At 70.5% G+C, this 112578-nt stretch carries 111 protein-coding genes and 1 pseudogene (2 of these 112 running past the window's edge); 55 read left to right on the forward strand and 57 right to left on the reverse strand.

Annotation, left to right across the window (positions count from 1 at the left end):
- A protein-coding gene (locus OG866_RS15645) for a winged helix DNA-binding domain-containing protein (protein ID WP_329335202.1) crosses the window boundary here: on the forward strand, positions 1-569 show its 3' portion. 619 nt of this gene lie to the left of the window's left edge; the window shows 569 of its 1188 coding nt (coding positions 620-1188); its start codon lies beyond the left edge, outside the window; it ends in the stop codon at positions 567-569.
- A gap of 74 nt (positions 570-643) precedes the next feature.
- Here OG866_RS15645 and OG866_RS15650 read toward each other — a convergent pair whose 3' ends face one another.
- A complete protein-coding gene (locus OG866_RS15650; RefSeq protein ID WP_329335203.1) occupies positions 644-1450 on the reverse strand; it encodes a methyltransferase domain-containing protein in 807 nt (268 codons plus the stop codon).
- A gap of 50 nt (positions 1451-1500) precedes the next feature.
- Between OG866_RS15650 and OG866_RS15655 the strand changes: the two genes are divergently transcribed.
- Positions 1501-2028 (forward strand): DinB family protein, encoded by a 528-nt coding sequence (locus tag OG866_RS15655; RefSeq protein ID WP_329335205.1) that lies wholly within the window; start codon positions 1501-1503, stop codon positions 2026-2028.
- On the opposite strand, the gene OG866_RS15660 is transcribed toward OG866_RS15655, so the two are convergent.
- The 8 genes from OG866_RS15660 to OG866_RS15695 all read right to left on the reverse strand — a co-directional run bounded on the left by OG866_RS15660 (position 2003) and on the right by OG866_RS15695 (position 8356).
- Positions 2003-2518, reverse strand: a complete 516-nt coding sequence (locus OG866_RS15660; RefSeq protein WP_329335206.1) for a GNAT family N-acetyltransferase — start codon at positions 2516-2518, stop codon at positions 2003-2005. The genes OG866_RS15655 and OG866_RS15660 overlap by 26 nt on opposite strands.
- A gap of 1 nt (position 2519) precedes the next feature.
- A complete protein-coding gene (locus OG866_RS15665; RefSeq protein WP_329335209.1) occupies positions 2520-3404 on the reverse strand; it encodes an LLM class flavin-dependent oxidoreductase in 885 nt (294 codons plus the stop codon).
- A 41-nt stretch (positions 3405-3445) separates the two neighbouring features.
- Entirely contained in the window at positions 3446-4138 is a 693-nt protein-coding gene (locus tag OG866_RS15670) for a hypothetical protein (protein ID WP_329335210.1), read from the reverse strand.
- 28 nt (positions 4139-4166) lie between these two features.
- A complete protein-coding gene (locus tag OG866_RS15675; protein ID WP_329335212.1) occupies positions 4167-4784 on the reverse strand; it encodes a hypothetical protein in 618 nt (205 codons plus the stop codon).
- A 91-nt stretch (positions 4785-4875) separates the two neighbouring features.
- Positions 4876-6240: a hypothetical protein gene (locus OG866_RS15680; RefSeq protein WP_329335213.1), complete on the reverse strand. Its 1365-nt coding sequence runs from the start codon at positions 6238-6240 to the stop codon at positions 4876-4878.
- A complete protein-coding gene (locus OG866_RS15685) occupies positions 6237-6557 on the reverse strand; it encodes a hypothetical protein (protein ID WP_329335215.1) in 321 nt (106 codons plus the stop codon). The genes OG866_RS15680 and OG866_RS15685 overlap by 4 nt, the downstream gene beginning before the upstream one ends.
- Positions 6558-6680: 123 nt before the next feature.
- Positions 6681-7709 carry a hypothetical protein gene (locus OG866_RS15690; RefSeq protein WP_329335217.1) on the reverse strand — a complete coding sequence of 343 codons (1029 nt, stop codon included), beginning with the start codon at positions 7707-7709 and terminating at the stop codon, positions 6681-6683.
- Positions 7697-8356 carry a hypothetical protein gene (locus OG866_RS15695; RefSeq protein WP_329344118.1) on the reverse strand — a complete coding sequence of 220 codons (660 nt, stop codon included), beginning with the start codon at positions 8354-8356 and terminating at the stop codon, positions 7697-7699. The genes OG866_RS15690 and OG866_RS15695 overlap by 13 nt, the downstream gene beginning before the upstream one ends.
- 438 nt (positions 8357-8794) lie before the next feature.
- Here OG866_RS15695 and OG866_RS15700 point away from each other — a divergent pair, with 438 nt between their 5' ends.
- Positions 8795-9181: a DUF192 domain-containing protein gene (locus OG866_RS15700; RefSeq protein ID WP_329335219.1), complete on the forward strand. Its 387-nt coding sequence runs from the start codon at positions 8795-8797 to the stop codon at positions 9179-9181.
- A 28-nt stretch (positions 9182-9209) separates the two neighbouring features.
- Here the strand turns inward: OG866_RS15700 and OG866_RS15705 are convergent, their stop codons facing one another.
- The 3 genes from OG866_RS15705 to OG866_RS15715 all read right to left on the reverse strand — a co-directional run bounded on the left by OG866_RS15705 (position 9210) and on the right by OG866_RS15715 (position 10897).
- Positions 9210-9800 (reverse strand): hypothetical protein, encoded by a 591-nt coding sequence (locus tag OG866_RS15705; RefSeq protein ID WP_329335221.1) that lies wholly within the window; start codon positions 9798-9800, stop codon positions 9210-9212.
- A gap of 64 nt (positions 9801-9864) precedes the next feature.
- Positions 9865-10053, reverse strand: a complete 189-nt coding sequence (locus tag OG866_RS15710) for a DUF397 domain-containing protein (protein WP_329335223.1) — start codon at positions 10051-10053, stop codon at positions 9865-9867.
- Positions 10054-10060: 7 nt separating this feature from the next.
- Complete coding sequence (locus OG866_RS15715; protein WP_329335224.1) at positions 10061-10897, reverse strand: helix-turn-helix domain-containing protein; 837 nt, start codon at positions 10895-10897, stop codon at positions 10061-10063.
- A 200-nt stretch (positions 10898-11097) separates the two neighbouring features.
- Between OG866_RS15715 and OG866_RS15720 the strand changes: the two genes are divergently transcribed.
- The 3 genes from OG866_RS15720 to OG866_RS15730 all read left to right on the forward strand — a co-directional run bounded on the left by OG866_RS15720 (position 11098) and on the right by OG866_RS15730 (position 12804).
- Positions 11098-11502 (forward strand): ATP-binding protein, encoded by a 405-nt coding sequence (locus OG866_RS15720; RefSeq protein WP_329335225.1) that lies wholly within the window; start codon positions 11098-11100, stop codon positions 11500-11502.
- A gap of 144 nt (positions 11503-11646) precedes the next feature.
- The gene (locus OG866_RS15725) at positions 11647-12363 is read left to right on the forward strand and encodes a DUF4232 domain-containing protein (protein ID WP_329335227.1); all 717 of its coding nucleotides are present in this window, start codon (positions 11647-11649) and stop codon (positions 12361-12363) included.
- A gap of 63 nt (positions 12364-12426) precedes the next feature.
- Positions 12427-12804, forward strand: coding sequence for a nuclear transport factor 2 family protein (locus OG866_RS15730; RefSeq protein ID WP_329335228.1), 378 nt, complete (start codon positions 12427-12429; stop codon positions 12802-12804).
- Between the two features lie 19 nt (positions 12805-12823).
- Here the strand turns inward: OG866_RS15730 and OG866_RS15735 are convergent, their stop codons facing one another.
- The 17 genes from OG866_RS15735 to OG866_RS15815 all read right to left on the reverse strand — a co-directional run bounded on the left by OG866_RS15735 (position 12824) and on the right by OG866_RS15815 (position 26098).
- The gene (locus tag OG866_RS15735) at positions 12824-13204 is read right to left on the reverse strand and encodes a hypothetical protein (protein ID WP_329335229.1); all 381 of its coding nucleotides are present in this window, start codon (positions 13202-13204) and stop codon (positions 12824-12826) included.
- Between the two features lie 142 nt (positions 13205-13346).
- Complete coding sequence (locus tag OG866_RS15740; RefSeq protein WP_329335230.1) at positions 13347-13775, reverse strand: hypothetical protein; 429 nt, start codon at positions 13773-13775, stop codon at positions 13347-13349.
- Positions 13776-14679: 904 nt separating this feature from the next.
- Positions 14680-14919: a hypothetical protein gene (locus tag OG866_RS15745; protein ID WP_329335231.1), complete on the reverse strand. Its 240-nt coding sequence runs from the start codon at positions 14917-14919 to the stop codon at positions 14680-14682.
- A 7-nt stretch (positions 14920-14926) separates the two neighbouring features.
- The gene (locus tag OG866_RS15750; protein ID WP_329335233.1) at positions 14927-15565 is read right to left on the reverse strand and encodes an OmpA family protein; all 639 of its coding nucleotides are present in this window, start codon (positions 15563-15565) and stop codon (positions 14927-14929) included.
- Positions 15562-16149 carry a hypothetical protein gene (locus tag OG866_RS15755; protein WP_329335234.1) on the reverse strand — a complete coding sequence of 196 codons (588 nt, stop codon included), beginning with the start codon at positions 16147-16149 and terminating at the stop codon, positions 15562-15564. The genes OG866_RS15750 and OG866_RS15755 overlap by 4 nt, the downstream gene beginning before the upstream one ends.
- Positions 16150-16183: 34 nt before the next feature.
- The gene (locus OG866_RS15760) at positions 16184-16780 is read right to left on the reverse strand and encodes a pilus assembly protein TadG-related protein (protein ID WP_329335236.1); all 597 of its coding nucleotides are present in this window, start codon (positions 16778-16780) and stop codon (positions 16184-16186) included.
- Positions 16780-16974: a Flp family type IVb pilin gene (locus OG866_RS15765; protein WP_329335238.1), complete on the reverse strand. Its 195-nt coding sequence runs from the start codon at positions 16972-16974 to the stop codon at positions 16780-16782. The genes OG866_RS15760 and OG866_RS15765 overlap by 1 nt, the downstream gene beginning before the upstream one ends.
- A 96-nt stretch (positions 16975-17070) precedes the next feature.
- Entirely contained in the window at positions 17071-17838 is a 768-nt protein-coding gene (locus OG866_RS15770; RefSeq protein ID WP_329335240.1) for a response regulator transcription factor, read from the reverse strand.
- Positions 17838-19301: a sensor histidine kinase gene (locus tag OG866_RS15775; protein WP_443063529.1), complete on the reverse strand. Its 1464-nt coding sequence runs from the start codon at positions 19299-19301 to the stop codon at positions 17838-17840. The genes OG866_RS15770 and OG866_RS15775 overlap by 1 nt, the downstream gene beginning before the upstream one ends.
- 10 nt (positions 19302-19311) lie before the next feature.
- Positions 19312-20199: a DUF5936 domain-containing protein gene (locus OG866_RS15780; protein WP_329335242.1), complete on the reverse strand. Its 888-nt coding sequence runs from the start codon at positions 20197-20199 to the stop codon at positions 19312-19314.
- A 13-nt stretch (positions 20200-20212) separates the two neighbouring features.
- A complete protein-coding gene (locus tag OG866_RS15785) occupies positions 20213-21157 on the reverse strand; it encodes a type II secretion system F family protein (RefSeq protein ID WP_329335243.1) in 945 nt (314 codons plus the stop codon).
- 12 nt (positions 21158-21169) lie between these two features.
- On the reverse strand, positions 21170-22507 hold the full coding sequence (locus OG866_RS15790; protein WP_329335245.1) for a CpaF family protein: 1338 nt from the start codon (positions 22505-22507) through the stop codon (positions 21170-21172).
- A gap of 13 nt (positions 22508-22520) precedes the next feature.
- Positions 22521-22910: a TadE/TadG family type IV pilus assembly protein gene (locus OG866_RS15795; protein ID WP_329335246.1), complete on the reverse strand. Its 390-nt coding sequence runs from the start codon at positions 22908-22910 to the stop codon at positions 22521-22523.
- A 1-nt stretch (position 22911) separates the two neighbouring features.
- Positions 22912-23232 (reverse strand): pilus assembly protein, encoded by a 321-nt coding sequence (locus tag OG866_RS15800; RefSeq protein ID WP_443063641.1) that lies wholly within the window; start codon positions 23230-23232, stop codon positions 22912-22914.
- 47 nt (positions 23233-23279) lie between these two features.
- Positions 23280-24515: an AAA family ATPase gene (locus tag OG866_RS15805; RefSeq protein ID WP_329335249.1), complete on the reverse strand. Its 1236-nt coding sequence runs from the start codon at positions 24513-24515 to the stop codon at positions 23280-23282.
- Positions 24516-24522: 7 nt separating this feature from the next.
- Positions 24523-25230, reverse strand: coding sequence for a Flp pilus assembly protein CpaB (gene cpaB, locus OG866_RS15810; RefSeq protein WP_329335252.1), 708 nt, complete (start codon positions 25228-25230; stop codon positions 24523-24525).
- A 43-nt stretch (positions 25231-25273) separates the two neighbouring features.
- Positions 25274-26098 carry a hypothetical protein gene (locus OG866_RS15815; RefSeq protein WP_329344122.1) on the reverse strand — a complete coding sequence of 275 codons (825 nt, stop codon included), beginning with the start codon at positions 26096-26098 and terminating at the stop codon, positions 25274-25276.
- A gap of 354 nt (positions 26099-26452) precedes the next feature.
- On the opposite strand from OG866_RS15815, the gene OG866_RS15820 reads away from it, so the two are divergent.
- The gene (locus OG866_RS15820; protein WP_329335254.1) at positions 26453-28147 is read left to right on the forward strand and encodes a chitinase; all 1695 of its coding nucleotides are present in this window, start codon (positions 26453-26455) and stop codon (positions 28145-28147) included.
- Positions 28148-28166: 19 nt separating this feature from the next.
- On the opposite strand, the gene OG866_RS15825 is transcribed toward OG866_RS15820, so the two are convergent.
- From OG866_RS15825 to OG866_RS15840, 4 genes are all read right to left on the reverse strand, one after another.
- Positions 28167-28454: a hypothetical protein gene (locus OG866_RS15825; protein ID WP_329335256.1), complete on the reverse strand. Its 288-nt coding sequence runs from the start codon at positions 28452-28454 to the stop codon at positions 28167-28169.
- Between the two features lie 38 nt (positions 28455-28492).
- The gene (helR, locus tag OG866_RS15830) at positions 28493-30652 is read right to left on the reverse strand and encodes an RNA polymerase recycling motor ATPase HelR (protein WP_329335259.1); all 2160 of its coding nucleotides are present in this window, start codon (positions 30650-30652) and stop codon (positions 28493-28495) included.
- Between the two features lie 64 nt (positions 30653-30716).
- Positions 30717-31952, reverse strand: a complete 1236-nt coding sequence (locus OG866_RS15835; RefSeq protein WP_329335260.1) for a glycosyltransferase — start codon at positions 31950-31952, stop codon at positions 30717-30719.
- 146 nt (positions 31953-32098) lie between these two features.
- A complete protein-coding gene (locus tag OG866_RS15840; protein ID WP_329335261.1) occupies positions 32099-32467 on the reverse strand; it encodes a hypothetical protein in 369 nt (122 codons plus the stop codon).
- A 141-nt stretch (positions 32468-32608) separates the two neighbouring features.
- Here OG866_RS15840 and OG866_RS15845 point away from each other — a divergent pair, with 141 nt between their 5' ends.
- Both OG866_RS15845 and OG866_RS15850 read left to right on the forward strand, forming a co-directional pair.
- Positions 32609-33118, forward strand: coding sequence for a SigE family RNA polymerase sigma factor (locus OG866_RS15845; RefSeq protein ID WP_329335262.1), 510 nt, complete (start codon positions 32609-32611; stop codon positions 33116-33118).
- Positions 33119-33175: 57 nt separating this feature from the next.
- Positions 33176-34453: a hypothetical protein gene (locus tag OG866_RS15850; protein WP_329335263.1), complete on the forward strand. Its 1278-nt coding sequence runs from the start codon at positions 33176-33178 to the stop codon at positions 34451-34453.
- On the opposite strand, the gene OG866_RS15855 is transcribed toward OG866_RS15850, so the two are convergent.
- On the reverse strand, positions 34429-35745 hold the full coding sequence (locus tag OG866_RS15855; protein ID WP_329335265.1) for an Nramp family divalent metal transporter: 1317 nt from the start codon (positions 35743-35745) through the stop codon (positions 34429-34431). The genes OG866_RS15850 and OG866_RS15855 overlap by 25 nt on opposite strands.
- Positions 35746-35931: 186 nt before the next feature.
- Between OG866_RS15855 and OG866_RS15860 the strand changes: the two genes are divergently transcribed.
- Entirely contained in the window at positions 35932-37278 is a 1347-nt protein-coding gene (locus OG866_RS15860; protein WP_329335267.1) for a M14 family metallopeptidase, read from the forward strand.
- On the opposite strand, the gene OG866_RS15865 is transcribed toward OG866_RS15860, so the two are convergent.
- On the reverse strand, positions 37275-37793 hold the full coding sequence (locus tag OG866_RS15865) for a hypothetical protein (RefSeq protein ID WP_329335268.1): 519 nt from the start codon (positions 37791-37793) through the stop codon (positions 37275-37277). The genes OG866_RS15860 and OG866_RS15865 overlap by 4 nt on opposite strands.
- A 215-nt stretch (positions 37794-38008) precedes the next feature.
- Between OG866_RS15865 and OG866_RS15870 the strand changes: the two genes are divergently transcribed.
- From OG866_RS15870 to OG866_RS15955, 18 genes are all read left to right on the forward strand, one after another.
- The gene (locus OG866_RS15870; protein WP_329335270.1) at positions 38009-39217 is read left to right on the forward strand and encodes a sedoheptulose 7-phosphate cyclase; all 1209 of its coding nucleotides are present in this window, start codon (positions 38009-38011) and stop codon (positions 39215-39217) included.
- 110 nt (positions 39218-39327) lie between these two features.
- Positions 39328-39705: a cupin domain-containing protein gene (locus tag OG866_RS15875; protein ID WP_329335271.1), complete on the forward strand. Its 378-nt coding sequence runs from the start codon at positions 39328-39330 to the stop codon at positions 39703-39705.
- Positions 39702-41003 carry an aspartate aminotransferase family protein gene (locus tag OG866_RS15880; protein ID WP_329335273.1) on the forward strand — a complete coding sequence of 434 codons (1302 nt, stop codon included), beginning with the start codon at positions 39702-39704 and terminating at the stop codon, positions 41001-41003. The genes OG866_RS15875 and OG866_RS15880 overlap by 4 nt, the downstream gene beginning before the upstream one ends.
- Complete coding sequence (locus OG866_RS15885) at positions 41000-42007, forward strand: ABC transporter ATP-binding protein (protein ID WP_329335274.1); 1008 nt, start codon at positions 41000-41002, stop codon at positions 42005-42007. Before OG866_RS15880 ends, OG866_RS15885 begins: the two co-directional genes overlap by 4 nt.
- Positions 42004-42801: an ABC transporter permease gene (locus tag OG866_RS15890; protein WP_329335275.1), complete on the forward strand. Its 798-nt coding sequence runs from the start codon at positions 42004-42006 to the stop codon at positions 42799-42801. The genes OG866_RS15885 and OG866_RS15890 overlap by 4 nt, the downstream gene beginning before the upstream one ends.
- A complete protein-coding gene (locus tag OG866_RS15895; protein WP_329335277.1) occupies positions 42798-43604 on the forward strand; it encodes an ABC transporter permease in 807 nt (268 codons plus the stop codon). Before OG866_RS15890 ends, OG866_RS15895 begins: the two co-directional genes overlap by 4 nt.
- 3 nt (positions 43605-43607) lie before the next feature.
- Positions 43608-45068, forward strand: a complete 1461-nt coding sequence (locus tag OG866_RS15900) for a phosphotransferase (RefSeq protein ID WP_329335279.1) — start codon at positions 43608-43610, stop codon at positions 45066-45068.
- 12 nt (positions 45069-45080) lie between these two features.
- A complete protein-coding gene (locus OG866_RS15905; RefSeq protein ID WP_329335281.1) occupies positions 45081-47201 on the forward strand; it encodes a glycosyltransferase in 2121 nt (706 codons plus the stop codon).
- Positions 47194-48294 (forward strand): sugar phosphate nucleotidyltransferase, encoded by a 1101-nt coding sequence (locus OG866_RS15910; RefSeq protein ID WP_329335283.1) that lies wholly within the window; start codon positions 47194-47196, stop codon positions 48292-48294. Before OG866_RS15905 ends, OG866_RS15910 begins: the two co-directional genes overlap by 8 nt.
- Positions 48287-49303 carry an ROK family protein gene (locus OG866_RS15915; protein ID WP_329335285.1) on the forward strand — a complete coding sequence of 339 codons (1017 nt, stop codon included), beginning with the start codon at positions 48287-48289 and terminating at the stop codon, positions 49301-49303. Before OG866_RS15910 ends, OG866_RS15915 begins: the two co-directional genes overlap by 8 nt.
- Positions 49300-50190 carry an SDR family oxidoreductase gene (locus OG866_RS15920; RefSeq protein ID WP_329335286.1) on the forward strand — a complete coding sequence of 297 codons (891 nt, stop codon included), beginning with the start codon at positions 49300-49302 and terminating at the stop codon, positions 50188-50190. The genes OG866_RS15915 and OG866_RS15920 overlap by 4 nt, the downstream gene beginning before the upstream one ends.
- Positions 50191-50215: 25 nt before the next feature.
- Entirely contained in the window at positions 50216-50761 is a 546-nt protein-coding gene (locus tag OG866_RS15925; RefSeq protein ID WP_329335288.1) for an NUDIX hydrolase, read from the forward strand.
- Positions 50758-51579, forward strand: coding sequence for an HAD family hydrolase (locus tag OG866_RS15930; RefSeq protein WP_329335290.1), 822 nt, complete (start codon positions 50758-50760; stop codon positions 51577-51579). Before OG866_RS15925 ends, OG866_RS15930 begins: the two co-directional genes overlap by 4 nt.
- A gap of 219 nt (positions 51580-51798) precedes the next feature.
- Positions 51799-52728, forward strand: coding sequence for a PfkB family carbohydrate kinase (locus OG866_RS15935; RefSeq protein WP_329335292.1), 930 nt, complete (start codon positions 51799-51801; stop codon positions 52726-52728).
- The gene (locus OG866_RS15940; RefSeq protein WP_329335294.1) at positions 52725-54209 is read left to right on the forward strand and encodes a GMC family oxidoreductase; all 1485 of its coding nucleotides are present in this window, start codon (positions 52725-52727) and stop codon (positions 54207-54209) included. The genes OG866_RS15935 and OG866_RS15940 overlap by 4 nt, the downstream gene beginning before the upstream one ends.
- Positions 54206-55312 carry an aldo/keto reductase gene (locus OG866_RS15945; protein WP_329335295.1) on the forward strand — a complete coding sequence of 369 codons (1107 nt, stop codon included), beginning with the start codon at positions 54206-54208 and terminating at the stop codon, positions 55310-55312. Before OG866_RS15940 ends, OG866_RS15945 begins: the two co-directional genes overlap by 4 nt.
- 55 nt (positions 55313-55367) lie before the next feature.
- Positions 55368-57398, forward strand: a complete 2031-nt coding sequence (locus tag OG866_RS15950; RefSeq protein ID WP_329335296.1) for a radical SAM protein — start codon at positions 55368-55370, stop codon at positions 57396-57398.
- Between the two features lie 52 nt (positions 57399-57450).
- The gene (locus OG866_RS15955) at positions 57451-59325 is read left to right on the forward strand and encodes a caspase family protein (RefSeq protein ID WP_329335298.1); all 1875 of its coding nucleotides are present in this window, start codon (positions 57451-57453) and stop codon (positions 59323-59325) included.
- Between the two features lie 13 nt (positions 59326-59338).
- Here the strand turns inward: OG866_RS15955 and OG866_RS15960 are convergent, their stop codons facing one another.
- The 7 genes from OG866_RS15960 to OG866_RS15990 form a co-directional block, all read right to left on the reverse strand.
- Positions 59339-59992, reverse strand: a complete 654-nt coding sequence (locus tag OG866_RS15960; RefSeq protein WP_329335300.1) for an RES family NAD+ phosphorylase — start codon at positions 59990-59992, stop codon at positions 59339-59341.
- 26 nt (positions 59993-60018) lie between these two features.
- Positions 60019-60714 (reverse strand): hypothetical protein, encoded by a 696-nt coding sequence (locus OG866_RS15965; RefSeq protein ID WP_329335302.1) that lies wholly within the window; start codon positions 60712-60714, stop codon positions 60019-60021.
- Positions 60711-61820, reverse strand: a complete 1110-nt coding sequence (locus OG866_RS15970) for a hypothetical protein (RefSeq protein ID WP_329335304.1) — start codon at positions 61818-61820, stop codon at positions 60711-60713. Before OG866_RS15970 ends, OG866_RS15965 begins: the two co-directional genes overlap by 4 nt.
- A gap of 121 nt (positions 61821-61941) precedes the next feature.
- Positions 61942-63423 (reverse strand): GntP family permease, encoded by a 1482-nt coding sequence (locus OG866_RS15975; RefSeq protein ID WP_329335305.1) that lies wholly within the window; start codon positions 63421-63423, stop codon positions 61942-61944.
- A gap of 117 nt (positions 63424-63540) precedes the next feature.
- The gene (locus tag OG866_RS15980; RefSeq protein WP_329335306.1) at positions 63541-63951 is read right to left on the reverse strand and encodes a RidA family protein; all 411 of its coding nucleotides are present in this window, start codon (positions 63949-63951) and stop codon (positions 63541-63543) included.
- Positions 63948-64712 (reverse strand): IclR family transcriptional regulator, encoded by a 765-nt coding sequence (locus OG866_RS15985; protein WP_329335307.1) that lies wholly within the window; start codon positions 64710-64712, stop codon positions 63948-63950. The genes OG866_RS15980 and OG866_RS15985 overlap by 4 nt, the downstream gene beginning before the upstream one ends.
- Complete coding sequence (locus OG866_RS15990) at positions 64709-65836, reverse strand: sugar kinase (RefSeq protein WP_443063642.1); 1128 nt, start codon at positions 65834-65836, stop codon at positions 64709-64711. Before OG866_RS15990 ends, OG866_RS15985 begins: the two co-directional genes overlap by 4 nt.
- Positions 65837-66025: 189 nt before the next feature.
- Between OG866_RS15990 and OG866_RS15995 the strand changes: the two genes are divergently transcribed.
- Together OG866_RS15995 and OG866_RS16000 are read left to right on the forward strand one after the other, a co-directional pair.
- The gene (locus tag OG866_RS15995; RefSeq protein ID WP_329335310.1) at positions 66026-67309 is read left to right on the forward strand and encodes an amino acid deaminase; all 1284 of its coding nucleotides are present in this window, start codon (positions 66026-66028) and stop codon (positions 67307-67309) included.
- 11 nt (positions 67310-67320) lie between these two features.
- The gene (locus tag OG866_RS16000) at positions 67321-68904 is read left to right on the forward strand and encodes an N-acyl-D-amino-acid deacylase family protein (protein WP_329335312.1); all 1584 of its coding nucleotides are present in this window, start codon (positions 67321-67323) and stop codon (positions 68902-68904) included.
- Positions 68905-68907: 3 nt separating this feature from the next.
- Here OG866_RS16000 and OG866_RS16005 read toward each other — a convergent pair whose 3' ends face one another.
- Positions 68908-69822 (reverse strand): S1 family peptidase, encoded by a 915-nt coding sequence (locus tag OG866_RS16005; protein WP_329335314.1) that lies wholly within the window; start codon positions 69820-69822, stop codon positions 68908-68910.
- Between the two features lie 191 nt (positions 69823-70013).
- Positions 70014-70670 carry a hypothetical protein gene (locus OG866_RS16010; protein WP_329335316.1) on the reverse strand — a complete coding sequence of 219 codons (657 nt, stop codon included), beginning with the start codon at positions 70668-70670 and terminating at the stop codon, positions 70014-70016.
- A 125-nt stretch (positions 70671-70795) separates the two neighbouring features.
- Here OG866_RS16010 and OG866_RS16015 point away from each other — a divergent pair, with 125 nt between their 5' ends.
- The 6 genes from OG866_RS16015 (at position 70796) to OG866_RS16040 (ending at position 77091) form a co-directional block, all read left to right on the forward strand.
- On the forward strand, positions 70796-72007 hold the full coding sequence (locus OG866_RS16015) for a pyridoxal phosphate-dependent aminotransferase (RefSeq protein WP_329335317.1): 1212 nt from the start codon (positions 70796-70798) through the stop codon (positions 72005-72007).
- A gap of 93 nt (positions 72008-72100) precedes the next feature.
- Positions 72101-72496 (forward strand): SCO4983 family protein, encoded by a 396-nt coding sequence (locus OG866_RS16020; protein WP_329335319.1) that lies wholly within the window; start codon positions 72101-72103, stop codon positions 72494-72496.
- Positions 72497-72745: 249 nt separating this feature from the next.
- Positions 72746-73819 carry a hypothetical protein gene (locus OG866_RS16025; RefSeq protein WP_329335322.1) on the forward strand — a complete coding sequence of 358 codons (1074 nt, stop codon included), beginning with the start codon at positions 72746-72748 and terminating at the stop codon, positions 73817-73819.
- Positions 73816-74985 carry a toxic anion resistance protein gene (locus OG866_RS16030; protein WP_329335323.1) on the forward strand — a complete coding sequence of 390 codons (1170 nt, stop codon included), beginning with the start codon at positions 73816-73818 and terminating at the stop codon, positions 74983-74985. Before OG866_RS16025 ends, OG866_RS16030 begins: the two co-directional genes overlap by 4 nt.
- Positions 74982-76505 carry a vWA domain-containing protein gene (locus OG866_RS16035; RefSeq protein ID WP_329335326.1) on the forward strand — a complete coding sequence of 508 codons (1524 nt, stop codon included), beginning with the start codon at positions 74982-74984 and terminating at the stop codon, positions 76503-76505. The genes OG866_RS16030 and OG866_RS16035 overlap by 4 nt, the downstream gene beginning before the upstream one ends.
- Complete coding sequence (locus tag OG866_RS16040; protein ID WP_329335328.1) at positions 76492-77091, forward strand: hypothetical protein; 600 nt, start codon at positions 76492-76494, stop codon at positions 77089-77091. Before OG866_RS16035 ends, OG866_RS16040 begins: the two co-directional genes overlap by 14 nt.
- A 185-nt stretch (positions 77092-77276) precedes the next feature.
- Here the strand turns inward: OG866_RS16040 and OG866_RS16045 are convergent, their stop codons facing one another.
- Entirely contained in the window at positions 77277-79100 is a 1824-nt protein-coding gene (locus OG866_RS16045) for a phosphoenolpyruvate carboxykinase (GTP) (protein ID WP_329335330.1), read from the reverse strand.
- A 342-nt stretch (positions 79101-79442) separates the two neighbouring features.
- Between OG866_RS16045 and trhA the strand changes: the two genes are divergently transcribed.
- From trhA to OG866_RS16065, 4 genes are all read left to right on the forward strand, one after another.
- A complete protein-coding gene (gene trhA / locus OG866_RS16050) occupies positions 79443-80156 on the forward strand; it encodes a PAQR family membrane homeostasis protein TrhA (protein ID WP_329335331.1) in 714 nt (237 codons plus the stop codon).
- 124 nt (positions 80157-80280) lie between these two features.
- Positions 80281-81819, forward strand: a complete 1539-nt coding sequence (locus OG866_RS16055; RefSeq protein WP_329335332.1) for an MFS transporter — start codon at positions 80281-80283, stop codon at positions 81817-81819.
- An 11-nt stretch (positions 81820-81830) separates the two neighbouring features.
- Positions 81831-82460 carry a TetR/AcrR family transcriptional regulator gene (locus tag OG866_RS16060; RefSeq protein ID WP_329335333.1) on the forward strand — a complete coding sequence of 210 codons (630 nt, stop codon included), beginning with the start codon at positions 81831-81833 and terminating at the stop codon, positions 82458-82460.
- A gap of 33 nt (positions 82461-82493) precedes the next feature.
- Positions 82494-83225, forward strand: a complete 732-nt coding sequence (locus OG866_RS16065) for a Mut7-C RNAse domain-containing protein (RefSeq protein ID WP_329335334.1) — start codon at positions 82494-82496, stop codon at positions 83223-83225.
- On the opposite strand, the gene OG866_RS16070 is transcribed toward OG866_RS16065, so the two are convergent.
- The 5 genes from OG866_RS16070 to OG866_RS16090 all read right to left on the reverse strand — a co-directional run bounded on the left by OG866_RS16070 (position 83212) and on the right by OG866_RS16090 (position 91814).
- Entirely contained in the window at positions 83212-85611 is a 2400-nt protein-coding gene (locus OG866_RS16070) for a galactose oxidase-like domain-containing protein (protein WP_329335336.1), read from the reverse strand. The two genes, OG866_RS16065 and OG866_RS16070, sit on opposite strands and share 14 nt — an antisense overlap.
- Positions 85608-86768: a glycosyltransferase family 2 protein gene (locus OG866_RS16075; RefSeq protein ID WP_329335337.1), complete on the reverse strand. Its 1161-nt coding sequence runs from the start codon at positions 86766-86768 to the stop codon at positions 85608-85610. The genes OG866_RS16070 and OG866_RS16075 overlap by 4 nt, the downstream gene beginning before the upstream one ends.
- Positions 86765-88375, reverse strand: coding sequence for an ArnT family glycosyltransferase (locus OG866_RS16080; RefSeq protein ID WP_329335339.1), 1611 nt, complete (start codon positions 88373-88375; stop codon positions 86765-86767). The genes OG866_RS16075 and OG866_RS16080 overlap by 4 nt, the downstream gene beginning before the upstream one ends.
- Entirely contained in the window at positions 88372-89640 is a 1269-nt protein-coding gene (locus OG866_RS16085) for a glycosyltransferase (protein ID WP_329335341.1), read from the reverse strand. Before OG866_RS16085 ends, OG866_RS16080 begins: the two co-directional genes overlap by 4 nt.
- Positions 89641-89780: 140 nt before the next feature.
- Positions 89781-91814, reverse strand: a complete 2034-nt coding sequence (locus OG866_RS16090; protein ID WP_329335343.1) for a thioredoxin domain-containing protein — start codon at positions 91812-91814, stop codon at positions 89781-89783.
- Between the two features lie 139 nt (positions 91815-91953).
- Between OG866_RS16090 and OG866_RS16095 the strand changes: the two genes are divergently transcribed.
- On the forward strand, positions 91954-95154 hold the full coding sequence (locus tag OG866_RS16095) for an AAA family ATPase (protein ID WP_329335345.1): 3201 nt from the start codon (positions 91954-91956) through the stop codon (positions 95152-95154).
- Between the two features lie 28 nt (positions 95155-95182).
- Here OG866_RS16095 and OG866_RS16100 read toward each other — a convergent pair whose 3' ends face one another.
- Together OG866_RS16100 and mca are read right to left on the reverse strand one after the other, a co-directional pair.
- Positions 95183-95431: a hypothetical protein gene (locus OG866_RS16100; protein ID WP_329335346.1), complete on the reverse strand. Its 249-nt coding sequence runs from the start codon at positions 95429-95431 to the stop codon at positions 95183-95185.
- Entirely contained in the window at positions 95424-96305 is an 882-nt protein-coding gene (gene mca, locus OG866_RS16105; RefSeq protein ID WP_329335348.1) for a mycothiol conjugate amidase Mca, read from the reverse strand. Before mca ends, OG866_RS16100 begins: the two co-directional genes overlap by 8 nt.
- A gap of 138 nt (positions 96306-96443) precedes the next feature.
- On the opposite strand from mca, the gene OG866_RS16110 reads away from it, so the two are divergent.
- The gene (locus tag OG866_RS16110; protein ID WP_329335349.1) at positions 96444-96842 is read left to right on the forward strand and encodes a DUF4307 domain-containing protein; all 399 of its coding nucleotides are present in this window, start codon (positions 96444-96446) and stop codon (positions 96840-96842) included.
- 168 nt (positions 96843-97010) lie between these two features.
- Positions 97011-97511, forward strand: a complete 501-nt coding sequence (gene greA / locus OG866_RS16115) for a transcription elongation factor GreA (protein ID WP_329335350.1) — start codon at positions 97011-97013, stop codon at positions 97509-97511.
- Between the two features lie 69 nt (positions 97512-97580).
- Here the strand turns inward: greA and OG866_RS16120 are convergent, their stop codons facing one another.
- The 3 genes from OG866_RS16120 to ilvA all read right to left on the reverse strand — a co-directional run bounded on the left by OG866_RS16120 (position 97581) and on the right by ilvA (position 100848).
- Positions 97581-98438 (reverse strand): ABC transporter permease, encoded by an 858-nt coding sequence (locus OG866_RS16120; RefSeq protein ID WP_329335351.1) that lies wholly within the window; start codon positions 98436-98438, stop codon positions 97581-97583.
- Positions 98435-99463, reverse strand: coding sequence for an ATP-binding cassette domain-containing protein (locus OG866_RS16125; protein WP_329335353.1), 1029 nt, complete (start codon positions 99461-99463; stop codon positions 98435-98437). Before OG866_RS16125 ends, OG866_RS16120 begins: the two co-directional genes overlap by 4 nt.
- Positions 99464-99609: 146 nt before the next feature.
- Positions 99610-100848, reverse strand: coding sequence for a threonine ammonia-lyase (ilvA, locus tag OG866_RS16130; RefSeq protein ID WP_329335355.1), 1239 nt, complete (start codon positions 100846-100848; stop codon positions 99610-99612).
- A 163-nt stretch (positions 100849-101011) separates the two neighbouring features.
- On the opposite strand from ilvA, the gene OG866_RS16135 reads away from it, so the two are divergent.
- From OG866_RS16135 to OG866_RS16145, 3 genes are all read left to right on the forward strand, one after another.
- Positions 101012-101518 carry a MarR family winged helix-turn-helix transcriptional regulator gene (locus OG866_RS16135; RefSeq protein WP_329344124.1) on the forward strand — a complete coding sequence of 169 codons (507 nt, stop codon included), beginning with the start codon at positions 101012-101014 and terminating at the stop codon, positions 101516-101518.
- A 244-nt stretch (positions 101519-101762) separates the two neighbouring features.
- The gene (locus OG866_RS16140) at positions 101763-102266 is read left to right on the forward strand and encodes a sigma factor-like helix-turn-helix DNA-binding protein (RefSeq protein ID WP_329335356.1); all 504 of its coding nucleotides are present in this window, start codon (positions 101763-101765) and stop codon (positions 102264-102266) included.
- Between the two features lie 43 nt (positions 102267-102309).
- A complete protein-coding gene (locus OG866_RS16145; protein WP_329335358.1) occupies positions 102310-102558 on the forward strand; it encodes a hypothetical protein in 249 nt (82 codons plus the stop codon).
- Positions 102559-102568: 10 nt separating this feature from the next.
- On the opposite strand, the gene OG866_RS16150 is transcribed toward OG866_RS16145, so the two are convergent.
- Complete coding sequence (locus tag OG866_RS16150; protein ID WP_329335360.1) at positions 102569-103726, reverse strand: cystathionine gamma-synthase; 1158 nt, start codon at positions 103724-103726, stop codon at positions 102569-102571.
- 142 nt (positions 103727-103868) lie between these two features.
- On the opposite strand from OG866_RS16150, the gene OG866_RS16155 reads away from it, so the two are divergent.
- From OG866_RS16155 to OG866_RS16185, 7 genes and pseudogenes are all read left to right on the forward strand, one after another.
- Positions 103869-104987 (forward strand): hypothetical protein, encoded by a 1119-nt coding sequence (locus tag OG866_RS16155; RefSeq protein WP_329335361.1) that lies wholly within the window; start codon positions 103869-103871, stop codon positions 104985-104987.
- Between the two features lie 129 nt (positions 104988-105116).
- A pseudogene (locus OG866_RS16160) lies at positions 105117-105241 on the forward strand (peptide-methionine (S)-S-oxide reductase MsrA); the annotation flags it as partial.
- The gene (locus OG866_RS16165) at positions 105234-105572 is read left to right on the forward strand and encodes a hypothetical protein (protein ID WP_329335362.1); all 339 of its coding nucleotides are present in this window, start codon (positions 105234-105236) and stop codon (positions 105570-105572) included. The pseudogene OG866_RS16160 and the gene OG866_RS16165, both read left to right, overlap by 8 nt.
- 690 nt (positions 105573-106262) lie before the next feature.
- Positions 106263-106487, forward strand: a complete 225-nt coding sequence (locus OG866_RS16170; RefSeq protein ID WP_329335363.1) for a hypothetical protein — start codon at positions 106263-106265, stop codon at positions 106485-106487.
- Positions 106488-106553: 66 nt separating this feature from the next.
- Entirely contained in the window at positions 106554-107147 is a 594-nt protein-coding gene (locus OG866_RS16175) for a DUF4291 domain-containing protein (protein WP_329335365.1), read from the forward strand.
- Between the two features lie 269 nt (positions 107148-107416).
- Positions 107417-107998 (forward strand): hypothetical protein, encoded by a 582-nt coding sequence (locus OG866_RS16180; RefSeq protein ID WP_329344126.1) that lies wholly within the window; start codon positions 107417-107419, stop codon positions 107996-107998.
- A gap of 175 nt (positions 107999-108173) precedes the next feature.
- Positions 108174-109967 carry a M48 family metallopeptidase gene (locus OG866_RS16185; RefSeq protein WP_329335367.1) on the forward strand — a complete coding sequence of 598 codons (1794 nt, stop codon included), beginning with the start codon at positions 108174-108176 and terminating at the stop codon, positions 109965-109967.
- On the opposite strand, the gene OG866_RS16190 is transcribed toward OG866_RS16185, so the two are convergent.
- A complete protein-coding gene (locus OG866_RS16190) occupies positions 109903-110670 on the reverse strand; it encodes an SDR family oxidoreductase (RefSeq protein ID WP_329335369.1) in 768 nt (255 codons plus the stop codon). The genes OG866_RS16185 and OG866_RS16190 overlap by 65 nt on opposite strands.
- Positions 110671-110847: 177 nt before the next feature.
- Here OG866_RS16190 and OG866_RS16195 point away from each other — a divergent pair, with 177 nt between their 5' ends.
- Positions 110848-111906: an iron-siderophore ABC transporter substrate-binding protein gene (locus tag OG866_RS16195; protein ID WP_329344128.1), complete on the forward strand. Its 1059-nt coding sequence runs from the start codon at positions 110848-110850 to the stop codon at positions 111904-111906.
- A protein-coding gene (locus OG866_RS16200; protein WP_329335371.1) for a FecCD family ABC transporter permease crosses the window boundary here: on the forward strand, positions 111903-112578 show its 5' portion. Its footprint extends 311 nt past the window's final position; the window shows 676 of its 987 coding nt (coding positions 1-676); its start codon is at positions 111903-111905; its stop codon lies beyond the right edge, outside the window. Before OG866_RS16195 ends, OG866_RS16200 begins: the two co-directional genes overlap by 4 nt.

The following is a 112578-nucleotide window of genomic DNA, read 5'->3' on the forward strand; positions in this document are numbered from 1 at the left end:
CGGTGCGTGAACTCCTACGCCGCTATCTGCACGCCTACGGCCCGTCGACACCGGCATGGTTCGCCAAGTGGCTGGCGGCGCCGGCGGGGTGGGCGGGGCGACTCTTCGAACGGATGGCGGAGGCGGGCGAGATCGAGCGGGTCGGGGTTGCGGGTGTGGGGGGCGCATGGATGGGTGACGCGTGGGTGGCGGCCGGGGACATGGAGTTCCCGGCCGAGGGACGGGGGCTGGGGCGGGTGCGCGGGGTGCGGCTGCTGCCGTACTTCGACGCGTACGGCATCGCCGCGCAACCCCGGGAGCGGCTGTTCCCCGGGGACGCGTACCGCAGGGCACTCGCGGGCGGCCAGGCCGGCAACTACCCGGTGCTGCTGGTGGACGGTGTGGTGGCCGGGGTCTGGCATCAGCGGCGCCAGGGGCGTCGTACGACGGTGACGGTGGAGCCGCTCGGGCGGCTGACGGCGCGGCAGGCACGGGAGTTGGGGGAACGGGTGGAGCGGGTGGGGGAGGTACTGGAGGTCGCCCGGGCGGAGTTGGTGGTGGGCGAGGTGACGACGGGGCCGCACGCGTGAGGGCTTGAGCGGGTTGGGTTCAGTGGGCCGGCTTAGGCGGGTTGGGTTAGGCGGGTTGGGTTAGGCGGTTCGGCTTAGGTGAGTTGGGGCTTGCGGGCCTCGAAGAGGTGGCGGGAGCTGTGGGCGACGAAGGGGCCGTCGGACTCGATCCGCTTGTGCAGGGACCGGAGTTGGGGCTCGTACTTCTCGACGGTGAAGTCCGGGACCATCCAGACCACCTTGCGCAGGAAGTGGACGACGGCGGCGATGTCGTAGAACTCCATCCGGAGGCGTTCGGAGCGCAGGTCGACGATCTCGAGACCGGCGGCCTCGGCGCCGACGCGCTCCCGCTCGGGAAGGCGGTTGGCGCTCTGTTCGTCCGGCAGCGGCCCGAGGAAGTGCTCGACGAGCTCGAACACGCTGCGCGCGCCGACATGTTGGGCGAAATACGTCCCGCCGGGCCGCAGTACGCGCGCGATCTCCGGCCAGTTCGGGCTGACCGGATGCCGGCTGCTGACCAGGTCGAAGGCCTCGTCCGCGAAGGGCAGCGGCGCGTCCTCGGGCGCGGCGACGACGGCGACGCCGCGGGGGCGGAGCAGGGCGGTGGCCTTGGCGACGTTGGGCGGCCAGCCCTCGGTGGCGACGGCGAGGACGGGAGCCTTCGGCTCGACCTGGGCGAGGGCGAAGTCGAGTACCTCCCCTCCCCCGGTCTGGATGTCGAGGGCGGCGGTCGCGCCGGCGAGCCGCGCCGCCATGGCGGTGGCGTACCCCCACGAGGGCCGCGCCTCGGTGGCCCGCCCCTCGAACCAGGAGAAGTCCCAGCCGTCGGTGGGGACGGCGGCGCCTTCGGCGACGAGGTCGTCGAAGGTGGCGTGGTGACGGTGGTTCTCGGCGGCGGGCATAGGGATGATCGTCGCAGAGTGATGTCAGTGGGCGCTGCTAATTTTCCGGCATGACGAATGCTGAGGTCACGGAGGACATGGGGACCGGGATGCCGTACCGCGGCGGTGAGAAGGAGACGCTGCGGGCGAGCCTGGACCGGCACCGGGACGCGGTGCTGTGGAAGCTGGAGGGTCTGGACGACGAGCGGCTGCGCCGCCCGATGACCCCGTCGGGCACGAGTCTGCTGGGCCTGGTCAAGCATCTGGGGTCGGTGGAGTACGGCTGGTTCGCGGAGACCTTCGGCGGCGAGGTGGAGAAGCTCTGGTTCGACCCCGAGACGGACGAGGACATGCGGGCCGACCAGGGTGAGACGACGGCGCAGATCGTCGAGTTCTACGGTCGTGCGAGAGCGGCGGCGGACCGGGTGATCACGCGGGTGCCCCTGGAGGGCCTGGGCCGCCCGTCCTGGCGTGATCACGAGGTGTCCCTGCGCTGGGTCCTCGTCCACATGATCGAGGAGACGGCCCGGCACGCGGGGCACATGGATGTGGTGCGGGAGCTGATCGACGGGGCTACGGGGGATCACCGGCGGGATTGAGCGCCTCTGCCGCAGCGGGGGCCGACAGGACAAGGAGGGCGTGTTCGTCGGCGCCGTGTCTGAGCGTGCCGGCGTGCCGGAAGCCGAGCTTCTCCAGCAGCCGTACGGAGGCGGTGTTGCCGATGAAGGGGTCGGCGTAGAGGGGCCGGACGGGCTCCTCGTAGTGGAGAAACCGCGTCAGGGCGGCACTGCCGACGCCTCTCCCCCAGTACTCCCGTCCGAGCCAGTACCCGAGAAACCGCCGTTCCCCTTCCTCCCACCAGCTGACGACATGCCCGGCGGGTTGGCCGTCCACGGTGACGGTACGGACGAGACAGCTCTCGTCACCGAGGACGCTGTCGCGCCAGTGATCCATGAACCGTTCGCGCGGCCGGGCGGTGAACCGGGACCGCCGCAGCGCCTCTTCGTCATGCTCGAAGGCGAGGAACCATTCGAGGTCGGTGTCTCTGACGGCCCGCAGCCGCACCCTTCCGTCGTCAACGGCGCTCATCTCACGGCACCAGCGGACGTACTTCCTCCGCGGCGAACCGCACGAACCCCTCCGGGTCGGGCTCGTCTCCGGTCGGCTGAAGAATCACGGCGTCGGCCCCGGCCTCGGCAAGCCGCTGAACCGCCTTGGCGACCGCACCCGCGTCACCGGCGACCCCGAGATCGGGAACGTCCTGAAGCCCTTCGTCGGCAAGCTCGGCGCGCAGCCGCCGGCCGGCGTCGGGCCCGGTGGCGGTGAGAAGGTAGACGACGACGCGATGTGCTCCGGCGGCCCCGTCACCGCGCCCGGCGGACTGCCGCCCCTCGTCGATGAGTTGCCGCGCGCGTCGTACTCCGTCGGCGGTGGTGGACGCGGTGAGGATGGTTCCGTCGGCGGCTTCGCCGGTGAGCCGGAGGGTACGGGGGCCGGTGGCGCCGGCGAGGACGGGGACGGGGGCGTCGGGTACCCAGTCGAGCGCAACGTCGTCGAGATGGACGTACCGCCCGTCGGTGCTGACCCGCTCCCCCCTCAACAGAGCCCGCAACGCGACGAGATGCTCCCGCAGAAGGCTCACCGGGGACTCCACCCTCGCCCCGACCTGCCCCATCCAGTCCTGCACCCCATGCCCGACCCCGACGACGGCCCGTCCGGGAAACATCCGGTTCAGGGAGGCGACTTCCATGGCGGTGATCGCAACGTTCCGCAGAGGCACGGGAAGCAACCCGACCCCAACCTTCACCCGCTCGGTCCAGGCAAGAGCGGCGGCGGCTGTGGAGATACCTCCCTCCCTGAAGCAGTCCTCCCAGAGCCAGAGCTCTTCGAGGCCGGAGCCGTCGGCGAGGCGAGCGATGTCGCGGAGGCGTTCGGGGGGTAGCTGGGGGCGGAAGACGGCGCCGAGTGCGGTCATGGGGACCTTCCTACCCATGGGGAGGGCGCTGGACAACTTCTTTACGCGCCGGTGTCCACGAGCCCATGTTCCAGAGGATTCTCGAAGCAGACCGAGTCGGCGATCTGCTGGAGGATCGCCCGGTACTCATCGCGCCGGGCAACCGCCGTTGTGCTCAAGGTGAGAACAGCCAGACGTGTGCAGTCGGGATGCGGAAGGAAGCCACGAAGCTGCAGGAGCGGCTGCGACGGCAGATCGCTTCCAGCAGACGGCCGGAATGTCCATTCGCTGAACGCCGCTGGACCACAGGCCAGTTCGAGGAACTCGACACGGGAATGCCCTTCCGCCGCTGTCACGGCACGAGCCGCTGTCACACCGCGCGGAGCAACAGCCGTCTCGTGCCAGGAAATGGTGAAGAACGAGAAGAGGGGGCCATCGGCGCTGGCACTGCCAGTTTTCTCCACATCGTCGCTGTGAAGCCCGATGGAGCAGTGAACCGTACCCATGTCGCGGAACGTGCTGAGTAACTGCTGCGTCGAAGCGAAGCTGGCGATGAACTGCTGGCGGGTCGTCTCATCTGGCGCCGTCTGCAGGAACGGCGCAGCGGCGGAGCGAAGCTCGTCAGCAACCGTGGAATCGGGCTCCGGAAGCAGTGCCTCAAGAGGCAGGGCCGTGAATCCGGACGGCTCGACGAACCACAGTTCCGCGCTGGGATCTTTGAATGATTCGTGAAGGATGATCGTCGGGGTGCTCATAGTTCTCGTTCAGTAGCTGCGGTTGATGTCAGCGTGAGGCTGGATCGACGCCGACGAAGCGGGCCCCTGCCTTGTGCGCACGTTCCAGGTCTGAGGCTGCGGCGTTTTCCCAGCGTTGACGCGCCGCCGTGTCCTCAAAGGCGGAGGGACGATAGAGAAAGTGCAGCCGCCTGGGAGCAAGGCCGTTCCTGGTGGACACCGCGATAACCCCGAGGAAGCGGGGATCTCCTGCGAACCACAGCGGCTCCAGCTGCTCTTTGAGTGCCGACTTGGTACGGGGGCCTCCGATATGCCTCAACCACCAGTAGGAGCGGTGGTGCTTCACGAAAGTAAGTGGGACACCGCGCTGTGACAGGGCAGTCGGATTGGGGATCTCGATCCAGACACCATCGTCCTCTGCATCCGGATGCTCGTCGACACCACGAGGCAAGGTGAAGAACAGCTGCCAAGGGTATTGACGGAGGACGCGCCGCATCCGAAATGCTGCTGGAAAGTAGCTCAACTGAATGACCGTGCGATAGAGCGCATAACAGAGGGTGGGCGCGAACAGGAAGGCAAATCCTGGCGAAAGGAAGACGACGAGCACATACAGCTGCCCGATCCATGCGGCCGGCCAGCCGACGAGACCGACGATATTCATGGCCATGTGCTGGTTCCAAGAGCGGCGGGTGGGTGGGTGGTCCCACCCAGCTGGGAAGTCGGCGGCTTTCATGAATTTCCCTTCCATGCCAGGCGCATCAGAAGACGTGTCCAAAGAGCTTGAAGATGCCACCGTTGTCGAGGACCAGACGTGATCCGTCAATACCCGCAACCGTGCCGTCTTTGATGCCATCGTCGTCCGCGTCCACGGCCTTGTTGTACAGGCCGAAGCCGCCGGTTCCTACCCCGGTCAGACCAGAGGCCCCGGCTACAGCGTTGGCCGCCTTTTCGGGATCACTCAAACCTCGTACCGCCCGCGCGATGAGTGGGTTCTTCAGATCCGCGATGGCCTTTGCCTCGTCCATCGTCTTCGCGCCATAGATGGCCGCCCGTTGCAGAACGCCCGAGGCCTCGGTGCTTCTCATGGCGGCGCGGATGCCCGTGTAAGCGCCTTTGCCGACTGCTCCGACTCCCGGCAGCGCCCCGGCGAAGTCCGCACCCACAGAGACGAGGTTGCTCCAGAAATCGGCGTCCCGCTCACCCTGGGTGAAGCCGTCTTTCAGGGACTCCCACGTCTCGGCGTCCGAGATTCTCAACCCGAAGGCCGCAAAGCTGATCGCCGACGACGTGAGCATGAGTGTTGCGATCGTGGCCAGGCTCCAGCCGAGTGGGCCGGAGAGCACCAGCGCGGCCACTGCGAGCGCGCCCGCCACGAAGCTCAGGATGTCCGGGAGGTTGTCGCCCAGCCAGTCGAGGGCCTCGTCGAACCAGCCCGGTTCGTGCGGGACGAGTTTCTTTGTCGCGTCCCGGATCTTGCCCGCGCGATGCTTGGCCTTGTTCTCGTGCTCTTCGGCGAGCTTCCGCGCCTTACCGATGACTTTGTCGAGTTCGGCCTGAGCCTCCTCGACATCGGCGTTGGCGTGGGTCAGGGCCTTCTGCGCGGCATCGCTGTCGGACCCCTTTCCCTCCAGGTGGGGGTCGTCCGCCGCCTTGGCCGCCCGCCCCTTCGCCCGGTCCACGACCTCCCGGGCGTCCTTCGCGTCCTCTTCGAGTTTCTTGGCACGCCGCTGGTAGTCGTCGAGTTCGCTCTCCCAGCGGACCAGTTGCTTACCCGCCTTACGGAGGGAATGTGCGGCGTTCTTCAGATTCAACGGCAGCGGGCCGCCGTCGAGTTGTTCCCGAAAGGCGACCGCGGCGTCGCCCTCCCAGCAACTGCCGTCGAGCAACTTGGCCACCAAGTCGCGTGCATCCTCGAGAGTCTTGGCGCAGTCGGCGAGCTTCTTGTGCAGCCCTCGTACGGTCTCGGTGTCGCCCGGCACCGGGTTGAAGCCCAGGTGAGGATAGTGAGGGTTCGGGACAGGCGCAGTCGTCTGCAGGCCTTGGGGCTTCCTGAGGTCGTCGTCGTACTGCTGGTACCGGGAGTCGGTGGAGCGGGTCCGCTCGACACCAGGCGTGAGGGTCACTTCCCGCCCCTGCGCTTCGCTTCCCGGACGGCCTTCTCCAGAGCCGCCTCCAGCGCCTTGTCCACCTCGCGGTAGCTGTCCCGGCTCTTGCCGATGATCTCGGCGAGATCATCCGTCTGCTTGCCGATCTCCTCGGCGCCGTACTTCCAGTCGTCCTGGAAGTCCTCACACGCGGAGTCGAGATCATCCGTACCCAACCCTCGGACGTCGGCACCTGACAGCGCCTTGCGCACGCCCGCGAGCGAGCTCGTCGACTTCCTCAACTTGCCCATGAACTCGGAGAGTTCATCACCGTCAACGGCCAGCCGACCCGCCATGCACTCACTCCCCGCTCTTGCCGTGTGCGCGAGTGACGGACTCTATCCACGCCACCTGCTCAGCAAGGCGGGCGATCACTCTCCCGAGGGGAGTGATCGCCCGACTGTGGGACCCTGTGATCGTCAGCGGTTGACGGCCTGGATCTCCTGTACGACGACATTCTGCGTGGCGCCGAAGTTGCCGTCGTCGAGGTCGCCACCCGTACCGCCGGTGCCGGTCCAGTGGATCTCCCAGGTGACCGTCGCGCGGAGCGGGAACGTGCCGTCGCCGGAAGACCGCAGGTACTTCACTCCGCAAGCCGGGGTCTGGTCGGCCTTCCCCTTGGCGTACGGCTCACCGATCCGGCCGTCGTTGATCTCGCAGACGCCGGATGCCGGGTAGGTCACGGCGTCGGCGGTGCCGGGCTCGATCTTCAGCGAGACGGGTTCCGCGGTCGCGGTCGCCTCGATTTGGAGCACCGGGACGGAGGCCGTGACGGACACCGGCTTGAAGGCGGCGCCGTCGAGCCAGGCCCAGGTAGGGAGGTTGACCTTGGTCGCTTCGGCGGGGGCCAGGGTCACCTTGGTGCCCGGGACGCGGATCTCGTTGTACGCGAGTTCGGCGAGGATCTCGGGGGTGACGGCGTTCTCGTACTGGGCCGGCGGGGCGTCGCCCGTGTCCACCCAGAAGGGTCCCTTGTCACAGGAGTCCCAGCCCGGGGGGTAGCTCTTGTCTACGTACGAGTCCCACCAGTAACCCTTGCCGGTCTTGTCCTTGTTGAAGCCCTTTTTCTCGTCGTCCGCGTTGTACTTCTTCCGCTGCTCGGCATCCCACTCGTAGCCGGTCGACTCGGCTTCCCAGATCGGCTCCAGCGTCTTCTGGAGCTGCTCCGGGGTGTATTTGGGCGCGTACCAGCAAGGAGGCGGGGTCCAGGAGGTGCTCGACGTCAGGGCGCCGGTTGAGGTGCCGCTGCCGTTCTTGGAACGGTCGAAGACGACGCCTCCGGCGGTGACGGAAAGGGTGTCTCCATTGGCATTGGCGCTCGTGTCCGCGCCGTCACCGTTCTCTCCGTATTTGCCACGCCCGGCATACGCCGACTGCGATGCGAGCAGCGAGAAACCTATGATCGCCAGGGCTGTTGCAGCCCTCGCCACTTTCCTTACGGCTGGCACGCCTTGTTCCCCCTGTTTGAAGCGATGTTGCTGGTCTGCCAGACTCCCTCGGCATTCTTGGTGAGACTGGTGTTGTACAACACGTAGGAGCTGTCGTCGCTCGGCGACTTGTCGACCTTGTTGGTCTTTCGGTCCTTGATGAACGACTTGCTCTCGTCGGAGCAGTAGGTCACGTAGGCCTTGTTGGCTCCGGAGAGCGTGACCTTGTAGTTGAAGTACCGGGTCTCCCCGGTCCAGGAGTCACCACCGTCGATGTATCGCTGCACGTAGGTGATCGACGACTCCAGCGCCTTGCCCGTGTTGTAGAAGCCGAGCGCCTTCGTTCCCGTGCTCGCTTCGAAGATCGCCTCGTCCACGGAGTTCACGCTCAGCGTGCTGTCGGCGAGAGCCGCATCCTTCGCCGCGTTGCCGGTCTTGTCGTACTCGAAGACGTTCTTGGCGTCGGACGGGAAGGTGATCTTCGGGCGGCCGGAGGAGTCCGACTTGCTCGGGCTGGGCGATGGCGACGCGCTGCCGCCGGTGTCGGCTCCCGCGATCTTGTCGTTGTCGTCCTTGGAGCTGTCATCGCTCCCGCACGCGGACAGCGTCAGGGCCGCTGCGGCGGTCAGCGTGAGCGCTGCGATCAGGGTGGGGCGGCGATTCACGATCGGCTCCTGGTGAGGCGAGGCTTCTCTTGAGCGAACCAACGCTATCCAGCGGGGTGGGGTGACACCAGGGTGAAGCGGAGCACTTGGGGGTATGTATGGGGCCAAATCGTGCACTCCCCGGCCCGATTGAGCGGTCACGGTTGGGTAACGCGGGGGTTGGTGGCCGGGGCGTGCGGCGAACTGGTTGTTCCACTTATGAATGAGCAAAGGAGGACGTGGTGATGTCGCTCGCCGCCGGTCGTGTTCACGGCTGGCATCGGGCGCTTCCTCGCTGTAAGTCGATCCTCTGCTGAGTGAAGCGGTGCCTTCGCCATCCACCGCGGCCTCAGGGTGAGGTCCAGCCTCCTGGAGTGTGGCCTTCCTGGACGAGGAACGCTATCCAAGGGGCGGGGCAGCACACGCCCTCTTTGCTTTCGGTGGAAGAGAGGTGGGCCGGGCGTGGGGCGGCGGTTTCGGGATGGACGGGCAGTGTTGGTTGTGCGGGGGGAGGCGGGGACGGTTTCTGTTCCGGTTGAGGTCGCCGCCTCCTATCGGGCCCGTACCAAAGGGCTGTTGGGGCGGGACTGTGTTGAGGGGGCCATGTTGTTGTCGCCCGCCAACAGCGTGCACACCTTTCGGATGCGCATGGCGATCGATGTCGCCTACCTCGATCGCGATCTCGTCGTCATCGCCGTCCGGACCATGAAACCCGGGCGGTTGGGGCTGCCTCGGGTGCGGGCTCGGCATGTGGTGGAGGCCGAGGCCGGTGTCATGGCCGGGTGGGGGTTGCGGGGCGGGGTGCGGGTGGAGGTCGTGGCCGAGGCTGGGGCCGACTCCGCCGCGTAGGGGTGGGTGGGGCGGGCGTACGCGACGGTTACCAACCCACCTCCTGCTCCCCCACCACCTCACTCCCGATGTACGCCGCCAGCTTGCGGGCCCGCGGCAGGTCGCCCCACTTGTCCGTGTGGACGAAGACGGTGTGGTGCTCGGTCCAGGTGTCCCACTGGGCGTGATTGCCGTGGAAGACGACCTGGACGCCGTCGTATCGCGGCGTGCCGTGGCAGTCCGCCTCGTCGTCCTCCGGCCATCTGCCGTGCCAGTCGATGGAGGCCGTCCCCGCGCCGAGGGCCGCCACGAAGAGATCCTCCAGCTCTCCCCTCGGGAACTCCTCCGAGAGGTCCAAGGGCAGGGCCGCCTCCAGTGTGGCGTCGTCCGCTGTCATCACGTCCGCATCGAAGCTGAGGTACTCGCCCGTGGACGGGTCCTTGCGGGCGTTCAGGTAGTCGTACGGGGCCTGCGGGAGTGCCTTCGCCATCCTGCGTACGTCCGCGACCGTGTGCAGCTCAGCCATCAGCCATACCTCGTCCGCGATCTGCTCCAGGAGCCCTACCAGGCGCTTGGCCTGCGCGTATGCCATCGCCGCGTCGGCGGTGCGGAGCACCGGGTACGCCTTGGAGTTACCCATGGGCGGAGCCTCGCATGGCGTTGCGAGCGGTCGCCAGTCGGTTTCGTCGGCCGCCCATTGCGCGTTACGGGGTAGGGGGCGTGGTTGTCAGCGCCTCGATGAAGGGGGTGAAGGTGGCGGTGGGGAACGTAAGGGTGGGGCCTGAGGGGATTTTGGAGTCGCGGATGGCTATGTGGGTGGAGGTGTTGGCGATCTCCACGCACTCGTTGCCGTCGTCGGGGCCCGAGTAGGACGACTTGCGCCAGTTTTCCATGGGTGCCTCACAGCTCCTTCGCCAGCCGGTTGATGAACTCACGCGACCGCTCCGGGTCGAGTGAGACACCTTCCACCTTACGGAAGCGCGTTCGAAAGGCGCCGAGCTGCGCCTCACCGTCGATGAAGGCCGAGCCGTGCGGTACGTCGCGCACCACGGTGTCCAGCTTGGGCACCGGGCCGCCGACGTACGTCATGGTGCTGGCCGCTCTCCCGAAGCCGTCGAGGTCGAAGGGGATGACACGCACGGATGTGTCGTCCGCCTCCGAGAGGTCCAGGAGCTTGGCGAGTTGCACCCGAGAGGCGCTGCGGTCGCCGACCCGGATACGCAGGGCCGCCTCATGGATGACCAACTCATAGGGGAAGTCGACCCTTTGGCCTGCCATTCGGTGCTGGACGCGCACCTCCAGCTCTTCCTGGGTGAGTTCGGGGACCCTTGCGGAGAAGACGCCACGGGCGTAGGCCTCCGTCTGCAACAGGCCGGGAACGTAGAGGATCGCCACATCGCGCCGGAAGGTGGCGTGGTGGTTCAGTTCGGAGATGTCCAGGAACGACGTCGGCAGGAGCCCCCGGTACTCCTCCCACCAGCCGCGCGTTCGGTCGGCGGCCATCGCGGCCAGGGCATCGACGAACTCCCCGTCCGTGCAGGCGTAGTGGGACGCCAGGCGGCGGAGTCGCTCCTCGCTCACTCCGGCGAGCCCGGATTCGATCTGGGTGATCTGGACCCGGTTCGCCCCGAGCAGCGCCGCTGCCTCGATGGTGGTGAGCCCCGCTCCCTCGCGCAGTCTGCGCAGCTCGATCCCCAGGCGCATCTGACGCGCAGTCGGTTCGCGCCTCAGGACCATCAGTCGCCCCCGCTTCAACATGCCTGCCAGTACCGCTCGTTCGGGGTCAGATTACGGGATCGGCTTGCTCGGTATTACATGCAAGCCGTACCGTCAGTGACGCAACGCACACGCTGCGGAAGTGCACCGCTCCGCCCTGCCATGGCGCCGGCGGCACCGCCACCGCATGCCACCCACCCCCCACTGACCGGGAGTTGACCATGCCCGAAACCGAATCCGCCCCCTGGGAGTACACGCTCTACATCCCGAACGACGTCCGTTCCGTCACCGTCAGCCGTCGCACCCTCCGCCTCATCCTGACGATGCACGGCCTGATCCGGCTCGTCGACGTCGCGGAGCTCCTCGCGGCCGAGTTGGTCTCCAACGCCGTACGGCACACGAAGGGGCCCGCTGCCTTGCGGGTGCGTTGGGCGGCGGGGGTGTTGCGGATCGGGGCGTGGGACGCGGACCCGCAACCACCTGAATCCGTCAGCGAGTTGGGGCTCTCGGAGGAAGGACGGGGGCTCGTTCTCATCCGGGCCTGTGCCGATCTGTGGGGGTGGCAGCCCCTGTCAAGGGATGGCCGACGAGGCAAGTACGTGTGGTGCGAGCTTGCCGCCGCTTGACTCGTTTCGCCGCGCTGACCTGGCGAAACGGAAGCGTCCCGTCCATGTCCTTGATCCGTAACGATCGCGGAGGGTGTCTGGATCGGTGCGCTCCGCTGTGCAGAATCAGAGCGCCAGTCGAGGCCAATCACACGGGGGAACACCATGGGCGCTGCCCGCATCAGACTCAAGACGTACGTCCTCGGCGCCGCCGCCGTCGCCGCGCTGCTGTCGTCCACGGCGTGCGAGCCGGGCGGGAGCACGGACGACGCGGCGACGGGCGGTACGCCGTCCAGCTCGTCCAGCAGTACGCCGAGCACGTCCGCCTCCGGCACGCCCAGTACGGCCACCCCCGACAACGACGACGCGGACGTCGGCGGCGAGGCGGGCGCCACGGTGGACACCGGCGGAGAGACCTCCGGTGAGGAGGCCAGGCCCTGCACCGACTCCGACGTCTCCGTCGTCACGAAGGTCTACCCGCACGACGAGGCCCGCCATCTGCTCCTCACGGCGACGAACATCAGTGACTCGAAGTGCACGCTGTACCTGTACCCCTACGTGTCCTTCGGCGACGGTGCCGTGGAGCAGATCGGCCCGATGGAGTCCAAGCCGAAGAAGCTCGCGACAATCGCGCCGGGAGGGAAGGGGTACGCCGGTCTGCTGCTGTGGCGGGCGGACGAGGAGACGACCGCCGTGAAGTCGATGACGATCGGCTTCGTGGACATCGAGGACGTCGAGGCGGGTGTCGCGCAGCTCGCCGTCGAGTTCCCCGACGGGACGGACTTCCTGAACGTCGGTGACCCCGCCGTCAGCGCCACTCCTCAGGTCACGTACTGGAACACCGACCTGGCGGCGACCGAGAAGTTCATGTTCGCCAGGTGACGGTGACCCACACGCTCGCGTGACCACGCTCAAGTCCCGTACGCCGACTGGTATGAATGGTGAATGCAGGAAGATACGGCGCGGTCCGCGATCGACACCTTCATCTCCGCCTTCAACGCCTCGGACGACGCGTATGTGACGTCGCTGCTCTCGCAGGCTCTGACTTCGGACGTGGTCTTCTGGGGGCCGTTGGGTCGTAGTGAGGGGATCGAGGCGGTCGAGCGGTTCGTGCTGGACATCCGACGGCATCCGGCCGGGGCCGGCACGATGGTGCGCTGCTCGGCGGTGGACATGCCCGACGAGTGGGCGCGGTACGAGTGGGTCTTCACCACCCCGGACGGCGGCCCCCGCCTCGCGGGAACGGACGTCGTCCATCTGCGCCGGAGTCTCATCGACCAGATCATCGTCTTCGCCGGGGAGATCAAGCCGTCCGGCTCCTGACCGACGGGGTACGCCCCGCTCACGACCAGCTGATGCGGGGCGCCCCGCTCACCACGTCGATCGATCCCCAGTCCCCTTCGATGTGGAACGCCGAACCGTTCCAGTACAGCGCGTCGATTCCCCCGTAGTCCGTCTCACCGGCGGCGTCCACCGCCGGCGGTGTTCCCTGACCGGTCCAGGTGAGGCTCCTGACATCGGGGAACTCGATGCCGGCTCTCGCGTAGCAGTTCTGCTCGCCGGGAGCCGGGGGACGGTAGGCGGGGTGCCGGGCCGTGAGGACGAGTTCCACGTCCAAGGCCAGTCGGCCGGGCGAGGCGGTTACACCCAGGACGAAGCTGTCCTCCAGATAGACGCCCTCGAACCCGGTCAGTTGCGGGTAGTCGACCTTCTCACTGCTCACGGCAAATCCCAGACGATCGGTGTGTGGTTCCCGGGACTCTTCCTGGCGACCGGGTTCCCCTGCGGGTCGATACGTTCTCCCTGAGCATTCCTTATCTCGACGTGCGGCGTCCCGCTTCCAGGTGCCCTGCTGCTGCCCTCCTTCAGGGTGACCCACGGGCTGGAGAGTTCGCCCCCGGGCCTGCTCCACCGCCTCCGCCGTTGCTTCCACCACCACCGGCGGCGCCCAGCGCCCCCTCTCCTGTGACGGCCGCACCCGCCACGGCCAGGCCCGCGCCGGGTGGGAACAGGGCCAGGAGGGAGAGGAGGAGCAGGGCGAAGCCGAGGTAGACGAGGAAGTGGTCCAGGGCGTCGAGGAGGTGGGCGGTGGGGATGGCCCGGCCTTCCGTGCCTGCCGCGCCAAGGCTTCGCCAGAGGAGGAGGGTGCCGGTGGTGGCCGTGCCCAGGGCTGATGCGGTGCGGAAGCGGTGGGTGGCCAGCGGCTCGGCGAGGAGGGGGACGGCGATGACCGTCCGGCGCCAGGTGCGGAGCAGGGTGGTGAGTTGCCAGGCGGCCCAGGCCAGGGCGGCCACAGCGAAGGCCCGTAGGAGCTGCGGGCCGGTGCCTTTCGTGAAGTACTTCCTGTAGTCCGGCCGTCGACTTGAAGGAGCCCACGCCCAGGAAGAGGACAGCCGGGAGCAGCAGGACGCCCGGGACCAGCCAGGCCAGGAGGCGTCTGCGGCGGGAGGGCGTGGTGGGGTGGGGCGTCGCCGCTCGGATGCGGGCTCGCAGGTCCGGCGTACGCCATGTCGTCGCGTCGTCGGTGGCGGTGATGCGGGTGGCCAGGTCGGCCACGGTTCGGTGTAAGGGCGGCGTGGATGCCGTGTCGTAGAAGTCGTAGAAGAGGTTTCGGCGCAGGCGCAGGAAGCGGAGGGCTATGAGGGGGGTCCAGGGGAGGCGCAGGGTCGCGTAGTGGAGTGCGGCCGCGATCGTGTCGCCGTCCCGGCGTTCGGCGGGGAGGAGTGTGTCGGGGAGGCGGCGCTTTGCTCGGTGGAGGGTCACGAAGTCCGCCGTCATGGCCAGGAGCACCGCGGCTGGAGGCGCGAGGGCGAGGGTGGGCTGAAGGTTCTCCAGCCAGTCGTCCGCGGGGGTACGTGCGTGTGTGGCCGCGTAGTTGTTCAGGGTGTGGTGGGCCACCGCCGCCGAGAGAGGGAGCAGGGCCAGGGGCTTCCACCACTCCTTCGCTCGCCACAGCACTCGCACGCCCAGGCCTGCGACCGTCGACCACACCAGGTGCGTGAACGTCCCGACCGCCACCTCTCCCCCATGGCTCAGGTCCAGAGGAGCGACGGGCGCCGGTAACCAGGATGTGAACACCTGGGACGGACCCGGGACATACGGCACCGACAGGCTCTCCGGCACGATCCAACCGCCGTGCGCGGCGATGGCGCGGTCCGCGTCCAGGGAGTAGCGCAGCAGCGCCTCCAGCAGCCAGCCCTACAGGAGGAGGGGGGAATAGGCGGTGGTGTTCACGACCCGCATCAGGGACTGGTCCGTCTGGTCGGCGATCAGCCTGGTGTACGACAACTCCAGTAGCGCCGCCGCCGTACCGCATGCGTACACGCCGACCAGGACGGCCAGAAGGACCGTCGTCACGCCCACGGAACGGGTGGGCCAGGAAAGCAGGAGCAGTTGTACGACCCCGTATACGGCCGCGGTCACCATGAGCACGGTCATGCGTCCGTCAGCTCTCCGTGCGCGGGAAGGAGACCTCCACCCTTCGGTTCTTCTTCCGGCCCGTCTCCGTCGAGTTGTCGGCGATCGGGTACTGCTCGCCGTAGCCGCGTACCTCGTACGTGATGCCCGCGTCGTTCAGTTCCTCGTCGAGGACGTCCTGTACGGCGTTGGCGCGCTGGCGGGACAGGACGTCTCCGTGGGCCGACGAACCCAGGTTGTCGGTGAAGCCGAAGACCCTGATCCGCGTCGCGTTCTGCTTCTTGATCTCGTCCGCGATGGCGGCGATACGGGCCTTGGAGTCGTCGCTCAGCTTCGCGCTGTCCTTGCTGAACAGGACCTCGGCCTGGAGTGCGAACTTGACGTCGGCGTTGGTGTCTTCGCGGCGTTCCTCGCCGCCCTCGTCCTCCACGACCTGCTTGATGTCGAGGACCTTCGGCTCGGCCAGGGTGCCGCCTTCGGGGAGCTTCAGGTCGGGGTCGTTCGGGTCGACCTTCACGGGGGCGGTGGCGGTGGCTTCGGTGCCCGGGGGGACGCTGGGGGTTTCGTCGGCGTGGGCGGTCGTGATGCCGTAGAGGTTGGTGGCGATCATGACCGTCGCCGCGGCCCAGGCCACGCGGGAGGAGGTGAGGGTCATCGCCTGCCTCATCCGGAGATCTTGATCGTGGCGCTGGAGAAGGTGGGGAGTTGGAGGGTGACGTCTGTGGTGGATTCGGGTGGGGACGGGAACTGCATGAAGACCGCGAGTTCTTCCCCTGCCTTGAGCGTGGAGAAGCCTGTCGTGGTCAGCGGGCGGCCCTCTGTGTCGCGCAGTACGTAGTAGCGCTTCTTCTCCTTGGAGTCGACGAGGGTGGCGCCGCCCAGCGACCGGCCGTGTGCGATGACCTCCGTCTCGTCGCCCCGCAGCAGCATCGGCACCGTGACCGACTTGGCGCTGTCGTTCTCCAGGGTGCCGTTCACGGTGACGAATCCACCGGCGTCCCGCTCGGCGGTGGTGATCTGGAGGATCAACCCGCTCGAACCCTTCAACTCGGCTTGGACATCGTCCGACTGGCCCTCCTGCGGGCTCGGGTCGGACCCGTCCTTCTGCGGAGCGGACGCCGTCGTCTCCGGCTTTTTGTTGTCGTCGTCACCGCCTCCGCCACAGCCGGCCACACCGGCGGCCAGTCCAGCCGCGAGTGCCAGCGCGACCGCCCCTCTGCGGGCCTTCGCCGTGAACCGAATGCTGCTCATGCGTCCGCTTCCTTCGTCACTCGTCGTTCGCTTGTCAGTCGGCCAGGTGGACATCGAAGAGGTCCTCGGGCTCGGGCAGAACGCCGAGATCCTCCGGGTCCAGGTCCCAGTTCCTGTCCTTGCAGGCGAGGCGCGGCAGTACGTCGTCCGCCGCGTCCTCGGCCGGGGGTTCGAACGTGCACAGGGACTCGATCTCGGCGGTGGCGGACGCCGTCGACTGCTTGTCCTCCGTACCCGGGATGACGGACTCCCCCACGGTCTTGTTGGTCCTCACCTCGACCGTGTAGGCCAACGGCCCGTCCGGGGCGCACGCCAGCACCACGGCGTCGTTCTGCGCCGCCAGTTGGTCCGCCCGTCCGCACGAAGGGTCGAGTCCCTCCGCGTTGCCGTCGAAGATGTCCTGCCACTTGGTCGGGTCGAGGACGTCCGTCACCCACAGGTCCGCGAGTTGGTCCCGTCGGTCCTGGGCTGCCGCGAGGGCCGCCGCGTCGGCGGCCGTACCGGCACCGTTCTTGTTCGCCGCGGCCTGGCCGACCGCAAGGTACGCGAACGCGAGAAAGAGCAGGCCGCCCACCACCGTGATGTAGATGGGGAAAGCCTGCCCTGCGTCTCCGCGAGCGCGCCTGCGCATCAGCCCGTGATCTGACCGATCTGTGTCGTGATCGCGTCGGCGATCTGTGCGCCGAAGTCCGTGCTGAGGAGAACAAGGATGATCGCGACGACCACCGCGATGATGCCCAGGTACTCCACCGCCGTCTGGCCCTTGTCGTTCCGCCCGGCGTGGGCTTTGAGGTACGAGACCGTGGTGTTGATCCACTTGCTCATGGCGTTGCCCTCCGTTGTCCGTGGTACGAGCAACGTATGAGGGAACGACCTTCTTCTCAGAGGGTCCCAGGGCCCAAATCCGGGCCCAAAGCCCGGTCACCGCAGGTCTCCGTATGAATCCGGTGCCGTTCCCAGCCACTTGGCGGCGGCCTCGGCGCGGCTGGTGCTGTGGAGTTTGGCGAAGATGCGGTTGATGTGGTTCTTGACGGTCTTCTCGCTGATGAAGCAGGTGGCGGCGATCTGCTGGTTGTTCATGCCGGACGCGATGAGTTCCATGACCTCCGCCTCCCTCGTGCTGAGTTGATAGCGAGACTGTGCCACAGATGGTTGCAGTTGCGAAAGGACTTTGGCAGAACTGGCTTGTGGGTGGGAATTTGGGATCTCTGTTTCGTATGCAGTTGCACTCGCGACACCGAGGTTCTCCGGCAGGGTCGCGGCCTTCGCGCTGCGCAGTCGGGCCATGACGGCGCCCGCCGCCGACGCCGTGAGGTGGGCGCTTCCGGTTCCTGCGTCCCGTACCGCCGCCACCAGTTGGTCCGTGGTGAACTCGCCGTGCACCAGATAGCCGCCGGCGCCTCGGCGCAGGGCCTCGTGGACGATCTCCGACTCGCTGCTGTACGTCAGCATCAGGACCGGGGCGATCGGCACCAGGTGCGGGAGTGCCGAGATGCCGTCGACGCCGGGCATGCGGACGTCCAGGAGGATCACGTCGGGGCGGTGTCGCTGGGCGGCCTCGTAGGCCTCGCGGCCGTCGGCCGCCTGCGCCACGACCGTGATGTCCTCGTGGCCGGAGAGCAGGGCGGTGAGACCGGCCCGTACCACCGGATTGTCGTCCGCGACCAGCACCCGCAAACGGGTCGGCATCACGCGGCCTCCTCTCGGATCGTGGCCAGCGGGAGTTCCAGGCGGACCTCCGTGCCCTTGGGGTGGTCTCCTCGGCCGATGCGGATGCGGGCGCCGAGCGCTGCCGCTCGTTCGACCATGCCCACCAGGCCGAAGTGGCCCGCTCTGCGGAGTTGTTCGAGGGTGAGGTCGTGAGGGAGGCCCCGGCCGTCGTCGTAGACCGTGATGCGCAGGAGGTCGCCCTCCACCCCGCCGCTCACGTCCACTCGGGTCGGGGACGCATGGCGGTGGGCGTTCTCCATGGCTTCCGTCGCGATGGTGAGGAGTTGGCGGGCGACGGGAGGCGGAAGCGGGGGGAGTCCGTGGTCGCCGGTGGGGTGGTAGGTGGCCGGCAGGCCCGTACGGGTGCTGAAGTCGGCTGTCCTGGCCGCCAGTTCCGCCATGACGTCCGTGCCGTGGTCCGGGGTCTCCTGGCGGCGGAGGTCGGCCAGGAGTTCCCGGGACTCCGCCGCTGCCCTGCGGGCGGAGCGGGCCACCAGGTCGGCCTGCTGCCGTATGCGTGCCGGGTCGGTGTGCGCCGCTCCCGCGGACGTCGCCAGGCTGTCCGCGGCCAGGGCCACGCCGTGCAGGGTCTTCGCCACCGAGTCGTGCATCTCTCGGGCCAGGCGGGCGCGTTCCGCGCTGACCGCTTCTGTCGCGGCGAGGCGGGCCTGGACCGTGGTGAGGGCCTGGGTGGCCGCGCCGAAGCGGAGCATCAAGTTGCGCAGGGTGACGCCCATGGCGCCGGTGACCACGCACAGGCCGGGAAGGAGCAACGCCTCGGCGACCGTGGGGTGGAGGTCCTTGGAGCTTGCGTAGACCGTGACGAGTATCAGGCCCTGGAGGGAGGCGAAGCAGCCCGCGCCTCGCCAGCCGTAGACGAGGCCCGCGAGCAGGGGGGTGCAGACGCTGACGTAGGCGAGGGTGGTGTCCGGGCCGGCCGAGATCAGGAGCAGGGCGCCGAAGAGGGTGTCCGCGGCCAGGAGGGTGGGGTGGCGGAGGAGCAGGGGGCCGAAGCGTTCCCAGTCCCTGAAGAGGACGTACGAGCCCATGAAGGTGACCAGTACGGCCGCGGCGACCAGGCGTGCGCTCAGGCCGGGGGCGGCGTTGAGGAGGGCGGCGGGGGCGGCGAGCGCGATCATGGCCAGGCGGAAGCCGAAGACCTGGCGGCACATGGCTTGGAGGGCGTTGGTCTGGAGGGGGATGGTGGGTGCGGGTGTGTGGTGCTGTGCCCGGCCTTCGGCCGGGATCGGGTTCCCACCCGCACCGCCCGTGCGGGTATCGAGTTTGCGGGTATCGAGTTCAGGTGCGGGTGGCCCCTGTGGGGGCTGAGCGCCGTCGGCGACGGACCGTACAGCCCCCACGCCCCTCGCCGACGTCGACCGTCGGCGCAGCACCCAGAAGCCATCCGCCCCCGCCCTCGCCCCCGCCCTCGTCGTAGCCATCGTCGCCCCCCTACTTTCCCGTGATCGAACCGAAGTCCGTCCCCGAGCCCAGGATCAGGCCGGCGCCCAGGAGGAGCATCGTGGCCGGGACCATGAAGGTGGTGATCATCATCGTGGCCTTGGGGACCGCGCGGGCGGCCTTGCGGCGGGCGTTCTGGGCGTCGGTGCGGCGCATGTCCTTGGCGAGGGCGATGAGCGTGTCGACGATCGGGGCGCCCAGCTCCTCGCCCTGCTGCAACGCCGTCACGAACATCGCGACCTGTTCGGAGTCGTTGCGGCGCCGCAGTTCCGCGAACGCCTGGCGGCGGCTCATGCCCAGGTCCATCTGACGGAGGGTGATCCGGAGTTCGTCCGCCCACGGGCCCTCGTACTTCGTGGCCACACGGTCGAGGGCCTGGCGGAAGCCGAGGCCCGCGCTGACCACCACCGCGAGAACGTCCAGGAAGTCCGGCAGGGTGCGCTCGATGACGTCCTTGCGGACGCGGATCGCCGACCAGATGCCGACCTCGGTCCAGAAGACTCCGAACGCGAAGAGGAGCAGGGCCAGGAGCAGGTTGCCGCGCATCAGGGACAGCAGGCCGCCGAAGCCGCCCAGGAAGCCGTAGACCGCGCGGCGCGCCGCGTAGCGGTCGATCGTCAGGCCCCCGGGGTTGCCCGCCAGGTCGATCTTCCGGCGGTACTTCGCCACCTGTTTGGGGCCCATCAGCCGCAGTACCGCCGGCGCGTACCGCATCCCCAGGCGGTCGATCACCGAGTCCACCGCGCCCGTGCGCGTGGCGCCGATCTCCAGGGCCAGGACCAGGTCGCTCGGCAGTTTCGCGTCCGCCCGGTACATGCGGATGCCGGCGAAGACGCCCCAGACGGCCAAGCCCATCAGCAGTGCGAGTCCTATCGCCATCTCTCTGCCCCCTTCAGACGTCGATACGGGACAGGCGGCGGATGAGGATGAACCCGACCGCGTACATCGCGAACGCGACGATCACCACCCCCTGGCCCACCGGGGAGCCGGTCATGCGGTCCAGGGCGCCGTCCTTCACCCCGTTCATCAGGAAGAGGGAGCCGATGCCGAGGATCGGGACCGCGTACGACGTCATGTTGACCTGGGAGAGCTGGGTGCGGACCTCACGACGGGTCTCCTTGCGCTCTTCGAGGGTCTCCGTCAAGTTCCGCAACGCGCCCACGACTTGTCCGCCCGCCCGGTTGGACAGGACCAGGGTCGTCACCAGCACCACCAGCTCACGAGAGGGCAGTCGCTCCGCCATCTCTCCCAGCGCGTCGTCGAGGGACGCGCCCAGGGAGAGTTGGTTGGCCACTTTCCCCAACTCCTCCCCCGCCGGGGCCTCCAGCTCCTCGGCCGCCATGCCGATGGCGGTGCGCAGGGCCAGGCCCGCCTGGGTCGCGTTCGCCAGGATGCGGGAGAGTTCCGGGAGTTGGTTGATGAACCTCTCGATGCGTTTCTGGCGTTGCCAGTTGAGGAACTGGAGCGCCGCCCAGATGCCCAGGAGGCCGGCGATGGGGCCGAAGAACGGCGCCAGGGACGCCTGGCCGATGAGGAAGAGGCCGGCCGCGCTCGACATCATGTAGACGAAGAACTCGCCCGGTGTGATGTCCAGGCCGGTGGCCGCGAGGCGGAGTTCCAGTTTCCTGCCGAGCTTCGTGCGGCGCAGCCGCCGGTCCAGTTTCGGGAAGCGGCGCCTGCGCCCGCCCGTCTCGATCTGGCCGGTGGACGAGAGGCGGTCGATGAGGGCCTGGCGCTGGGCCTTGCCCATGGCGTACGCGTGCAGGCCCGCCACCGCGAGGCCACAGGTGACCAGGGTGAGACCGGTGGCCAGCTGGACCAGGGTTTGCAGTTCCATCAGCCAGTCCACCTACCTGGTTTCTCGGGTCGTCAGCTCGGCCACGGTCTGGGCCACGCCGAAGGCTTGCGGGATCGGCTGGCTCGCCATGTAGAGGCGGTTGGCCGTACGGCGTGGGAGCGGGGAGTACTCGAAGGCGCCGTAGACGCGGCCGTCCGCCGCCATCGGCTGGGCGTGGAAGCGGGCCACCGTGGCGAGGCGGTACGGTTCGCCGCCGTGGCTGTCCAGCACCGCGATCTCCGTGATGCGGCGGGCTCCGTCCGGGAAGCGGGTGAGCTGGATGATGACGTCGACCGCGCTGTTGATCTGGTCGTGCAGCGCCTCGAAGGGGACGCCGACCTCCGACATCGAGGCGAGGGTCTTCAGACGCATCAGCGCGTCCTCGGTGCTGTTGGCGTGGACCGTGGCGAGGGAGCCGTCGTGGCCGGTCGACATCGCCTGGAGCATGTCGAGGGACTCGCCACCGCGGACCTCACCTACGACGATCCGGTCGGGGCGCATGCGCAGGGAGTTGCGGACCAGGTCGCGGATGGTGATCTGGCCCTTGCCCTCCACGTTCGGAGGGCGGGATTCGAGGCGGATGACGTGCGTCTGCTGGAGCTGGAGTTCGGCCGAGTCCTCGATGGTGATGATGCGTTCGTGCTCCGGGATCAGGCCGGAGAGGGCGTTCAACAGCGTGGTCTTCCCCGTGCCGGTCGCGCCCGAGACGATGATGTTGAACTTCGCCCGCACCAACCCCGCCAGCAGATACAGCATGTGCTCGTCCAGCGAGCCGAAGCCGACCATCTCGTGCAGGGTGAAGGAGCGTGGGAAGCGGCGGATGGTCAGGGTCGCGCCGGTCAGGGACAGGGGCGGGATGATCACGTTCACCCGCTCGCCCGAGGGGAGTCGGGCATCGACCATCGGGTTCGACTCGTCGACCCGGCGGTTGACCGTCGACACGATCCGTTCGATGGTCTGCATCAGCTGGTCGTGGGAGGGGAAGCGGAGCGGGAGCTGTTCCACCCGCCCGCCGCGCTCCACGAATATCGCGTCCGGGCCGTTCACCATGATCTCGGTGATGGACGCGTCCTCCAGGAGCGGCTCCAGGATGCCGAGGCCGAGTGCCTCGTCGACGACCCGCCGGATCAGCTGGGAGCGTTCGACCGTCGACAGCACCGGGCCCTCGCGGCTGATGATGTGCCCGAGCACCCGTTCCAGACGGGCCCGGCGCTCGGCCGCCGCCAGCGAGCTCATCTCCGCGAGGTCGATCTCCTCCAGGAGCTTGGCGCGGTACGACGCGACGAGGTGGCCGTCCTCGCCCCGGGCGCCGTTCTCCTCGGGGGTGTTGATGCGTGCGCGCAGGCTCATGGTCGTACCTCGTTCAGTGGTCGAGCGGCATGGTCGCGGTCTTCTGAGCGGTGCCGAAGTCCCAGAAGGGGACGAGGTTCGGAATGTCGACGGTGGCGGTGACGGTCACCGAGTCGTCGCCGCCGGACTCGGAACAGGTGACGGACAGCCAGTCGCTGACCGCCGTCGCGCAGCCCTCCTGCGCGCCGTGGTCGAGGGAGGCGGCCCGTGCCCCGGCCCTGGCCGCCGTACCGGCCTGCTGGGCGGCGTAGGCGATGAGCCCGACCTGGACGCCGGCGAGTGCGACGAGCAGCAGGATCGGGATGAACCCGAGGTACTCGATGGCCACTTGGCCGCGGTCGCGGCCGCCACCGGTGCCCTTTCGGCCGTCCCGGACCTTCGAGTCGTTCGCGTCGTACGACATCTCAGTCCTTCTCCTCCTGCACGGCCCCCGCGTGGCCCTCGACGGTGAACGGGAAGCCGATCGCGCCCGGGAAGAGCACCGGCACCTTGAGGGACACCTCCGCCGTGACATACGTGCCGTCCGCCGTGCAGTTCACCTCGGCGTCCCCCTGCCACGCGCCCGGGAGATCCTGGAGGCCCGCCTCCTCGCAGGCCGCCTGCCCCTCCGACGCCGTGCCCGCCCGCACCGCCTCGTCCGCGGCATGCCCCGCCAGCGTGAAGGTGTATCCCACCAGCACGAACTGCCACACCAGCACCAGCGTCACGATGATGATCGGCGTCATCCCGAGGAACTCGACGGCGACCTGGCCGGAGTCCCCGTAGCGCCGCTTCACGGTCCGATCTCCTTGCGGCGCCGGAAGGCCGTGGAACCCCGTTCCCGCTGCGCGCCTTCCCTGGCCTTGACCAGCCCCAGCTCCCCCGCCAGGGTCCACAGCGCCTGCTTCACCACGCTCTTGTTCTCCAGCTCGTGCACGCGGCCCGCGTCCACGACCCCTTGCAGTTCCTTGAAGTTGGCGGGGATCGCGGTTCCGGCGACGGGTGTGCCGGTGATCCTGCGGATCAGGTGCGGCTGGATCTCGGTGCCGCGGGTGTGGCGGTTGACGACGACCGTCGTCTCCTCCCCCTTGCGGATCTGGAGCCGGTCCCACATCCGTACGGTCCGCTTGGCGCCGCGTACCGCCACCACGTCCGGCGTGGTGACCAGCAGCGCCACGTCCGCCATCTCCACCGCCGCCGCGCCGGCGCCGCTGAGCTGGGCGCCGCAGTCGACGACGACGACCTCGTAGCGGGAGCGCAGGGCGCCGACGATCTGGCGGGCGGCGCGGTCGGTGACCTCCTCGCCGCGTTCGCCCTCGCCGGGGGCCAGCAGGAGGGCGAGGCCGGTGTCGTGGCGGAAGACGGCGTCCGCGAGGACCCTCGGTGAGATGTCCGTGATGGCGGCGAGGTCGACGACCGAGCGGCGGAACTGCACGTCCAGGAAGGAGGCGATGTCGCCGGTCTGGAGGTCCATGTCCACCAGGGCGGTGGGGCGGCCCGACGCCTGGGCGGCCAGGGCGAGCTGGATGGCGGTGAGCGTGGCGCCGACCCCGCCCTTGGCGCCGCTCACCGTGACGACCGTGCCGCCGACGCCGGTGAACACGTCGGCGCCCGCGCCGAGATGGCGCCGTACGCCCACCGACCAGGCGGCGACGGCCTGGACGCGGTTGGCCAGCTCCTCGTAGTGCAGGGGCAGGGCGACCAGGCCGCGGGCGCCGTAGTCCATGGCCGCCTGGAAGAGGCCGGGGCTCGCGTCGGAGGTGACGAGGATGACACCCACCGCGGGGAAGCGCAGGGCGACCTCGCGGATGAGTTCCAGCGCCGGGACGGGGCCGATGCGTTCGTGGACGACGACGACCTCGGGGAGTTCGTCGACGGACTCGGCGGCGAGGCGGGCGAGGGTGTCGACGAGCTGGGTGGAGTCGACGACCGGGGCGACCGGTTCGGCGTCCGGGAGCTGGCTGAGCAGCGTGGTGAGGGAACGGACCGCGTCCGCGTCGCCTACGGCCGGCAGGATCCTCGTGGGCATACGGCTCTCACTTGTCCTTCGCGAGTTCGTACGTGCGGTCCTGGTCCGGAACGGGCTGGGCGCCGCCGGGGGCCACCAGGGCGAGGCGGACCCGCTCGGCGAACGACTCGGCGTAGGTGAGGCGCTGCGCGTCGAGGGTGGAGAGGGCGAAGGTGATCGGGACGGCTTCCTTGGAGCGCTGGTCCCGGTTGCTCTCGTCGGGGTCGAGCGAGGTCAGCCTGCCGACGTCGAGGACTTTGGCATTGGTTACGATGATCTTGGACTGGGCGGGGCTACCCTCCCGCTCGCCCTCGAAGGTGGCGTACACGTTGACCGTGGAGCCGGGTGTGATCTTGCCGGCGACGCCGGTCGCCGCGTCGATCATGATGGCGACCTCCTGCTGCCCGGGCTGCAGAGCCGGCTGTGCCACGATCATGTCGCTCTGCAGCAGGGAGCCCTTCTCCAGCTTGGTCACCGCGATCTTGCCCTCGACCTGGCGGAGATCGGTGACGGCGTTGGCCGAGAGCCAGCGCTCGGGCATCGAGATCTTCTCGAACTGGGCCCTGCTCAGCGCCGTGTAGGGCTGGATCTCGGCCTTGACCTCGTACGCGGTGACCTCGGGGCCGACCTTGGACTTCACGTCGTTGATGACGGAGAGCACGCCGGCGAAGGCCGCCAGGGCACAGACGACCGACAGGATCAGGAGTATTACGCCGCGGCGCTGACGGGAGTTCATGAACCGGACAACCTCATTGGGGGATGCGGGTCGGCAGGGTTGCTCACCCGGCGGTGAGTTGGTTCTGGGTGTGGTGGTTCTCGTTGAGCGGAGGCGTGGCGGAGCAGAAGACGCAGCGGTCGCCGATGACGTCGATGCCGCACCAGTGGCAGCTGGACTGCCGGACGGACGTCACCAGTTGGTAGAGGACCGAGAGGTCGGGCAGGAAGGTGCAGAACTCGATCACCTTCGGGGTGCCCCACCAGGCCGCGGACTCGGCGGGCAGCGGGGCCTCCCGCAGGCCCTGGACGTTCCAGGCGGGCGCCAGGGTGCCGGCGATCCAGTCGGACTGGAACTGGCCCTTGGCGACCAGCATCGAGGTGGCGAACTCGGGGCCGGAGAGGACGGCTTCCGGTCCGACGCGGACGAGTTGCGGCTCCGGGTGGGCGATCACACCGAACTGGCTGCCGGGCACCCAGGACTTGGCGTGGGACTTCAGGCCTACGGGGACGCGGTCGAGCTTGGCGACGGAGCCGAGGACGGCGCCGGAGTGGATGTAGTGGGTGAGCAGCCGGCCGGCGGAGGCGAGGACGCCGGGGCTGAGGTCGCAGGAGGCGAGCTGGCGCAACTGGCGCGCGAGGACCGCCAGTCCGAGCGGCGGCAGCTCGGGGCGGAAGAGCGCGATCCGGTCGCTCTCCAGGAGGGAGCGGATGGTGTGCAGCCGCCGCTCCACGCCGGGGGCCACCACCTGTGAGCACACGACGATCACATGTCCGTGCTGGTCGATGAGCCCCTGAAGCGCCGCCAGCGCGTGGTCCAGCGGCTGTTGGTCGAGATCCTTGAGGACGATCGCGGGCACGGTCCGCTCGTCCTGTGGCGGCAGTGCCATGTCGGCACCGGTCACGGCAATGGCAGTTGGCACGCGCAGCTCCCCGTTCCCATGCCCCGCCGGCCCGACCGGCGTTACCCGACCCACCCAGTCGACTTCACTGCGTGACTATGCCAGCACTCTAACCACGCGGTTGTGACCGGAGAACAGCGTTTGTGTAGCTGGCGAGGAACTGCCGTTACACAAGTTGCGTCAAATCGGGGCAGGTTGAGCATCTCGCCCGTCACTTTTCGACCCCCGGGCCCTTGCCAGGGCCGTCGACTGGGCCCAGGGACCCACATCGCCGGGCCACTCTCGGGAACGAACTGGTCTGGACCTATTGACAGATGGATTGGTCTGGACCAGCTTATTGTCATGTCCCCACAGAGACGATCGACCCGGCTCTGGTCCGGAGTCGTCACCGCCGCCCTCGTCGCCTTCTCCCTCTCCCTCGCGGGCGCGGGTCAGGCCTCCGCAGCCGACGTCAACAACGCCAAGAACGCCGGATTCGAGTCCGGCCTGACCAACTGGACCTGCACGGCGAGCAGCGGTACGACCGTCTCCTCGCCCGTCCACTCGGGCGCCGCCGCCCTCAAGGCAACCCCGGCCGGGCAGGACAACGCCAAGTGCACCCAGTCGGTCGCCGTGAAGCCCAGCTCGACGTACACCCTGAGCGCCTGGGTCCAGGGCGGCTACAGCTACCTGGGCGTCACCGGCACCGGCACCACGGACGTGTCGACCTGGACCCCGGACTCCGCGTCCTGGAAGCAGCTGTCGACCACCTTCACCACCGGCGCCTCGACCACGTCCGTCACCGTCTACACCCACGGCTGGTACGGCCAGGCCGCCTACTACGCCGACGATCTCTCCGTCTACGGCCCCGACGGGGGCGGCGGCACCGACCCGACGCCCACGATCCCGGCCGCACCGGGCGGCCTGTCCGTCTCCGGTACGACGTCGTCGTCGGTGTCCCTGGCCTGGAACACCGTCTCCGGCGCGACCGGCTACAACGTCTACCGGGCCGGCACGAAGGTGACGGCGGTGACCGGCACCTCGGCCACGGTGACCGGCCTCTCGGCCTCCACCTCGTACTCCTTCCAGGTCACGGCGACCAACTCGGCCGGTGAGTCGCCGAAGTCGGCGACCGTGACGGGGACGACGACGGCGACCCCCACCGGCCCGGCGCTCCCCAAGCACGCCGTCACCGGCTACTGGCAGAACTTCAACAACGGCGCCACCGTCCAGAAGATCTCCGCCGTCCCGTCCCAGTACGACATCATCGCCGTGGCCTTCGCGGACGCGACGACGACGCCGGGTGCCGTGACCTTCAACCTCGACTCGGCCGGTCTCGGCGGCTACACCGTCGACCAGTTCAAGGCGGACATCGCGGCGAAGAAGGCGGCCGGGAAGAAGGTGATCGTCTCGGTCGGCGGCCAGAACGGCACGGTGTCGATCAACGACACGACCTCGGCGGCCAACTTCGCCAACTCGGTCTACTCCCTGATGCAGACGTACGGCTTCGACGGCGTCGACATCGACCTGGAGAACGGCATCAACGCCACCTATATGACCCAGGCGTTGCGGTCGCTGTCTGCCAAGGCGGGCTCGTCGCTGGTCATCACGATGGCGCCGCAGACCATCGACATGCAGTCGACGTCGAACGGCTACTTCCAGACCGCGCTCAACATCAAGGACATCCTCACCGTCGTCAACATGCAGTACTACAACAGCGGTTCGATGCTGGGCTGCGACGGCAAGGTGTACGCGCAGGGCTCGGTCGACTTCCTCACCGCCCTCGCCTGCATCCAGCTGGAGGGCGGACTCGCCCCGTCCCAGGTGGGGTTGGGCCTGCCCGCCTCGACGAGCGGGGCCGGCAGCGGGTATGTGTCACCGACCGTCGTGAACAACGCCCTGGACTGTCTGACGAAGGGCACCGGCTGCGGTTCCTTCAAGCCGTCCAGGACCTATCCGGACCTGCGGGGCGCGATGACCTGGTCGACCAACTGGGACGCGTCGGCCGGGAACGCCTGGTCGAACGCGGTGGGACCGCACGTGCACGGGCTGCCGTAGGCGGCCGGGCCCCGGGCCCTCAGTCGCCGTCGTCGACCGTCTCGTAGGTCTCGGCGAAGATCTCGCCCTCACAGGCGTAGTGCTCGCCGCGCACCCCCTCGATCAGCATCCAGCCGGGCGGGATCTCGTCCGGCTCCGCGCCCCGCTCCATGGTGCGGATACGCAGGACCTGCCCGCCGTCCCGCTCTTCCATGGCGACGAAGTCGTCGCCGAGGAAGGCACGGACGGCGGGCAGGTCCTGCTCCCGGCCCGTCCACAGCAGCGCGCGCACGGTGACCGGCCGCTTGCGGACGCGGACGACTGTCATGAAGGGCTCCTGGGCGGTCGACGACATGCCTCACCTTGTCAGGAGCTGGTCAGGACGACCAGTCGTTCGGTCGCGCGTGTCATCGCGACATAGCGGTCCACCGCTCCCTCCACCCCCGTGCCGAAGTTCTCCGGGTCGACCAGGACGACCAGGTCGAACTCCAGGCCCTTCGACAGCTCGGGCGGCAGGGAGCGGACGCGGGCCGTGGCCTTGAAGGACGGGTCGCCGATGACGCAGGCGATGCCCTCGGCGGGGTGTTCGGTGAGCCAGGTGTCGAGGATCGAGGTCAGGTCGCCGGTGGAGCCGTGGGTGACCGGGATGCCGCTGCTGCGGATGGAGGTGGGCACGTTGGCGTCCGGGAGGGCGGTGCGGATGACCGGCTCGGCCTCCTTCATGACCTCTTCCGGGGTGCGGTAGTTGATGCTGAGGGACGCCAGGGTGATGCGGTCCAGGCCGATGCGGCGCAGACGTTCCTCCCAGGTCTCGGTGAAGCCGTGGCGGGCCTGGGCGCGGTCGCCGACGATCGTGAAGCTGCGGGAGGGACAGCGCAGCAGCAGCATCTGCCATTCGGCGTCCGTCAGCTCCTGGGCCTCGTCCACCACGATGTGCGCGAAGGGGCCCGCGAGGAGGTCGGGTTCGACCGCGCTGAGTTCGGAGTCGTCCACCAGGTTGCGCTGGAAGTCCTCGCGGCCCAGCTGGGTCATCAGGCCGTCGCCGTCGACGTCGGCCGCGATCAGGTTCTCGACGACCCGCGCCATCTGCTCACGCTGGGCGGCGAGGGCGGCGTCCTGCCGGCGTTTGCGGGCGTCGGCCTTCGGGTCGCCGAGGCGCTGCCGTGCCGCGTCGAGGAGGGGGAGGTCGGAGACGGTCCAGGCGGCCGGGTCCGCGCGTTGCAGGGTCCGGACCTCGTCGCGGCTCAGCCAGGGCGCGCACAGCCGCAGATAGGCGGGGACCGTCCACAGGTCGCCGACCAGGTCGGCCGCCTCCAGCAGCGGCCAGGCCTTGTTGAGGGCTCCCACCAGCCCCTTGTCCTGGCGCAGCACCCTGCGGAACAGCTCGGGCGGGAGGTCGGCGCCCTTGTACTTCTCCCGCAGGATCGCGACCAGCTTGTCCCAGATGTGGCCGCGGGCCTCGTTGTGCGGGGTGCCCGGTTCCGGGGCGTCGAACGCCTCGGCCCAGTCGGCGGCGGTCAGGTGGAGGTCGGTGTGGTCGACGGTGACCGTCCTGCCCTCGGTGGGTGGCTCCTCGTAGAACCGTACGGCCTTCTCGATCGCCTTCACCAGGTCCGCCGAGGACTTCAGACGGGCCGCCTCGGGGTCGGTCTCCACGCCCGCCGCGGCGCCCTCCTCGACCAGGTCCCGCAGGATGCAGGTCTGTACGCCCTCCTCGCCGAGGCTCGGGAGGACGTCGGCGACGTAGGAGAGGTAGGGGCGGTGCGGGCCGACGAACAGGACGCCGCCTCTGCGGTGGCCCAGGCGGGGGTCGGAGTAGAGGAGGTGGGCGGTGCGGTGCAGGGCGACGACCGTCTTGCCGGTGCCGGGGCCGCCGTCGACGACGAGCGCGCCGCGTGATCCGGCGCGGATGATGGCGTCCTGGTCGGACTGGATGGTGGCGAGGACGTCCCGCATCCGGTCCGAGCGGTTGCTGCCGAGGCTGGCGATGAAGGCGGACTGGTCGTCGAGGGCGACCTGCCGCTCCAGGCCGTCGGCGGTGAACACCTCGTCCCAGTAGTCGCTGATCCGGCCCTCGGTCCAGCGGTAGCGGCGGCGGCTCGCGAGGCCCATCGGGTTCGCGTGGGTCGCCGCGAAGAACGGCTCGGCGGCCGGCGAACGCCAGTCGATGAGCAGCCGGTGCCCGTCGCTGTCGGTGAGCCCGAGGCGGCCCACGTAGAGGGGCTCGGCGTCGTCGGCGCCGACCATGCGGCCGAGGCACAGGTCGAGGCCGAAGCGGCGCAGCGTACGCAGGCGGGCGGTCAGACGGTGGATCTCGGCGTCCCGGTCCATCGCGGCCCGGCCCGCGCCACCGGGCGCCCTGAGTTCGGCGTCGAGCCGCTCGGACAGCTCGGCGATCGACTCCTCCAGGCTCGCCGCGATCGCCGCGAAGTGCTCCTCGTCGGCGGCGATCAGGGCGGGGTCGGCCTTGGCGGAGAGGCGGTCGGGGAGGTCGAACGCCGGGCCGGCGGTTCCCTGGGGGTTCACGTGATCAGCTCCGATGGAGGCCGAATTCGGGTAATTGACGATGATCAAGCATGCATGGCCGTCGCTAGGGCACGGTGGGACCCGCCACGTCGCTCAGCAGCTTCGCCGCGATCGTCGCCCCGTCCGTGCGGACCTCGGCCGCCAGGGTCCGGGCCCGCTCGCGGACCTCGGGGGCGAGGGCCGTGGTGAGCGCGGCCGACAGGGAATCGTAGGTCGGGGCCGGGCCGTCGTGGGCCGCGCCGATGCCGAGTTCGGCGACGCGCTGCGCCCAGTACGGCTGGTCGGCCATCTGGGCCACCACCACCTGCGGCGCCCCGGCCCGGGCGGCGGTGGTGGTCGTACCGGCGCCTCCGTGGTGGACGACCGCGGCGACCCGGCGGAACAGTTCCTGCTGGTTGACCTCGCCGACGACGAAGCAGTCGTCCTGGCCGTCGGTCAGGGCGAGGTCGGCCCAGCCGCGGCCGAGCAGCACGCGCCGGCCCTGCGCGCGGACCGCTGCCACGGCCGCCCGGGAGACGTCCGCCGCGTCCCGCAGCGGCATGCTGCCGAAGCCGACGTACACCGGCGGATCACCCGCGGCCAGGAACTTCTCCAGGTCCTCGGGGAGCGGCCGGTCGTCGGTCCGGATCCAGGCGCCGGTCTGGACGACGTCGAGGTCGGCCGACTCGGGCCAGGGGCTCAGGGCCGGGTCGGACGCCAGCAGCGGGCGGTCGGTGAGGACGTGGTCGCGGACGTTCGCCACCGGGGGCAGGCCGAGCGCGGCGCGGTGGGTGTTGACGGCGGCGCCGAACAGCTCGTTCAGGACGTCGGTGTTCAGGTCCCACAGCGCCCGGTTGTCCGTGACGTCCGCGGGGAGCGGGTGGCCGGGGAAGGCGAGCGGGGGGTGGTGCGGGGAGGGCAGGTAGGAGGGGAAGTAGGAGACGAAGGCGTACGGGACGCCCGACTTCTCCGCCGCGGCGCGGGCCGCGGCGGCGGCGGGGAGCAGCCCCGTCGCCACCACCAGGTCGCTGCCTTCGGCCACCGGGGCGACCGTGTCGTACACCGACGCGAACAGCGCGGCGGCGCGCTCCCGCATGGTCGGGGGCAGCTTCGTCGGCTTCCCGGTCAGGGCGTCCGTCGCCAGTACGCGCACGGACTGGCCGATCGCCACCAGCGGGACGCCGACCCCGGCCAGCAGCTCCCCGAAGTCGGGCGGCGCGCACACCGACACCTCCGCGCCCAGCTCCCGCAATGCCACCGCCAGGCCCGCCATCGGTTCCACGTCCCCGCGCGATCCGTACGTCAGCAGCACAACACGCATCAGTGACTTCCTCATTTCCGCAGGTCCCGGGCTCAGGCCGACGATTCTGCGGCACGAGGGGGGCCTTGCCGCAAGGCCCCCGGTGCGCTATACATTGAATATGGCAAGGGGTGTCCACACCTCCTTGCCTTTCGCTTTGGTACGGGTCAGCGCATCGGCTTGTAGTAGCCCAGGATCGCCTGGAGTCCCGCAAACCACTCCCGCAGGCGGTCCTTGGGTTTCGCCTCCACCGCGCACTCGTAGAACTGGCCGCTGTGCAGGACCACCGCCACGACCAGGGCCTTGCCGTTCGGGGTCGCCTTGTAGTGGACGGTGTGGATCTCGGGCCAGCTGAACTCGGCCTCCGCGCCGCGTATTTCGAAGGCGACGCCGGACATGTCGATGACCACGGAGTTGTGGCGGTCGACGGCCAGGAACTCCGGGCCCGTTGGAGCCGGCGGCACGGGCTGGGGCGCGTACTGCGGGGGCGGGGGGCCGAAGGCTCCTGGTGGTGGGCCGTAGGGCGGCTGCGTCATCGGTGTCCCTCGGTGGGTGTCTCGTACAACTGTCGTGCGACTTCCGGTATCGAAACCTACCCGTGAAACATTTCCCCGGGTCCACCGCATCAGTACAAGTGAGGACGGTGCGCGCCGGGCACCCACGAGCAGGGGGAACACATGAGACAGGTCCTTGCGGACCAGTACGCGGAGTTCGCGGCGGCACGCGCGGGGCATCTGTACCGCTCCGCGTGCCTGCTCACCGCCGGGGACACGCATCTCGCCGAGGATCTGGTGCAGGAGGCCCTGGGCCGGCTGTACATCAGCTGGCAGCGGGTGAGCCGGGTCGGCAACCCGGCCGGGTACGCGCAGACCGTGCTCACCCGGACGTTCCTCGCCCATCAGCGGCGGCGCAGCAGCACCGAGCGGGCCACCGACACCCTGCCCGACCGGGCCGCCGTCGACCAGCGGGACGTACCGCTGCGGCTGACGCTGCTGGAGGCGCTGGCCCGGCTGCCCGCCAAGGACCGGGCCGTGGTCGTCCTGCGCTACTGGGAGGACCGCTCGATCGAGGAGACCGCCGACGCGATGAACGTCAGTTCCGCGGCGGTACGGACCCGGTGCACGCGGGCCCTCGGGCGGCTGCGGGACCTGCTGGGCGAGGACCTCGGCGAGTACGCACGTTTCTGATCACCCCACCCCCCACGACATCCCATCACTCAGACCTCGCGGAAACGGTGGTTTGCCATGCCCGTTGACCAGCACAGCGATCCCTTCGAGGATCGCGTCGCCGCCGAACTGCGGACCGCAGGCGGCGGATTCGAACCCGATCTGACCGCGCTCACGACGGCCGGTCTGGCCCGTGGGCGGCGGCTGCGGCTGCGGCGCCGGGCCGCCGTGGTGGGCGGGGCCGCCTCCCTCGCGCTCGTCGGCGTGGGCGGGGCGCTGCTGCTGCCCGGCGCGGGTGCGGACCCGGAGAAGGCCTCGGTGGGTTCGACGTCGAACGCGTCGTCGTCCGGCAAGCCGACCGCCCCGCCCGTCTCCGGCCAGGAACTGATCAGCACGCTCAAGAAGGAGCTGGGATACGGCAAGTTCAGCCAGGAGACCGGTCGCGGCACCGAGGACTCGCCGTACGCGTGGCTCGTGTGGGACGACGGGGACGGGGGTGCCGTCGTCTCCGTGAACATGGAGCGGGTCGAGCCGGGGAGCCAGAACGCCCGGGAGTTGACCGCGTGCCCGGACAAGACGTACACGCCGTACGACAGTTGCAGGACCAGCCGCCTCGACAACGGCTCGGTGCTGAGGATCTTCCAGGGGTACGAGTATCCCGACAAGCGCGAGCCCACCAAGTCGTGGACCGCCGACCTGGTCACTCCGAAGGGCCAGCACGTCGCGGTGTACGAGTGGAACGCCGAGGCCGAGAAGGGCTCGCCGGTCACCCGGGAGGAACCGCCGCTGGACGCCGCGGAGTTGAAGAAGCTGGTGACCGCGCCGGCGTGGCTGAAGGCGGTCGACGCCACTGCCGAGAAGACGTGGCCGTCGGCCCAGCCCGAGGCGAGCACGGCCCCCACCGACATCCGCAAGACGCTCGTCGACCTCCTCCCCGACGGTCTCACCCCTGTCTCGCGGGGCGGTGACGAGTCCGGGTGGGGTTATGTCGTCGTCGACGACGGCAAGGGCAAGAGCCTCGTCGAGATCAACGTGCAGCCGGACATGGGGGATCTGCTCGGGGAGAGCATCTTCGAGGGCGCCGAGGAGGTCGGCGACGGCACGATGCTCATCACCCGTGAGGACGCCGGGGACAAGGACGTGGCGGGTGCGGTGAGGTGGACCGTCGACACCGTGCGGATCAACGGTCTGCGCGTCGTGGTGAGCGCCCTCAACGCGGGCGGGCCGCACGACGCGCCCAGCCGTGCCGAGCCCGCCCTGACGATGGAGCAGCTCAAGAAGATCGCGCTCAGCTCGAAGTGGGGGCCGAGCCGGGAGGAGTTGCTGACCGGTCAGAAGAACTCCGACCAGGGCTGATCCCAGATCTGCTTCACGCACAGCACCAGGAACAGCAGCCCGGCGATCGCCAGCATCGCGTTGCTGACCGGGCCGTTGCGCCATTCCGTGGGCGTGCGTGAGGAGTTGAGGAGCCAGATCAGGGTGCCGGCGAGGAAGGGGAGGAAGGCCGCGCCCAGGACGCCGTAGAGGATGATCAGGCGGAAGGGCTGGCCCTGGAAGAGCAGGACGATGGGCGGGAAGGTCAGCCACAGCAGGTACGCGCGGAAGGGCCAGGAGCGTTCGCGCGCACCGGAGGCGACCTCCTCGCCCTTCGCCGTCTCCGTCGTGCGGTAGCGGGCGACGAAGTCGGCGAACATCAGGCTCACGCCGTGCCAGACGCCGATGAGGGAGGTGAAGGAGGTGGCGAAGAAGCCGATCAGGAAGAACTTGGCGGTCGCCGAGCCGTACTCCTTCTCCAGGATGTCGCTGAGCTGGACGAGGCCCTTGTCGCCGCTGGCGATGGCCACGTTCGCCGAGTGCAGCAGTTCCGCGCCGACGAAGAGCATCGCGATGACGAAGATGCCGGTGGTGGCGTAGGCGACGCGGTTGTCGAGCCGCATGACCTTCATCCAGCCGGTGTTGGTCCAGCCCTTGGCGTTGACCCAGTAGCCGTACGCGGCGAGGGTGATGGTGCCGCCGACGCCGCCGATCAGGCCGAGGGTGTTGAGGACCGAGTCCTTCTCGTCGGGCAGGACGGGGAGCAGGCCCGCGAGGGCGTCGGGGAGGTTCGGGGTGACCCGGATCGCCAGGTACACGGTCACCACGAACATGACGCCCACCAGGACCGTCATGACCTTCTCGAAGACCTCGTACTTGTTGAACCAGACGAAGACCAGCCCGACCAGGCCGCAGGCGATCGCCCACCCCTTGAGGTCCATCACGTCCGGGAACAGCGCCTGGAGCGGCAGCGCGCTGGACGACATCGCCGCCGCGCCGTACACGAAGCCCCAGATCACGACGTAGACCACGAAGAACCAGGTGGTCCAGCGGCCCAGGCTCGCCCAGCCGTCGAAGAGGGTGCGGCCGGTGGACAGATGCCAGCGGCCGGCGGCCTCGGCGAGGGATATCTTCACGAGGCAGCCGATCACGGCGGCCCACAGCAGGGTGTATCCGAAGTTGCTGCCGGCGATGAGGGTGGCGACCAGGTCGCCGGCGCCGACGCCGGTGGCCGCGACGACGATGCCGGGGCCGATGTACTTCCAACTGGACTTGCGGGGTGTGGGGGTGGTCGATACCTGGGTGTCAGTGGGGTGTCCCGTGGTGTCCGCCATGAAGGTCAACAAACCGCAAAGATCCAGCACTGGCAAGAGGGCGGGCGCGTCCGCCGGCGTTCGATTCGCGCCAGTGCGTCTTTATTCGCTCTTGACCTGCTCATGCCATGAGTCGACGATGAGCCGCACACCCGCACCACGTACGTCGCACTGAATCGCCACTCCCCACTCCCACAAGGAGACTTCATGCGACTTCGGACACGAGGCGCAGGCGCCCGGGGCGGCAGACGCACCGCCGCCTTCGCCGCCCTGCTCGCTCTGGCGCTCGCCGCGCCGCTCACCTCGATGGACGCCTCTGCCGACAGCGCCGCCAAGGCGGCCCCCTCCGCGGACGACGTCCGGCAGTACGAGATCCACCAGCACACGACCCCCGTGACCCGGGCGGCCATTCAGCAGACCGGGGTCACGGTGGACGAGGCCGACGAGGAGACCGTGGTGGTCTCCGGCCGGGCCGACCAGATCAAGAAACTGCGCCGACTCGGCTACGAGGTCCAGGCGTTGGGCACCGCCCCGGACCGGCTGGCCGAGGACGAGATGCGGCTGTACGACTTCCCGTCGGCCGACTCGCGCTATCACAACTACGCGGAGATGACGAGCGCGATCAACTCCGCCGTCTCGGCCCACCCGGACCTCGTGAGCCAGCGCGTGATCGGCACGTCCTACCAGGGCCGGAACATCGTCGCCATCAAGATCAGCGACAACGTGGCGACGGACGAGTCCGAGCCCGAGGTGCTCTTCACGCACCACCAGCACGCGCGCGAGCACCTCACCGTCGAGATGGCGCTCTATCTGCTCGACCAGCTGACCTCGGGCTACGGCACCGACTCACGCGTGACCAACCTGGTCAACAACCGTGAGATCTGGATCGTTCCGGACCTCAACCCCGACGGCGGCGAGTACGACGTGGCCACGGGCTCGTACCGCTCCTGGCGCAAGAACCGGCAGCCCAACTCCGGTTCCTCGTACGTCGGTACGGACCTCAACCGCAACTGGAACTACCGGTGGGGCTGCTGCGGCGGCTCGTCCGGGTCGACGTCCTCGGAGACCTACCGCGGATCGGCCGCCGAGTCGGCTCCCGAGGTCAAGGTCGTCGCGAACTTCGTGCGCAGCCGTGTGGTCGGCGGGGTGCAGCAGATCAAGGCCGGCATCGACTTCCACACGTACAGCGAGCTGGTGCTGTGGCCCTTCGGGTACACGACGGCCGACACGGCGACGGGGATGACGACGGACGACCGGAACGCCTTCGCCACGGTGGGGCAGAAGATGGCCGCCAGTAACGGCTACACGCCGGAGCAGTCCAGCGATCTGTACATCACCGACGGGTCCATCGACGACTGGCTGTGGGGGAACCAGAAGATCTTCGCCTACACCTTCGAGATGTACCCGACGTCCAGTTCCCAGGGCGGGTTCTATCCTCCCGACGAGGTGATCGCCCGCGAGACCGCCAGGAACCGGGACGCGGTGTTGCAGCTGCTGGAGAACGCGGACTGTATGTACCGGTCCATCGGGAAGGAAGCCCAGTACTGCGGCTAGGCGGACTCGTCCTCGTTCTCTTCGAAGTACTCGTCGAGAACCGCGTCCAGCTGCTCTTCCCACAGCTTGAAATCGGCCCTGGCCGTCGCCTCGATCTCGATCGGGTACCAGCGGCGGTCAGGGGTGTGGACCGTGATCGTGAATCGCTTGCCGAAGCGGGGGGACTCCGTCTCGACCGCGCCGATCTCGTCCCACCCGAACTCGCACCGCTCCTCGTCGAGGCTCAGGCGTACGCCCTTCGCGTCGGCGACGATTCTGGCGCGGCGGTCGGAGGCCTCGAAGACGGGGCCGTCGGCCGCCGCGTCCTCGTCTGCCGCCGCTTCCTCCGCCTCCTCCGCCTCGGCCGTCTCCGGTTCGTCGGGGGCGGCCTCGTCCTGTGCGAGGGGCTCCTCGGCGTCCTCCGGCTTGGCGTCCTCGGGCTCGCCGGACACGGGTGAGGTCAGCCCGGGGATGAAGGCCGGGTCGAATCCGGCGCCCTCCAGGGGCTTGCTGCTCGAACCTATGCGCTGCTCCACGGTCGGAAGTATGGCGGACAAAGCTGTGCCATGGGGCGGCGGGGGCGGATGAGGTCATGGGAACCGGTCACGGACGACCGCCGTCCAGGCTTGCAAGAACCCGCAGAAACTTTCATCAACTTCTTGCAGGCACTGTCGATCACTGTTTAACTCAGGCCCTGTTGATCGCAGTTGACGGCCAGCCGGTTGTTCAACCGGCCGATTCGAGGAGTGTCGTGACGGCGCAGATATCCGTCGCCGAACCCGGGGTCCGAAGCGATGACAGCGGTTTCTCCCTCCGTGCCCCGGACGGGACCTCGTACCGCGTCGATCTCACCCGCGAGGTGCTCGCACCCGCGAACCCGCTGCTGGCGGAGTACTGCGAGGGACGCCGGGTGGCGGCCTTCGTGAGTCCGACCGTGGACCGGCTGTACGGCGGGCGGCTGCGCGCCTATCTGAAGGCACGGCTCGCTCCGGGGAGTTGGAGCGTGCATGTGCTGGGCGGCGGCGAGGACCGCAAGACCATGGGGTCGGTCGAGGAGATCTGCTCGCTGGCCAAGCGCGCGGGCCTTGACCGGCGCGGGGTGATGCTCGCCGTCGGCGGCGGGGTCACCTGCGATCTCGTCGGGTTCGCCGCGGCGATCTACAGCCGGGGCGTGCGCTACATCAAGGTCAACACCACCCTCGTCGGCCAGGTCGACGTCGGTGTCGGGGTCAAGACCGGCGTCAACGCCCTGGGCACGAAGAACATGCTCGGCGCGTATCACCCGGCCCACGCCTCGCTCAACGACCCTGGTTTTCTGCGGACGTTGGGGGCGCGGGACATCCGGTGCGGGCTGGGTGAGATCGCCAAGATGGCGATCATCAAGGACGCCTGGCTGTTCCGGACGCTGGAGGAATGCCCGGAGATCTTTCAGCGGCCGTATCCCACCCCGCGGTTCCTCGTGGAGGCGGGGCTGGGGCTGGACGGCGTCGAGGACTATGTGCTGCGCACCTCGATGGAGCTGATGATGGAGGAGCTCTGTCCCAACCTGCGTGAGCACGATCTGGCTCGGCTGGTCGACTTCGGCCACACCTTCGGGCCGGTCATGGAGACGGCCAGCGAGTACCGGATCGCCCACGGGGAGTCGGTCGCCGTGGACATGGCTCTGTCCACCGAGTTGGCGCGGGTGCTGGGGCTTCTCGACGCGGCAGAGTGTGAGCGGATCGTCGCGCTGATCGGGGCGCTGGGGTTGCCTGTGTATGACCCGGCTGTCTGTACGCCCGAGTTGATGCGTCATGCGTTGACGGCGTCCTGGGAGCGGCGGGGGCGGCGGCTGCATCTTGTGGTGCCGGACGGGGTGGGGTCTGCGGTTTTCGTGGATGACCTGGATGACATTCCGGGCGGGGCGCTGGAAGAGGCGCTGCTTCGGCTCTCGACCCGTGCGGCGCTCACTGTCGCCTGATCCATTTGCCGCGATGTGCCGTCAGGCGTCCGCGGGCGCGTGGGGGCTGGTCGCGCAGTTCCCCGCGCCCCTGACGGCATCAACCAAACGTCTTTTGGAGTCATACCTCGATGAGTCATGCCCATTTGGTCAGCAATCTGCATGAGGGGCTGCTGCGTGAGGTGAGCGGGGATCACGGTGGCCTCGGCACGATCCTCGCGCACCGGGTCTATCGGGCCGACGGGGCTCGTGGCCCCATCGCCTTCGTCGATCTCGTCGTCCTGCCGCCACGCACCTCCATCGGGCTGCACCGGCACGCCGACGACGAGGAGACGTACGTGATCCTCTCGGGGCGGGGGCGGATGACTCTGGACGGGGAGGAGTTCGACGTCCGGGAGGGCGATGTCATTCCCAACCGGGCTTACGGGGAACACGGGTTGGCCAATGACTCGGATGCTGAACTGCGGCTGCTCGTTTTTGAGGTCGGGCCGCTGGGTGACGTCCGATGACCGGGCCGTTGCAGAAGGCGGTGCTGGACCGGGAGGCCGCGCTCCTCGCGCCCGGTGCCTCCGAGGAGTCCGCGCTGGGGCGCCGTGTCTTCGTGGAGGGGCGCGGCGCTGTTCTCACCGATCTCGACGGCAACCAGTACATCGACCTGGCGGCCGGCACGCTCACCCAGTCCCTGGGCCACTGTCATCCGGAGGTGGTGGCCGCGCTGACCGAGCAGGCGGGGCGGCTGTGGAACGTGCACGACTTCGCCACCGCCGACCGTGCCGCCCTGTGTGAGCTGCTCGCCGAGCTGCTGCCGGAGGAGCTGGACACCTACGCCTTCTTCTCCACCGGCGCCGAGGTCGTCGAGGCCGCGCTGCGGGCCGTGCAGGCCGTCGCCGAGCCCGGCCGGAACCGGATCGGGGCGTTGCGGTACGGGTTCCACGGCAAGACGCAGGGGGCCAGGATGCTGGTCCACTGGGACATCGGCCATCAGGCGCTGTCCGGCAACAGCGTGCTGGGCTACTCGCCGTACTGCTACCGCTGCCCGCTGGAGCTGGAGTACCCCTCGTGCGGGGTGCGCTGCGCGTCGCTGGTGCGCAAGCACATCGCGACGAAGCCGAACGTGTCGGCGCTGGTCTTCGAGCCGGTGCTGGGCGCGGCCGGGGTGATCGTGCCGCCGCCCGGCTACTGGGAGCAGATCGCCGACAGCTGCCGGGAGAACGGGGTGCTGCTCGTCGCCGACGAGGTGCTCACCGGCGGCGGCCGCACCGGGACCTTCCTGGCGAGCGAGCGGTTCGGCATCGAGCCGGATCTGGTGGCCCTGTCGAAGGGGCTGGCCTCGGGGTTCCCGTTCGCGGCGCTTGCCGGGCGCTCGTCGGTGCTGCGGCATCCGGAGGCCTCCCGGGCCGGGTCCACGGCCTCGACGTACGCCAACAACCCGCTCGGGATCGCCGCCGCGAAGGCCACGCTGGAGGTCGTACGGCGGGACGTGCTGCTCGGGCGGGTGGCTGAGCTGGGTGCTCTGCTCGATGAGCGGCTCGGTGAACTGCACGCCAAGTACGAGGTGTTGGGGGATGTGCGGGGCCTCGGGCTGTTGCACGGGCTGGAGTTCGTGCGGGACCGGGATTCGCGGACGCCCGCGCCCGAGGTCGCCCAGGCCGTCTACCAGCACGCCCTGGATCTTGGGCTGCGGACCGCTGTCGGCGGTCATGTGCTGCGGCTGGCACCGCCGTTCACCATCGACCGGGCGCTGCTGGAGGAGGGCGTCACGCTGCTCGACCGGGCGCTGGAACTCGCCACGGGGGGCGCACGGTGATCGTCGCGGAGAACCTCGTCAAGGAGTTCAAGGTCGCCGAGCGCAAGCCGGGCCTTGTCGGCAGCCTCAGCACGCTGTTCAGCCGGGAGCACCGGCTGGTGCGGGCCGTGTCCGGGGTGTCCTTCGAGGTTCCGGCCGGGACGAAGGCCGCGTACATCGGGGCGAACGGCGCCGGGAAGTCGACCACCGTCAAGATGCTCACCGGCATCATGACGCCCACCTCGGGCCGGGCGCTGGTGGCGGGGCTTGAGCCGTACCGGGAGCGGCGGCGCAACGCCGCCCACATCGGGGTCGTGTTCGGGCAGCGCAGCCAGCTGTGGTGGGACCTGCCGGTGCCGGACTCGTTCCGCATCCTGCGGCGCATCCATGAGATCCCGGACGCCGTCTACCGGCGCAACATGGCCCTCTTCCAGGAGCTGCTCGACCTCGACGCCCTCGGCAACACACCGGTGCGGCAGCTCAGTCTCGGGCAGCGGATGCGGGCGGAGGTCGCCGCGTGTCTCGTGCACGACCCCAAGGTGGTCTTCCTCGACGAGCCGACCGTCGGCCTCGACCTGGTGCTGAAGGAGGCCGTGCGGAGGCTGGTGAACCACGTCAACGCCGAGCTCGGTACGACCGTGCTGCTCACCAGCCATGACATGGGTGACATCAGTGCCATCTGCGACCAGGTGCTGGTCGTCAACCACGGGGAGGTCGTGCACCGCGGCACGATGCACGAGCTGCTGCGCACCGCCGACACCCGGGCGGTTCTCTTCGAGCACCAGGGCGGTTCCGAGCGGGCGACCGAGCTGATCGAGAAGGGCCTCGCCGGGGCGACCGCCCAGGAGGTCGACGGCGGGCGGATCAAGGTCGAGTACCCGGTGGCCTGCTGGACCGCCCGCCAGGTGATGGGCTTCCTCCTCGACCACTTCGACGTCACCGACTGCGTCGCCCCCGAACCCGACCTGGAGATGGTGCTGCGCCGCATCTACGCCGGCCAGGGCCACGGCCGGGTGGTGGCGTGAAGCGTTACGCCTCCTTCGCGGGCGCCGGCTTGCAGGCCCTGCTCCAGTACCGCTCCACGTTCCTGATCAGCGCGGTCACCGCGACCACCGCGGTCGGGGTGCAGGTGTTCCTGTGGCGGGCGGTGTACGCGGGGCGTGAGTCCGGGATGCTCGGCGGCTTCGACCTGCCCACGCTGACGACCTATGTCCTGCTCGCCCAGATCCTCGGCCTCGTGCAGGCCAACCGGGTCGACGAGGAGGTCTCCGGGGAGGTCCAGCGCGGGGACATCGCGGTGTCGCTGGTGCGTCCGGTGAGCTATCCGCTCGCCCGGTTCGCGGCGGGGCTGCCGGTCTCGCTGACCAACGCCGTCCTGGTCGCCGTACCCGTGCTGCTGCTGTACGCCGTGCTGCTGCCGCTCACCACCCCCACCGCCACCGGTGTGCTGCTCTTCGTCTGCTCGGCGGCGCTGTCGCTGGTCATCGGGTTCGGGGTGAATCTGCTGGTCGGGTTCGCCGGGTTCGTCACCACCAACATCTGGGGTGTGCGGGTCGTCAAGGACACCGTCGTCGCGTTCTTCGCCGGGCAGGTCGTGCCGCTCGCGCTGATGCCGGGGCCGCTGGCCGCCGTCGCCCATGTGCTGCCCTTCCAGGGCATGGTCGACGGTCCGCTGCGGCTGCTCCTCGGTCACTACGACGGGCTGCCCGACGCCGCCGGGATCCTCGCCGTGCAGCTGTTGTGGGCGGTGGCGCTCAGCGGGCTCGCGGCGGTGGCGTGGCGGGGGGCCGTACGGCGGGTGGAGGTGCTCGGCGGATGAGGGCCCTGACCGTCGTGACCCGGTACGCCCGGCTCACCTGGCATCTCAGCGCCGTCAGTGTGCACCGGCTGACCGAGTACCGGATGGACTTCCTGCTCGGGGCCGGCGGGCTGCTGCTGCGGGTGGTGTGCCAGGTCGCGGTGATCGGCATGGTGTTCCGGCAGGTGCCCGAGATCGCGGGCTGGCGGTACCACGAGGTGCTGTTCCTGCTCGGGTTCTCGCTGCTGCCGCGCGGCCTGGACCGGATGTTCACCGACCAGCTGTGGGTCATGGCCCGGAAGCTGGTGCAGAACGGCGAGTTCTTCCGCTATCTCATCCGCCCGGTGCACCCCCTGTTCTCGCTGCTGTCCGAGCGCTTCCTCTACCCGGACGGCTTCGGCGAGCTCCTCACCGGCGCCGCGCTCACCTGGTACGCCGCCGCCCATCTCGAACTCGGCCTGGGCACCGGCGCGTTGCTGCTCGCCCCGCTGCTGGTGCTGTGCGGCACGCTGATCCTCGCGTCGATCAAGACACTGTTCGCGTCCCTCGCCTTCTGGACCACGAACAGCTTCCCGGCCCTGTACGCGGCCAACCAGCTGGGCGACTTCTCCGGCTACCCCCTCGACCTCTACCACCCGTCCCTGCGGTGGCTGCTGACCTGGCTGCTGCCCTACGCCTTCACCGCCTACGTCCCCGCGACCTACCTGCTGTTCGGACGCACGGCGATGCTGCCGTGGCTGTTCGTGGTGACCGCGGGCCTGGTGACGCTCGCCCTGGCCGTCTGGCACCGGGGCGTCGACCGTTACGAGATGACCGGGAGCTGACCCATGGACACCCTGTTGCCCGGCGCCCCCGCGCCCGCGACCGTCGACCTGCTGCGCGCGGCCCCCTGGATGGACGAGACCGGCCGGCACGGCGGCGGCTTCGAGCTGTACGACCAGGCCGTACTCGGCGAGGTGCGGCTGCTGCTCGTCGGGACGGCCGAGCCGGGCGGGAGCCGCTGGTTCGTGCCCGTCCTGGACGCCGACCCCGGACGCCATGCCGCCGGTACCCCCGCGTTCGACCGTGCGGTGACCGGCGCGCTGCGGACGGGGCTGCGGCTGCCGACCGGGCGCGGCAATGTCATCGAGTTCCGCGGCACACCGGCCGACTACCGCGGGCCGCTGCCCTTCGACCCCGGCTGGTGCTCCAACGCCCTGTCCCTCGTCGACCTCGGCGGCACCGCCCACGCGCACAAGAGCTACCGGCGCCTGGGCACCGGCAACCGGGAGGCCGAGCTGCTGCGCCTGATGGCGGACGGCGGACGCACCCAGCGGCCGGTCGGCGACTACACGTACGTCGACACGGCGACGGGGGCGCGGGAGCCGCTGGGCGTGCTGTACCGGTACGCCGAGGGCGAGGGGCTCAACGTGCCGCTGCGGGCCGGGATACGGGCGCTGTGGCCGCTGCTGGGGACCGGCGGTGTCGATGCCCTCGGTGCCGTGGAGACCTCCCAGAAGGATCTCGTCGCCCCGCTGCGCGCCACCGGCCTCTTCCTGCGCGGCTTCCACCAGGAGCTGGCCGAACGACTGGGCGCGCACCCGGAGTTCCCCGTCGCGGGCGCCCTCGACGAGGCGACCGGGCGGCTCGCCGCGCTCACCCCGCTGATCCTCGCCGACACCCGCTACCCGGTGCCGGTCCGGGAGGCCGCCGCGGCCGGGCTCGCCCGTGAGCTGGCCCGCGTCGCCGAACTGCCGCCGCGGCCGTGGCCCGCCGGTCCCTGCCACGGCGACCTGCATCTGTCCCATGTACTACGGCGTGAACAGCCGGACGGTCACTGGGAGTTGTGTGTCATCGACCTGTCCACGCCGCGCGCCGACCCGGCCGACCCGGCGACCGCCCAGTCGCCGTGGCAGGACCTGGCCGCCCTCACCCGCGGTCTGGAGATCTTCACCGCCGACGAGTTCTCCGACCACGCCGCCGACGTCCTCGGCATGGACCCGGAGGACACCTGCCGTACCGCGCTGCTCCAGGCGGCGGGGGTCGCCCCGGACACCCCCGGCTGGACCGGGGAGCGCCTCGCGGGGCTGGGCCGGCTGCGGGAGGCGGCCGGGCTGTGGGCCGCGCGGGTCGGCGGCCTGCTGGCCGACCTCGGCCCGGACCGGGACGGCCACCCGGCCTGGCGGCTGTTCCGGCTGCGCCGGCTGATCCACGAGCTCGAGTACGCCTACGCCCACGACCGCGCCTACCACGCGGCGATCAACCTGCGGCACGCCGTGGAGGCCAGTGGTCTCCCGGCCGCCGGGTGAGGACCCACACCCGTGCATGTCATAGAGACCTACTTCGAGTGCGGGGGCTTCGACCACCGCTTCCTCCAGGGCGGCATCTCCGTCTACCTGTGGAACCTCTCCAAGGCCTTCGCCGAGGAGGGCCACCGCGTCAGTGTCGTCACCCCGGCGCACGGCCGGCTGGCCGAGCTGCGAGCCTCGTACGACGTCGAGACCCTCGACTACACGGACACGTACGAGCTTCCGCTGGTCCTCGACTCGGACAGCTGGGGCGAGCGCTTCCCGGCGGAGGTGGGCGTCCCGCTCACCACGACCGCGCACCGGCTCCGCCTGGACGGCGTCGACCTGTACTTCCTCTCCAACCGGCTGCTGGACGAACTCCCCGACCGTTTCTACCCGCCGTACGACAGCAAGGGCCGGGACCTGGTCTTCTTCAAGCCGCTCGCCTACCAGGTCGACACCGTGCGGTTCGTCCGGTCCTGGTTCGGCGGCGAGAAGGCGCTCGTCCACGCCCATGAGCCGTACTACCACTATCTGTTGCCGGCCGCGTTCCGCGACGACCCGTCGAAGCTGGTCGTCGGGACCGTGCAGAGCAACATGCCGATCACCAAGAAGGTGTACCGGCCCAAGGTGGAACGCCTGCTGGAGTTCCTGGAAGCGCCGGTGCCCCTGCCCGCCGACGATCCGGCGGAGTCGGCCGCTCCCGTGCTGAGCGCGTACCAGCAACGCACCCATCTGCACTACGAGTACGGCCCCGGACACGTCGGCGTGTACGACCTGGTCGCCGACCACGCCGACCTCGTCGACTTCCTCTCCCCCGGTCATCTGGAGTTCTACACGGCGTTCGCCGACACGCCCTTCGAGGAGCTGTTCCGGCGACTGCCGGTGTACGACGCCGTGCGCCGCAACGCCCACAAGAGCTTTGTCGGCGGGTGCGCGATCGGCGACCGCTGGACGGCGGCCGAGCGCCCCGCCGTGGACCGGGACGCTGTCCTTGGCCGGCTCGGTCTCGACCCTGGCCTGCCCACCTTCTTCCACAACGCCCGTTACGCCGTGAACCACAAGGGCCAGCTGGAGCTGTTCCGGGCCGTCGACCGTGTTCTCGGCGAGGGTCTGGCCGCCAACTTCGTGCTGCGCTGCCTCAGCGACGGCGGTATCGACGACCCGTACGTCCGTGAGGTCGTCGAGCGGCACAAGGGCCGCGTCCATCTGGAGTGCGAGCGGGTCGAGGAGGAGCGGGTCCTCGCCTACGCGGCCTCCTCCGACTTCTGTCTCTTCCCGTCCAAGTTCGAGATGGACACGTTCCTCATCGCGCAGGGCGAGGCCATGGCCGTGGGCGCCGTGCCGATCGCCACCGCCCAGCTCGGCATGGCCCACTTCGGGCATGTCGCCGATCCGTTGAGCACTCCGGACGCCACGGGCTTCGCCGTCAACCGCTCCTTCGCCGAGGACGACTCGCTGCTCGTCGACGCGCTGGCCCGGCGTATCCACGAGGCGGCGGCGCTGCTGCGGGAGCGCCCGGAGGAATACGCGAGGCTGCGCGCCAACTCCGTCCTGAACGCACGGAAGTTCACCTGGGCACAGACCGCGCGACAGCACCTGGACGCCTTCACCGCCCTGTGGAAGGGCGAGCGCCCGACGCCGGACGTGGGGCTGCTGCTGCGGTACGGCTGGTTCGACCTGCTGTCCGACGAGGACTACGAGCGGCACGCCGACGCCGTCGCCGAGGCGGCCGAGCGGTACGGCGACGCCGACGTGTACGCGCGCTGCCGCCCCCTGGACCCCGGGGCCCGGCGGGCGCTGTTCGAAGCCGCCTGGGCGCGCGCCGACTTCGCCCGCTGTGCCCGCGCGGCGGGCGACGACCCGGAGCTGCGCGCCCGCCTCGACGGCCGCCGCTCGATCGAGGACGGGCGGCTGGTCTACCGCCTGCCGCACGCCGCCCGCGTGGAAGTGGTCGCCCTCGCGGCGGCCGGTGTCGGGGCGGGGCGCCGGCAGACGGTGGTCCACCGGCTGCCCGCGCGCGGGCCCGGCGAGTTCACCGCCGACATCACCGAACCACCGGATCCCGGAAGGGAATTGAATGGAGGGGAAGTGCACCTGCTGCTGACCCTGACCGACGGCCGCTCCGCGTGGGACGTGGTGCGCCATGGCTGACGGGGTGCGCGCCGCGCTGCTCGCGGGCGGTGAGGGCCGACGGATGGGAGCGCTGGGGCACGGCCGGCTCAAGCCGCTGGTGCCGTTCGGGGGTTCCTGCCGGCTGATCGACTTCTCGCTCGCCAACGCCGAGGCGTCCGGGCTCGACGAGGTGCTGCTGCTGTCCCAGTACGAGGAGCGGCAGCTGATGGACGACCTGTACCGCACCTGGTGGCGGCCCGGGTTCCGGGTGCACTTCGGGCCGTACGACCGCTCCTACCGCGAAGGCACCGGGTACCGTCCCCCGGCGCCGGGCGGCACGCCCGAGCGGGGCACCGCCGACGCGCTGATCCGCAAGGCACCGTATCTGTTCGGGCCCGGCACCTCGGAGGTGCTGGTGCTGCACGCCGACCATGTCTACCGCTTCGACTACGGGCCGCTGATCGCCGCGCACCGGCGCTCCGGCGCCGCGCTGACCGTGGCCTACCAGCGGATCGAGCGGCGGTACGTGCACCTCTTCGGGATGGTCGAGTTCGACGCGTCCGGGAGCCTCACCGCGTTCGTGGAGAAGCCGGCCGAGCCGACCAGCGACCTGGTGTTCGCCGCGTTCTGCGTCTTCGACGCGGTCCGGCTCCACCATTATCTGGAGAAGCTGGACGGCACCGACTGGCAGCACGACATCAGCCGGGACGTCATCCCGGCGATGCTGGCGGGGGGCGAGCGGATCCTCGGGCACGAGGTGCCGGGGCACTGGGAGGACATCGGCACCGTCGACCGCTATCACCGGGCGCATCTGGCGCTGGTCGACGCGGAGCCGTCCCTGGCGCTGTCCCAACTGCCGTGCACGGTACGGCCCAAGGTGCGGCGCGAGGTGGTGGTGTCCGCGCCCGGCGTGGACCGCAGTCTTGTACCGGGCGACCTCGTGAACGAGGGGCTGCTGGAGCACAGCGTCGCCTTTCCCGGCGTCCGGGTCGGGGCGGGGGCGCGGGTGAGCCGGAGTGTGCTGCTGCCCGGGGCGGTGGTGCCCGCCGGGGCCGAGATCGACTCGGCGATCGTGCTGGAGGACGGGACCGTGCAGTCCGTCGCGTCGCGGACGGGAGCGGCCCGTGTCTGAGCACGCCTGCACCGTCGTCGACCTCGGCGGCACCACCCTGCGCACCGCCCGCTACGACCTGGCCACCGGCGCCCTGTCCGACGTCCACCGCACCCCCACCGACGGCATGGCCCGCCACCCCGGCGCACCCGTGCCCGTGCTCCAGGAGCGGGTGACCGAGCAGCTCACCGCGGTGTGCCGGGAGGCCCTGGCGCGGCACGGCGGCGGGGCGGTCGGGGTGGCCTTCGCGGGGCCCGTGACCGCCGACGGCCGGGTGATGGCCGCGCCGACCGTGTGGGGCGGGCCCGGGGAGCCGTTGCCGGTGCGGGAGACGCTGGAGGAGCGGCTCGGGGTGCCCGTGGTCGTCGTCAACGATCTGACGGCCGCCGCCTGGCGCTATGTGCACGGCCCCGACGAGCCGCCGTTCTGTCTGATCACGGTGAGCTCCGGGATCGGCAGCAAGGTGTACCGGGCGGGCGAGGTGCTCCTCGACGCCGAGGGCCACGGCGGTGAACTGGGCCACTGGACCTGCGACCGCTCCCCGCAGGCGCTGGTCTGCGACTGCGGCGGCCGGGGCCACCTCGGTGGCATCGCCTCCGGCCGGGGCGCCCTCGCCTCCGCGCGCCGCGCCGCCCACGCCGACCCCGACGGCTACGCCCGCTCGGCACTCGCGGCGACCGCCCCCGACCCGGAACTCCTCGACAACCCGGCGCTGGTGGCGGCGGTGCGCACGGGGGACGCCTTCGCGACCGGCGTCCTGCGTACCGGCCTCACCCATCTCGCCTCGGCAATCATCTCGGTGTTCACCTCCATCGGAGTACGCCGCTATCTGCTGATGGGCGGCTTCGCCCTCGCCGTCGGACCGCGCTATGCCGAGCTGCTCACCGCGGAGTTGGAGCAGCTGGGCTGCTTCGGGCTGTCCGGTGCCGAGATCCGCCGCATGGTGACCCTCGCCGCCCCGGACGACGACCACGGTCTGATCGGGGCGGGGCGGCTGCTGGCGGCGCGGGGGGCGGTGGCCGTCGTATGAGCACCACCACGCTGATCGTCGGCAGCGGCTTCGTCGGGCGGGCCGTCGCCGCGCGGCTCGCCGCCGAGGGCGGCACCCCCGTGCTGGCCTCGCGCCGGCTGCCCGCCGGGTCCGACGCGCCCTGGGTACGGCTCGACGCGGCCGACGCGGACGCCTGTGAGCGGGTCGTCGACGCGGTGCGGCCCGACCAACTCGTCCTGGTGCACGGCCCGTCCGACGTGACCTGGTGCGAGGCCGACCCCGAGCGGGCCACCGCGCTGCACACCGCCGCGGCGGCCCATCTCACCCAGGCCGCGCGGGGGCGCCGTACGGTCTTCATCTCCACCGACAACGTCTTCGACGGCAGCCGCCCCGACAACGACGAGTCCACTCCCACGGCCCCCGCGAACGCCTACGGGCGGGCCAAGCTGGCCGCAGAACGGATCGTCCGGGAGGCCGCCGACACGACCGTGCTGCGGGTCAGCCTGGTCTACGGCTGGGAGCCCGCCGAGTCGGTGAAGTGGCTGAACTTCTTCGCCTCCTGCGCCCACCGGCTCAGCAGCGGGGAGCGGGTGGAGGCGCCGGACGACCAGTGGACGACGCCGGTCCTCGTCGACGACGTCGCCGCCGTGACCGCCGCCGCGCTGGCACCCGGCACGCCCGGGCTGCTGCATCTCGGCGGCCCCGACCGGGTCTCGCGGGCCGAGTGGGCGGAGGCCGTCGCCGAGGGGCTCGGCGTGCCGCGCTCCCGGGTCGTGCGGGTGCCCAAGGCGCACGGCCGGTATGCCAGCCGTCCCACCCACACCTGTCTGACCAGCACCCTTCTGGACGGCGTCCTGCGCCCGCACGGCCTGCGCGTGCGCGGGGTCGCCGAGGGCGTACGCGACCTGCTGGAGGCCGTGAAGTGATCGATGTGATGGAGGTGGCGGGTCCGTGATCCGTACCGTCCGCTCCCGCGAGGTCTACCGCAACCCGTGGATGAGCGTCCGTGAGGACGACGTCCAACGCCCGGACGGCAGCCCGGGGTTGTACGGGGTCGTCGACAAGCCGGACTTCGCCCTGGTGATCCCGCGGGACACCGACGGCGGGTTCCATCTCGTGGAGCAGTACCGCTACCCGGTCGCCGGCCGCTACTGGGAGTTCCCGCAGGGCTCCTGGCCGGCCGGGCACGAGGGCGAGGCCCCGCTCGACCTGGCCCGCGCCGAACTCCGCGAGGAGACCGGGCTGCGGGCCGACCGGATGACGTACCTGGGCCGGATGCACGTCGCCTACGGGTACGCCAGCCAGGGCTGCCACGTCTTCCTCGCCGAGGAGCTGACCGAGGGCGAACCCGAACGCGAGGCGACCGAGGCCGACATGCGGCAGCGCCGGGTGGCGCCGGACGAGTGGCGGGCCCTGATCCGCGCGGGGCGCGTCACGGACGCGGCGACGCTCGCGGCGTACACCCTGCTCGGCCTGTATCTGGGCGGGGCCGGGTGACCGCGCGGTACGCCGTCGTCGCCACCGACCTCGACGGCACCCTGCTCCGCGGCGATCTCACCGTCTCCGCCCGCACCCGGGCCGCCCTCGCCCGGGCCGGCGCCGCCGGCGCCCGCCATCTGGTCGTCACCGGCCGCCCCGCCGCGGGCTGCCGCAGCCTGCTCGCGCCCCTCGGCTACGACGGGCTCGCGATCTGTGGGCAGGGCGCCCACTTGTACGACGTCGGCGCCGACCGGCTGCTGTCCTCGGCGACCCTCGACCGCGCACTCGTACGGGAGCTGGTGGTGCGCATCTCCGAGGCGGCGGGCCCGCTGGCGCTCGGGGTCGTCACGGCGGGGCTGGCCGGGGAGTTCCTGGTCACGCCGGGGTTCGGGGAGCGGGTGCGGCACGGCTGGCGGCTGGTGGAGGACCCGGAGGGGCTGTGGACGCGGCCCGTGGAGAAGGTCCTCATCCGCAGCCGGCTGCTGGACGACGACCGGCTGGCCGGGCTGGCGGGGCGGGTGAGCGCCGGGCGGATCGAGGTCACCCACTCCGGCGAGGGCATGGTCGAGCTGCTGCCCGCCGGGGTGACCAAGGCGAGCGGATTGGCCGAGGCGGCGCGCCTGCTCGGTTTCCGCGCCGCCGACACCGTCGCCTTCGGCGACATGCCCAACGACATCCCGATGCTCACCTGGGCCGGCCACGGCGTCGCCATGGGCAACGCCCACCCCGAACTGCGCCGCCACGCCGACGAGATCGCCCCGACCAACGAGGAGGACGGAGTGGCGACGGTGCTGGAGCGGCTGTTCCCGGCCAGAGCCGCCACCGCGCGCCTCTGACACCGACCACTCATCGTGGGCGACCGCCGGCCGCAGAACCTGCCCGGCACCGCCGACGAGTACCCCAACTGGCAGCTGCCGGTGGCCGATCCGCAGGGGCGTGCCCTGACGGACCGGACGGACTCAACTTGCTGAAACTTTCTGCAAGTTCTTGCCAGCCGTCGCGCACGGCTGCTTGACTCACCAACCCTTGGCCCCCAAGAGGAACGAGCCGACCCCATGAGCACCGAGACCGAGACCGACGTCCTCGTCCTGGGCGGCGCGGGCGTGGACACCGTCGTCCATGTCCCGGAGCTGCCGCTCCCGTACGCCGACAGCTACATGATCCGGCCGGGCATCGTGACCCGCGGCGGCCAGAGCGGCGACTTCTTCGCGCTCGGCACGCACTCCCTGGGGCTGCGCACCCACCACATCGACCTGCTGGGCGACGACCCCGAGGGCGACCTGGTGCGGGCGCTGCACCGGGACCGGGGCATCGGCCTCACCGAGGTGCCGTCCGCCGCGGGCACCAAGCGGGCGGTCAACCTGGTCGACCCGGACGGGCGGCGGCTGTCGCTGTACGACGACACCCGCAGCCAGGAGTCCGACCGGCTGCCCGAGGACACCCTGCGCACCCTGGCCGCGGGCAGCCGGCACGCGCATGTGGTGATCACCTACCCGTGCGCGTACGCCCTGCCGGTGCTGCGCGAGGCCGGGGTGACCATCTCGACGGACCTGCACAACTGGGACGGGGAGAACCCGTACCACGAGCCGTTCGCGCTCGGCGCCGACCTGGTCTTCCTGTCCACGACCGCGCTGGCCGACCCGGAGGCCACCATGCGGGACGTCGTCGCGCGCGGCCGGGCCCGGATCGTCGTCGCCACCGCCGGGGCCGAGGGCGCGTATCTGCTGGTCGACGGCGAGATCACGCACGTGCCCGTGGTGGAGCCGCCGGCGCCCGTGGTCGACTCCAACGGCGCCGGCGACGCCTTCGCCGCCGCGTTCCTGCTGGGCTGGCTGGACGGCGCCGACCCACTGCGCTGCGCCCGGTACGGGGCGGTCGCCGGCGCCCACGCCTGCACGGTGCCGTCGACGCGGGCCGACGCGATCGGACGCGAGGAACTCCTCGCGCGGGTCGCCGAGTTGGACGCCGCCGGGGTGCAGGGGTGACCGGGTTCCACCATGACGTCCTGGTCCTCGGCGGCGGGGTGGCGGGCTGTGTGCTCGCCGCCCGGCTGAGCGAGGACCCGGACCGCTCGGTCTGCCTGGTGGAGGCGGGCCCCGACCACGGCCCGGACCCCGCGTCCTGGCCGCGCACCCTGCGGGACGCCCGCGCCCTGCCCCGCGACCACGTCTGGGAGCGCGGGGTCGCGGTCCACCGGCTGCGCGCCCGCGTCCTGGGCGGCTCGTCCTGCGTCAACGGCTGCTGGCACACCTGGGGTTCGGACGCCGACCACGCGGAGTGGACCCGGGCCGGTGGTCCCCGCTGGTCGGCGGCGGGCATGGCCCCGTACCGGGACCGGGCCATGGGCCGGATGCGGCTGCGGGACGTGCCGGACGGGGAGTTCAGCGTCTGGGCCCGCGCGGCCCTGCAAGGCGCCGGCGAACTCGGCTACGAGGCCGTCGACATGGGCGCTCCCGGCCCTCCCGGCCGTGGCACACCTCTCGTCAACGCGCTTGACGGGCTGCGCTGGAACGCCGCCTTCGGCTATCTCGGCCCGGCCCGCGACCGTGCCAACCTCACCGTCCTGGGTGACGCGAGCGCGGACCGGCTGGTGCTGCGCGGCGGCGCGGTGGTGGGCGCCGAGGTCGTCGTCGCCGGGCGGCGCGAGACGCTCACCGCGGACACCTACGTCGTCGCCTGCGGCACCTTCGGCTCCGCCGGGCTGCTGCTGCGCAGCGGCGTCGGACCGGCCGGTGAACTGCGGGCGCTGGGCATCCGGGCGGAGGTCGACCTGCCCGGCGTCGGCGCCAACCTCTCCGACCAGCCGGGAGTGTTCCTCCCGCTGACCCCCACGCCCGGCCTCAACGCGGCGCTGGCCGCGCAGGACGAGAAGGGCGAGCTGTACGTCAGCCGGATGCTGGTCCGGGCCGCCAGCACGCACTGTCCGCCGGGCGGCTGGGACCTGCACATCCTGCCCTCCGCCGGCGACCCGCTGTTCGGCACGCTGCCGCCGGGCGCTTACGAGGCCGGTATCGCCGCGTTCGTGATGAAGCCCGCCTCACGCGGCCGGGTCCGGCTCCGCTCGGCCGACCCCGCCGAACCGCTCGACATCGACCCCGGGTTCCTCACCGACCCGGACGGCCACGACCTCGCCGTACTGCGGGAAGGCCTGGAGACGGCCGAACGGCTCGCGGCGACGGCACCGCTGGCAGCTCTGGCGGACCGCCCGGCTCCGCACCGGATGACCGACGCCGAGCTGCGCTCCCGGCTCGGCACCTACTGGCACCCCGTGGGCACCTGCGCCATGGGCGCCGACGACGATCCGCTCGCCGTCACCGACGGGGTGGGCCGGGTGCGGGGCGTGGCCAACCTCCGGGTCGCCGACGCCTCCGTACTGCCGACCGCGCCCGCCGCCAACACCCAGCTGCCGGTGCTCGCCACGGCCGAACTACTGGCCGACGCCCTCAAGGAGGCGGACACCCGATGACAGCGCCCACCGAACGGGGCCACCCTGAGCCAGCACCCACCGGGCGGGACCACCTCGTGACACCGCCCACCGAGCGGGCCGGCCCGACGACCACACCCACCTCGCAAGCCCACCCGACGACCACACCCACCTCGCAGGCCCACCCGGTGACTACACCCGCCGAGCGGGCCCCCGAGACCCGGCTGATCCACGGCTGCATGGGACTCGGGGGCGCGTGGGACCGTACGCCGCACACCGCCGAGGACGTCGACCGGGCGCAGGCCGCCGTCGAGGCGGCTCTGGAGTGCGGGATCACCGTCTTCGACCACGCGGACATCTACCGGTTCGGCAAGTCCGAGGCGGTGTTCGGGGAGGTGTTGGCCCGGACGCCCGGACTGCGGGAGCGGATCACGCTCCAGACCAAGTGCGGGATCAGGCTCGCCGAAGGAGAGCGGCCGGGGCGGTACGAGCTGCGGGCCGGCTCGATCGTCCGGCGGGTCGAGGAGAGCCTCGCCCGGCTGCGCACCAATGTCATCGACACGCTGCTGCTCCACCGCCCCGACCCGCTGACCGGCCCCGACGAGATCGCGGGCGCCCTGCACGAGCTGCACCGGCAGGGACTGGTCCGCCGCTTCGGCGTCTCCAACATGAGCGCGGCCCAGATCGCCCACCTCCAGGCCCGCCTCGAACTGCCGCTCACCGTCAACCAGTTGGAGATGAGCCTGGCCCGGCGTGACTGGGTCGAGGCCGGTGTCCTGGTCAACACCTCCGCCGCCACCGCCAACGGCTTCCCCGAGGGCACGGTCGAGCACTGCGTGGACCAGGGCATCCAGCTCCAGGCCTGGGGCGCGCTGGCCCAAGGCCGCTACACCGGCGACGCCGGACACGCCGACTCCCCGGCCGCCGAGCTGCTGCGCCGGCTGGCCCGCGCCAAGGGCACCACCCCCGAGACGGTCCTGCTGTGGTGGCTCGCCCGGCACCCCGCCGGCGTCGTCCCGGTCATCGGCACCAGCCGCCCCGACCGCATCCGCGCCTGCCGCGACGCGGCCCTGCACGCACCCGACCTCACCCACGAGGAGTGGTACGAGCTGTGGATCGCGGCCCGCGGGACCCCGCTGCCCTGACCCAGGAACCGTTCGCATCCACCCCCCGCCGTACCTACCGACGGAGAACCCACACGTGACCGCGAGCACCACCGCCACCACCACTCCCGCCATGTCCACGGACCGAGGCCAACTCACCTCGGCCCGCTTCTACATCACCTTCCGCTGCAACTCGCTCTGCGGCTACTGCAACGTCTGGCAGGACGACAAGTTCAAGGGCTACGAGGAACTCACCCTGGACAAGGCCTGCCAGATCCTGGACGAGCTGTACGAACTGGGCGTGCGCTACGTCGACTTCACCGGCGGCGAGCCCGTGCTGCACCCGCACATCGACGGCATCGTGCAGTACGCCAAGTCGCTCGGCATGGCCGTGGAGATCACCAGCAACGGCATCCGGTTCGCCAAGCACATCGACGCGATCGTGCCCTACGTCGACACCATGAACGTCTCCCTGGACACCCTGCGCGCGGACCGCTACCGGCAGATCCGCGGGGTGCCCACCCTGGACCGCGCGCTCGACGTCATCGAGAAGGTCATCGCCACCGGCACCGGCAACCTCAAGCTGATCTGCGTGGTCACCCGGGAGAACGTCGACGAGATACCGGACCTGCTGCGCTTCGCCCACGACAACCGGATCACCGTCTACTTCTCCGGCATGTTCGAGTACTTCGACGAGCAGGACACCGTCCGCGACACCAACCGGACCGCCCGCAAACTGAAGCTCCCGCTGATCGAGCAGAACGGCAAGCCGCTCGCCGACGCCGTGCCGGGCCGTTCGGACCGGATGGACGAGTCGGAGCCGACCGACGGCCCGATCTCCGCCCGGCTGATGCGGCTGCTGTACCAGCCGTTCGCACTGATCAACCTGCACTTCCGCAAGTACATGGAGACCCTGGACCCCACCGCGCCGACCGACTGCTACGCCAACAAGCGCATCCTGACCGTCGGCCCGGACGGCCGGCTGGTGCTGCCCTGCTACCACGCCTTCGACAACTCGGTCGAGTGGGACCGCCCGTTGCGCGAGCTGGTGCAGGACCCGGAGTTCCTCAGGGTGCGGGACGAGGAGGTGGGCCAGCGCTCGGAGTGCCGCAGCTGCACCGTCTTCCCCTACATCGGGCTGTCGTTCAGCCACCGCTTCGACAAGGTCTTCCTCTACCAGGCGCTGTCCGAGGAGATCGCCAAGATCAAGACGCGGTTCGCCGACCCGCTGCACCCGCGCCTCACCCTCGACCACGACACACTGCTGGCGCGGTACGCCGAGGTGGAGGAGCTGATCGACCACGCCCTGCCCACACCCCGGCCGGCGCGCTCCGCCGACCACTTCTACGCCTTCGAGCCCACCGGCGCGGGCGACTTCCGCACCGACCTCACCAGGGGCGCACTGAGCCTCGCCGAACTCCTCGGGGACTACACCCACGGCGAGTGCTGGGGCATCCAGCGCTCCCCGCACACCTGGATGCGCCTGGTCTACCGCGACCTGGTACCGGCCCTGCGCGAGCTGCTCCCCGAGGAGGCGTACACGGCGGTCGTGGGCGAGCTGTACGAGGTCCAACTGGCGTGGTGGCGGCTCTACTTGGCGCGCTACTACCGGGGCGCCGAGCAGGCCGGCCCTACGGCGGGCGAGGAACTTCTCGCCGGGTTCCTGTCCCGCACCGCGGCCCTGCTCCCCGACGCCCCCGCCGCCGGCCGCGTCCGCGAGATGCTGCTCCACGCGGGCTGTGTCCTGGGCCTGCCTGCCGAGACCCTCACCCCCCTGGCCGTTCGCACGCCGTTCCCGGAAGCCGACCTGATCGCCAAGCACCTGCTGCTGATCGCGCCGGACGCCGAACTGCCGCGCTACGCCGACCTGTTGCCGGACGAGTCGGCGGAGCCCCTGCGCCGGGTGGTCCTCGGCGCCCCGGCCCCCGAGGACCACCCGCCCCTGGACGCCGAGTCCGCCCGGCTCCTCGGCCACGGCCCCGCGTCCACCCCGGACGAGCTGATCGCCGCCGTGACCGCCCTCGCCCCGGACCACCGCACCGCCCTCGCGGAACGCCTCCTCACCCACGAACTGCGTGACCCGGGCGCGATCCGGCGCCGGGGAGCGGAGTTGAGGGAGCCGAGTTGAGGGTGCGGCGGAACACCTCTGCATGAACGGGTGACATGTCAGACTTCCGGCCATGGGGACGATCTACGCGTTCATGGCGGGCGTCAACGCCTACCCACCGCATATCGCCACACCCCTCTCGGGCTGCGTCAACGACGTCGGCGCGGCCCGGGAGTTGCTGGAGCGGCGGGGCGGGGACGCCGTCGAGGTGCGGACGGTGCTGGACGGCGCGGCGACGGTCTCCGTCGTCGAGGACGGCATCCGCACGTTCCTCGGGTCGGCCGGGGCCGGGGACACGGCGTTGTTCTGGTTCTCGGGGCACGGCAGCGAGCGGGTGGCCACCGGCGCCGAACTCCTCGTCGAGGCGACCGGTCTGAGCCAGGCGCTGGTCTGCGTGGACGGCCCGCTGTCCGACAAACGCCTGGGCGTGCTGCTCGACGAGGTGGCGGCGCGTGGGGCGCTGGTGGTGGCGGTCCTGGACTGCTGTTACTCGGGCGGCGCGACCCGTGAGGACCGGATCCCCGCCGACCTCACCGCACGCTGGGCGCCGCCCCGCCCGCAGTGGCCGGCCGCCCGGGACGCGGCCCCCGCACCGGGTGCCGCCCGGCATCTCCTGCTGGCCGCGAGCCGCCTCGACCAGCTCTCGTACGAGGGCTGGTTCGACGGCCGCCGGCACGGCATCTTCACGCACGCCCTGCTGGACGCGGCCCGCACGGCGGGCCCGGACGCCACCTACCGCCAGGTGCTGGCGGCGGCGGACGCGCGGGTACGGCGGTCCGGCGGCCGGCAGCAGCCGGTGCTGTTCCCGGACACGGCCGAGGCCGCCGATCTGCCGTTCCTCGCGGGCGCGGGGGCGAGCGCGGTCGGCGACCATCTGCTGCGGTGCGGTCCTGAGGGGTGGGAGGTGGACTGCGGGACGGTGCACGGCCTGCGGGGCGGGGCGGATGCCGGGGGCACGAAGTTCGGGGTCCTCGGCGCGGGGCAGGTCGTACGGGCTCGTGCGGTGCGGGCGGACCGGTCGCTGGTGGAGCCGGTGGACTGGACGCCGGATCCTGGGCGGGCCTACCCGGTGAGCCCGACCGCGCTGGCCGCTCCGCCCGCCACGGTCAGTGTCGAGGGGGCGGACGCCCGCCTCCGGGCGGCCGTCACCGCGTGTGCCACCCCGTCGCTCCGGGTCGTGGACTCGCCGGAGGACTTCGGTGATCTGCACTTCCGGGTGGTCGCGGCGGGCGGCGGCGTGGTGGAGGTGCTGGGGCGGGACGGGACGCGGTTCGTGGATCCGTTGCGGCTCGGCGCGCGGCCGGCCGACCGGGACGGCTCACCGGCCGAGGCGACATCGTCGTACGACGGGAAGACGGTCGTGGACTGTCTGACGCACCTGACCCGTTGGCACCGGCTGCGCGATCTCGGCTCGCGGCCGTCCCTGCTGGACAACCAGGTCCGGGTGGAGATCGTCCCCTGGGGCGGCGGGAGCGCGCTGGTGCCGGACGGGCGGGGGGAGATCGTGTGCGCGTACGGGCCGGACGGGGAGCCGCCGGCGCTGTCCATCCGGCTCGACAACCGCTCGCAGCGGCCTCTTTGGTGTGTGCTGCTCGATCTCACCGACAGCTATGCCAGCGACCCGGTGCTGTTCCCGGGCCACTTCATCGGGCCGGGGCGGACGGGGTACGCCCTGGACGGGGAGCCGGTGCGGCCGGCCCTGCCGGAGTCCCGGGCCGTCACGTCCGGCGCGGAGGTACGGGACTGGCTCAAACTGATCGTGGCGGAGGGCGAGTTGAACACCGTGCCGTTCCGGATGCGGGCGTGGAACCAGTGGGCGGGCGGCGCGGACGAGGACGTCCTGCGGTTCGGCGCGCCCTCCGGCGGACGTGACCTCGGACCGGCCGTCCAGGGCACGCCGGGCCGCTGGGCCACGCGGACGATCGCCCTGCGGACGGTCGTGCCCTAGGCGGTGTCCACGGCTAAGGGGCCAGCTGGACGTAGTACGGCTGGAGCACGGAGTTCAGCCACTCCCGTCCCTCGGCCGTGTCGAAGTCCACGGCGTCCTCCTCGTCGGCGCGCAGGGCGCCGTCCGGGCTGCGGTCGCCGAACAGCACCACCGTACGGTCGGCCGGCTCCCGCTTGGACGCCCACAGCAGCCCCTGGGCCCAGGGCTCGGTGTGGTGGCGGATCCAGTGGGCCCAGTCGCGGGTGTACGGGTACTCGTGGGCCTCGGTGTGCACGAGCCAGGTGTCCTGGTGGACGGCGGCCAGGTCCTGGGCGCTGACCAGCGGCAGGACGTCCACGTCGGCGGCGAGCCGCAGGGTGCTCAGCCGGCGGCCCTCGACGGCACGGCGCGGCAGCAGCCGGGGGCCGCCCGCGGGGTCGAAGGGCAGGGAGCGCAGCAGGGTCTCGCAGACGGCGGCTGTGGGGCCGAGACCGGCGTAGAGATAGCCGTAGGGGTCGCAGGAGGTGGCGTCGAAGCGGCCGCCTCCGTACAGACAGTGGGCGGGTTTTGGGTTGAACCCGGCGGCGGGCCGGTGGGAGCCGTGGATGCGGTAGAGCGGGGTGCCGCGGGTGAGTGTGACCTTGCCGGGAGTGCCGGTCAGGGCTTCGGGCGGCCGGTAGTTGGGCACGGGTCAGTCACTTCCCATCCGGCGGCTCACTCTCCACTGCTCATCAAGAACTGTGCGACGTCCGGGAGTTGGCGGTCGTGTTCCGTCCCCAGCAGGCTCACCGGGGTCGTGCCGAGCCAGGCGTTGGCGGACAGCCACCAGTCGGCGGCGCCCCACGGGTCGCGGTCGGCGGCGAGGAGGGCGTTGACCTCCAGGACGACCAGCCAGGGCAGGGTGTCCTCGGAGAACTGGAACCGCGGCAGCCGGAGCCGTCCGCCGACGCCGGGCAGCCGGATCAGCTCGGGCGCGAAGGGGGCGCCGCCGCGCCGGAGCAGCGTCTCCGCGTCCAACGCGGGCTCGGCGAGCAGCCGTTCACGCACCGGCCCGAGGACCGGGCCGACCATGCGGTGCCCGTCGATGAGCAGCACGGCGAGATCCTCGGCGTCGAACCCCTGCACGGTCGGCTGCCCGGCCGACGGCCCGCCCGGCCCCGGCATCACCGGCGGCCCGGTGAACCGCGCCGCGGGGTCCGCCCCGAACTCGTCCGGCAGCCACGCGGCGAGCAGTTCGGCGGCCTGCCGGGCGGCGGCGTACCGCAGCCGCTCGTCCCGTGTCCGGTCCCGTACGACGGCGACCAGGCCGGTCAGCCGTTCCCGTTCCGCGGTCCCGAGGCGCCCGGAGACCCGGTCCCAGCGGGCCGCCGCGGCGGCGAGGACGAGGTAGGGATCGTCGGGCGCGCTCATCGGCCGTCCTCCGCGGGGGCGTCGGTGGTCAGCAGCCGTTCCAGGAGGTCGGCGCGGGCATGGCGGCGTACGACGAAGTGGAGCTCCCAGTCGGCGCCGCGGGCGAGTTCGGCCTCGACGGCGGCCCACAGCGCGCCGAAGCTCTCCAGCGGGGTGAGTCCGCCGCGCCCGGCGCCCAGCAGGGGCAGACAGACGGACCGCAGCGGCGGGTCGTGCGCGCCGGCCTCCTCGGCGAGCAGCGCGAAGACCCGGGCGACGCCTCGGGTGATGTCGGCGGGCTGGACGTCGTAGTCGTTGGTCTCGGGCCGGGGTACGGCGACGGCCACGTGGTAGATCCGCCGGATGCCCTGGCCCTCCAGGGCGCCCGCCGAGGTGACGGCGACCGTGCCGGGCTGTGCCGCCCGGCCGGGAGACCCGTGCCGGGCGGTCCAGCCCCGTAACTCGTCGTCGATCCTGTCTTCGACGAGTCCCCCGACGGGGTCTTTGCGCGCCCCCGCGCGGCGCAGTGTGGCGGAGACGGACGACTTGTAGGGCGCGGGCAGCGCGAAGTAGGTGTTGGACGGCGAGACGACGACATCGATGTCCCGCAGCAGGTCGACGGAGTGGACGTGCAGGGTGACGGGGACGGTACGGCGATCGACGCGCGGGCGCAGGGTGCGATGGGCGGCGGGCATGCGTTCGTACGACGGTGCGGGCACGCCCGTGGGGGCGGCCCCCTGGACGACGAGCTGGACGACCTGTTCGGCGACCTGCCCGAGGACCATGAGCTCGTGGTGCTTGCGGAACCGCTCGACGCTCACCCCGTACACCTGGGCGGCCCGTCTGCGCCGGTCGGCGGCCGGCCAGTCGCGGGTGCCCTGGGCGAGCCCGAGGCTGTACTCGGCGGCGGTCTGGAGCGTGCCGCCGCCGATCCGCGAGACGGCGAGCCGCAGCACCTTCTCCACCGGCCCCCCTGGCGACTCGCCGTCTCCCCGCGGGAGTTCACGGGCGGCCCCGGCGAGTGCCGGTACGTCGAGTGCGCGCAACCTGACGACTCCGGCCCGCCGCACCTTCCGCACCTCCGCCAGTACCGCTCCGTGATCGGGCACGTGAGGAGACGGCGGCATGACGATCAGGATCGCACCGCCGCCGCCGGCCTCACAAGCCCGCCCCGTACACCCATTCCAGCGCACGCCCCGGTCGCGAACGGGTCGCGACCGGGTCGAACTCAGGGCGCCGGCCGGGCAGTTACGACACGACCAGACTCACCCCACCAGCCACCACGAACCCCACCACCGACAACACCGTCTCCAGCACCGTCCACGTCTTCAACGTGTCCCGTTCGCTGATGCCGAAGTACTTGGCGACCATCCAGAAGCCGCCGTCGTTGACGTGTGAGGCGAAGATGGAGCCGGCGGAGATGGCCATGATGACGAGGGCGACGAAGGCCTGGGAGTGGTGGCCCTCGGCGAGGAGGGGGGCGACGATGCCGGCCGTGGTGACGATGGCGACGGTGGCCGAACCCTGGGCGACCCGGAGGACCACCGAGATCAGGTAGGCGAGGACGATGACCGGGAGGCCGACGTCGTTGAAGGTGTCGGACAGGGCCTGGGCGACGCCGCTGGCCTTGAGGACGGCGCCGAAGACCCCGCCCGCGCCGACGACGAGGAGGATGTTGCCGACCGGCTTGAGCGAGGACGTCGACACGGTTTCCAGGGACTTGCGGGACCAGCCGCGGCGGATGCCGAGGAGGTAGTACGCGAGGAGCAGGGCGATCGTGAGGGCGACGAAGGGGCTGCCGAAGAACTCGACCACCGAGCGGAGCGTGGAGGGGTCGAGGGCGATCGAGGAGAACGTCGCCGCGAGGATCAGGACCAGCGGCGTACCGATGATGCCGAGGACCGTGCCGAGCGGGACGGGGTCCTCGCGCGGCACGACGCCCTGCGCCCGCTGCTCCTCGATCACCGCGAGCCTCGCCTCCGCCGCCGCCTCGACCATGTCCTGCGGTACGGCGACGAAGATGCGCCGGCCGATCCACGCCGAGAACGCCCACGCGGCCAGCACCGCCGGGACACCGCAGACGACGCCCATGAGGATGACCCAGCCGAGGTCGACATGGAGCAGGCCGGCCGCGGCCACCGGGCCCGGGTGCGGCGGCAGGAAGGCATGGGTCATCGAGAGGCCGGCCAGGAGGGGCAGGCAGTAGAGGAGGATCGACTTGCCGCTGCGCTTGGCCGCCGCGTAGACGATGGGCGCCAGGACGAAGATGCCGACGTCGAAGAAGACCGGGATACCGAAGATCAGGCCGGTGAGGCCCATGGCGAGCGGGGCCCTCTTCTCACCGAAGAGGTTGAGCAGCCGGGACGCCAACACCTCGGCCCCACCGCTGACTTCGAGGATCGCGCCGAGCATCGTGCCGAGGCCGATGATGATCGCGACATGGCCGAGGATGCCGCCCATGCCGGACTCGATGGTGGACACGGCGTCCGACCTCTGGACCGTGCCGAAGAGTTCGGTGACCGAGAGACCGGCGAGCAGGCCGACGGCTATGGAGACGGCCAGCAGCGCCACGAAGGGCTGGATCCTGACCTTGATGATGAGGTACAGCAGCAGCGCGATACCGAGCGCGGCGACGGTCAGCAGACCGGCGGTGCCGTCGATGAGGAGGAGCAGTCCACCGGTGTGGGGTGGTGCCTCGGTGGGGGTGGTGGCGGCGAGCGGATGGGACATACGGGGGTCCTCTGCGTAAGAACATGGAGCTTTCGGGCAGGGCGCATCGCGGCATGGCCACCCGTGGGGGACCATGCCGGCTGCTTACGGCGTGCGGGAGTTGGGAGAGGGGCAGCCTCAGCCGAGGACGGCGAGTGCGTCGATCTCGATGAGGAGCCCGGCGGGGAGACCGACGTAGACGGTCGTCCGGGCGGCGGGCGGCTGGGTGAGCCCCTGCTCCTCGAAGTAGGTGTTGTAGATGCCGTTCATCTCGGCGAAGTGGTCGACGTCCGTGAGGTAGACGCGGATCATCATCACGTCGTCCCAGGAGGCGCCGCCCTCCTCCAGGATCGCCTTCACGTTGGCGAGGGTCTGGAGGGTCTGCTCACGCAGGGTCGGGCCCGCGGGCGTCGGGGCCTGCCCCTCCACCACCGGCAGGAATCCGACCTGCCCGGCGACCTGGAGGATGTTGCCCTTGCGTACCCCGTGCGAGAACTTCGCGGGCGGGGTGGTGTGGGTCTTGGGGGTGAGCGCGGTCTTCTCGGTCATGGGGTGACTTCCTTGACGGGGGTTCTGCCGGAGTACTCCCCGCTGATCGCGTCCGCCGTGCGGCGGACCAGCGGGAGCAGGGTGAGGAGCTCGTCGGCGGTGACGACGACGTTCGGCGCGGAGACCGACATCGCGGCGACGACCCGGCCGTCGGCGCCGCGGATCGGTGCGGCGACGCAGTTGATGGACTCCTCGTGGCCACCGAGGTCGGTGGCCCAGCCCTGTTCGCGCACCCGCTCCAACTCCTTGAGGAAGGCAGGGGCGTTGGGCGTCGAACGGGCCGTGTACAGGGGGTAGTCGAGCTTGTCGGCGAGAGCGCGGCGCTCGCCCTCCGGGAGGTCTGCGAGCAGCAGCTTCGCCACGGCGGCGACGGTGATGGCGACGGGCTTCCCGATCCGCGAGTACATCCGCACGGGATACCGGCTCTCGACCTTGTCGATGTAAAGAACGTCCTCCTCCTCGTACACGGCGAGGTGGACGGTGTGGCCGACCTGTTCATTGAGGCGTACGAGGTGGGGGTGGGCGATCTCTCGGATGTCGAGGTTCTCCATCGCCTCCTGGGCGAGGGCGATGAGCCGGGCGCCGAGGCGGTAGCGCTGGTCGGACTGGCGGTAGACCATGCCGTGTTCATGAAGGGTGCGCAGCAGCCGCAGCGCGGTGGACTTGTGCACGCCGAGCCGGTCGGCGACCTGCCCGAGATCGGCGGGGCCCTCGGCGAGCAACGGCAGGATGCTGAGCGCGCGGTCGACGGTCTGACTCATGGGGTGCGTACCTCCTCCGGGGCCTGCGCGGCTTGCGTCCAGCCGGGGCCGAGACGAAGTCTCTCCCACGCCAGGTCATCGAGGGCGACCAGGCGATCGGCGTGTGCACGGGAGGGGGGTGCGGCGAGGTCACCGGGGACGGTGAGGGCGGCGGCGGCCCAGAGGTGCCCGGTACGGAGGCTTGCGTTGACGGGGAGACCGCGGAGGGTGCCGGACAGAAACCCTGCGGCGAAGGCGTCACCGGCACCGGTGGTGGAGACGACGTCGACGGTGGGGGCGGGTTCGAAGGTGCGGGAGGTGGGGGTTGCGGTAGGGGGCTTTTCGCTCGCCCGCACTGGCGGGGTGCCGCCCGCGCCCACCCGTGCCGCCCCAGCGGCACGACTTGATGACTCCGGTTCGCCGGCCAACCCAACGGGCGCGGGGAACTGCGCGACCAGCCCCCTCCGACCCGCAGCCGACACGAAAGCTGTGGCCCCCTCTGCTCCTTGCTTCACCACCAACACCGCCGGCTCCGGCAACAAGGCACGCACCGCCTCCGCACCGCCCGTAACCCCCCACACCTCCTCCGCCTCGTCCTCCCCCACGAACACCACATCCGCCCCGCGCGCCAACTCCAGCAGCACCTCAGCCCCGTCGGCGTCGCGCCACAGCCCCGACCGGTGATTGACGTCGAAGGACACCACGGGACGACCCTCACGCCGCGCCGTCAGCGATCGCATCAGCTCCAGGCAACCCTCGGACAACGCCGCCGTGATCCCCGACAGATGCAGCACCCGCCCCGCACCCACCTCCACGTTCTCCACGGTCATCGCCGACGCCGCCGACCCCGCCCGGTAATAGGCGACCTCGTGCTCAGACGTCCCCCGCTCCCCCGCCGTACGGAAGTACACCCCCGTCGGCCGCAGCGCGTCGCGCCGCACGCCGCTCACCTCCACGCCGTAGGACGCGATGGTCTCGACGAGGTGATCCCCGAACCCGTCCGCCCCGACCCGGCTGACCCACCGCACGGAATGCCCGGCCGCGGCGAGGACACACGCCACGTTGGACTCCGCGCCCCCGATCGCCCGGTCGAAGGACGGCACATCGGCGAGGCGGCCCGGCCGCGTGGGCAGGAAGGTGACCATGGACTCGCCGAGCGAGACGACATCGGGGACGTCGGTGACCTCGGGGGCGTTCACGATGGTCGTAGCTCCTCGTCGTCTCGGGCCCGGGCGGCTCCATTGACCCGGCGTTGGCCAGGATGTTAGACACCAGTAAGCGACATACGCAATGGACGTTGCAGAGAATGCAACCGACCTGATCAGGGAGGCCCCGTGTCCCTCGGCACCGGTACCGAAGCCCTCGCCCGCCTCACAGCGGAACGGGTCGACCACCGCTTCAAGGGCCTCCCCCCGGACGCCGACGGCCTCACCGTCGCCGAGCTGGCCGCCCAGCGCCGCAACCTCTTCACCGACGGCTTCACCACGCCCGTCCTCGCCCTCTCCGCCGAGCGGCTCGACCACAATCTCCGGCTCATGGAGACGTACGCGACCCGCCACCACCTCGCCTTCGCCCCGCACGGCAAGACCTCCATGGCGCCCCAGCTCTTCCAGCGGCAGATCGAGCACGGGGCGTGGGGCATCACCCTCGCCGTGCCGCACCAGGTCCGCGTCGCCCGGGCCTACGGCATCCAGCGGATCTTCCTCGCCAACGAACTGACCGACCCCGCGGCCCTGCGCTGGATCGCCGGTGAGCTGGCGACGGACCCGGACTTCCGGTTCGTCTGCTACGTCGACTCCGTGCGCGGCGTCGAGCTGATGGACCGGGCCCTGGGCGGGACCGCCCGGCCGGTGGACGTCGTCGTGGAACTCGCCGCGGGTGAGGGCGCCCGTACCGGTGTCCGCACCGAGGCCGAGTGCGCGGCGGTCGCCGACGCCGTGGCGGGCACCGGCACCCTGCGGCTCGTCGGGGTCGCGGGGTACGAGGGCGAGGTGCCCCGGGCCGACCCCGAGCGCGTGCACGCCTGGCTGCGGCGGCTGGTCGCGCTCGCCGTCGACTTCGACAAGGCGGGGCGGTTCGCCGGGGCCGGCCTCGACGAGATCGTGGTCAGCGCGGGCGGCAGCGCGTGGTTCGACGCGGTCGCGGACGTCTTCGCACAGATCCCCGAACTCTCCCTTCCCGTACTGAAGTTGCTGCGCTCGGGCGCCTATGTCTCGCACGACGACGGGCACTACCGGAAGATCACCCCCTTCAACCGGGTCCCGGAGGAGGGTGCCCTGGAACCGGCGTTCCGGCTCTGGACGCAGGTCGTCTCCCGGCCCTCCCCCGAGCAGGCCTTCGTCAACGCGGGCAAGCGGGACGCCGCCTACGACCTGGATCTGCCGTTCGCCCAGGTGGTCCGCCGGGACGGGACGGAGCGTGCGGCGACCGGGATCGAGGTCACCGGCCTGTCCGACCAGCACGCCTGGCTGCGCACCGCCCCCGGCGCGGACCTGGAGGTCGGCGACTGGCTGGGCCTCGGCCTCTCCCACCCCTGCACGTCCTTCGACAAGTGGCAGCTGATCCCGCTGGCCGAGGCGGACGGCACGGTGGTCGACTACATCCGTACGTTCTTCTAGGAGGTACGACCGTGGAGGAACTGGTCATCCGGGACGCGGACGTCGTCGACGGCAGCGGCGAGCCCTCGTACCGCGCCGATGTGGTGGTCGACGGCGGCCGGATCGTCTCGATCGTCAAGGAGGCCGCCGACGCGGGGTGCCAACGCCCCACGGCGCGGCGCGAGTTGGACGCCGAGGGGCTCGTCCTCTGCCCCGGCTTCATCGACATGCACGCCCACAGCGACCTCGCCCTGTTGCGCGACCCCGACCACAGCGCGAAGGCCGCGCAGGGCGTCACCCTCGAAGTCCTCGGCCAGGACGGGCTGTCGTACGCCCCCGTCGACGACCGCACGCTCGCCGAGGTGCGCCGCGCGATCACCGGGTGGAACGGGTACGGCGACGACATCGACTTCGACTGGCGGACGGTCGGCGAGTACCTGGACCGGCTCGATCGGGGCATCGCCGTCAACGCGGCCTACCTCATTCCCCAGGGGACCGTGCGCATGCTCGCCGTCGGCTGGGAGGACCGCGAGGCGACCCCGGCCGAGCTGGACCGGATGCGGCGACTCGTCGCCGAGGGCATGGAGCAGGGCGCGGTCGGCATGTCGTCCGGGCTGACGTACACGCCCGGCATGTACGCCAAGGACGCCGAACTGACCGAGCTGTGCCGGGTAGTGGCCTCGTACGGCGGCTACTACTGCCCGCACCACCGCTCCTACGGGGCGGGCGCGCTGGAGGCGTACGAGGAGATGGTGACCCTGACGCGGGAGGCGGGCTGCTCGCTCCATCTCGCCCACGCCACCATGAACTTCGGTGTGAACAAGGGCCGGGCGCCGGAACTGATCGCGCTGCTCGACAAGGCGCTGGCGGACGGCGCCGACATCAGCCTCGACACGTACCCCTACACACCCGGCAGCACAACTCTGGCCGCTCTGCTGCCGAGTTGGGCGAGCGAGGGCGGTCCGGAGGAGATCCTCCGGCGGCTCTCCGACGACGACACCGCGGAAGGCATCCGCCACCATCTGGAGGTCGTCGGCTCGGACGGCTGTCACGGGGTGCCGGTCGAGTGGGAGACGATCGAGATCTCGGGGGTGGCCGATCCCGCGCTGGCGGAGCACGTGGGCCGCCGCCTCGACGGCTGGCCGACCGCCCGCCGGCTGCTGCTCGCCGACCGGCTGGCCCCGTCGATCATCCAGCACGTGGGCCACGAGGAGAACGTCCGGCACATCATGCGCCACCGCGTCCACACCGGCGGCTCGGACGGCATCCTCCAGGGCGCGAAGCCGCACCCGCGGGCGTACGGCACCTTCCCGCACTATCTCGGCCACTATGTGCGGGAGTTGGGGGTGCTGTCCCTGGAGGAGTGCGTCGCGCATCTGACCGGCCGCCCGGCGGCCCGGCTCCGCCTGCCCGACCGCGGCCTGGTCCGCGAGGGGTACAAGGCCGACCTCGTCCTGCTCGACCCGGCGACGGTGGCGGCGGGCTCGACCTTCGCCGAGCCCCGCACTCTCCCGACCGGCATCCCGCACGTCCTGGTCGACGGCCGTTTCGTGATCGAGGACGGCCGCCGGACGGACGTCCTTGCGGGACGCTCCGTCCGGCGGACCCCCTCGTAAGTACTACGGCTTGGGCAGCGTGCAGCCGCTCTTGCTCAGGTCGAGCTTGTTGTCCAGGCCGAAGCAGGCCGGGATCTGGTAGGTCTCCTGGGCGTAGTTGATGCCCTGGCGGACCGTGACATTGCCGCTCGCGTCGACCTCGCAGGGGTTGTTGTCGGTGCAGCGGGCGCCGTCCTCGTTGCCGGTGTTGTTGACGGCGACGACCTTGCCGGTGGCGTTGTCGATGACGGGCGAGCCCGAGGTGCCGCCGATGGTCTGGCAGGCGGAGGTGTAGCGGACCGAGTCCTTCCAGGTCCACTCGCCTTCCTTGAGGCGGTAGGCGAAACCGTCGACGTTGCAGGCGTACGTGCGCTTCCAGTAGCCGGAGACGACCGTGATGGCGGTGCCGGCCACCGGGTGGGTGTCGTTCAGGGTGAGCGCGTCGATGCCGTACGTGCTCTTGATGGAGGCGTAGGTGCGCGTGAGCTGGTAGATCGACACGTCGGTGTCGGTCATCGTCGCGTAGGCGATCTTGCTGGCGCGGAGCGTTCCGACCCTGGTGCCGGAGGAGTTGAGGAGCCCGAAGCTCCGGGTGGAGGCCTGGTCGACGACGACCTCGCCGGCCGCCGGGAAGCCGGTCTCCAGGCAGTGGCCGTTGGACATGACCAGCGCGGGGTCGTCGGCCTCGGAGCCGGGGAAGCGGATGACGGACCCGGAACAGTTGCTGAGCGAGACGGTGCCGGCGAAGTTGACCGCCTGGATCTGGGGCGCGAGGGCCTGGTTCAGGCTCGCCGAGGCGGACGTGACCGTGTCCCATACCGTCGAGACGGCGGTGCTGGTGTCCACCGCACCCGTGGTGTCCGGGGCCGCGACCGCTGGTGCCGCGCCGACCCCGGCCAACGCCAGGGCGAGCACTACGGCACCGAGAGGCTTCTTCATGTGGGGGTCCCCTCAATTGCGACGAGGGTGACCGGAAAATCTCCGGCCACCCGCCAAGTTGTCATGCGCATTGTCATCTTGGCGGGGCAGCCGGGCAAGGACTTGTTTCGAGTCGTGGGGGTTTCCCTACGGACTCCCCTAGGAATCTGCGGACTCCTGCCCGGGGTCGGGGACTTCATGCATCAGATGGCTCAGCGGGGGCGCTTGGTGTTGCCCAGCCCCTTGCCCGGCTTGCCGTCGGACCCGGAGCCGGACCCGGAGCCGGACCCGGAGCCGGAGTCGCCCGAGTCGGACGGGGTCGCGGTCGGGGCGGGGGCGGAGGTGGTCGCGGTGGGGGCGGGGGTGTCCTGCGAGGGGGCGGCCGACTTCGACGCGGTGTTCGTCAAGGCCGGGGAAGAGGACACGGACGGGGACCCGCCCCGTGAAGCATCGGCCACGCCCGGAGTATCGGTGGCGGACTCCCCCGTGACGTCCGGCGCCGACGAACCCGTACGCCGCTCCTTGCCCTCCGGACCCCCCGGCGCCCCGGACAGGGAGAACCCGGCGACCAGCGCCGCCATCGACACCGCGCCCACCGCACCGGCCGCGACCACCACGCGCCGCGAGCGCCAGGGGCTCCGCTTGGGCTTACGACGGGAGCGAGGGCGGGGGCCGCCGACCACCGCACCCGGTACCGAAGGCAGCTCGGCCGTCTCGTCGTACGCGTTCTGCCACCCGTGCGCGACGGCCGGGTCGGTGTACTCGTCGTAGGAAGGGGGCGGCTCGACCCGCGGGTGGTACACGTTCGGCGCACCCTGGGGCGCTCCGGCCCCGCCGATGCCGTTCTCGTTCTGGGGTGGCCTGGACATGGCCGCGCATTGTAGGGACGCGGGGGCCGCCGAGACAGCTACCGGCGATAACCGGCCAAACCGGCGCGTCTCAAGTGGTGGAAAACACGGCCCAAGCCGCGTTACCGGGCCGTAAGCTCCCAGACATGCAGGTGATCCAGTCGACCAAGCTCGCCAACGTCTGTTACGAGATCCGGGGCCCGGTTCTCGAGGAGGCCATGCGGCTTGAGGCGGCGGGCCACCGCATCCTCAAGCTGAACACCGGCAACCCGGCCGCCTTCGGGTTCGACTGTCCGCCGGAGATCCTCGAGGACATCCTGCGGAACGTGTCGTCGGCCCATGGCTACGGCGACGCCAAGGGCCTGCTCGCCGCCCGCCGGGCCGTCGTCATGCACAACCAGACCCTCGGCATCGAGACCGACGTCGAGCACGTCTTCATCGGCAACGGCGTCTCCGAGCTGATCGTGATGGCGATGCAGGCGCTGCTGGACGACGGCGACGAGGTGCTCGTCCCGTCCCCCGACTACCCCCTGTGGACCGCCGCCGTGTCCCTGTCCGGCGGCACCGCCGTGCACTACCGGTGCGACGAGCAGTCCGACTGGATGCCGGACCTCGCGGACGTGGAGCGGAAGGTCACCGACCGCACCAAGGCGATCGTCATCATCAACCCCAACAACCCGACGGGGGCGGTGTACGACGAGGCCATGATCCGCGGACTGACGGACATCGCGCGCCGCCACAACCTGCTCGTCTGCTCCGACGAGATCTACGACAAGATCCTCTACGACGACGCCACGCACACCCCGACCGCGTCCGTCGCGCCCGACCTGCTGACCCTCACCTTCAACGGCATGTCGAAGGCGTACCGGGTGGCCGGCTACCGGGTGGGCTGGATGGCCATCTCCGGCCCGCGCGCACACGCCGACTCCTATATCGAGGGCCTGACCATCCTCGCCAACATGCGGCTGTGCGCGAACATGCCGGGACAGCACGGAGTCGTCGCCGCGCTGAGCGGCCGGCAGACCATCAACGACCTGGTGCTGCCGGGTGGGCGGCTGCGGGAGCAGCGGGACGTGGCGTACGAGCTGCTGACGCAGATCCCTGGCGTGAGCTGCGTGAAGCCCAAGGGCGCGCTGTACCTCTTCCCGCGCCTCGACCCCAACGTCTTCAAGATCAAGGACGACCGGCAGATGGTCCTGGACCTGCTGCGGCGCGAGAAGATCATGGTCGTCCAGGGCACCGGGTTCAACTGGAGCGAGCCGGACCACTTCCGGGTCGTGACCCTGCCCAACGCCCGCGACCTGCGGGACGCGATCACACGGATCGGGAACTTCCTGGACGGCTACAGCCAGCCGTAGCGCTCCGCTGGTGAGACCGAGTTTCACGATCGCAGCCAACTTTAGAATGAATCTAAGCTAGGATGGTTTCCTGACAGCACAGGAGGCCGTCCCATGTACGAACCGATCCGCACCAAGTCGGTCCACAGCACGACGGCCGGCCCCACCTCCGACTTCCCCCACCGCACCCGCGAGGAGGAGCTGGACATCCAGCTCGCGGGGCATCTGTCGGCGCTGCTCGCGGTGACGGACTCGCTGCGCTCGCTTGAGCCGACCGAGGATCTCGACGCCGCCGCGGAGCGGCTTGCCGAGCAGGTGACGCGGTTGAGGGGTGGCGGGACGCCGGTCCGTGCGGTGGCGTCCGGTACGGGTGACGCCGCGGCCCTGCATGAGCGGGCGCATGCCCTCGCGGGGCGGGCGCTGGTCGTGGCCGCGTCGCGCGCCGACACCGCGGTGGCGATTCTCGCCGCCGAACGTATGGATGCCCACGCGCTGAGCAGCGTCGGCTGACCCCAAGGACGGCCCCGGTCCGCGTGCACCCGCAGCGACGCGCGGACCGGGTGCCACGCACTGCGTTGGCTTGAGCCGGGGCGCCCGTTCGCCGTAGGGGTTCACGTTCGTTCGCGGGTGCCGGTTCGTTGTGGCTTGTCGCGCAGTTCCCCGCGCCCCTGAGGGGCGTTGCAGTACCGGAGACGGTATGACACCCCCCGTTCACTCCCCGCGCCGGGGAATGTTGGGTTCCGCGAGCACTCTCCTCCTGTGAGACGAATCATCGGAATCGTCCTCGCGATCCTGCTGGTCGGTGGCGTGGTGGTTGCCGTCGTCGCAGGGCGCACTGATGGGGACGCGGGCACGGCAACGAAGACCGTGCAAGGTGTGATCGGGTCGGAGAAGGCGGAGTTCTTCGCCGATCCCGACGTGGTGAAGGCCCTCGCCGCCAAGGGCTACACCGTGAAGGCCGAGACCTCCGGGTCATGGGCCATGGAGGGGCTGGACCTCAAGGGGTACGACTTCGCCCTGCCGTCCAGTCAGGCGCCGGCCGTCGAGCTGGCCGCGAAGTACAAGGTACGGGGGACCCTCCCTCGCCCGTTCTACTCGCCCCTCGTCGTCGTGGCGCACCGAAGCGCCGCCGAGGTGCTCGCGGGCAACGGGCTCGCCAAGCTGGACGGGAAGAACCGCGGCACCCTGGACATGGCCGCGTATCTCGACGCGGCCCGCGCCGGGCGGACCTGGCAGCAGCTCAAGGGGGCCGAGAAGTACGGGGAGTTGGGCGGCACGCTCTACATCTCCAGCACCGACCCGGAGTCCTCCAACTCCGGCGCCCTCTATCTCGCCGCCACCTCCTACGTCGCCAACGGCGGCAAGGTGGTCGCGAGCGACGCCGACGTGGAGCGCACGGCACCGTTGCTGAAGAAGCTCGTCAGCGTCCAGGGCACCCAGCAGACCAGTACCGACGCGTCCTTCCGTGACTTCGTCAGCGGGGTCGGCAACCCGCTGGTCCTCGTGTACGAGTCACAGGTCGCCTCCCTTCTGGCGGGCGGGCAGCAGCCCGGTGACCTGGTCGTCCTCTACCCGGACACCACGGTCAACAGCGACCACACCGTCGTACCGCTCACGGAGGACGGGCGGGCGCTCGCCGAGCTCCTGTCCCGTGACCCGCAGTTGCGCAAACTGCTGGTCCGGCACGGGTTCCGGCCGCAGGGGGCGGCCACCGCGTTCGGCTCGGCCGACGCGCATCTCAAGCAGGAACTGACCGGCGTCCGCCAGGCTCCCGTGCCCACCTCCGCGGTGCTGCACGAGCTGGCCCGCCGCGCGACGGGGGACGACAAGTGAGCAACGAGGCAAGCGACTTCACCCTTACACCGCCCGAGGCGGTCACGGCCGTACCGCGGGATCGGGCCGGTGGGCTCGTGCCCGTCGACGAGTCCGTCCGTACGGGGATGGCGGAGAAGGCCGCCGGCTATGTGGCGGGGCTCGCGGCGCTCGACGCCCGCTCCCCCGAGTTCGCGGGCAAGGTCGGCGAGATCACCGGACTGGGCGCCGGTGACATGCGCAGTGCCGCCGCGCAGTCCAACCGGATGCTGGAGCGGACCGTGCGCAGCCTGCCCGACAAGGGCGGGGACGCGCAGGCGCAGGTCGCCGGGTCGCTCGTCGAACTGCGCCGGGTCGTGGAGGACCTGGACCCGCGTGACCTGGCCGCCGCCAAGGGGCGGAAGTTCCTGTCCCGGCTGCCCGGCGGCAACAAGGTGCGCGACCACCTCGCCAAGTACGCCTCCGCACAGGGGACGTTGAACCGGATCGTGGGCGCGCTGCGCGGCGGCCAGGACGAACTGCGGCGCGACAACGCCGCGTTGCAGACCGAGCGGGTGCGGCTGTGGGAGACCATGGGCAAGCTCCAGGAGTACGTCGTGCTCACCGAGGCCCTGGACACGGCCGTCGAGCGGCACATCGAGGGGGTCGCCGACCCCCAGCAGGCCGACGGTCTGCGGGCCGACGTGCTCTTCCCGGTCCGGCAGAAGCACCAGGACCTGCTGACCCAGCTCGCGGTGTGCGCCCAGGGCTACCTCGCCATGGACGTCGTACGCCGCAACAACGAGGAGCTGATCAAGGGCGTCGACCGGGCCGCGACCACGACCGTGTCGGCGCTGCGGATCTCCGTGATGCTGGCCTCCGCGCTGGACAACCAGAAGAAGGTCGTCGAACAGGTCAACGCGCTGCGCGGGACGACCGAGGACCTCATCCGGGGCAACGCCGAGATGCTCGCCACGCAGAGCGGGGAGATCCAGCGCATCGCTGCCGACCCGGCCGTGGGCGCGGAGACGCTGCGCAGTGCCTTCCAGCAGATCTATCGGACCCTCGACGCCATCGACAGCTACAAGGTGCAGGCGACCGAGGCGATGGCGTCGACCGTGGAGTCGCTGACCTTCGAACTCCAGCACGCCTCCGCGTACTTGGAGCGCAGCCGGTCCCAGGGTGCCCTGGAAGGGGGCCTCGGATGAGACGGGTACTGATGGGCGTCCTCGCCGTCGTCGCCCTGCTGTCGGGCTGTACGGGGACGGCGGAGAAGAAGGACGGGCCGGCCGAGGGCGCGGTATGGATCCTGGCCTCCAGCGAACTGCGCGACATGGAACCGATCGTCGAACAGGTCGGTGCGGACATCGGCGTCGATGTCCGGCTGTTCTACACGGGCACCCTCGACGCGGTGGACACGCTCGCCAAGGGGGAGGCGGACCACCATTACCAGGCGGTGTGGCTGTCCTCCAACGACTATCTGCGGCTGCGTCCCGAGGCGGCCCGGCGCGTGGTGTCGGAGACCGAGGTGATGGCCAGCCCGGTCGCCATCGGCGTCAAGCGGGACACCCTGCGGGAACTGGGCTGGAAGCCCGACGACGTCACCTGGGCCCAGGTCGCGCGGGCCGTGCGGGACGACGGGCTGACGTACGGCATGACCGACCCGACCGTCTCCAACTCCGGCTTCTCCACGCTGATCTCCGTCGCCTCGGCGCTGTCCGGGGCACAGTCCGCCCTCACGGACGAGGACGTCACCAAGGCGACCCCGCGGCTGAAGGAGTTCTTCCAGGGGCAGCAGCTGACCTCGGGATCGTCGGGCTGGCTGGCCTCGGCGTACAAGCGGCGCGGGAACGTCGACGCGCTCATCAACTACGAGTCCGTCCTCAAGGGCATCCCGGAGCTGACCGTGATCCGCCCCCGCGACGGTGTCGTCACCGCCGACTACCCGCTCTCCACGCTCACCGCCGCCGACGCCACGCAGCGCGACGACGTCCGCCGGCTGACCGAGGCCCTGCGCACACCGGAGATCCAGCGCGAGATCACCGAGCGCACCCATCGCCGCCCGGTGGTCCCCTCGGTCGCCCCCGCGGCCGGCCTCGACACCGACCGACGGCGTGAACTGCCCTTCCCGGGCAGCCGGTCGGTCGCGGACGGGCTGCTCGACTCCTACGACAACGAGCTGCGCCGGCCGTCCCGGACCGTGTACGTCCTCGACACCTCGGGCTCGATGGAGGGCGACCGGCTGGAGCGGCTGAAGAAGGCGCTCACCGACGTCAGCGCCGACTTCCGGGGCCGTGAGGAGGTCACGCTGATGCCGTTCGGCTCGCAGGTGAAGGACGTGCGGGGCCTGACCATGGATGCCGACCCCCAGGACGGCATCGAGGACATCCGTGAGGACATCCGGGCGCTCACCGCCGAGGGCGACACCGCGATCTACTCCTCGCTGGAGCAGGCGTACGAGCAACTCCGGGGTGAGCGGGACATGTTCACGTCGATCGTGCTGATGACGGACGGCGAGAACACCAAGGGCAGCACGGCCGCTGAGTTCGAGGGGTTCTACCGCACCCTCAGCCCCACGCAGCGGCAGATCCCCGTCTTCCCCATCCTCTTCGGCGACTCCGACCGCTCCGAGCTGGAGCACCTCGCCGACCTGACCGGCGGCCGTCTCTTCGACGCCCAGAAGGGGTCGCTGGACGGTGCCTTCGAGGAGATCCGTGGCTATCAGTAGATATCTGGAGTCCCGCAAGAACATCGCGGGCAGCGCCTGCGGGCTCGTGGGGGTCGGGCTCACGCTCGCGGGGGTGGCGGGAGCGTACTGGCCGGTGGTCGTGGCGGGGCTGTACGGCGCCGGCGCGCTGGTCGCCCCGCCGGAGCGGCCCGCGCTGCCGGACTTCCCCGACCCGTCGGCCCAGCTGGACGCCCTGCGGGACGACTTCGGGAAGCTGTGCGCCTACCTCGCACAGGTCGAGCTGCCCCCGGCCGCCGCGGGCCGCCTCACCGAGCTGACCGACCTGCTGACGGCGTTGCTGGACCCCGGCTGGGCCACCGAACTCCTGTCCCAGGACCCGGAGGGCGTGCACACGCTCGCACGGGCCGTACGGCAGGACGTTCCCGAGGCCGTCGACACCTTCGTGCGCACCAGGTGGTGGACCCGCCTCGCGCCGGGCCAGGAAGCCCCGGAACGCCATCTGGAACGGCAGTTGGCGCTGCTCCAGGAGGAGGCGGAGCGGCTGGCGGCCGCGCTGCGGGAGACGGAGGCCCGGCGGCAGCAGTCGCACACGCGGTATCTGGAGGACCGGGGCCGGGCCAACTGACCCCACCCCGAAGAAAGACGAAGGCCTGGCGTCGCGTTCCCGTCGGGGCGGACGGGGACGCGACGCCAGGCCGTAGCCCGGTACGCCGTTGTACAGGGCCTCGTCGGCTGTCACCGCGGTCGGCCGTGACGATACTGCTGGTCAGGGCACGATCGGAGCCGACCGCGGCGGTCTGTACGGGGACTTCAGCCCAGGCGCTGCACCAGCGCCCGGTACTCGTCCCACAGTTCCTTCGGCGTGTGGTCACCGAAGGTGTTGAGGTGCTCGGGGATCAGCGCGGCCTCCTCGCGCCAGACCTCCTTGTCCACGGTGAGGAGGAAGTCGAGGTCGGCGTCGGCCAGTTCGAGGCCGGCCGTGTCGAGGGCCTCCCTCGTCGGCAGGATGCCGATCGGGGTCTCCACACCCTCCGCCTTGCCGTCGAGACGCTCGACGATCCACTTCAGGACACGGCTGTTCTCGCCGAACCCGGGCCAGACGAACTTGCCCTGGTCGTTCTTGCGGAACCAGTTGACGTAATAGATCTTGGGGAGCTTCGCGGCGTCCTTGTCCTTGGCGACATCGACCCAGTGGCCCATGTAGTCGCCCATGTTGTAGCCGCAGAACGGCAGCATGGCGAAGGGGTCGCGGCGCAGCTCGCCGACCTTGCCCTCGGCGGCGGCGGTCTTCTCGGAGGCCACGTTGGCGCCGAGGAAGACGCCGTGGTTCCAGTCGAAGGACTCCGTCACCAGCGGCACCGCGGAGGCGCGGCGGCCACCGAAGAGGATCGCCGAGATCGGCACGCCCTTGGGGTCCTCCCACTCGGGCGCGATGATCGGGCACTGCGAGGCGGGGACGGTGAAGCGGGCGTTGGGGTGGGCGGCCGGGGTCTCCGAGGCGGGAGTCCAGTCGTTGCCCTTCCAGTCGGTGAGGTGGGCCGGGGTCTCCTCCGTCATGCCCTCCCACCAGATGTCGTTGTCGTCGGTCAACGCCACGTTGGTGAAGACGGAGTTGCCCCACAGGGTCTTCATCGCGTTGGCGTTGGTGTGCTCACCGGTGCCGGGCGCGACGCCGAAGAAGCCGGCCTCGGGGTTGATGGCGTAGAGGCGGCCGTCCTCACCGAAGCGCATCCAGGCGATGTCGTCGCCGATCGTCTCGACCGTCCAGCCGGAGATCGTGGGCTCCAGCATGGCGAGGTTGGTCTTGCCGCAGGCGGAGGGGAAGGCGGCGGCGACGTACTTCGACTCGCCCTGCGGGGGCGTCAGTTTGAGGATCAGCATGTGCTCGGCCAGCCAGCCCTCGTCGCGTGCCATGACGGAGGCGATGCGCAGGGCGTAGCACTTCTTGCCGAGCAGGGCGTTGCCGCCGTAGCCGGAGCCGTAGGACCAGATCTCGCGGCTCTCGGGGAAGTGCGAGATGTACTTGGTGCTGTTGCACGGCCAGGGGACGTCCGCCTCGCCCTCCGCGAGGGGCGCGCCGAGGGTGTGCACGGCCTTCACGAAGAAGCCGTCGGTGCCGAGCTCGTCCAGGACCGGCTGTCCCATGCGGGTCATGGTGCGCATGGAGACCGCGACATACGCCGAGTCGGTGATCTCGACGCCGATCGCGGAGAGGTCCGAGCCGAGGGGGCCCATGCAGAACGGGACGACGTACATCGTCCGGCCCTTCATGGAGCCGCGGAAGACGCCCTTCTCGCCGGCGAAGATCTCCCGCATCTCGGCGGGGGCCTTCCAGTGGTTGGTCGGGCCCGCGTCCTCCTCCTTCTCGGAGCAGATGAAGGTGCGGTCCTCGACGCGCGCGACGTCGGTCGGGTCGGAGGCCGCGTAGTAGGAGTTGGGGCGCTTGATCGGGTCGAGCCTCTTGAAGGTGCCCTTCGCCACGAGCTCCTCGCTCAGGCGCTCGTACTCCGCCTCGGATCCGTCACACCAGACCACGTTGTCCGGCTGGGTCAGTTCGGCGATCTCGTTCACCCACGAGATCAGTTCCTTGTGCTGGGTGGGGATGACGGGGGGAGCCGCGATGTCGCGCGCCACGATTGCTCCTTGATGAGGGATTTTTTGTTTGGAGGCCCCGTGGGGGCTGCGACCCGGATGCTTCTCGGTGGAGACCTTGGCGCTCATCCGGTGCCGACCGCACTCATTTGATCATCCGACGCTACCGCCCATCTGTCCAGAGGGCATCACAGGTGAGCGGAGTGAGGATTGCCACGTGACGCGCTGTTGCCGGAGCGCTTCTTTGCGTGCACGTTGGGTTCACTTGGGAGTTCTTTGCCAAGGCCTCCGGCGCGTCAACTGCCGTGAGATGATGGCCACTCCCGGCCGGTTATCAGCTCTTCCTCATCCGCGACTTACGGGTCCGTAGGTACGATGCGGAACATGACTGCGTCCGCCTCCGACGCGCCCCTGGACCCCTCGGCCGCCGGCCGCGGTCCTGTAGCGCACTCCCTGTCGCAAGAGATCAAGCCGAAGCTCAGGGGCTGGCTGCATCTCGGCATGTTCCCGGCCGTACTCATCGCGGGCCTGGTGCTCACCGCGCTCGCGGACTCGACCCGGGGCCGGGTCGCCTGCGGGATCTTCGCCCTGACCGCCTGCCTGCTGTTCGGCGTCAGCGCCCTCTACCACCGGGGCAACTGGAGCCCGCGCATGGACGGCGTCCTGCGCAGACTCGATCACGCCAACATCTTCCTGATCATCGCGGGCACCTACACCCCGCTGACCTTGCTGCTCCTGCCCGGAAGCAAGGGGCAGTGGCTGCTCTGGGGCATCTGGGGCGCCGCGCTGGCCGGAATCGCCTTCCGGGTCTTCTGGGTCGGCGCCCCGCGCTGGCTGTACACCCCGTGCTACATCGCGATGGGCTGGGCGGCGGTCTTCTTCCTGCCCGACTTCATGCGCACCGGCGGCATCGCGGTACTGGTCCTGGTGATCGTCGGCGGGCTGCTCTACAGCGCGGGCGGTGTCATCTACGGCATCAAGCGTCCCAACCCGTCACCGCGCTTCTTCGGCTTCCACGAGGTCTTCCACTCGTTGACGCTGGCGGCGTTCGTCGTCCACTACGTGGGGATCTCGATGGTGGCGTACCAGCACGGGTAACACCCCCTCCCGCACTTCTCCGAGGGCCACGGCTTGCGAGCCGTGGCCCTTTTTGCATGCCTCCCCGATTTCGAGAGTACATCTTGATTGACAGTCACCATATTTTGAGAGTTACTCTCATTTCATGGAAACCTTCACTCCGGACCCCCGTCGCTGGTGGGCGCTCGGCGCCCTGGTCGCGAGCATGCTGACCCTCGGCTTCGACATGACGATCCTCAACGTGGCGCTGCCGACCATGGCCGCCGACCTCGGCGCGACCACCGGCGAACAGCAGTGGATGGCGGACGCGTACGTGGTCGTCTTCGCGGCGCTGATGCTGCCCGCCGGACTCCTCGGCGACCGGTTCGGACGGCGCCGGATGCTGGTCGTGGGCCTCGGCATCTTCCTCGCCGCCTCCCTGGTGGGCGCGCTGGCCGCGGATGTGAACTGGGTCGTCGCCGCCCGTGCCCTCATGGGCGTCGGCGGCGCCCTCGTCACCCCGCTCGCGCTCTCCGTGCTGCCCTCGCTGTTCGCCCCCGACGAGCGCGCCAAGGCCATCGGCATCATCTCCGCCGCCAGCGCGCTCGGCCTGCCACTCGGCCCGATCATGGGCGGCTGGCTGCTGAACCACTTCTGGTGGGGCTCGGTCTTCCTGGTCAACGTCCCGATGGCCGCGCTCGGCATAGCCGCCTGCGTCCTGCTGCTCCCGGAGACCCGCGACCCCGCCTCCCCCAAGGTCGACACCGTCTCCACCGCGCTCACCGCGACCGGTCTCGGCGCCCTGATCTACGCGATCATCGAGGCCCCCAGCCGGGGCTGGACCGACGCGTTGGTCCTCGGCATGCTCGCGGGAGCAGTCCTCCTGCTGACCGCCCTGGTCCTGCGGGAGCGCAGGCAGCCGCGCCCCATGCTCGACATGACCCTGCTCGCCCACCGCGGGTTCCTCTTCAACACCCTCGCCGCGACCCTGGTCATGTTCGTCCTGTCCGGCCTGCTGTTCGTCCTGCCGCCCTACCTCCAGGCGGTTCTCGGCAACGACGCCCTCGGCACCGGCGTACGGCTGCTGCCGATGATGGGCGGCCTGCTCGTCGCCACCCGCCTCGCCCCACAGGTCGTCACCCGCTTCGGCGCCCGGGCCACGGTCAGCGCCGGTCTGGTGGTGCTGGCGTTCGCCGCCTTCCTCGGCAGCCGTACGACGACCGATTCCGGCTACGGCTTCACCGCGCTGTGGCTCTCGGTCACCGGCCTCGGCTTCGGCCTCTCCCTCATCCCCGCCATGAACGGCGCCCTCGGCACGCTGCCCCGCGACCGCGCCGGCAGCGGCTCCGGCCTCCTGACGACCCTGCGCCAGGTCGGCGGCGCGATCGGCATCGCCCTGCTCGGCAGCCTGCTCGCCGGCATCTTCCGGGACCGGCTGGACGTCACCGGTCTGCCCCCGCAGGCCGCCGACACCGCCGGGGACTCGGTGATCGCGGCGCACCTGGTCGCCCAGCGGACCGGCTCCGGCGACCTGCTGGCCTCCGCGAACAGCGCCTACGTCCACGGCATGGGCGTCGTCCTGCTGGTCTGCGGCGCCGCCGCCCTCGTAGCGGCACTGCTGGCGGCGGCCTTCCTGCCGGGAACGCGGCGGCCCGACGAGGCCGCGGGCACCCCGGACATGGCTCCCGAGCCGGCCGATGCCTGACAATGGCAGCCATGACACCCGCACGAACCTCTCCGCCCACGGACGCCCCCCAACTGGGACTCCGTGAGCGGAAGAAGATCAAGACCCGGACGGCGATCCGCGACGCGACGTACGCCCTCATCGAGGAGCAGGGCTACGACGCCACCACGATCGAGCAGATCGCCGACCGCGCCGAGGTGTCGCCGTCCACGGTCTTCCGCTACTTCCCCACCAAGGAGGACATCGTCCTCACGGACGAGCACGACGCGCTCATCCTGGAGGAACTGAAGGCCCGGCCGAAGGACGAGCCCTGGGCGGACTCGGTACGGCACATCATGCACAAGGCCGTCCGCCTCGGTCACGACCGGGAACCGGAGATCACCCGGATCCGCGCGCACCTGATGGTCCAGGTCCCGGCCGTGCGCGCCCGCATGATGGAGAGCATGTCGGTCGCCTCCCACATGCTCGCCGAGGGCATCGCGGAACGCACCGGCCGCGAGGTGGACAGCCTGGAGGTACGGGTCTACACGATGTCCGTGGTCGCCGGACTCGCGGAGATCTCCCGGTACTGGGCGGAGAACGACTTCCGGGACGACCTCGCCGACCTCCTCGACCGGGCGATGGACGTCCTCGAACACGGCCTCCGCACGAAAAACACCTGAGGTCCGGGCCCCCGCCCATGACATCCTGACCAGGTGAACGGACCGGAGATCCACCTCGAAGTCGCCCCCGAACTGGCCTTGTTCGTCCCGCACGGACGCCGGTCCGGAGCCACCCCGGTGACCACCGACGGCGTCTCCACCCTCGGCCATGTCGTCGAGTCCCTCGGCGTCCCGCTGCCCGAGGCCGGGTCGCTGGTGGTCAACGGCCTGGAGGTACCCACCTCGTACGTCCCCGTGGCGGGCGACCAGGTGGAGGTACGGCCCGTCGCCCGGCCCCAGCGGGTCCCCGGCGCCCCGCTCCGCTTCCTCCTCGACGTCCACCTCGGCACCCTCGCCCGCCGGCTGCGGCTGCTCGGCGTGGACACGGCGTACGAGTCGACGGACCTCGGCGACCCGGCCCTCGCCGCGCTCTCCGCCGCCGAGCGACGCGTCATGCTCAGCCGCGACCGGGGCCTGCTGCGACGCCGCGAGCTGTGGGCCGGCGCCTATGTCTACAGCACCCGCCCCGAGGAGCAGCTCCACGACATCCTCGACCGCTTCCGCCCCGAGCTGCGCCCCTGGACCCGCTGCACCGCCTGCAACGGCCTGCTCAAGGAGGCCACCAAGGACGAGGTCGCGGACCAGCTGGCCAGCGGGACGCACCGGTCGTACGACGTCTTCGCGCAGTGCGCGGAGTGCGGGCGGGCGTACTGGAAGGGCGCGCACCACGACCAGCTGGAGGCCATCGTGGAGCGCGCCCTGACCGACTTCCCTAGCCCTTCCTGACATCCGCCTTTCCGCAGGCGATGCCGTCCTTGTTCCGGTCCAGGCCCAGCGGGTCGTCCTTGCCGTTGACCTTCAGGCGGCCGTAGTCGTTCTTCTTCAGCCAGGTGCAGCGGGCCACCGCCGTCGCCTTGACCTCCTTCGGGAACGCCGTCGGGACGCAGACGTTGAGCGAGCCGTAGTGGCGGTCACAGCCGGAGACGGTCGGGCTGACCTTCTGTGAGGTGCGCTTCTTGCCCGGCCCGGTGACCTTGCCGGAGAGGTCGTCGGCGAAGGCGTGGACGTGGGCGGAGGCGTCCGTGGCGCTCAGCGCGGCGGGGCCTTGCAGGTGCACCCACTTGGCCACCGACGGCACCCCGTTGGCGTCCACCGCGAACAGCATGTACCAGCCGGGCGGCGCCAGGTTGGGGTTGCTCGTCACGTTCAGGTCGACGTTGTTGCCGTCCACCGCGAGCGGCAGGTCCACGAACCGCTGGTTGGGGTCGGAGGAGTGGGTGACCGCGGCCGGGCGGATCAACTCGGCCTTGGCGATGGGCCGGTCGACGGTGATGCGCTGGGTGTCGCCGTAGGTCCACTCGGTGTCGATGACCGAAGTGATCGAGGGACGCGGGCCCTTGAGGAGATAGGGCGGGGTGTAGATCGACACGTTGTGGTTCCAGGTGCCGTTGCCCGGGTTGTCGCCGGTCGCCATGACCCGGCCGTCGGGCAGCAGGAACGCCGAGGAGTGGTAGCCGCGCGCCTCGGGATCGGCGGCCACCGGGTCGAAGGTGCCCGTGTCCGGGTCGTAGAGCGAGGACTCGTGGACGGGGTTGGCCCGGTTGTGCAGACCGCCGCCCGTCTCCAGCACCTTGCCGTCGGGCAGCAGCACCGCGGAGACGTACATCTTACCCTGGTTGCCGGTCTGCGGCTGCGGTCCGTTGCCGAGGTCGACGGTGCCCTGCGGGAGCGGCGGCCCCGCGGTGTACGCCGGGTTGGGCTGCTTGAGGTCGATGACGTCGGTCAGCCGGTTGGCCTCCGGGTTGGAGTCGATGTTGCCGCCGCCGAGGGTGAGGACCTTCTGGTCCTGCGCCGGCGGCAGCAGCACGCTGGCGGACTGGTCACGCTCGTCCTTGTTCCGCAGGCCCGGCACCTGGGTGACGGTGTTGGCGCCGTAGTCGTAGATCGCGCTGCCGGTGCCCGGGATGTTGTTGCCGAAGACATGGCTGCCCGAGTAGAAGAGGCGGCCGTCCTGCATCAGGATCATCGACGGGTACAGGCCCCAGTACGACCAGGTCTGGTTGACCTTCCACAGCGGCTGCCACTGCTGCTCCGCCTGGGAGAACAGCTCGGCCGTCACCGAACCGGTCGAGTCCTCGCGCAGCCCGCCGAAGGAGATGACGTCACCGTTGCCGAGGACGGTCGCCGACGGGTACCAGTGGCCGTCGTTCATGTCGTTGGTCTTGCTGTACGTCTCGGTGACCGGGTCGAAGAGGTACGAGTCCTTGAACCCCTCGTAGCCGTGCCCGCCGACGACCGGGTACGCCTTGTTGCCGCTCATCACGAGCACGCGCCCGTCCTGGAGCTGGACGTGTCCGGCGCAGAACATGTCCTTCGGGGTGGGGATGACCTTGTACGTGCCCTTCAGGGGGTCGTAGACGGCCGAGGTGAAGGTCCCCGCATTGAACTGCTCCTCGCTGTTGCCGGAGCCCGCGATCAGCAGCACCTTGCCGTTGTTGAGGACGACGGAGTGCATGGAGCGCACCGGGTTCTGCGTGGGCAGCACGTCCCAGCGGCCGTTGGCGCACTGGTCGGCCGTGCCGGTGCACTGCGTCGGCGGGAGCGGGTCGGCGACCTGTTCCATGGTGTAGTCGTCGGTGGTCGCGGAGCCGGTGCCGTAGACGGAGACGCCCCAGGTGATCCGGTCGGTGCCGGTGGGGACCTCGGGGGTGCGGACGCTCGCCTGCGTCCAACTGCCCGCCATCTCAAGAGTCTTCAGATCCGTCCAGTACTGCCACCCGGCGGTGGTGTCGTGCCGGAAGAGGGTGACGGAGGCGTCCGGGGTCGTCGACTTGTACCAGAGGCCCAGGTCGTACTGCTTGCCCGGCGTCACCACCGGCGCACACTCGGCCGACTCGGTGATCAGGGCCTTGCGGTCACCCTCGACGCGGCGGGTGAGCGCGACCTTCATGGCCTTGGATCCGGAGTGGGCGTCACCCACCGTGCTGAAGGTGAAGTCGTTGTCCCCCCAGCCCGACTTCTCCCAGCAGTACGGCATGTCGGCGCCGCCCGCGGTCTCGAAGCCGGGGTTCTTGATCAGGTTGGCGGCGGATGCGGGCTGCGGGGTGGAGAGGAGGAGACCTGCCGTGAGGGCGGTCACCCCCAACAGGGCCTGTCTGCGGCGGTTGTTCATGTGGTGCGGCTCCTACGGCGTGGGAGATAGACCAGCGCTTCGGTCCCGACGAAGCGCAGGACGAACGTGAAGACGAGGGCCAGGGCCGTGGCGGGCAGCGCCGCCAGCCCGAAGCGCGTGACCAGCAGCGCGATCAGCGGAATCCGCAGCACCAGGTCGGCGTTGGCGAGCAGCGCGAACCGGACCGTGCGGTCGGCCCAGTGCCGGTGGCGGCGCCGGTCGCGGAAGAGCACCTTCTCGATGAGGAGGAAGTTCCAGGCCACCCCGAACTGGTTGGCGACGATCTCGGCGGGGAGATAGTGCAGGCCCGCCTGGGTGAGCGCCCACAGGGCGGCCAGGTTGGGCACGAACCCGGTGAGCCCGATCAGCCCGAACACCACCATCCGGGCCAGCGGGGTCGCCGTGCGCAGTCCGGCGAGGTGCCGCAGGAAGCGGCGCCCCTCCTCGGCGGTGGACTTGGACTCGCCCGCGAACCGCTCCTGGAACACGAACGGCACCTCGGTGACCGCGCGCGGCCGACTCCGCACCGCCAGTTCCAGCAGGATCTTGTAGCCGAGCGGCTTCAGCGCCTCCGCCGCGATGTCGCTGCGCCGGATCGCGAAGAAGCCGCTCATCGGATCGCTGATGCCGTGCAGTCTGCGGGGAAAGAGGGACTTGGTCAGCCAGGTCGCCCCGCGGGAGACGGCCACGCGGTAACTGCCCGCGAGCCCGGCCCGGCTGCCGCCCTTGATGTAGCGGGAGGCGACGACAAGCCCGGCGTTCGCCCGCTGTCCCGTCGCCACCAACTCCGGTACCAGGGACGGCGGATGCTGGCAGTCGCCGTCCATCACGACGATCCAGTCCGACCCCGCCGCCTTCATCCCCTCCACGACCGCTCCGCCGAGCCCGCCGACCGGCTCGTCCCGGTGCAGGACGGTCACCGGGAAGGGGCAGTCCTTCGCGGCCTCGCGGATCACCTCGGGGGTGTCGTCGGTGGAGTCGTCCACGAAGACCACCTCGCAGGGCAGCCGCCCGGGCACCGACTCGGTGATCTGGTGCAGGAGTTGACGGATGTTCGCCGACTCGTTGTACGTCGGTACGACGACGGTGACGGCGGCCGGTTCGGGAACCTCGACGGCCTCGATGTCCGGGACGGGTGCGGTGTACTCCTGGCTCATCGGACGCCTCCAGGGGCGGTCTGGATCTGCCGGATCTCGATCCGGTCCGCGCCGGTGCCAAAGACGGCGACCGGCGTGGAGTGCTGGACGGCGGCCCTGACGTTGGGCAGGTCGACCGCGTCGCGCCGTACGGTCGGCGAGGCCACGACGTAGTCGAGGTCCCTCCAGCCGTGCGGCATCGTCTTCGTGACCGCCGGGTCGAGGTCGGCCTTGTAGAACCAGATGGCGCCGAGCCCGGGCCGGTACCCGGAGTGCACCAGGTCCAGCCAGAGCGCGTCGTCGACGAGTACCCGCGTCTTCTCGGGCCTGGCCACCTCGGTCGCCAGCCAGGTCGCGGCGGCCCGGTAGGGGGCGTTGGCGTCGGCGGTGAGGGCGGTGCGGTCACCGTCGTACCAGTGGGGCACGACGTACACGCAGGCGGCCACGGCGAGCACGACGGCGATGCCGTAACGGCCCACCCAGCGCATCCTGTTGAGCACTGCGTGGGCGATCGAGGCGGTGCCCCCGGCGAGGACGAGGGCGAGGAAGGGCAGTGCCTGGATGATGTACATGGCGGGCAGATAGCCGCTGGGGCGCAGCGCGACCAGGGCGAGGATGCCCACGGCCAGCGCGGGCCCGGCGAGCGCGCGGGCGGTGACGGACCAGCGCCAGGTGGCCAGGAGCAGGAGCGCGCCCGCGAGTCCGCCGAGGGGCAGGACCCGGTCGTAGTAGAGCCAGGACGTGAGCACTCCGTGCGAGCCGGAGCCGGCGTCGAGGATGAAGCCCGAACCGGGCCTGGTCATCTGGTACTTGACCCCGTCCCACAGCGAGACATGCCCGCTGCCGGGGAGCAACTCGCCCTTCAGGAGGGCGAACAGGGGGTACGACAGGCCGATCAGCGCGCAGGCGGTGATCGCGCCGGTCAGGGCGAACTTGCGGGTCTCGCGGTGGCTGTGCCGCCACATGGTGACGAAGACCGCGGGGAGGACGAAGAGCATCGTCTCCTTGGTCAGCACGGCCGTCGCCGCCGCGATGCCCGCGCCGAAGTGGTGCCACAGATGACGGCTCGGGGAGGCGGCGAGGGTGAACGCCAGCAGGGTCCACATCACCGCGAGGTTGTCGAGGAAGATCTCGCGCTGGAGGACGACGGAGAGCGGCGAGAGCCCGAACAGGGTCATGCCGAGCCCGGCGGCCCAGCGGGGCAGGGACAGCCGGCGCCCGAGGACGTACACGAGGACCGCGCTGATGCCGCTGATCAGCAGCATCATGACGCGCATCGAGCCGACGGTCATCGAGTCGGGGCTCAGCAGCTTCGGTATCCAGGTGAGCAGGGCGAGCTGGATCCAGCCGAGCGGCGGGTGGTCGTACCAGTAGGTGTAATGGGCGAGGCCCTTGCCCTCCTGGACGGCCCAGGCCTGGGCGAGGTAGGTGCCCTCGTCGTCGCTGAGGGTCGGGTAGTCGGCGATGTTCCAGCCCTGGACGACGAGGATCGCGACGAGGAGGACACCGCAGAGGACGAGGTCGGGGCGCTTGGACGGGGCCGTTCGGTTGGTCGAACGCGCTTCAGGCGCAGGCCGGCGCTGCGCGGGGACCTTCGGAGCGGTCACCGCGGGAAGGGTGGAGGTCACGCAGGGACGTCCTCTCGGATCACCGGTGTGGTGTTCAGGTGGGCGCCGACGTGGCTGGTCAGTTCCCACTCGGTACGGCCGCGTTGTTCGCGCCAGACGGCACGGATCGCGGCCCCGGCGAGGAGGACCTGGTAGAAGGGGCCGCCCACGATCAGCTTGAGGTAGTGCACGAAGCGCACCCGCAGTCCGTACTGCTTGCCGAAGTCGTGCAGTCCGACGAGCTCGAAGACGAAGGTGACGAGCGCGGTGACGGCCGGCAGGAAGGTGATGAAGGCGATCCCGACGGGCACGTCGAGGAAGAGCGCCACGGCCACGTTGAGCGGGATGATCACTCCGGAGAAGGCCTGGAGGAACGGTGTCATCAGGGTGTACCGGGCGAGCAGCCGCTGGCCGAGGCCGGGGAGCTGCTTCCAGTCCTTCTTCCGGTAGACCTGGAGGAAGCCCTGGTTCCAGCGGGTGCGCTGCTTGAGCAGGGACATCAGCGAGCCCGGGGTCTCCTCACGGGTGACCATGTCGGAGTCGTAGGCGACGACGACCTTCTTGCCGACGGACGACAGCCGCACGCCCAGGTCGCAGTCCTCGGCGAGACAGTCGGGGTCCCAGCCCCCGGCCTCCTTGAGGGTGGCGGTCCGCACGAAGACGGTGTTGCCGCCGAGCGGAATGAACCCCTTCTGCGCGTGCAGATGCAACCGCGACCGGAACCAGAAGAAGTACTCCAGGCAGTTGCGCAGGGAGTACCAGCTGGAGTGGAAGTTGATGAGCTGGACCCCGCCCTGCACGACGTCCGCCCCGGTGGTCCGGAAGGCGTGGTCGACATGGGCGAGCAGCTCCGGATGGACCTGGTCCTCGGCGTCGAAGACCCCGACGACGTCACCGCGGCAGTGCGGCAGCGCCGTGTTCATCGCCTTCGGCTTGTTCTTCTTCTCGTGGGTGTCGACGACGACCCGGACGCGCGGATCGCGCTCGGCGGCCGCCTCGGCGACCGCCGTGGTCTCCGGGTCGTCGTGCCCGACGATGACGATGATCTCGAAGTCGGTGTGGCTGGATTCCAGCAGCCGCTGGATGGTGTGGTCGAGTACGACCTGTTCGTGCCGCGCGGGCAGCAGGAGCGAGAACGAGACATGTTCGCCCCCGTCCGGTCTGCTGAACCGGGTGGAGGCGAGCACCTCGGGCGTGCGCCACGCGTGCATCTGCCACCACAGCGTGAACGCCGCCATCCAGAACAGGGCCAGTGAAACGGCAGCGATGAAGACAGACGTCAGCAAAGATCCCCCCAGATCCTGAAAAACCCCCGGTCGCGGCAGGAGTGTCGCTCCTGCCGCGCCCCTGTGGAGAGGTTATGGGTGATCTGTGAAGTGCGAGGGATCTTCCGATAAATACTATGTTTCGTAGGGGTGTGGTGACTTCACCCGTTCAGCGATGATCGAAGCCGTTCCACCTCGGTCGTCGGTGCGTCACAGGTGAAATTACGGCAGACATACGCGGCCGGTTCACCACCGACAAGCGGCCGGTCGGCCAGCAACGGCAGTTCATCGCTCCCGACGACCCCCGCGGCGACGACGGCACCGGGAGCGGTCGCGAGAAGCGCCGCGCGGTGCAGGGCCCTGGTCGCCGGATCATCGAGCGCCGGCCCCACGACAGCCACCTCACGCGGCCCGTCGAGCAGCGCCTCCGCGACCGCGAGCCCCCACCCGATGAACCGCGGCACCCGCGGCCCGAGCGCCTTCACCACGCCCAACGCCCGCTCGGCGGCGGCGCGATGAGGCTCCGCGCCGGTCTGCGCGGCATAGCTCAGCAACGCCCCCGCGGCGGCGGTCCATCCGGACGGCACGGCGTTGTCGGTCGGATCCTGAGGCCGCCGGATGAGCTGCTCGGCGTCCGACGCGGTGTCGAACAGCGCACCCGACTCCGCGTCCACGAACCGCGCGAGCACATGGTCGAGCAGGAACCCGGCGAACTCCAGCCACACCCCCTCCCCCGTCACGGACGTGAGCGCGAGGAACCCCTCCGCGACATCCGCGTAGTCCTCCAACACCCCGGCGTTGGCGCCGACATGACCGTCCTTGCTGGTCCGGGCCAGCCGCGCCTGCTCGTCCAGATGCAGCCGTACGAGGAGATCCGCGGCGGCGACGGCGGCCTCGACCAGGTCGGGCCGGTCGAAGTAGGCGCCGGTCTCGGCCAGCGCGGCGATCGCGAGCCCGTTCCAGGCGGCGACGACCTTGTCGTCCCGGCCGGGAGCGGGCCGGGCCTCCCGGGCGGCGAACAGCCGCCGCTTGACGGACTCGACCTTCTCGGCTTCGAACACGCCTTCGTCCTGCGACAGTTGAAGAACGGAGGCCCCTTCCTCGAAGGTCCCTTCGTCCGTCACCCCGAAGTACTGCGCGGCAAGCTCGGCATCCTCGACGCCCAGCACCTCGGAGAGCTGCGCGGGCGTCCACGCGTAGTACGCCCCCTCGACATGCCTGCCCGTGCCGTCATCACTGTCGGCATCCAGCGCGGAGGCGAACCCGCCTTCGTTCGTGCGGAGTTCACGCACCATGAAGTCGGCGGTCTCCAGGGCGACCCGCCGGGCCAGCTCGGAACCGGTGGCCCGCCAGAGGTGGGCGTACACGCGGCACAGCAGCGCATTGTCGTAGAGCATCTTCTCGAAGTGGGGCACCACCCACTCCCGATCGACGGAGTACCGCGCGAACCCACCCCCCAGCTGGTCGTAGATCCCGCCACGCGCCATCCGCTCGCATGTGTCCGTCGCCATCTGCAAGGCGCCCTCGGCCCCGGTCCGGGCGTGATGGCGCAGCAGGAACTCCACGACCATGGACGGCGGGAACTTCGGCGCCCCACCGAACCCGCCGCGTTGCGGGTCGTACTCCCGCGTCAGCCCGAGCAGCGCCCCCGCCAGCTCCTCCTCGCCGGGCGCCTGCGCGTCGCCGTACGAGATCTCCCGCCCGGCGAGGTCCCGCACGATCTTCTCCGCCACCTCGGCGACCTCGTCCCGCCGGTCGGTCCACGCACCACGCACCCCCTCCAGCACCTGCCGGAAGGACGGCATCCCGTGCCGGGGCGCGGGCGGAAAATAGGTACCGAAGTAGAAGGGCTCGGCGTCCGGCGTGAGAAACACGGTCATCGGCCACCCACCCTGCCCGGTGGCGGCCTGCACGGCCTCCATATAGACGGCATCGACGTCGGGCCGCTCCTCGCGGTCGACCTTGATGTTGACGAAGTGGGCGTTGAGGTAGTCGGCGGTCTCCTGGTCCTCGAAGGACTCGTGCGCCATCACATGACACCAGTGGCAACTGGAGTACCCGACGCTGAGCAGCACCGGTTTGCCGCTCTTGCGTGCCTCCTCGAAGGCCTCGCCGGACCACGGCCACCAGTCGACGGGGTTGTCCGCGTGCTGGAGCAGGTAGGGGGACGTCTCTTGGGCCAGTCGGTTGGGCATGGGGTCCATCCTGCCGCAGTACCCCAGCCGTCACCCGGCAGGCGTGTCGCAGAAGGTGATCCTCCGGCCCTCTCCCCACAGCGGCCCGTCCGCAGCACACTTGACCAAGAACACCGTTGTCGTCGGAGGGGGACGAGACATGCGGGACAGCCATCGGGTGGAGGCCGAGCGGCTGGTGGTGCGGGCCGTGGAGGAGGAGGTGCGGCGGTCGGGCGGGCGCATCGACGGGGGTGTGCTGCTGTCACGGGCGCGCGGTGCACTGGACGCCATGGCCGAGACGGCCACCGAGGAGTACGAGGCGTACACGCGCGCGCTGGACGAGGCGGCGGCCGGGCAACTGACGTTCGGGCAGCGGTACGCGAAGGAGGGTGGCGGAACTCCGTTGCTGGTGGCCGGGGTTGCCGCGACGGCCGCTGTCGTCGCCGACCTGGTGCTGGGGACCGGCGCGGGGACGGCCCTCGGTGCCGGGGTGACCGTCGGGGTCGTGGGGGCCGCGGCGACCGTGGTGAAGGTCGCCGGGTCGCATCTGCCGGCCGCGCATCACCAGGCGGGCGCGGCGAGCCAGCCGGGCGGGCCCGAGCAGCTCAGGCTGTCGTGGCTGACCGCTCTTGAGGTGCGGGGCATCAGGCCGTTCCTGGACCAGCAGCGGGTGCGGATCGCGTCGACCGGGCCGAAGAAGACGGGGCCGCGGCTGAAGGGCGCCGACAAGAGCGCGGCGGCGCGTGGCAGGAACGTGTTGGAGCAGTCGTTCGGTCAACTCCCCGAGCCGGCCGCCGCGTTCGCGGGCCGACGGCAGGAGGTGGGCCGGATCAGGCAGTGGGTGCAGTCGGCGCGGGCGAGCACGGAGACGCGGCCGACGGTGGTGGTGCTGCACGGCCCGTCCGGCAGCGGTCGTTCGACGCTCGCGCTGCACGCCGCGCACGATCTGCGGGACCACTTCCGGGGCGCGTGCGTGGTGGATCTGCGCGGCGACAGCCCGGAGGAGCCGCCGCTGCCCACCCGGGACGCGCTGCTGCATCTGCTGAACCGGCTCGGCGCGCCCCGCGAGCAGCTGCTGTTCCGGGAGCGTTCCTCCCCCGACCAGCAGGTCAAGCGGCTGAGCGAGCTGTACCACCAGCATCTGACGGGTCTGCCGGTGACGGTCGTCCTGGACGACGCCTCGGACCCCGAGCAGGTCCGCACGCTCGTCCCCGAGCGGTCCGACAGCCTGGTCCTGGTCACCAGCCGGGTCCCGCTGAAGCTGCCCGCCGACCTTCCGGCCTGGGTGCACCACCTCCCGGTGGAGGCGCTGGATCCGGCGGGCGCGGAGGAACTGCTCGGCGCGACGGCGCAGGACACATCGGGTCCGTACGACGCCGAGTCCGTCGACCGGATCAGGGAGCTGTGCGGCGGTCTGCCGCTCGCGCTGCGCATCGCGGGCTCGTCCCTCGGCCCGCGTTCACCGCGCCAACTGGCCTCGGACCTGGGCGCGTACGGCCCGGTGGAGCCGACCGAGCGGGTGCTGTGGCTGCGCTACACCGACCAGTCGGAACCGGCCCGCCGACTGCTGCGCCGTCTGGCGCTGGCGGGCCGGGCGTCCCTGGGCGCGGCAGCGGCCGCGGCGCTGCTGGCCACGGACCAGGCGGAGGCGACCCGGCAGCTCGTCGCGCTCTCCCGCGCGGGCCTGCTCGACCATGTCCGCGGCGACCGCTACCGCCTGCACGACCTGGTCCGCGCCTTCGCCCAGGCCCGTCTCCTCGACGAGGAGGAACCGGCGGAGCGTACGGCGGCGCAGGAACGTCTCATCGTGAACTACGCCGAGCTGGCCGACTCGGTGCTGCGCCTGGTCGACGGCAACATGTCGACCCGTTCGGACCGTTTCAGCCCGCACGGCTTCACCTCGCTGGACGAGGCGCTGCGCTGGCTGGACGACGAGTCGAGCTTCATCACCTCGACGCTGCGGCACGCGGAGGGCGTGAACCAGGCGGCGGTGCTGAACCTTCTCGGCGCGCTGTGCGACTACTGCCTGCTGCGCGGTGATCTCTACCGCCTGGGTGAGATCAGCGAGCTGGCGCAGGCCGTCGACCAGGGGCTGCTGGTCCGCTCGGTGCAGTGGCGCACGGGTATCGCGGCCCGCCAGCTGGGCGAGCTGGACAAGGCGCGCACGACGCTGACCTCGGTGGTCGACCTGTACATGGAGGCCCATCACGACGCGGGCGCGGCCCGGGCGCTCTGCTCCCTCGGCATCACCCTCCACCACCAGGGCAACCTGACGGAGGCGGCGGCCAAGCTGCACGAGGCCCTGGACCTCCAGGCGGCCCCGGAACTGGCGACGGACCGGGCCTGGACGATGCACGCGCTGGCGGCGGTGGAACGCGACCGGGCCCATCTGACCGAGGCCATGGACCTGCTCACCCAGTCCCTGGTGCTGCATCACGCGGGCGAGTCCGTGCACGGCGAGGCCTGGGCCCACTTCCAGCTCGGCCAGCTGGGGCTGCGCATGGGCGACGTACCCAGAGCCGAGGAGGAACTGCGCACGGCCCTGGATCTCTACGGCCGCACCCGCGACGCCCGCGGCGAGGCCTGGGCCCTGACGCAGCTGGCCCGCGCCCGGCTCGTCGCCGGCGACCCCTCCGTCGCCGTGGACGGCCTGCGCCAGGCGGCGTCCCGGCACCGCGACAACGAGGACGCGCGCGGTGAGGCCTGGTCCGTCTACTACCTGGGCCAGGCACTGGAGGAGACCGGCAACCTGGACCTGGCGGTCCGCGAGCTGGAACGTTCCCGGACGATGTTCTCCCGCATCCGCGACGTGTACGGCCTGGCCTGCGCCCGCCACCACTCGGCGCGGGTCACGAGGGACCAGCGAGCGGCGCAGACGGGCTCCCTGCGCAACTCGGGTTTCGCGCGGCAATTGCTGGTCGACGCCCGCGCCGACTTCCAGCGCATCGGTGTCGCGCACGGCGAGGCGTGGACCTGCCTGGAGCTGGCCGTGGTGGACGCGGGCAACGCCCGTACCCCGCAGGCGCTCGCCCTGTGCGACGAGGCGATCGGCCTGTTCACCTCGTACGGCGACCGCCGCGGCGAGGACTGGGCCCGCTTCCTGCGCTGCACCCTGCTCCCCTACGCGGCCCCGGGCGGCATGGAGATCGGCACGGCGGTCGCGCAGGAGGAGCTGTCCCAGTTGTCCCGGGGCGGCCATCCGTCCCGGGACGAGAAGCTCGACGACTACATCGAGGCGTATCTGCTTCTGCTGGAGCGGGGGGTGAGCCTGGAGTCCGGCTGGCAGGCATGGCGGCTCGGGATGGTCCCGAACCGGCATGCGCGGGAGGTCATGGGGGTGGCGGTGGCGGCCAGGAACTGATCGCCACCGGGCCTGACCGTGACCGTGGTCAGCCCTGGGCGGGCTTGGCCGGGGCCGTCTCGGACGCGGTCTCGGCCCCCGGGTCCGGGGTCTCCTTGAAGTCGACCTTCCTCAGCTGCCGGCTCATCGACTTCATCAGGCCCCACACCGCCAGGGCCATCACCGCGAAGACGATGAAGCCGAGGATGCCGGGGGTGACCTTGTTCTCGTCCACCTCCTTGGCGAGGGGGGCGAGATGCGTCATTGCCAGGCTCACGCTTGCGCTCATGTCAGGCATTGTCCCGGATGCCCGCGAAGAGGTCGTCCTCGGGGAGGGAGGTATCGACTAGGGACTTCGCGAGCTCGTACTCCTCCGTCGGCCAGACCTCCTTCTGGACCTCCATCGGGACCTTGAACCAACCGCCGTCGGGGTCGATCTGCGTGGCGTGCGCGATCAGCGCCTTGTCGCGGATCTCGTAGAACTCGGCGCACGGGATGTGCGTGGTCAGCGTGCGCTCGGCGCGCTCGATCTCGCTCCAGCGCTTGAGCCACTCCCCGTACGGCGACTCCAGGCCGCGGTCCAGCATCGCCTGGTGCAGCGCCTCGGTGCGCGGGCGGTTGAAGCCCTGGTTGTAGTAGAGCTTCTGCGCCTGGTAGGCGGGGCCGAACTCGGCCTCCGGGTACTTCTCGGTGTCCGCCGCCCCTTCGAACGCCACCATCGAGATCTTGTGGGTCATGATGTGGTCGGGGTGCGGGTAGCCACCGTTTTCGTCGTACGTGGTGATCACCTGGGGACGGAACGCGCGGATCTTCCGCACCAGCTCGCCGGCCGCCTTGTCGACGTCCTCGAGGGCGAAGCAGCCCTCGGGGAGCGGCGGCAGCGGGTCGCCCTCGGGCAGACCGGAGTCGACGAAGCCGAGCCACTCCTGCTTCACACCGAGGATCTCGCGGGCCTCGTCCATCTCCCTCTTGCGTACCTCGTGGATGTGCTCCTCGATGTAGCTGTCACCCTGTAGCTTCGGATTGAGGATGGAGCCGCGCTCCCCTCCCGTGCAGGTCACGACCAGCACGTCCACCCCCTCGGACACGTACTTCGCCATGGTGGCCGCGCCCTTGCTCGACTCGTCGTCGGGGTGCGCGTGAACGGCCATCAGTCGCAGCTGGTCAGTCAAGACTCAATCCTCAGTAAGTCGGCGCCCCGGTGTCTTCGGGTGCGATCGGCGCTTCTATAGTGACCGAATCGGAGGGCGAATAATTCCGGGGTCGGGACGAGGCCCGGTATCCGTCCGGTTTCTGCCGAGAGGACGATCATGAGCGCGTCGACCACGCGACTGCCCGAGGGCCGTTACGGCCGTTCCTCGGACGAGCGCGCCGACCACAAGGTCAGGATCGCCGCCGTCGTCCTCGGGGCCCTGCTGGTCGCGATGATGGGTTATTTCGCCTGGCACTACGTCGTCAAGAACGAGATCAGCGCCGAAGTGATCACCTTCGAGCCGCAGCAGGACGCGGTGCAGGTGCATCTGGAGGTCCGCAAGGACGCCGGCGCCAGCGGCTACTGCACGATCCGCTCCCAGGCGGAGAACGGCGCCGAGGTCGGCCGGGCCGACTTCCGCTTCTCCGGGGACGCCACCCGCATCGACAAGGTCGTCACGCTCCGTACGACGTCGCAGGGCACCACCGCCGAGCTCCTGGGCTGTCACGCCGACTGAGTTCATCTGCATTACGTACTGGCTGACCTGCGTTGACGTGAATCTGGTGGGTTATGTCCTCCCCCTTGGGCCGTTGAATTGTTAGGCTCGTGGTTTCGCCCATCCGTGAAGGAACATTCTTCTGGGTAGGGCGATGCTTTGTATTCCCAGTACCTACGAGGAGCACCTGTGACCCAGACCAGCGAAGACGTCACCTGGCTTACGCAGGAGGCGTACACCAAGCTCAAGGAAGAGCTGGCGTACCTGTCTGGTCCCGCGCGCGAGGAAGTCACCGCGAAGATCGCGGCCGCGCGCGAGGAGGGCGACCTGCGCGAGAACGGCGGGTACCACGCGGCCAAGGAAGAGCAGGGCAAGCAGGAGCTCCGCATCCGCCAGCTGACCCAGCTCCTGGAGAAGGCCAAGGTCGGCGAGGCCCCGGCGTCCGCCGACGGCACGGTCGCGCCCGGCATGGTCGTCACGATCGCCTTCGACGGCGACAAGGACGACACGATGACCTTCCTGCTCGCCTCCCGCGAGTACGCCAGCTCCGACATCGAGACCTACTCGCCGCAGTCCCCGCTGGGCTCCGGCGTGATCGGCCACAAGGTCGGCGAGGAAGCGGAGTACGAGCTGCCCAACGGCAAGAAGGCGTCCGTGACGATCCTCACGGCCGAGCCCTACAGCGGCTGAGCCGTTCTCTTCCGCTTCGACGAGCCCCCGGCGCCTCCCGGCACCGGGGGCTCTGTCATGCCGTCTCGGTCATGCCGTCGCCGAGCGGTACTTCCTGACCGACAGGGTCCTGAACACCACGATGATCAGGACCGAGTAGATCAGCGAGGCCCATACCGAGTGCTGCATCGGCCAGGCCTCGGAGGTCGAGACCCCCGGGTTGCCGAAGAGCTCCCGGGACGCCTGGACCGTCGCGCTGAACGGGTTCCAGTCGGCGACGTGGCGCAGCCACGGCGTCATATGGCTGGTGTCCACGAACGCGTTCGAGATGAACGTGACCGGGAAGAGCCAGATCAGCCCGCTGGACGTGGCCGCCTCGGGGGTGCGGACGGACATGCCGATCAGGGCGCCGATCCAGGTGAACGCGTACCCGAGCAGGAGCAGCAGCCCGAAGGCGCCCAGCACCTTGCCGATGTTGGTGTCCGCGTCCGACCCGACTCGCCAGCCGACCAGGAGGGCGACCACCGCGAGGACTATCAGGGTGAGCGCGGTCTGCACGAGGTCGGCGAACGTACGCCCGGTGAGCACGGCGCCCCTGGCCATGGGCAGCGAACGGAAGCGGTCGATGAGCCCCTTGTGCATGTCGTCGGCGATGCCCGCGCCGGAGCTGGCGGTGGCGAAGGTGACGGTCTGCGCGAAGATGCCGGCCATCAGGAAGTTCTTGTAGTCGACGGCGCTGGTGCTGCCGCCGATCTGCATGGAACCGCCGAAGACGTAGGTGAAGAGCACCACGAACATGATGGGCTGGATCAGCCCGTAGATGATCATCTCCGGGATCCGGGACATCCGGATCAGATTGCGTTTCGCGACGACCATGGAGTCCCGGACGGACTGGCTGACCGGGTTGCCGGCCGGTGCGACGCGTGCGGTGTCGGTGACAGCACTCATTGGTTGGCGGCCTCCTTGCCGCTGGCGTTGCCGCTCTCTCCGGCGCTCCCCTTGGCGCTCTCCTCGCCGTTCGCCTCTTCCTTCTCCTCGGCGACATGGCCGGTCAGGGAGAGGAACACGTCGTCGAGGGTGGGGCGGCGCAGGCCGATGTCGTCGATCTCGATGCCACGGGTGTCGAGTTCGCGGATGACCTCGGCGAGCAGCTTGGCGCCGCCGGTGACGGGGACGGTGAGCTTGCGGGTGTGCTCCTCGACCGTGGTGTCCCCCTTGCCGAAGCCGCGCAGGACCTCGGAGGCGGTCCGTATGTCCTCGCGCTCATGGACGACGACCTCGACGCGCTCGCCGCCGGTGCGGGCTTTGAGCTGGTCGGAGGTGCCCTGGGCGATGAGACGGCCGTGGTCGACGACGGCGATGTCATGGGCGAGGTGGTCGGCCTCTTCGAGGTACTGCGTGGTCAGCAGCAGGGTGGTGCCGCCGGAGACGAGTCGCTTGATGACGTCCCACAGCAGCTGGCGGTTGCGCGGGTCGAGGCCGGTCGTCGGTTCGTCCATGAACATCACGGGCGGGGAGACGACCAGGGCGGCGGCGAGGTCGAGGCGGCGGCGCATACCGCCGGAGTAGGTCTTGGTGGGGCGGTCGGCGGCGTCGGTGAGGTCGAACTGCTCCAGCAGCTCGACCGCCCGGGCCTTCGCCGCCTTCGCCCTCATCTGGTACAGCTGGCCGACCATCTGGAGGTTCTCGCGGCCGGTCAGATACTCGTCGACCGCCGCGAACTGGCCGGAGAGCCCGATGGAACGGCGTACGGCGTCGGGGTGCTTGAGGACGTCGATGCCCGCGACGACCGCCGAGCCGCTGTCGGGCCGCAGCAGGGTTGTCAGGCAGCGGACGGTCGTCGTCTTGCCCGCGCCGTTCGGCCCGAGCAGGCCCAGGACGGTGCCTTCCGGCACGTCGAGGTCCACGCCGTCCAGAGCCCTTACGTCACCGAAGGTCTTCACCAGGCCTTCGGCATAGATGGCGCCTGGCATATGAGTCTCCACGTCGTCGGGGATTCTTCGAGAAGCCTAGGTTTGCGCTGGTTCTGCCGCCTGTCCTTTTCTCGAGACACACCATAACGCGATGTATCGCGAGTCTCAATGGACTTTCCCGAAAGGGTGAATCCAAGCCGCTGACCTCAGTCGATGACCGTGTAGCCCGCGTTCCGCAGGGCCTGGCCGACCTCGGCGCAGTGCTCGGGGCCCTTTGTCTCCAGGTGCAGCTCGACCTCCGCCTCGGTGAGCCCGAGCCGTGGGTCGGTCCGCACATGGCTCACGTCGAGCACGTTAGCGTCGACCACTGACAACACCCCGAGAAGCGTGGCGAGAGCGCCCGGCCGGTCCGTGAGCCGCAGCCGTACGGCCAGATAGCGGCCCTGCGCCGCCATGCCGTGCCGCAGGACCCGTTGCAACAGCACCGGGTCGACATTGCCGCCGGACAGCACGGCGACGACCGGCCCCTCGAAGGCGCCGGGGTCGCTCAGCAGCGCCGCGACGGGGCTCGCGCCGGCCGGCTCGACGACCAGCTTGGCCCGCTCCAGGCTCAGCAGCAGCGCCGCGGACAGCTCGTCCTCGCTGACCGTGCGCACCTCGTCGACCAGTTCGCCGACGATCTCGAACGGCACGTCGCCGGGCCGCCCGACCTTCATGCCGTCGGCCATCGTCGCCGGGTTCTCGATCGACACCGGCCGCCCGGCCGCGAGCGAGGGCGGATACGCCGCCGCGCCCGCCGCCTGGACGCCGACGATCCGCACGTCGGGCCGCAGCGACTTCACCGCGATCGCGACACCGGCCGCGAGACCGCCGCCGCCGATCCCGAGGACGATCGTGCGCACCTCCGGGCACTGCTCCAGGATCTCCAGGCCGACCGTGCCCTGGCCCGCGATGACGTCGGGGTGGTCGAAGGGATGGATGAACACCGCGCCGGTCTGCTCCGCGTACTCCTGCGCGGCGGCCAGCGTCTCGTCGACCACCTGCCCGTGCAGCCTCACCTCGGCGCCGTACTCCCGGGTCGCGCTGATCTTCGGCAGTGGAGCGCCCATCGGCATGAACACCGTCGACCGCACGCCCAGCAGCGCCGACGCCAGCGCGACGCCCTGCGCGTGGTTGCCCGCGCTCGCGGCGACGACCCCGGCGGCCCGCTCCTCGGGCAGCAGCCCGGCGATCCGGACGTAGGCGCCGCGCAGCTTGAACGACCCGGTGCGCTGGAGGTTCTCGCACTTGAAGTGCACCGGCGCGCCGACCAGCTGGGAGAGGTGCCGACTGCCCTCCATCGCGGTCACCCGTGCCACTCCCGTGAGCATCTTCTGGGCGCCCCTCACATCGTCGAGGGTGACGGGCCGCAGGGAGTGCAAGGAGTCAGCCGTGCCGTAGCTCATGACACAAGCATCGCAGTTCACAGGCGCAAGCGGCCGCTGTGACCAACCTCCGAGACCGGTTTGCGCAGCGCCGGTACGGCCCGCCTTCCGGCCGCGTACCCTGTCCCCCAACCCAGCACCCCTTATCTGAAGTGAGCCCCCGGCCATGCCCACAACACCTGAAATGTCGATGGACATGACGACCGTCGGTGACACCGGTCTCCTCGACACGCTCCAGCACGAGGTGGCGGTCTTCGCCCGACGTGCCGAACAGACCCGGCTCGGCGGGGTCGGGCAGGTGCGCAACTCCATGGACCGCGCCGCATACCTGCTGCTCAACCGCCTCGACAAGGAAGGCCCGATGGGCGTCAAGGCGCTCGCCGCGAGCATGGGCATCGACTCGTCGACGGTGACCCGGCAGGTGGCGCCGCTCGTGGACACCGGGCTCGTCAAGCGCACCTCGCACCCGGAGGACGGGCGGGCCGTGGTGCTCCAGCTGTCCCCGCGCGGGTTGTCGCGCCTGGAGGAAGTGCGCTCCTCCAGGCGTCAGTTGATGGCCGAGCTGACACACGACTGGGCGCCGGAGGAGCGCGAGGCGTTCTGCACGCTCCTCACGCGCTTCAACACCGCGCTCTCCTCCCGGATGGCGGCACAGGGGCTGCCGGGGGCGGACTCGCCGTCGGCTTCCTGAGCGGCCGGTCACCTGAACGGTCGGCCACCTGAACGGTCGGCCCTCTGAATGGCCGGTCACCTGAACGGTCGGTCCCCTGAGCAGTCGGCTCCTCGCCGGGTTGATGTGTCCGCGCGCGGCTCTTGACCGAAAGGCCACCCCTGGCCTCATATGAGACCGGGTCCCGAGTCGCACACGGTTCCGTATCCCGTCCGCGACCCGGGGGCCGGTTCCCTCACACGGTCGGTCTGCGGCGGGAGGCGCGGTGCGACAACGGCATGCGTCTCAAGACGCTCGCCGTGCCCGGGAGTTCGAGGCGTTCGTCGCGGGCGCGGCCGGGCGGCTGCTGCATGCCGCGACCCTCCTCACCGCGGAGGCCCCGGACGACAACCCGCGCGCGCGGCGCCTGCTGACGCTGGCGCTCGCCCACACGTACGCGTGCTGGGACGGACTGCACGGCGAGGATCCGTACGACCGCACCCGCCAGTACCTCGCCACCCGCTTCGCCCGCGGCGCCTGGCACCAGTACGGCGGCCTGGCCGGCGCACGTCCCCATCCCGCCAGCCCCCTGGCCGGTCTGGCCCCGCAGGAGCGCCTCGTCCTCGTCCTCAGGCTCTACGAGGGTGTCGCCGAGCAGCAGACGGCGGCCCTCCTCGGCCTGCCGACGGAGCGCGTCCACACGATCTGCGACCGGGCGACAGCGACCCTGCTGCACCCGCCACGGGGCCCGGCGCCCGCGGTGGGCGGGGCGAAGATGGCGCCGTCATGAGAGAGCCGGGGCCGATCGGCCGTACGACCGGCGGGAGGCTGCCGTGAACCGGCCCGAGCGTGAGGCCGCCGTACGGCGGATCATGGAGCAGGCGCCACCGCCCGTGCCCCCGGAGCTGCACGCGGAGGTGGTGCGCCGGGGCGCCCGCATGCTGCGGCGCAGACGGGCGGCCCGCCGCGTGATGTGGTTCCTGCTGTTCGCGGCGAGCGTCGCCTTCGTGGTGTGGGCGGTGATGGCCCGCCCCTGGGTGGAGCCGCCGTCGGAGACGACTCCACCACTGACCGGCTGGTGAGCCCGAGGGGCTAGCGGCCCAGCGCCTGCTGGAGGTCCTCCAGCAGGTCCTCGACGTTCTCGATGCCCACGGAGAGGCGCACCAGGTCGGCGGGCACCTCCAGGGCGCTGCCCGCCGCGGAGGCGTGCGTCATCCGGCCGGGGTGCTCGATGAGTGACTCGACGCCGCCCAGGGACTCGCCCAGCGTGAACACCTTGGCGCGGTTGCAGACCTCGACGGCCGCCTCCTCGCCGCCCTCGACCTGGAAGGAGACCATGCCGCCGAAGGCCCGCATCTGCTTGGCGGCGACCTCGTGGCCGGGGTGGTCCTCCAGGCCCGGGTAGAGGACCTTCGTCACGCGCGCGTGTCGGGTCAGCATGTCGGCGACCTTGGTGGCGTTCTCGCTGTGCCGGTCCATGCGCACGGAGAGCGTCTTGGTGCCGCGCAGCACGAGCCAGGAGTCGAAGGGCCCGGCGACCGCGCCCATCGCGTTCTGGTGGTACGCCAGTTCCTCGCCGAGCGCCTCGTCACCGACGATGAGCGCACCGCCGACGACGTCGGAGTGGCCGCCCATGTACTTGGTGAGGGAGTGCACGACGACGTCCGCGCCGAGCGCGAGCGGCTGCTGGAGGTAGGGCGTGGCGAAGGTGTTGTCGACGACGAGCTTCGCGCCCGCGTCCCGGGCGATCTGCGCGACGGCGGCGATGTCGGTGATGCCGAGCAGCGGGTTGGAGGGGGTCTCCACCCACACGGCCTTGGTCTTCGGGGTGATGGCGGCCCGCACGGCGGCGGGGTCGCTGGTGTCGGCGACCGACCACTCCACGCCCCAGCGGGCGACGACCTTGGCGAAGAGGCGGAACGTGCCACCGTAGGCGTCGTTGGGGATGACCACGTGGTCGCCGGGGCTGAGCAGCGTACGCAACAGGCAGTCCTCGGCCGCCAGTCCGGACGCGAACGCGAGACCTCGGCGACCGCCTTCGAGGGCGGCGAGGTTCTCCTCCAGGGCGGTGCGGGTCGGGTTGGCGCTGCGGCTGTACTCATAGCCGCCGCGCAGGCCCCCGACGCCGTCCTGCTTGTACGTGGAGACCTGGTAGATCGGCGGGACGACCGCGCCGGTGAGGGGATCGGCGGTGTTGCCCGCGTGGATCGCGAGGGTCTCGAAGTGCTGACTGATGTGCCTGTCGCTCATGGGCCCCGAGCGTAGTCCGCATTCCGGACCGATGTCGGCGGTGAGGTGTACATGCCTTCGAGCTCGGCATTGTCCGGCCGGGTTATCCACAGGCCGGGGGCCTGGTTGGCCAATTGTCGGCGGCGTCTGGAACGCTTGTGGCATGGAGATTCTCTGGGTCCTGATGGCCCTGGTCATGCTGGGCTTCGTGGTGCTGCCTGTCATGCGGCGCAGGCGGGGCATGATCGAGCGGGTCCCGCCGGGCCACCCCGACGCCGCGGACCCGGCGGAGTACGGCTTCGTACGGCAGGAGGAACTGGACGTCCGGATGCCCGGCCCCGACCAGGACCTGCTGGACGTACTGGACCTGGTGCAGCGCACGCAGGACTACCGCGCGGCCTCCCAGCTGCTCGTCGGCACCGGGGCGGAGGGCGAGCTGCGCTGGCAGCGCGTGCAGGCCTTCGCGGGCGCGGCCTCCCTGGAGCTGGCGCAGCGGCCGGGCGGGGTGAGCGAGACGCCGGGCGGGCAGTGGCTGCGGGTGTGGCGGGCCGAGGCGCCGAAGGACGCGGGCGGTGCGGCCGTGCACGCGGAGTTCCTGGTGCAGCAGGCGTGGCGGACGGCGACGCCGGGCACGGACGACTTCCGGATCATCATGGAGGAGGCTAGGGCGGCGTCCGGCGAGGCGGCGCTGCTGGCTCCGGGTGACCCGATCCCGTACATCGTCGAGTTGTCCGTGGCCCGCGGTCTCGCGTACTCCCGCGAGGAGTTCGAGCAGCTCTGGCTGAAGATCCTGGACCGCGCCCCGGCGCACATGGGCGCTCATCTGGCGGCGCTGCACTACTGGTGCGAGAAGTGGCACGGCTCGCGCGAGCAGGCGATGTCCTTCGCGGAGGCGGCCGCGGCCCGCGCGCCCCAGGGCTCGCTCCTGGCGGCGATGCCGCTGTTCGCGGTCTTCGAGCACCTGCCCGAGGTCAACCTGGTCGCCGGCTTCTATCAGAGCGAGGTGGTGACGAAGGCGATCCACGGCGCGCTGCACGCCGTGCACTCGGCCCGCGCGGACGACCCGATGCTGGCGCACGTCCGGCACATGCTGGTCTTCTTCCTGGTCCGCGGCGAGCGCTGGGCGGAGGCCATGAACCAGCTCATACACATCGACGGCCACGTGGGCGCCCTGCCGTGGACCCTGTCCCCGGACCCGGCGGCGGAGTTCGCGGTCTACCGGGCGCTGGCGGTGGCGGGCTACGAGGCGAACGGCGGCAGCCCAGCGACGCTGCCGCACTGAGGCGGGCGGTGGAGTGCGGGGCGGTGGAGTGCGGGGCGGCGCAATGCCGGGCGGCGCAATGCCGGGCGGCGGACGGCTGTTGACAGCCGTGCCGCCCTCCCCGCGCCCCCCTACTCTCCGCCTCCCCCACCGTTCTACGCCGCCGAGGGATATCACCAGCAGTACCTTTCGGGCAGCAAAAACCCGGGTGGGTACTGCGGGTGGGCGGGACCGGTGTCTCTTGCCCGATCGGCTTGGCGGTGACGGATGACTGAGCCACTGCCGCCGGACGTCACGGCAACCCTGCGGGCGCTGCTGGCCGGCTCAGACCCGGTCAGCGTGGCCCTGCTGGCCCAGGTTCCCCACACCCGGGTGGTGGGCAGGTGCGGCTGCGGCTGTGCAACGGTCGATCTGGAGGTGGACCGTACAGCCGTGGCTCCCGCGCAGTCGCATGACAATCCGGCCGTGGAAGCGGGGTACACCGACCCGGACTCGGCTGGTGTGATGGTCTGTACAGAGGACGGTTACCTGTCGCTCCTGGAGATCTACTCGGTTGCCGACGAGCCAATCTCAGCCTGGCCAGACCCCCGCCACATCGAGCGATGAGCAACTAAGCAGAGGCACCAGCAGTACCTCGACAAGAACCCGGCGGGGTACTGCGGGTTGGACGGCACCGGGGTGTCCTGGCTGCGCTTCGCGAACCTCATCGCATACGCCACGACAGCCCCTCTTAGCCACTGACCACCTGATCGGCCAATCTCTCGAGTTCCGGAGCACCGAGGACTGCCGGCTGCATACGCTGCGTGCCATTCGGCGTTCTGTGACGGGGGTCCGCATGTGGTTCGCACGAGGCCGTTGCTTCCTGGCGGTGGCCGCGGTCGGTGCCGTGCTTGTTCTTGCCGGAGGGTGTTCCTCAGCGGTCAGCGACGTGGGCGGCGAGTCCAGGCCGTCGGTTCCGTCGAGGACACCGTCCGCGAGTGGGCGGCCGTTGAGCGCCGCCGAGTTGGTGGCGGCACTCCCCACTGAGGGGGCCCTACCGGGCTATCGCGTTCTCGACGCGCCCAAGTCGACTGACGATGACGGTGCGTCCAGTTCTGATGTGCGGCCGAAGGCGTGCCGTCCCCTCTGGGACGCTCGTGTCCGTGCTGCCACGTCGGTTGCCGATGCCAGAATCCCGATAAGCCGTTCCGAGTTCGCCCCTCCGACCGAGTTCCTCTCCTTTGCCGGCTATGAGTCCGGAGACGCGAAAGCGCACCTGGCCTCCCTCGACAAGGCGTTGAGTTGGGAGACGCTTCCGTGAGCTTCCGGATGCACTGGACGAACGACCAGGGCGGGTTCAAGTCGGACACGTTCGTCCTGATCACCACGGTCCGCGCTGGTGACGCGACTGTCACCGACGTGGCGGACATCATTGTCGGCAGCCGCCTCTCGGCAGCGAAGAAGCGCTCTTTCATGCCGAAGGTGGACCCCGACCTTCTCAATTCTCAGGTCGCCGCGCTTCGCGAAGCACAGGGCCACTGAGCGAGGGTCTCGGCACCCACTGAAAATCAGTGGTCGCCTGAACCGGCCGCCCCCACGCTGTACGTCATGGAACAACCCCACCGTGAGATCCGCGCGGACTATGCGGACGCCACGATCACCGTCTACCAGGCGTATTCCCCGTACATCGGTCTGCCCGCCGTCCGCGAGGGCCGTTTCCCCACCGCGTGGAAGCGCGACAGGATGACATGGATCAAGCCCAGTTTCCTGTGGATGATGTACCGCTGCGGCTGGGGCGCCAAGGAGGGGCAGGAGACCGTTCTGGCCGTCGAGATCAGCCGCGAAGGCTTCGACTGGGCGCTGCGCAACGCGTGTCTGTCGAGCTACGCCCGCGAGGTGCATCCCGACCGCGCCACCTGGCAGCGCCAGTTGAAGCGTGCGCCCGCTCGTGTGCAGTGGGATCCCGAGCGGGATCTGCGCCTACGGCCCTTGCCGTACCGATCGCTGCAACTCGGCCTCTCCGGTGAGGCCGCACGCCGTTACGCGGACGAGTGGACGGTCGCCATCCGGGACGTGACACCACTCGCTCACGAGATCCACGCCCTCGTCCAAAGGGGAGACCTGGACGCAGCCACCCGGTTGCTGCCCCAGGAACGCCCCTATCCCCTTGGAGACGCACCCCTCACCCACCTGCACGGATGAGGTGACAGACGCCGAACACGCGCTCGCGCACCTGTTCGCAGCTCTCTGGCGACGCACGACAATCCGGCCGTGGACGCCGGGTACACGCACCCGTACTCCGCCGGGGGCATCGGACCCCCGCTTCATCGAGTGGTGAGCAGCGCGGCGGCAACCAGGAACCGTGGTTCGTGGATCATTGCGGCGTGAAGAAGCGTGCCGAGGAGACCGAGCCGGCGGAGCAGTCGCTCGGCTCTGAGCTCACCCCGTACCAGCAGGCCCTGCGTGACCGTATGCTCGCCGCCCCCGTGCTCCCCGCACCCGAGCCCTGGCGGCCGGTCTTCGCCCCGCCCTTCGCCCCGCCCGTCACCCCGGGCTTCGCCTCGTGCGCTGCCGTCGGCGGGTTGCTCGGGATCGGGTTCGCCACCCACCCCGACACTGGCAACGACCTGGTGATGGTCGTCTCGCACGACGGGCACGGCCTCTTCGACGCCGTCACCGGCGAGAAGATCGCCCGGGAGCGGGACCCCGAACCCGAGGACGACACCCCCGACTCCACCGCCGACCTGACCTGCCCGGGGCTGGGTCCGATCGCCGGGACCAGGGTGCACATCGCCGGGCTCTACGGCGGTGGCCTGCACCTGACGGCCGTCGGCGGCTGGGGCCTGGAGGTCGTCCACCCGGCCTGGCCGCACGAACGCGTCCTGCTCACCCACGGCAGCGGCATGCCCCACCGTGAGCCGCACGGCGACGGCTGGTGGCACATCTTCAACTCCCACTACAGCGAGCTTCGAACCATCGGCTTCTCCCCCTCCGGCCACACCCTCGCCGTCGCCACCAGCAGCGACCTCACCCTCTGGACCCGCGCCGGCTGAAACGGCGACCGTCCGGAAGCGGCCGAGACCAGCGGCCGAGTCCAGCGGCCCTTCTTGCGGGCCAGGCTCACTCGGAGAACTGCGGTCGGACCGTTTCCGTCGGAAAACTCCAGGTAGTATCCGCCGACAATTCCGGCCTGTTCAGGCCGCTGCATCATGTGGGTGGGGATCCTCGATGACGTTCCGACTGCGCGCCGTGCGCGCGTTCGCGCTGCTGGTCGGCTTCTTCCTCATGGGCGTGGTTCTGCTGACGGCCATGGCGGTGCTCGACTGGCTGGTGTTGACGAGGCTGTACAGCGCGCGGGCCGCCTGGGTCGAGGGCACCCTGCTGACCGTCACCTTCCTGCTGGCGGCGGCGATTCTGCGCGGCATGTTCGCGTTTCTGCGGGCCGGGCGGCTGCCGCCGGTGACCGACGCGGTGCCGGTCGCCCCGGAGGACCAACCCGAGCTGTGGGAACAGATACGGGCCGCCGCCGAGGCGACGGGACAGCGGCCGCCGGACGAGCTCTACCTGGTCGCCGACGTCAACGCGGGGGTCTCCGAACAGAGCCGGTTGCTGGGACTGCTGCCAGGACGACGCCTTATGCTCCTGGGCCTGCCGCTGCTCGCCGGCTTGACCGCCGCCCAGCTGCGCGCCGTCCTCGTCCACGAGTTCGGGCACTTCAGCAACCTCGACACCCGGCTCGGCGCCGTCACGATGCGCGGTCGGAAAGCCCTCATCCACACGGTGGAGGCCTTTCAGGACGGCAGCACCCACTTCCACTATCTGATCGGCGTCCTGTACGTCGGCTACGCCCGGATGTTCCTGCGCACCACCCAGTCCGTGGCCCGCCACCAGGAACTCGCCGCGGACCAGATGGCCGCCCGGCACGCGGGGCGTGACGCGACGGCCTCCGCACTGCGGGCCCTCCCGGTACTCGCGAGCGCATACGCCCACTACCTGGAGACGTACGCCTCGATGGGCGGTTCACAGGAGGCGGAAGAGGGAGCGGGAGGAGTAGGAGGAGCTGAAGCAGCGGGGGAAGCTCTGCCGCCCGTGGGCGAGGTGTACGGCGGTTTCCGCCGGTTGCTCGCGGCCCGCACCGGCGAGCGGCTCACCGCGCTCGCCGCGGGGGGACGGCCGCCGCGGCCACACCCGTACGACTCACATCCGCCGCTGGCCGAACGCATCGCCCTGGTCGAGAAGCTCCCCACCGACGCCGAACCCCACCCGCGCGACCACACCCGGCCCGACCCGTCGGTCGCCGACGAACCTCCCGCACTGACCCTTCTGCGCGACACGGACCACGTGTTCGCCGCCCTGGAAGCCCGGACGCTCCCACCGGCGGTGGCGCAGCTGCCACGCAGGACCTGGGACGAGCTCACCATGGCCCGCGCGATCTCCGACGCCGAGGGCTGGTCCCGACCGCTGCGAGTCGCCGTGGCCAGGACACTTCGCTCGGCGGCGCAGAAGATGGACGGTACGGCGACCGTACGTCGGGACACCACGACCTCGGGCACAGACGGCACAGCCGGCCCAGCTGGCACGGCCGGCACGGCCGGCACGGCCGGCACGGCCAACTCCCCCTTGCCGGGCCTGGAGGAGATACTCGACGCGTTCGACCGCGGCCTGCTGTGGATGGAGGTCGCCGACCGGATGCCCAAGCCGTACCAGGCGGCGCGACTCACCGGGCCGTCCGCCCGTAACTTCATCCGCCCCCGGATCTTCGACGGGCTCGCCGGCCTGATCCATCTGCGCCTCGCCGAGTCCGGCCGGGCCCAGCCGGACATCGCCTGGTCGGGCCAACCGGGTCTCGTCCTGCCCGAGTCGTGGGAGAAGGGCATGGACGAGGCCCTCGACGCGGCCGTGGCCGACGAACCCGACACCGCTCCGCTGCGCGCCCTGCTCGCCGCCCCTCACCCCCTCACACCCGCTCCGCCAGAAACTCCTCCCACGTCCGCTCCCCCGTCTCCGCCCCCTCCAGCGTGAGGTTCGCGCCTGCGCGGTACGCCTTCCCGGCCTTGCCCGGGATGCGCACCGGCATCCTCAACCGGCTCTTCCTGCCCCGCAGTTCGAGGTAGGGCCGGGCCAGCTCGGCGATGTCGTACACCGCCGGTCCCGCCATGTCCGGTACCTGGCCCGCCGGTTCACCCAGCGCCAACTCGACCATCCGTGCCGCCACTTCGGCCGAGTCGACCGGCTGGAGGCGCAGCCCGCCCGGTACCGGCAGGACGGGAAGCTTCGTCATCTTCTCGACCATCGTCAGGGTCAGGTCGTGGAACTGGGCCGCCCGCAGGGTCGTCCACGGGATGCCCGAGTCGGCGATGGCCTGCTCCGCGTCCCGCTTGGTCCGCAGCCAGGCCAGCGGGACGCGGTCCGCGCCGATGACCGAGATGTAGACGAGGTGGCGTACGCCGGCCGCGCGGGCCGCCCGGACGAGGGTACGGGTCGCCTCGTCGTCGCCCTTGGGGCCGCCCGCGAGGTGCAGAACCGTCCCGACTCCGGCCAGCGCCGCGTCGACGCCCTCGCCCGTCGTCAGGTCGCCGGTGACGTACTCGATCCCGTCCGCGTCCTCGCGGTCACGGCGGCTGAGAACCCGTACCGTGCGGCCCGCCGCCCGCAGCAGCGGCACCGCGTGGCCGCCCAGGGTGCCCGTGCCGCCGGTGACGAGGATGGTTTCCGTCTGCTTCATGACCGCTCCCGTTTCATCGTGCCGAAGTTGTCTTCGCGGGTATGACGGAACGGCCTGAGGCGATGTGACAGGTGGGGCGGGTTCTTTCGAAACTGATCAGACAGATAAGGTAAGCCTTACCTTCTCAATCGGCCTTCGGGCCTACCCCCTCCCCCCACGGAGCAAGTCGTGCACGTAATGAAGACGAAGGCCGTCCTGGCCGCGGTCGTCGTCGGAGGGCTGCTCGTCGGCTGTTCGTCCACCGCCGACTCCGCCGATGCCAAGGCCAAGAAGGACGCCGGCTCGCGCAACAGCGTCCGCGGCGCCTCCGAAGGCCCCTCCGCCGCCCCCTCCGCCCTCGCCACCGGCATGGGCTCCGACCAGGACGGCGACGGCACCTTCCCCCGCACCGTCACCCACTTCGAAGGCAGCACCACCCTCAGGACCGAACCCAGGAACATCGCCGTGCTCAGCACCGGCCAGCTCGACGACCTGCTGTCCCTCGGCCTCGTCCCGACCGCGTCCACCCGCGCCGACAACGCCGGGCTCGTGCCCGACTACCTCGCCGACGCGTTCCCCGCGGACAAGGCGCGGCTCGCCGAGATGACCGACGCGGGCATCCGCCAGGCCCCCAACCTGGAGTCCCTCGCCGCCGCGAAGCCCGACCTGATCCTCGCCAACGACTCCCTCGGCGACCTCTACCCCAAGCTGTCGAAGATCGCGCCGACCGTGATCACCGCCGGCAACGGCATCAACTGGAAGCGCGACCTGCTGCTCGTGGGCGACGCGGTCGGCAAGGGGCAGGCGGCGCGGAAGCTGCTCGCCGACATCGTCGCCGACGCCGAGGAGAGGGGCTCCGCGGTGAAGGGCTCCGAGGTGAAAAGCGACCCCACCGTCTCCATGGTCCGCTTCACCCCCGACCGCACCCGTATGTTCGGCGTCTCCTCCTTCACCGGCTCCATCGCCGTCGACATGGGGCTCTCCCGCCCCAAGTCCCAGCAGTTCAACGCCATTTCGGAGGACATCGGCGCGGAGAGCATCGACATCGCCGACGGGGACTGGATCTTCTACTCGGTCCAGGGCGACACGGACGAGACCGACGCCGGGAGCGTGCTGGCCGGACCGCTGTGGAAGTCGATGAGGGCGGTCGAGGCCGGGCACGCGGTACGGGTCGACGACGACCCCTGGTACCTCAACGCCGGTCCCACGGCCGCGCGTCTGGTCGTACGACAGCTCGCAGAGCACCTCGGAAAGTGACCCGGCACCTCACCTGGCCGGCCGCCCTCCTCGCCGTCGCCGGCGCCGCCGTCCTCAGCCTCGCCGTCGGCACCCGACCCGTACCCCCGTCCGCCGTGCTCGACGCGCTGCTGCACGGCGGGGGTTCACCGGACGCGCTCGTCGTACGCTCCCTGCGCCTCCCCCGCACCGAGGTCGGCCTCACCGCCGGGGCCGCGCTCGGGCTCGCGGGCGCCGCGCTCCAGGGCGTCACCCGCAATCCGCTCGCCGACCCCGGCATCCTCGGGCTGAGCCAGGGCGCGGCGGCCGGGGTGGTGCTCGCCATCGCGTTCGGCCTCGCGAACGGCTTCTCCGGGTACGTCTGGTACGCCTTCGCCGGTGCCGTCGCCGCCGCGTGTCTGGTGTACGTCATCGCCTCGCGCGGGCGGGACGGGGCGTCGCCGGTGAAGCTGGCGCTGGCCGGAACGGCGTTCGCGGCGATGACGGCCGGCGGCACGACCGTCGTCCTCACCTCGAACTCGGCCACCCTCGACCAGTTCCGGTTCTGGCAGGTGGGCGCGTTGAGCGGGCGGGACGCGGGGACGGTCGTACGGATGCTGCCGTTCCTGTGTGCCGGGGCGGTCCTGGTGCTGGCGTGCGCCCGCGGCCTGGACGCGCTGACCCTCGGCGACGAGACGGCCCGCGCGCTGGGGC

Origin of the sequence: Streptomyces sp. NBC_00663 (genome assembly GCF_036226885.1) — a bacterium.
Taxonomy (GTDB): domain Bacteria; phylum Actinomycetota; class Actinomycetes; order Streptomycetales; family Streptomycetaceae; genus Streptomyces.

Bases quoted from the DNA above. Each gene is read 5' to 3' on its own strand.
- OG866_RS15705 (WP_329335221.1), bottom strand. From the start codon at position 9,800: ATGGGTAACTCCAAGGCGTACCCGGTGCTCCGCACCGCCGACGCGGCG.
- OG866_RS16090 (WP_329335343.1), bottom strand. From the start codon at position 91,814: ATGCCCAACCGACTGGCCCAAGAGACGTCCCCCTACCTGCTCCAGCAC.
- OG866_RS16015 (WP_329335317.1), top strand. From the start codon at position 70,796: ATGCAGGTGATCCAGTCGACCAAGCTCGCCAACGTCTGTTACGAGATC.
- OG866_RS15970 (WP_329335304.1), bottom strand. From the start codon at position 61,820: ATGCCGCCGTCTCCTCACGTGCCCGATCACGGAGCGGTACTGGCGGAG.
- OG866_RS15835 (WP_329335260.1), bottom strand. From the start codon at position 31,952: ATGCGTGTTGTGCTGCTGACGTACGGATCGCGCGGGGACGTGGAACCG.
- OG866_RS15675 (WP_329335212.1), bottom strand. From the start codon at position 4,784: ATGGCCATGAATATCGTCGGTCTCGTCGGCTGGCCGGCCGCATGGATC.
- OG866_RS15850 (WP_329335263.1), top strand. From the start codon at position 33,176: ATGCCCGTTGACCAGCACAGCGATCCCTTCGAGGATCGCGTCGCCGCC.
- OG866_RS15650 (WP_329335203.1), bottom strand. From the start codon at position 1,450: ATGCCCGCCGCCGAGAACCACCGTCACCACGCCACCTTCGACGACCTC.
- OG866_RS16095 (WP_329335345.1), top strand. From the start codon at position 91,954: ATGCGGGACAGCCATCGGGTGGAGGCCGAGCGGCTGGTGGTGCGGGCC.
- OG866_RS15660 (WP_329335206.1), bottom strand. From the start codon at position 2,518: ATGAGCGCCGTTGACGACGGAAGGGTGCGGCTGCGGGCCGTCAGAGAC.
- OG866_RS15665 (WP_329335209.1), bottom strand. From the start codon at position 3,404: ATGACCGCACTCGGCGCCGTCTTCCGCCCCCAGCTACCCCCCGAACGC.
- OG866_RS15710 (WP_329335223.1), bottom strand. From the start codon at position 10,053: ATGGAAAACTGGCGCAAGTCGTCCTACTCGGGCCCCGACGACGGCAAC.
- OG866_RS15730 (WP_329335228.1), top strand. From the start codon at position 12,427: ATGCAGGAAGATACGGCGCGGTCCGCGATCGACACCTTCATCTCCGCC.
- OG866_RS16180 (WP_329344126.1), top strand. From the start codon at position 107,417: ATGCTCGCCGCCCCCGTGCTCCCCGCACCCGAGCCCTGGCGGCCGGTC.
- OG866_RS15725 (WP_329335227.1), top strand. From the start codon at position 11,647: ATGGGCGCTGCCCGCATCAGACTCAAGACGTACGTCCTCGGCGCCGCC.
- OG866_RS16005 (WP_329335314.1), bottom strand. From the start codon at position 69,822: ATGAAGAAGCCTCTCGGTGCCGTAGTGCTCGCCCTGGCGTTGGCCGGG.
- trhA (WP_329335331.1), top strand. From the start codon at position 79,443: ATGACTGCGTCCGCCTCCGACGCGCCCCTGGACCCCTCGGCCGCCGGC.
- OG866_RS16155 (WP_329335361.1), top strand. From the start codon at position 103,869: ATGGAGATTCTCTGGGTCCTGATGGCCCTGGTCATGCTGGGCTTCGTG.
- OG866_RS15780 (WP_329335242.1), bottom strand. From the start codon at position 20,199: ATGGCGATAGGACTCGCACTGCTGATGGGCTTGGCCGTCTGGGGCGTC.
- OG866_RS15845 (WP_329335262.1), top strand. From the start codon at position 32,609: ATGAGACAGGTCCTTGCGGACCAGTACGCGGAGTTCGCGGCGGCACGC.
- OG866_RS15805 (WP_329335249.1), bottom strand. From the start codon at position 24,515: ATGCCCACGAGGATCCTGCCGGCCGTAGGCGACGCGGACGCGGTCCGT.
- OG866_RS16010 (WP_329335316.1), bottom strand. From the start codon at position 70,670: ATGTCCAGGCCACCCCAGAACGAGAACGGCATCGGCGGGGCCGGAGCG.
- OG866_RS15875 (WP_329335271.1), top strand. From the start codon at position 39,328: ATGAGTCATGCCCATTTGGTCAGCAATCTGCATGAGGGGCTGCTGCGT.
- OG866_RS15840 (WP_329335261.1), bottom strand. From the start codon at position 32,467: ATGACGCAGCCGCCCTACGGCCCACCACCAGGAGCCTTCGGCCCCCCG.
- OG866_RS16135 (WP_329344124.1), top strand. From the start codon at position 101,012: ATGTCGATGGACATGACGACCGTCGGTGACACCGGTCTCCTCGACACG.
- OG866_RS15655 (WP_329335205.1), top strand. From the start codon at position 1,501: ATGACGAATGCTGAGGTCACGGAGGACATGGGGACCGGGATGCCGTAC.
- OG866_RS15910 (WP_329335283.1), top strand. From the start codon at position 47,194: ATGGCTGACGGGGTGCGCGCCGCGCTGCTCGCGGGCGGTGAGGGCCGA.
- OG866_RS15860 (WP_329335267.1), top strand. From the start codon at position 35,932: ATGCGACTTCGGACACGAGGCGCAGGCGCCCGGGGCGGCAGACGCACC.
- OG866_RS16110 (WP_329335349.1), top strand. From the start codon at position 96,444: ATGAGCGCGTCGACCACGCGACTGCCCGAGGGCCGTTACGGCCGTTCC.
- OG866_RS16125 (WP_329335353.1), bottom strand. From the start codon at position 99,463: ATGCCAGGCGCCATCTATGCCGAAGGCCTGGTGAAGACCTTCGGTGAC.
- OG866_RS15800 (WP_443063641.1), bottom strand. From the start codon at position 23,232: ATGACGCCGATCATCATCGTGACGCTGGTGCTGGTGTGGCAGTTCGTG.
- OG866_RS15720 (WP_329335225.1), top strand. From the start codon at position 11,098: ATGCCCGAAACCGAATCCGCCCCCTGGGAGTACACGCTCTACATCCCG.
- OG866_RS15965 (WP_329335302.1), bottom strand. From the start codon at position 60,714: ATGAGCGCGCCCGACGATCCCTACCTCGTCCTCGCCGCCGCGGCGGCC.
- OG866_RS15750 (WP_329335233.1), bottom strand. From the start codon at position 15,565: ATGAGGCAGGCGATGACCCTCACCTCCTCCCGCGTGGCCTGGGCCGCG.
- OG866_RS16035 (WP_329335326.1), top strand. From the start codon at position 74,982: ATGAGACGGGTACTGATGGGCGTCCTCGCCGTCGTCGCCCTGCTGTCG.
- OG866_RS15790 (WP_329335245.1), bottom strand. From the start codon at position 22,507: ATGAGCCTGCGCGCACGCATCAACACCCCCGAGGAGAACGGCGCCCGG.
- OG866_RS16165 (WP_329335362.1), top strand. From the start codon at position 105,234: ATGACTGAGCCACTGCCGCCGGACGTCACGGCAACCCTGCGGGCGCTG.
- OG866_RS15685 (WP_329335215.1), bottom strand. From the start codon at position 6,557: ATGGCGGGTCGGCTGGCCGTTGACGGTGATGAACTCTCCGAGTTCATG.
- OG866_RS16100 (WP_329335346.1), bottom strand. From the start codon at position 95,431: ATGCCTGACATGAGCGCAAGCGTGAGCCTGGCAATGACGCATCTCGCC.
- OG866_RS15795 (WP_329335246.1), bottom strand. From the start codon at position 22,910: ATGTCGTACGACGCGAACGACTCGAAGGTCCGGGACGGCCGAAAGGGC.
- OG866_RS15745 (WP_329335231.1), bottom strand. From the start codon at position 14,919: ATGACCGTGCTCATGGTGACCGCGGCCGTATACGGGGTCGTACAACTG.
- OG866_RS15770 (WP_329335240.1), bottom strand. From the start codon at position 17,838: ATGCCGACCCGTTTGCGGGTGCTGGTCGCGGACGACAATCCGGTGGTA.
- OG866_RS15760 (WP_329335236.1), bottom strand. From the start codon at position 16,780: ATGCGCAGGCGCGCTCGCGGAGACGCAGGGCAGGCTTTCCCCATCTAC.
- OG866_RS16150 (WP_329335360.1), bottom strand. From the start codon at position 103,726: ATGAGCGACAGGCACATCAGTCAGCACTTCGAGACCCTCGCGATCCAC.
- OG866_RS15990 (WP_443063642.1), bottom strand. From the start codon at position 65,836: ATGGTCACCTTCCTGCCCACGCGGCCGGGCCGCCTCGCCGATGTGCCG.
- ilvA (WP_329335355.1), bottom strand. From the start codon at position 100,848: ATGAGCTACGGCACGGCTGACTCCTTGCACTCCCTGCGGCCCGTCACC.
- OG866_RS15775 (WP_443063529.1), bottom strand. From the start codon at position 19,301: ATGGCTACGACGAGGGCGGGGGCGAGGGCGGGGGCGGATGGCTTCTGG.
- OG866_RS15955 (WP_329335298.1), top strand. From the start codon at position 57,451: ATGGGGACGATCTACGCGTTCATGGCGGGCGTCAACGCCTACCCACCG.
- OG866_RS15755 (WP_329335234.1), bottom strand. From the start codon at position 16,149: ATGAGCAGCATTCGGTTCACGGCGAAGGCCCGCAGAGGGGCGGTCGCG.
- OG866_RS15980 (WP_329335306.1), bottom strand. From the start codon at position 63,951: ATGACCGAGAAGACCGCGCTCACCCCCAAGACCCACACCACCCCGCCC.
- OG866_RS15785 (WP_329335243.1), bottom strand. From the start codon at position 21,157: ATGGAACTGCAAACCCTGGTCCAGCTGGCCACCGGTCTCACCCTGGTC.
- OG866_RS15815 (WP_329344122.1), bottom strand. From the start codon at position 26,098: ATGGCACTGCCGCCACAGGACGAGCGGACCGTGCCCGCGATCGTCCTC.
- OG866_RS15920 (WP_329335286.1), top strand. From the start codon at position 49,300: ATGAGCACCACCACGCTGATCGTCGGCAGCGGCTTCGTCGGGCGGGCC.
- OG866_RS15825 (WP_329335256.1), bottom strand. From the start codon at position 28,454: ATGACAGTCGTCCGCGTCCGCAAGCGGCCGGTCACCGTGCGCGCGCTG.
- cpaB (WP_329335252.1), bottom strand. From the start codon at position 25,230: ATGAACTCCCGTCAGCGCCGCGGCGTAATACTCCTGATCCTGTCGGTC.
- OG866_RS16195 (WP_329344128.1), top strand. From the start codon at position 110,848: ATGAAGACGAAGGCCGTCCTGGCCGCGGTCGTCGTCGGAGGGCTGCTC.
- OG866_RS16185 (WP_329335367.1), top strand. From the start codon at position 108,174: ATGACGTTCCGACTGCGCGCCGTGCGCGCGTTCGCGCTGCTGGTCGGC.
- OG866_RS15900 (WP_329335279.1), top strand. From the start codon at position 43,608: ATGGACACCCTGTTGCCCGGCGCCCCCGCGCCCGCGACCGTCGACCTG.
- OG866_RS15935 (WP_329335292.1), top strand. From the start codon at position 51,799: ATGAGCACCGAGACCGAGACCGACGTCCTCGTCCTGGGCGGCGCGGGC.
- OG866_RS15670 (WP_329335210.1), bottom strand. From the start codon at position 4,138: ATGAGCACCCCGACGATCATCCTTCACGAATCATTCAAAGATCCCAGC.
- OG866_RS16020 (WP_329335319.1), top strand. From the start codon at position 72,101: ATGTACGAACCGATCCGCACCAAGTCGGTCCACAGCACGACGGCCGGC.
- OG866_RS15715 (WP_329335224.1), bottom strand. From the start codon at position 10,897: ATGGTCCTGAGGCGCGAACCGACTGCGCGTCAGATGCGCCTGGGGATC.
- OG866_RS15975 (WP_329335305.1), bottom strand. From the start codon at position 63,423: ATGTCCCATCCGCTCGCCGCCACCACCCCCACCGAGGCACCACCCCAC.
- OG866_RS15855 (WP_329335265.1), bottom strand. From the start codon at position 35,745: ATGGCGGACACCACGGGACACCCCACTGACACCCAGGTATCGACCACC.
- OG866_RS15985 (WP_329335307.1), bottom strand. From the start codon at position 64,712: ATGAGTCAGACCGTCGACCGCGCGCTCAGCATCCTGCCGTTGCTCGCC.
- OG866_RS16075 (WP_329335337.1), bottom strand. From the start codon at position 86,768: ATGAGCCAGGAGTACACCGCACCCGTCCCGGACATCGAGGCCGTCGAG.
- OG866_RS16120 (WP_329335351.1), bottom strand. From the start codon at position 98,438: ATGAGTGCTGTCACCGACACCGCACGCGTCGCACCGGCCGGCAACCCG.
- OG866_RS16070 (WP_329335336.1), bottom strand. From the start codon at position 85,611: ATGAACAACCGCCGCAGACAGGCCCTGTTGGGGGTGACCGCCCTCACG.
- OG866_RS15895 (WP_329335277.1), top strand. From the start codon at position 42,798: ATGAGGGCCCTGACCGTCGTGACCCGGTACGCCCGGCTCACCTGGCAT.
- OG866_RS16055 (WP_329335332.1), top strand. From the start codon at position 80,281: ATGGAAACCTTCACTCCGGACCCCCGTCGCTGGTGGGCGCTCGGCGCC.
- OG866_RS15945 (WP_329335295.1), top strand. From the start codon at position 54,206: ATGACAGCGCCCACCGAACGGGGCCACCCTGAGCCAGCACCCACCGGG.
- OG866_RS16190 (WP_329335369.1), bottom strand. From the start codon at position 110,670: ATGAAGCAGACGGAAACCATCCTCGTCACCGGCGGCACGGGCACCCTG.
- OG866_RS16060 (WP_329335333.1), top strand. From the start codon at position 81,831: ATGACACCCGCACGAACCTCTCCGCCCACGGACGCCCCCCAACTGGGA.
- OG866_RS15880 (WP_329335273.1), top strand. From the start codon at position 39,702: ATGACCGGGCCGTTGCAGAAGGCGGTGCTGGACCGGGAGGCCGCGCTC.
- OG866_RS15820 (WP_329335254.1), top strand. From the start codon at position 26,453: ATGTCCCCACAGAGACGATCGACCCGGCTCTGGTCCGGAGTCGTCACC.
- OG866_RS15765 (WP_329335238.1), bottom strand. From the start codon at position 16,974: ATGAGCAAGTGGATCAACACCACGGTCTCGTACCTCAAAGCCCACGCC.
- OG866_RS16175 (WP_329335365.1), top strand. From the start codon at position 106,554: ATGGAACAACCCCACCGTGAGATCCGCGCGGACTATGCGGACGCCACG.